The organism is Clostridium sp. AF21-20LB, assembly GCF_003478795.1.
GTDB lineage: Bacteria > Bacillota > Clostridia > Lachnospirales > Lachnospiraceae > Otoolea > Otoolea fessa.
On the sequence record NZ_QUGD01000004.1, the window covers coordinates 1 to 115,343 of the forward strand.

Here is a 115,343-nt window from a genome sequence, read left to right on the forward strand (position 1 = left end):
TTCGCTTGGCTAATTTTAACCGTTATTACTGTTGTTTTGGTTTTGTTCTGAATGTTCTCTTGAACTTCAAGGCTTAACCAAAAGCCTTTGTTCTTAGAATTTTCAGGGTTTTACATACTGTTCAGTTTTCAAGGTTCCTGATGCTTTCGCATCGAACGCAGAAGGAGGGATTTGAACCCTCGCGCCGCTACTAACGACCTACTCCCTTTCCAGGGGAGCCCCTTCAACCTCTTGGGTACTTCTGCAGGTTGATTTTTATATCTTATGAAATTAACAACCGTTCTTGAAACGGAGAGAGTGGGATTCGAACCCACGCGCCCTTTCGGACAAACGGTTTTCAAGACCGCCTCGTTATGACCGCTTCGATATCTCTCCAAAAATGTGCTTAACCATTATATAATGGATATTCATTTTTGTCAAGGACTTTTTCACTTTCTTTTTGAAAGTTTTCACAATCACCTGTGCGTCTTGACTCTTTAATTTTCGTTTCCGCTTTCTCAGCGGCAACAGAACATATTTTATCACTACTAAAGTATAAAGTCAACTGTTTTTTTGACTTTATTTATATTTTTTCGACAATCAAAAAAAAGAGGACGAAAGACCCAAAAGTCCCTCATCCTCTTGATTCTATAACGTCTTCTGATTAGCCAATCAGCTTACCTACGTTCAGCTTAACGCCCGGGCCCATGGTAGAAGTCATGGTTACACTCTTTAAGTAAGCGCCCTTTAAGGTAGCTGGTTTTGCCTTCAGGATAGCGTCAATAAGCGTCTGGAAGTTGTCCGCTAACTGCTCCTCTGTGAAGGAAGCTTTACCTACTGGCACGTGGATAATGTTAGTCTTATCAAGTCTGTACTCGATCTTACCGGCTTTGATATCATTGATAGCTTTGGTTACATCCATAGTAACAGTACCAGCCTTCGGGTTCGGCATTAAGCCCTTCGGTCCAAGTACACGACCAAGACGTCCTACAACGCCCATCATGTCCGGAGTAGCTACTACTACGTCGAAGTCTAACCATCCCTCGTTCTGGATCTTCGGGATCAGCTCCTCAGCGCCTACGAAATCTGCGCCTGCAGCCTGAGCCTCTTCTGCCTTCGGTCCCTTAGCAAATACAAGGATACGAACGGTCTTACCAGTTCCGTGCGGCAGTACAACTGCACCACGGATCTGCTGATCAGCATGACGGCCGTCACAACCAGTTCTGATATGAAGTTCTACGGTTTCATCGAATTTAGCACCTGCAGCCTTCTTCACGATGGAGATGGCATCTGCAGCTTCATAAAGGCTTGCGCGATCTACTAATTTAGCAGCCTCTACGTATCTTTTTCCTCTTTTCATTATAAAAAACCTCCTAGTGGTATTGTCGGGGAATTCCCTCCCACGTTACTGATAAACATCCCGAAAATTACTCGGCAACTGTGATACCCATACTTCTTGCTGTACCAGCGATCATGCTCATAGCAGCTTCAAGGCTTGCTGCATTTAAGTCAGGCATCTTTAATTCTGCGATCTTCTGCAGATCCTCTTTCGAGATGCTAGCTACCTTAGTCTTGTTCGGTGTAGCGGAACCGGATTTAATCTTGCAAGCTTTCTTTAACAAAACGGCAGCCGGCGGAGTCTTTGTGATGAAGCTGAAGCTTCTGTCAGCATATACAGTAATAACAACCGGGATGATCATATCGCCCTGGTCTGCTGTCTTAGCGTTGAACTCTTTCGTGAACTGTACGATGTTTACACCGTGCTGTCCAAGAGCCGGACCTACTGGCGGAGCTGGTGTAGCCTTTCCAGCAGGAATCTGTAATTTAATATATCCTGTAACTTTCTTTGCCATTGTTGGCACCTCCTATAAATTGTGGTAATTGCGGGGATTTCCCTCCCACAGGCTCATAAATGAACCTCTTTACATCATCTTCTTGATCTCTGTGAAGTTCAGTTCAACCGGTGTCTCACGGCCAAACAGTTCTACACGAATCGTCAGGGTCTGTCTTTCCTCGTTGATGGACTCGATAACACCAACGGTATCTTTCCATGCCCCTGTCGTTACAACAACCGTGTCGCCGACCTCAAAGTCAACGACAACGCCGGTTTCCTTAAATCCGAGACCGGCCATCTCCTCTTCCGTCAAAGGAACCGGTTTGGAGCCCGGACCAACAAACCCGGTCACTCCGCGGGTGTTGCGTACTACGTACCAGGTATCATCATTCATAACCATGTTGATCAGTACGTATCCGGGAAACATCTTCTTGGCAACCTGTTTATTGGCTCCATTCTTGACTTCGATAACTTCCTGCATCGGCACGGAAACCTCTAAGATCTGATCCTGAAGGTTCCGGTTCTCGATCGTCTTTTCGATGTCAACCTTTACTTTGTTTTCATAGCCGGAATAAGTATGCACTACATACCAATTTGCTTCTGCCATATTTCTCACCTTTGCCTTTACATAACGAAGTGCAGTCCAAACACGATTGCCGTGTCAAGAGCCGCAATGATAAGTCCCAGCGCAACGGAAACGGCGATGACCGCTCCAGTCTGCTTCGTAACTGTCTCTTTGTCAGGCCAGATGATCCTTTTGTACTCAGCTTTTAGACCTTTCCAGAAACTCTTTTTAGGAGCTTTTTTGGTATTTTCTGTATCACCCATTTTTGTCCTCCAAAGCGCTCAGGCAGATGCCCGATCGCGCAGAACCAACCAGTTACTCTTACTTCGTCTCTTTGTGTAACGTGTGTGTCTTACAGAATCTGCAGTACTTTTTGGTTTCCATTCTGTCCGGATGAGTTTTCTTATCCTTGGTCATGTTGTAATTGCGCTGCTTGCATTCTGTGCATGCCAGTGTAATTCTTGTACGCACAACTTCCACCTCCATTTTTCTTAGTATGCGATCTTTCCACTCTCCAACCGGAAATCTGGTTTTTGAGCATAAAAAAAAGACCTATGTTCTTCCATTCGCCCGTCTACTATATCATAAAAGAAGCGGCGCGTCAAGCAATAACTTGCCGACATTCGCCGTCTCTTTTATATATAGATATCGTTTTCACTTAGTGCAGACTGGAACCAGATTCTGCCCGCGCCTCGTATTTCACATTATCAGGACTTACAATGATGCTATAAAACAATCAGAAAGGTTTACTCATCCACTTTCTCCTCGTTTACAGCATCTGTCTTTTCTTCCACATTTTCATGACTGTCTGTGGTATCCGGCTCCGCCTTTTCAGGCTCATCGGTTTCTTCCTCATCTGCCGCCTGGCTTCCGATAAAATGCGCCATTTTTCCAATCTTACCCATATGGCTTGTATCCACGCGGGTGATCTCCGGCTCATCAGCTTCCACAACATCATCCTCAAGCGCGGCGTTCTGATGCAGGGCGCCGCCCTCCTGGTTCTCCGCATTTTCCGGATTTTTTGTCACGGATGGATATTCTTCCGGGTTTTCCTTGGCATCCGCAAGCTTTTCATTCATGAATGTCTCAAACCGCTTTTGCTCTTCCTCGCTGGAAAATGCCGACTTGGCGATAAACTGCCAGGTTTTCTCGTTCGTCTCAAGCAGATACATCCGCTCAATCTCAACCATCTGCTCAATGTCGCTGTAGCTGTAAGTCTTGGTCATCTCCTGTGCCGCAACCGTCATGGTCAGTGTCTTCTCATCCAGCGTCAGATGTACGACTGGGAAATTGCCCGTCTTTTCCAAATTTTTAAGTCCGCTCCGTTTCCAGATCATACGCTCCTGGTTCTGGTTTGAAATCATGTAAAACATGCCGATGCCGACCAGCACCGCTATCACGATGGACGGTACAAGAAGAACCAGATTGCCCTTTGCCTGCATCACATTTTTTCCCAGAAAGAGAGCTAAAAATGCGACATATAAGAGTGCCGACACCATCTTCATTTTCTTGGACTCATGCTTAAGCACGTTCCAGTGAATCCAGTTTTTATAATCTTCCTTTTCCAGGCGATATTCAAATTCCTGCATTCTTTTTACTCCTTTTCTTTCTTACTTGAAATCTCCCCCTGCATTCCTTCCGTCTCCTGAACCTCTTTTTGCCTCTCCCGCAAACTTTTAGATTCAAATGCTTTCTACTATTCTTTTCGTCCAGAAATGCCGGAGTATTTCCACTTATAAGGCTTCCCTCTGCCTATCTTCTCTATCATATCCCACTTTAGCGTCCTTGTCCAATACAAACGGCAAAAAAGCAGACTTTTTCGATCCCCGCAGACAGAAGCGCCCGGGTACACGCTTCCGCCGTGCTGCCGGTCGTATAAATATCATCCACGAGAAGCACGTTTTGCACACCACTTGCCCGGATTGCCTCCGAATCTGCCTGAAACGCCTGCTGTAAATTCCGGAGCCGTTCATCTGGATTCAGCTCTTTCAGGGGTTCTGTATTTCGTATCCGATATAAAAATTCCGGGCACACCGGCATTTCCAGCCGCTCGCCCATCCGCTTTGCCAGAACCTCCGCCTGATTGAAACCGCGTTTCCGTTTCCGCGCCGGGTGGACCGGAACGGGAACCAGACCGTCAAACTGCCACTCCTCCCGATTTTCATGCTGCCTCAGCTTTTCCGCTGCAGCTTCGGCATAAAAATCGAGATATTCCCTCTTATTTTTATATTTAACCGCTGCCATCGAGCGCGCAGCTTCCTCCGTATAGTTAAAGAGTGCCATCCCACGCGCAAATGACCGGCGGTGTTTCACACAGTCTGGACAATATTCGATTTCTTCACTCCAAACTTCTTTTCCACATTTCTGACAAACCGGCGATTTGACAGGCGAAAGCCTCAAAAGACACGAAGGACAAATAAGCCTGCCCTTCGGCGTCACGATCTCCCCGCAGACCGGGCAGCGCCTTGGATATAGCGCATCCAGAGCGGCGCGGGGGAATTGATTCCATTTTATATTTTTTATCACAATGTCTCCATAATTTCTTCAATGCGGTCGCGCAGTCCCGAATAGCGCTTCTGTTCCATCGCATTGTCCACCATCTGCTGAAACACATACGGGACACCGACCAGGCAGACACAGGCTCTTGCCCGTGTAACCGCCGTGTAAATCAGATTCCGCGTCATCAGCATCTGCGGTCCGCTCCAGACCGGAATCACGACCGCCGGATACTCGCTTCCCTGCGACTTGTGGATCGTGATCGCATATGCCAATTCCAGCTCCTCCAGCTGCTTGAAGCTGTACTCGACACGTTTTCCCTCATCATACTCCACGGTTACCAGCTCCGCAAAGGTATTGATCTCGCGAATGCGCCCAAGATCCCCGTTGAACACGCCGGCTCCCTTGTCCACCGGGATGCCGCTACGGTTGTAGGAAGTCCACTCAATCTGGTAATTGTTCTTGATCTGCATGACCTTGTCGCCCACACGAAACGTCGTCTCGCCATACTCTTTTTCCGCCTTTTCTGCCGATGGCGGATTTAAAAATTCCTGCAAAATGGAATTTAACCGTATCGATCCCAGCACTCCCTTCCGCATCGGCGTCATGACCTGTACCTCAAACAAATCGGCATGGACGTAATTCGGCAGTTTTTCACGTACCAGCGTGATCATTGCATTGATGATCGCATTCGGATCATCACGCTTTATAAAGAGGAAATCCCTGCTTGACTTTCCGATCGGAATGTGCTCTCCGGCATTGATGCGGTGGGCGTTGACGATAATATCGCTCTGCGCCGCCTGCCGGAAAATCCGGGTTAGCTTTACCACATGGAAACACTCTGACTCGATGATATCACGCAGGACATTGCCCGGTCCGACGCTCGGAAGCTGATCCACATCACCTACCAGAATCAGACGTGTGCCGACATTGACCGCCCGGAGCAGCGAATGCATCAGATTGATATCCACCATCGACATTTCATCGATAATGATGACATCAGCTTCCAGCGGATTGTCCTCGTTCCGCTCAAAATGCATCGAAGTCGTCCGGCTCTTCTCATCCTCCTCTGGCATTCCCGTCAGCTCTAACAGGCGGTGAATCGTCTTCGCCTCATAGCCTGTCGCCTCGGTCATCCTTTTTGCTGCGCGTCCGGTCGGGGCTGCCAGCAGGATATCCATGTCGCCCTTTTCAAAATACCGGATGATCGTGTTGATCGTCGTCGTTTTTCCGGTACCCGGACCGCCCGTGATTACCAAAAGTCCGCAGTTGACCGCCTCAATCACCGCGCGGATCTGCAGTTCATCCAGCTCGATCTGTTCCTCTTTCTGGATGACTGCCAGACTTTTCCGAATCTGTTCTTCCGATTCGGAACCAGTGATGTTTAAGTCGTGCAGCATGCGGGCGGTGTTTAGCTCGGTATAATAGTAGTGTGATGCATAAACGGCGCGTTCCGGGGCGTTTGCTATATTTGATACATTGGATGCATTCGGTTCACCCAAAACATCTGGCTGCGGCTGCATCTGCCCCGACACTGCCGATTCCGCCTGAACAAAAACATCCATTTCTGCTGTTTTCTGCTGTTTCCTCTCCCGGATCACCAGCCGTTTATCCATCTGCATATCCATCAGATGCTTGTCAATCTCGGAAATCTCAACCTGTAGAAGCTTTGCCGCCCGATCCGCCAGCTCGTCCTCCGGCAGGTATGTGTGCCCGTTCGCCGTCGCCTGATAGAGTGTATACAGGATGCCGCTCTTGATGCGGAAATCCGAATCTGCCACGATTCCTATCTTCGCCGCGATCTCGTCTGCCATCTTAAAACCGACGCCCGGAATATCGTCCGCCAGCTTATACGGATTGTTCTGGAGAATCGTGTACATTGCCGGACCGTATTCCTGGTAGATTTTAACCGCCAGATTGATGGAAATGCCATAATTTTGCAGAAACATCATCGCCTGGCGCATATCGCGCTTTTCCTCGACCTGTTCACCGATGGACATCGCCATTTTTTCACTGATTCCCTTGACCTCCGCGAGGCGTTCCGGCTCTTCTTCCATGATGCGGAATGTGTCCGCCTTAAATTTTTTAACAATCCTGGAAGCTAAAGCAGCCCCGACGCCTTTGATGGCGCCGGAGCCTAAATATCGTTCCATGGAAACAGTATCCTCAGGCGCTTTCAGCTCATAGCTTTCCACCGCCATCTGTTCCCCGTAAATCGGATGCTCGGTCATACGCCCGCTCGCCTCGATCATCTCGCCCTCTGCGATGTAGGAAAAAGTGCCAACCAGCACATATTCCTCCCCGTCGTCCAAGCCGCTGATAGAGAGAACCGTATAGCCATTGTCCTCATTGCGGTATTTTATTTTTTCAATATATCCTTTAACTGCTGCCATATTTTTATGCTATCCGTCTTCCGGCGGTTCTCTTTAATCGTAGTTTTTCTTCTCACCGTGTGCGAACTCGATAAACTTACCCGTTCCGATCGCAACTGCGGTCAGCGGATCCTCTGCGATCATCGTGGAAATGCCAGTTTTCTCCTCGATCAGGGCATCCAGACCGCTTAACAGTGCGCCGCCGCCTGTCAGTACGATACCACGGTCAAAAATGTCGGCTGCCAATTCCGGCGGCGTCCGCTCGAGTACGTTGTGAACGGCATCTACAATCTGGAGTGCCGGCTCGCGCAGCGCTTCCAGCGTCTCGTCGGATGTGACAACGATCGTCTTCGGAAGTCCGGTAACCAGATTTCGTCCGCGCACTTCCATCGTAATTACCTCCGGACGGCGGTATGCCGCACCGATATTTATCTTGATCTCCTCAGCGGTTCTCTCACCGATCAAAAGATTGTGTTTCTTTCTCATGTAACGGACCAGTGCCTCGTCGAAGTCATCACCAGCCACTTTAATAGAAGTGCTGACTACGGTACCGCCCAGGGAAATAACGGCGATATCTGCCGTACCACCACCAATATCTACGATCATGTTGCCGCACGCCTTGGAAATATCGATACCAGCGCCGATCGCAGCTGCTACCGGCTCCTCGATGATCGAAACCTCGCGTGCGCCAGCCTGATAAGTCGCATCTTCAACCGCCTTGCGCTCTACCTCGGTCGCACCGCTCGGGATGCAGACGCTGATACGCGGCTTGCGGAGTGTCTTCTTGCCGACTGCCTTGTTGATGAAATATTTCATCATCTTCTCTGTCACTGTATAATCTGAAATAACCCCCTGGCGCAACGGACGGACCGCTACGATATTGCCAGGGGTTCTGCCGATCATCAGGCGGGCTTCCTCGCCGATCGCCATGATCTTATTCGTATCCCGATCGATCGCCACTACGGACGGCTCTTTCAGTACGACACCTTTTCCCTTGATATATACAAGGATGCTGGCTGTACCCAGATCGATACCAATATCATTGGACATCAACATAGTTGTTTTCCTCCTGCTCTGAATATGCACTCTTGAGTACATAAATCTATGAGTTTCATTGTATTTTATCTTCTTTATTTCAGCTTTTTTCGCTGCCATCCAGCCCGCGCATTGTTTTAGAGCGGACTATACCACTTACTATTATATACAACTTTCGATTCTTTTGAAAGAGGTTTTTATTTTTTTATGGACTTTATATTTTTTTTATGAAAGGGACATATTTTAGTCACAAGTTTCTCCTATAATACAAGTATGTTATCCGAAAGGGTAACAGGCCTTTGTTTCAAGTGTTACTTGAAATAAAAAAGCTTTTTCATACTCATACCGGACGATACAAATCGTCCGGCCCCCCTAAGCCAATTTCTTTTTTATATATACCTACCATTCCCAATTTAAGAAAAACAGGAACGCCGTCGGACTCTCAGCCGATGCGTTCCTGTTTTTTGTCAGTGCCAGACACCTAAAAAAAGGGCTCTATACTGAATGTTGGGGTACGCTCAAAAACATTTTTTTCTTATATTTTCAGACTCCACTCACTGCAGTCCCAGACCTTCGTTGCGAATCCCTCATAGAAATCCGGTTCATGGCAGATCAGAAGGATATTTCCTTTGTACGCCGCCAGCGCACGCTTTAACTCCTCCTTCGCCTCAACGTCCAGATGGTTCGTCGGCTCGTCGAGAAGCAGAAGGTTCGTCTCGCGGTTGATCAGCTTACACAGGCGCACTTTTGCCTGCTCGCCACCGCTGAGCACGCGCACCTGGCTCTCGATGTGCTGGGTCGTCAGACCGCATTTTGCCAGTGCGGAACGCACCTGGTACTGGGTGTAGGACGGAAATTCTTTCCAGATCTCATCGATGCAGGTCGTCGTATTGCCCGGCGCCATCTCCTGTTCGAAATAGCCGATGGAGAGATAATCGCCCAGCGTCACCTTGCCGGACACTGCTGGAATCAAACCTAAAATACTCTTTAAAAGCGTCGTCTTTCCAATTCCGTTGGCACCGACCATCGCAATCTTCTCGCCGCGCTCCATATAGAGGTTCAGCGGACGGGACAGTGGCTCGTCGTAACCGATCACCAGATCCTCCGTCTCAAAAATACATTTTCCGGAGGCTCTCGCCTCCAGGAAGTTGAACTCTGGCTTCGGTTTTTCCTTCGCCAGTTCGATCACATCCATTTTATCCAGCTTTTTCTGGCGGGACATCGCCATATTTCGCGTGGAAACACGCGCTTTATTACGTGCCACAAAATCCTGCAGCTGCGCGATCTCCTGCTGCTGACGCTTATACGCTGCCTCGAGCTGCGCTTTCTTCGCCTCGTGCACCTCGAGAAACTTGTCGTAATCGCCCACATAGCGGTCAAGCCGCTGATTTTCCATATGATAAATGATATTTACTACGCTATTTAAGAACGGAACATCGTGTGAAATCAGGATGAACGCATTTTCATATTCCTGCAAATACCGTTTCAGCCACTCGATGTGCTGCACATCCAGATAGTTCGTCGGCTCGTCCAGCAACAAGATATCTGGCTTTTCCAGAAGCAATTTCCCGAGCAATACCTTCGTTCTCTGTCCGCCGCTCAAATCCGTTACATCGCGGTCCAGACCGATATCGGTCAGCCCCAGCGCACGTCCGACTTCCTCCACCTTCGCATCGATGGAATAAAAATCGTGGTTCATCAGAAGATCCTGGATCGTTCCCAGCTCTTCCATCATCACGTTCATCTCATCCTCCGATGCCTCGCCCAGATGGTCGCAGATTTCATTCATCTGCACTTCCAGCTCAAACAGGAAGGAAAATGCGCTCTTCAAAACCTCGCGGATCGTCATGCCTTTTTCCAGCACCGTGTGCTGATCCAGATAGCCGACGCGCACCCGCTTTGACCACTCTACTTTTCCCTCGTCCGGCTGCATATGCCCGGTAATAATATTCATAAACGTCGATTTACCCTCGCCGTTCGCACCGATCAGACCGATGTGCTCACCCTTTAACAGGCGGAACGAAACATCCTGAAAAATCGCCCGGTCACCAAAACCGTGGCTTAAATGTTCTACATTCAGTATACTCACGTGTGTACCTCTCCTATTTTTCTTTTTATTGTAAATTGTTTGTATTTGTTGAATTGTTCTTTGTTTTTCTGCAAATTTTATCCTGGAAAACAACTCCACTTCATATAAGATTTGCTTTCTGTACGTCTGCCTGCTGTCTGTGGCAAAGCTGACTTCGATTTATTGTACACGAAGCGTGCTTTTGTGGCAAGCGGAGATTTTGGAATTATCTTTTTTCACCCAGATGCCTTGAACTTTTCTAGATTTATATAGTAAGATAAGAAACAACTTCATTTTAGATACGTTTTTCAACCAATGAGAAAATGACTTGATTTTCTAAAGGAGGTTTTATGTATACCTATACCTGGTACCAATGGCTAGCTTTTTTCTATGTATACTGCTTTTTAGGGTGGATTTTCGAATCGACTTATGTTTCCCTGAAACAGAAACGGCTCGTCAACCGCGGATTTCTGCGGCTTCCGATGCTGCCGCTCTACGGTTCCGGCGCGGTGATGATGCTCTGGGTGTCCCTGCCGGTGCGGGACAGCCTGCCGCTCGTCTATATTTCCGGTTTTATCGCCGCCACGGCGCTTGAATATGTCACCGGCGCCGTCATGGAACGCCTATTCAAGGTCCGCTACTGGGATTACAGCAGCCAGCCGTTCCAGCTGCACGGCTATATCTGCCTGAGTTCCTCGATCGCGTGGGGATTTTTAACCATCTTTATGACCGATGTCATCCATGATCCGATCGCCCGCACTGTGCTTGCGGTTCCTCCGGTTATCCTGCTCATCTGCGATTTCGTCATCAGCGTTCTTTTCACCGCCGATGCTTACGAATCCATCAAGGCAGCCCTGGCTCTGGGTCATACGCTGGAAGCTATGACGAAGCTCAAAGCCGATATCGAAGAGCTCCAGTCCAAGATCGAGCTGCTGCGTGAGGAAGCCATTGAGCGCGGCGCCCTGACCCGTGAAGAAACAGCCGAAAAACTGGCAGCCGCCCAGGCAGAAGCCGCCCGCAGACTTGCCGCCGTCCGCAGTGACGCCGAAGAACGCCTGGCAACCGCACGCGCCGAGACTGCCAGACAGCTGCAGGCGGCTGCCACCGAACACAAAGAGCGCCTGGCTGAGACCAAGGCACTCGCCGAAAAACGCCTGTCCGATGTTCGAGAAGAAACCACCTCCCGCATCGAAGCTGCCAAAGCAGGAAACGCAGAACGCATCGAGGCTGCCAAACAGCGCGTCAACGAGCGCATTGCCGAAGTCCGCACCGAAGTCGATGCCCGCATCGCCTTCGACAACCGCCTCACCCGCCTGAGCACCCGGTTAGAAGAACTCAAACACCGCCGCCAGTCCCTGCGCCCGGCTAAAAAGCTCCATGCCTTCTACCGCCGCGGGCTGCTGAGAGGAAATCCTACTGCGGTTTCGTCGAAATTTGCAGCGGCGTTGAAAGAATTAAAAGAACAAAATAGCACAAAAATAGGACCTTTCGCATGAACGAATGGTCCTATTTCTTTTAGGGACTTATTTCACATCTTCTTTTTATTTTTCTACAGCAGTCCATTGACAATCGTCATCACAGACTCGCCTACCTTCTCTGATTTCGCTGCCGCGTCTTCCAGGGAGGTACCTTTCACGCCGTAGTAGAACTTGATCTTCGGCTCGGTTCCAGACGGGCGGACGCAGAGCCATGCGTTGTCTTCCAGTTCGTAGTAGAGAACATTGGAGGATGGAAGTCCGGTCGGTTTTACCTCGCCGGTTGCCAGATCCTTGACGGTATCTGCCTTGTAATCGCGGACAGCCAGCACTTTATGTCCGGCAAAATCGGACGGTGTGTGGGCGCGGAAATATTCCATGATCTCCTGAATTTTTGCCAGTCCCTCGATGCCCTTTAAGCCGATGGACTTCACTTCATCTTTATAATAGCCGTATTTCTCGTACATCTCGACCATCGCATCCCACAGCGTCATGCCTTTTTCCTTGTAATAAGCAGCCGCCTCGCAGAGTGCTGCGGTTGCGGAAATGGCATCTTTATCGCGTGCGTATGTACCGATCAGGCAGCCATAGCTCTCTTCCATGCCAAACAGATAGGTTCCTTTGCCTTCCTGCTCATTTTTGAGAACCTGTTTGCCGATCCACTTAAATCCGGTCAGAACCTCGATGAGCTCTGCGCCGTAATTCTTCGCAACTGCATCTACCAGATTCGTCGTAACGATGGATTTAACAACCTGTCCATCTGCCGGAATCTTGCCGTTTGCCTGTTTCTGGCTGAGCACATACTCGCAGAGCAGGGAGCCGGACATATTGCCGGTCAGCGGAATGTATTCGCCGGACTTGGTATCTTTGACATACACGCCCAGACGATCGGCATCCGGATCGGTTGCCAGAACGAGGTCTGCATTTTTCTCTTTTGCCAGAGCCAGTCCCAATTCAAATGCTTCCTTTGCCTCCGGGTTCGGATAGCTGACGGTCGGGAAATCGCCGTCTGGAAGCTCCTGCTGCGGAACCACATATACATGAGTAAATCCAAGCTCTTTCATCACACGGCGTGCCGGGATATTGCCCGTGCCGTGAAGCGGTGTATACACGATCGTGATCTGATCCTGCATGCGGTCAATCGCGCCCTGATTGACTACCTGTGCCTTGACCTGTGCAATATATTTGTCGTCGATCGCTGCACCGATGATCTCGTAGAGTCCTTTTGCCTTTGCCTCTTGTGCTCCCATCGTCTTAACGGTGGAAAGATCGGTGATCGCCATAACTTCCTCAGTCACGCCCTTGTCATGCGGCGGTGTAAACTGTGCGCCGTCTTCCCAGTAAACCTTGTAGCCGTTGTACTCCGGCGGGTTGTGGCTGGCGGTGATGTTGATGCCGGCGATGCAGCCAAGCTCGCGGACGGCAAAGGAAAGCTCCGGCGTCGGGCGCAGCGTCTCGAACCGGTACGCTTGATGCCATTTGCCGCCAGTGTCAGCGCTGCTTCCTCGGCAAATTCCGGGGACATATGACGGGAGTCAAATGCGATCGCCACGCCTTTTGCCGCGCCGCCCTGCTTGATGATGTAATTTGCCAGTCCCTGGGTCGCACGGCGGACGGTGTAGATATTCATCCGGTTAATACCTGCACCGATGATGCCGCGCAGTCCTGCCGTACCAAACTCCAAATCCATATAGAAACGCTCTTTAATCTCATTTTCATCGCCCTCAATGGCGCGTAATTCCTCTTTCGTTGCCTCGTCAAAGTATGGATTTTCCAGCCATTCTTTGTAAATCGTCATGTAATCCTTCATGATTCACTTACCCCCTGCTTTCTTCTAGGATGACTTTCTTTTTCTCCATTATAGTATAATTATTCTGAAAAATAAAGAGAATTTCGGTTACTATTCTTTGTCTTTATTTTTTCTCTTTTCAAAGTTTCTCCATGATGTATCGAATACGCTTAACCAAAGAATTTATATGCATATGTAAATCAACATTTCTTATCGGATTGCCTCAAGAAAGAGGTTCCGCGCCGTCTGCTGTTCTTCCAGCTTCTGCAGTTTTTCAATGCTGCGGACTGGAATCCACGCCTTGCCTGCATTATAATAAAAATTTAACTGTTTCCAGTATTTTTCCGGATATAAAAACAGGTAATAGAGGTATGTCCGCTCCTGTGCATTCAACGGCAGAATACGATCATACGTCTCCAGCAGCCGCATCCCCAGACGCAAATCCCAGCCATGCTTTTCCAATATTTTGCGCGTAAAATGATACAGGTCTTCGACCTGGACGCCCCGGTGCATCCGGTTAAATTCAATCACCGCCATCTCATTTTCTTCTGCCAATAAAATATGGTGCTGGTTCAGATCCCCGTGACACAGGTAGTTTTCCGGCTCGCCGTTCCGCTCGATCTGCGCTTTCAGCCCGCCTGCTGCTTCCTGCGCCTGCTCATAAAAGATGGCAAAGCTTCCGCTGACTGCCCTCTCAAAATCCGATTTACGCCGTTTTTTCCGGATATAATTCCGCGTACGGACAAGTTCCCGGTTGTGGCGCTCCATCTCCGCCACCGCCGGACGCGTGAGAATTGACCCCAGATTCCACGACTCATCGATCGCAATGCCGCGCAATGTCCGGTGCAGCTTCGCGATCTGCCCGACCGCCCGGACTACCTCCGCCTCGCTCTGCACACTGCACTCGCGCCCGGAAAACCATTCCTTCACAACACACCGCGTTCCATCCTCCGCCACCGACAAAAGCTCGCCCTCCCGGTTCCGCATATACTGATCGGTCCGGCATGTTTTCTGATTTTGCAGAACATTCATGATTTGTTCTTCAAATTCAAGACGTTTGACGGTCCCCTTATATTCCCGGAGGAGTTTTAACCCCTGACTCGTCTCGCAGATCCACGCGCCTCTTCCACGGCGCTTCGACTGCACTTCCAGTTCATACTGTTCCAGCACCTCGGTTGTTCTCTCGTTCACAACTTCCCCCTCCTGCCTCTATCCGGCTGCCCGCCTTTCCATTTCCCAAAAGAATGTGGACAGCACATTTTCACGCCGGGCCACAGCTGCTGACAGCTATGTTAATTGCAACATTCACACGATTATGCAAATATGCACATCAGACACCCAGCCTGCTACTCCTAACCTATGAGAGGGGGCTTACAAATATGCTTATGCATAAATATCGCAGATTTGAAACACAGTGCACAAACTATAATACACAATCGCCAATGTGGAGTGATTACGAAATTCTGTTCATTGCCATCATTTTGACGGTATGTTACAATGATTCACGTTGGGATAAAAAAGCGGTCTGACTATTTGTCCCAACAATCAGGCAAAAAATCAAATAATATATTTTACTGTAAATGAAAAGGAGGTCTCTCTTTGTCCATACAATCCGCTCATCGTTCCAACGATGAAAATACGCGCCCGCATTCAGGCTCAGCATCATCCCGTGAAGCTGATCTCGGCAGTGCGCCGATCGGGTCACTTCTTTTTAAACTGGCGCTCCCGGCAATTGCCGCACAGATCATCAACGTTCTCTATAACATGGTTGACCGCATGTACATCGGCCATATCCCGGACATCGGTCCCAGCGCCCTGACCGGCGTCGGCGTCACAATGCCGATTATCATGTGCATTTCCGCTTTTGCCGCGCTCGCCGCCATGGGCGGTGCCCCGCAGGCGTCGATCCTGATGGGAAAAGGCGACAAGGATTCCGCTGAAAAGGTACTCGGCAACTGTACCTTCATGCTGACCGTCATTTCGCTCGTCCTGACCGCCCTGTTTCTTGGCTTTGGGCGCCCGATCCTCCTGATGTTCGGCGCCAGTGAGAAGACGATTCTCTACGCCTGGAACTACATGAAAATCTACGTCTGCGGCACTTTCTTCGTCCAGATGGCGCTCGGACTCAATGCCTTTATCAACGCACAGGGTTATGCCAAAACCGGCATGATTACCGTTGCCATCGGCGCTCTCTGCAACATCATCCTCGATCCGATCTTTATCTTCGGACTGCATCTGGATGTGCGCGGCGCAGCACTTGCAACCATCCTTTCACAGGGTATTTCCTGTATCTGGATTCTGCGTTTTCTGACCGGAACGCATAGTACCCTGCGGATACGGCTCCGCAACCTGCGCCCGCAGAAGAAATTTATCCTGCCATGCCTGGCGCTCGGACTGGCGCCGTTTATCATGCAGTTTACAGAAAGTGCACTGTCCATCAGCTTTAACACCAGCCTGTTGAAATATGGCGGCGATACCTCGGTCGGCGCGATGACGATTCTTTCCAGCGTCATGCAGTTTTCCATGCTGCCGCTGCAAGGGCTCTCACAGGGCGCGCAGCCGATCATCAGCTTTAACTATGGAGCAAAAAATATCGACCGTGTGAAAAAAGCGTTTCACCTGCTTCTGCGCTCGGCAGCCTGCTATTCCACCTTGCTCTGGCTCTTATGTATGCTGGTTCCACAGATTTTTATTTCCATCTTTACCAGCGACGCAGATCTTGCCAGATATACCATCTGGGCGCTCCGGATCTATATGGCAGCTTCCCTGCTCTTTGCCATCCAGCTCGCCTGCCAGCAGACTTTTATTGCCCTTGGAAATGCGAAAACATCCGTCTTTCTGGCATTGCTCCGGAAAGTGCTGCTTTTGATTCCGCTGATCTTTATCCTGCCGCATTTCGTTTCAAATCCGGTATTCGGCGTGTTCGTGGCAGAACCGGTGGCAGATACGATTGCGGTGGCGACGACGGCGGCGCTGTTTTTCAGGGAGTATAAGAAATTGGGATAACTCTTTTAATCATCCTCTGGCTGAAAATATTGTTGTTAAAAAAGCAAAAGGAAAAGAGACAAAATCGTTTGTCCGGCTTGTCCTGCCGGTTCCAAACGATTTTGCCTCTTTTCTCTTTTTATTTATTAATCTTCTTATGCTTTACTGGTTCCCGCATTCTGCGATTGCTTCAACACTTCCACCTCAGCCAGAAGCCGCTCTTTCTCATTCCAAGCCGGATTCTCCAGCACCTTTTCAAAGAGAAGATGCAGCGTTTTTCCAAGCGCCGGTCCCGGCTGGATGCCTGCCTGAATCAGGTCTTTTCCGGTTACCGCCAGAGTTTTAAGACGGATACAGTCACCGCGCTCCCGGATCTGCCTTGCAAGTGAGCGAACCATTTCCACCGCATCCATGCGCTCCGGCATCAGAACTTCTTGAAGGAGAAGCAGCCAGTCAAAGACCATATCTTCCATCGCACTCATCGCGTGGCGGACAGCGCTTTCCTCCGGTTCCATCTGCATGAATGCAAAACGGCTCAGAATCTTCGCCTTATCGATCGTGTCGTTGTCCATCTTGAGTTCTCTCAGAACCCGGACACAAGTTTCCTCGCCCGACGGGGCAAGAAAATACGACCAGCGCAAGGCTTTTTCTGCTGGCAGATGTGCAGCAGCAGCAGAAATTTCCCCCGCCATGTCTGTCTCACATTCATGTTTCACGAACATGTGCCCCTGCTGCGCTACCGTTTCCGTTTTGATCGCATCCTTGTCAGCAGCCGGCACATCCTTCGAATATACCTTCTCTTCCAACCTCTGCTTTGCACAGCTTTTCTGCTTTTTCCACGCCGCAAATACCTCCGGAAATGTCTTTGAAATGTACGGTGCCAGTCCTGCCGCCTCCGTTTTCCAGATAAATTCCGGGCGGTCGGACAGGAGTGTTTTTGTCAACTCCACCTGCACCCGTTCCTTGCTCACATGGACAAGGGAGGGCGCCAGCTCACAGAGCGCCTGCCAGGTCTTTTTCTCTATCGAAAATCCCAGCTGGGCCGAAAAGCGGACGGCACGCAGGATCCGGAGCGCATCTTCCGTAAACCGTTCTCCCGCATCCCCGACGCAGCGGATCCGGCGCGCTGCCAGATCCTCCGCCCCGCCGAAAATATCGACAATTCCCGTTTCGTGGCTGTATGCCATCGCATTAATCGTGAAATCACGCCGTCTCAAGTCCTCACGCAGTTCGGCAGTAAATACGACTTCCTTCGGGTGGCGTCCATCCTCATATTCACCGTCAATCCGGTAGGTGGTTATTTCATATCCGATATGATCACGCATGACCGTGACCGTACCGTGCTGAAGCCCGGTGTCGATCGTGTGACCGAACACCTGCTTCACCTCCTCCGGGTGCGCCGAGGTCGTGATATCCCAGTCACCGGGAATCCGCCCCAGGATCGCATCGCGGACACAGCCGCCGACTGCAAATGCCTCGTAACCATGTTCTCGCAGCTTTCCCAGAATTTCCTCGACCTGGACCGGCATTTCTATCCGTTTTGGAATCATATTAATATGCCTTACCCCAGTAAACCATCTTCGTTGCCGGCTTGCCGCAGCATACGCAGGTGTCAGCCAGATGTTCCTGATTGAACGGGATGCAGCGGGAGGTTACGCCGACTACTTCTTTCAGTTTATCCTCGCACTCCTGATTGCCGCACCACATTGCCTTGATGAAGCCTGGCTTATTTTCTGCGATCTCCTTCATCTCATCCAGTGTTGTCGCTACATAAGTATGGGAATCTCTGTGTGCTTTTGCACGCTCAAACATATCGTGGTGAATCGTCTCCAGAAGCTCGCCAACCTTTGCTGCGATCTCATCCAGAGATACCGTAATCTTCTCATGCGTATCACGGCGAACCAGAACTGCCTGATTTTCAGCAATATCTCTCGGTCCGATCTCGACACGTACCGGAATACCGCGCATCTCGGACTCGCTGAATTTCCATCCCGGAGATTTGTCAGAATCATCCACTTTGACACGGAAGTTGGACAGAACCTCTTTTACCTCAAATGCCTTGTCCAGAACACCCTCTTTTGCCTGCTGAATCGGAACGATCATAACCTGGGTCGGAGCTACCTTCGGCGGCAAAACCAGACCATTATTGTCACCATGAACCATGATGATCGCGCCTACCATACGGGTTGTCATACCCCAGGAAGTCTGATGAACGTATTTTAATTTATTATCCTTATCCAGATACTGGATGTTAAATGCCTTTGCAAATCCATCGCCGAAGTTGTGGCTGGTGCCGGACTGCAGTGCCTTGCCATCGTGCATCAGGGACTCGATCGTGTAGGTTGCCTCTGCACCGGCAAATTTCTCCTTGTCGGTCTTGCGTCCGCGGATAACCGGAATTGCCAGGAAGTCCTCGCACAGATCCGCGTATACATTTAACATCATCTCGGTACGCTCCTGTGCTTCCTCAGCGGTTGCATGAGCGGTATGACCTTCCTGCCATAAGAACTCTCTGGAACGCAGGAACGGACGGGTGGTCTTTTCCCAACGTACAACCGAAGCCCACTGGTTGTAGTTTCTCGGCAGATCGCGGTAAGAATGTACGTCATGTGCATAAAAATCGCAGAACAAAGTCTCGGAAGTCGGACGTACACACATTCTCTCCTGTAACGGCTCTAAACCGCCCTGTGTCACCCACGCTACTTCCGGTGCGAAACCTTCTACGTGATCTTTCTCTTTTTCCAGAAGACTTTCCGGAATAAACATAGGCAGATATACGTTCTCTACGCCGGTTGCCTTAAAGCGCTTGTCCAGTTCATTGCGGATATTCTCCCAGATCGCATATCCGGCCGGTTTGATAATCATGCAGCCCTTTACACTGGAGTAATCAGAAAGCTCTGCTTTCTTTACGATGTCCGTATACCACTGGGCGAAATCTTCATCCATCGATGTGATGGCTTCTACCATTTTCTTTTCCTTTGCCATGTCATTTCTCCTTGTTAAAAACATTTTATTGAAATCCGGCTTGCCGGATTTTGGCGCCGAGGCGCGGCTGCCATCGCAGCCATATTCCCCTGCGCCGAGTGTGCATTGTTGTTTTTTATTTCGTAGAAATAAAAAAGCCATCCGATCCCTGCTGATCGCTGCGATCAAAGGGACCGAATGGCTTAACTTCGGCGGTACCACCCTGCTTAACCAGAATTTCATTCCGATTCTGGCTCACTTAACTTCCGTTAACGCCGGAAATACGTTGCATTTTCATGCACAGCTCCAGGACCGGTTCAACTTTCAGGGACACAAAAGCCTCGCACCATACGGCTTTCTCTCTGGACGTGTGTCAAAGTTTACTGATTCCTCTCTTCGCCTGTTTTGTTTTTTGACAGTATTATGATTTTACGCCAATCGGTCGGGTTTGTCAAGGCTGGAACTCGCCCTTGTACAAGTCTTAACGATGCCTCGCATTTTTTACTCGGTCGTCACTGACTCGGTTGCGTCCGAACAAAAAATAATGTTTTTATCCCTATCTTACGAATCCTATTTTAATAAAATATCCTCCCGGTACATCTCCGCCAGCGACCGCAGAATCTTCGCTGTCATCCCCCAGATGATTCCTTCCTCGCGGCGGTAGAAGTAGACATCGTAATGTCCGCGCCGCCAGCGGTAATCGCGTCCGCCCGGAACATCTTCAAACGGGAATGTCTCTTCCGGCACGGTCACAAGTTCTGTTTCATATCGCTCCGGTTCATGTTCCGCGAACCAGCGGAGCGGGACAGAAAAGGTATGATCGACCTCCGCCTCGGAATATGACCAGCGGTAGCCCTGCAGCGCACCTAAAAATGGAGAAATCTCCATCGCTCCGGGTGCTTCCAGCACATCCAACGGCGCGATAACGCGAATCTGGCGGCGACTGATTAAGAGTTCTTCCATCGCCTCACGGATCGCCGCCTGCTTCGGTGTCTCGTCCCGCTCAACGGCACCGCCCGGAAAACAGATTTCGCCCGGCTGAGTTTTTAAGCTTCCCGCGCGCACCTCAAACACCACGTGGTACTCCCCGCCTTTCTGAATCAAAGGTACCAGCACCGCCGCCCGACGGATCTTCTCCTTCTCCAGCCTTCCGGCTCTCCGGCTGCCCCAGACTCGGCTCATCTGCGCCAGCTCGCCGCCCTGTGTCTGTTCCAAGAATGATGCAACACATTGGTTAAATGCGTCCGGGTTCTCTGCTGCAATAAAATGGGTGCCCTCTAAAAGCCGAATCCTTGCGTTTGGCAGAGAACGTGCGATTTGGCGCGTGTGGCATTCGCGGATCATGTCGTCGCTCCCTGCTACCACAAGGACGGGCATTTTCAGGCGGTGGAGAAGTTCAGGGCGGATCCAGGGTTCATACAACATTAAGGATAGAAGCTCTTTTTTGTGTATATTTGCCTTCCGATCATTTTCCTTATTTTCAGGAATTTTTTCTTTCTGACAGCTTCTTCTCTGTTGTTTATTCAGTCCTTCCTGTCCATTCTGTTTTTCGTTTTCTTTTGAAAATTGCTTTTCTGTCCGCATTTTTCCTGCTGCCATCTGCATTTTTCCCCGTATCTGCCCGATGCCGCTTTTCTGCAGCCAGAGCTTCCCCACAACTCCCACATACTCCCGCGCCACATCCGCCAGCACGGACGGCTTCATGCCAAACGGGTTTAAGTTCGCTCCATTTAAAATCAGCCGATCGACATATCCCGGATATTTCAGTGCAAAAATCAGCGCAATATTGCCGCCGTCGCTGAACCCCAGCAAAATGATCCGCCTAAGTCCCCGGCGGTCAAGAAATCCTTTCAAATCATCAGCAAACCGTTCCAAGGTAAATGTCCCACAACCACGCGGAGATCTGCCATGTCCACGGGTGTCCACCGCAATCACGAGATATTTTGATTCAAAAAAGGATATCTGGTTCACAAAATAGGAGCTGTCCTCTCCATTTCCGTGAAGCAGCACCATCGGCTGTCCGGAGCCTGACTCTTTTGTATATAAATTCACGTTTGTTCCTCCATATTAAATGATATGCATATTTATTTCAGCTTAACATCCAGCTATCTTCCAGCAACTCTTTCTCTGCTGTTTTTCAGAACTTTTATGCGTTTTTAATTCCTTATCTATTATATATGATCCTTTTGTCTCGCGGCAATTCTAAAAAATCCTTTCATCTCCTTAAATTTCCACATTCAAAAGCAACTTCAGATCGTCCATCCACCAATACTCCACTTTTTTCCTCTTTCCCCCCTCTAAAGGTGCCTATTTAATGAGCATCCGCTCCTTCGTCCGCTTCCCCATACTCCTCCACAAAATCCTTAATAATCAACAGCCCAATCGGACCCAGCAGAAATCCAAACAGACCGAACAGCTGCAAGCCCACATAGATCGCCGCCAGCGTTTCAAGCGGCGACAGCCCCATTTTCTTCCCCATCAGGTGCGCCTCCGTGAACTCACGCAGAAAATAACAGAGCAGATACAGCCCGAAGAGAATCAGCGCGTGTCCCCACTCCCGCTTAAACAGGAGAAAAAGACTCCACGGCACCAGCGCCGTCCCTGCGCCGAAGATCGGCAGGGCATCCAGAACCCCGATTCCGATTCCGCCCAGAATATAATATGGATTTCCAATCAGCAAAAGCCCCGCCATCGAAAATGCCGAAGTCATCAGGAAAATGACCGACTGGGTTTTCAGCCATGCGCTTCCTGTCACCGCAAGGCGCCTGCCGAGCAGGAAAAATTCGCGGTGAAACATCGAATCAAACCGCCTCCGGCGCAGTTCGTCCATCTCCTGTAAACTCAAAATCGAGGCAATGAAAAATAAAACAACCACAATAACCGCGCGCACAATCCCCGCCGCAGCAGGAACTGATTTCTGAAGGAGCTGCGGCAGCAGGATCTCCTTGACCTGTCCACCGCCCTGCAAGCCTGTTCCGCGAAAGAGCTGCCCGATTTTACCGGCAGGCAGATGAAGGACTCGCTCGATCGACTGTTCAAATTGCTGTCCGAGCAGTGACAATTCCTCCATCCGTCCTGGAAGCTCTTCTAAAAAGTGTTCCAGCTCCTCCGTGAAACGCCGTCCCCCTGCTGCCAGCAGACCGACCAGAAAAATGCTCAGCAAAACCAGCTCCACGCCCCCGATCATACCGATGGGAACGCCGATCATGCGCCCGCGGAAGGAGATTCGCAGCCGTTTTTCGAGAAATGCTGCCGATGGCTGGAGAAGCAGCGCCATCAGATACGCTGCCAGAAATGGGAATATAAGCGGCAGCAGGTAACGGAAACTCAAATACACGCCCGCCGTGACTGCTACTGTGAGAAATGCTTTTTTCTGTTTTCTGCTGAGTGCCATCTGTCTGCTCCACCTTCCCGATTTTTTCTTTATGCCATACACCGTTATGGTTCTATGATTTCTACAGCCATCCATTCAAACAAACGTCTTTTCCTTAAACCTACACGCCCTTTTTTCCGGATGTATGACAACGAAAAACCACAGGAAACCGGTGTCAGCTCCCGCTTCTCCCGGCTCCTGCGGTCTCTTTTGTAAGCCCTCTTTAGTCGCTCCGGGGCTTACCCATGGACTTTGCCCATTTATGATTCGTACTTCCTTTGTACACACTCTAGTATGGGCAGGCTGGATAAAAATATACACATCTTACCTTCTATTCACCCTTGATCTTTTATTTTCTTGACTTATAGAAAAGTTCGCTCACAGAACAAATTGCGGTTTGGTGGAAAACTCCATTCTTTTTCCCGTCACCGGGTGAAGGAACGATAAACGGACCGCGCACAGCGCCAGCGGTTCCCGACGGGCACGTCCCACGGAAGCAGCCGCTGGTGCGCCATACTTGGTATCTCCCATGAGCGGTGTCCCATGCGCGGCAAACTGTACGCGTATCTGATGGTGGCGTCCTGTGTGAAGATGGATTTCCACCAGTGAACGCACGGTACCGTCTTCCTGTTCTTTTTTTTCTAATATCTGATATTCCAGCTCTGCCCGTTTCGCACCGGCGACCGACTTATCCACAATCCGGCTGGTATTCGTTTTCCCGTCTTTCAACAGATAATCCACGTACTTACCCACATTATCCACAGGTTTTCCACATACGAGCGCCTGATAGATTTTCTCCAGTTTTCCCTCCTGTACCTGACGGCTTAAGTGCGCTGCCGCTTTCAGGTTCTTGGCATATACCATCACACCGCGCACCGGCTTGTCCAGTCGGTGGATAACTCCAACATACGGATCCACCGGGGCTGTGGACGCTTTTGGGGATAATCCTGTGGATAACTTTTTCGTCTCCTGCACCTTCCGGTGGAGATAATTTTTTATCTCGCTGACCATATCCGGCTCCAGGCGTCTCGATGTCTGCGACTCAACTCCGGCTGGTTTGACCACAACTAAAATATCTTTATCTTCGTATAATATATCTAACATAACCGATTTCCTCTCTACTTCATCCATGAATTCCCGAGCATTTTAACTTCTCAAATCATCTATGAGCCTTTTTTCTTTCTCTTCTAACTTTAAAATTTTCATATGCAAACCATTGCATATATTTATTGCCAACTCACATGAAACGTGAAAACCTTTCGTTACTATTCATACATTATATTATAACATATCCCATTCCCCTCTTGCATATTTTTCAGAAAAGTTGTATAGTATATAAAAACATCATATGTAGTTTTAAATACTACATATCATATTCACAATTACTTTATTGAGATTACGACAAAGGAGGTTATCCTATGATTTCTAGTCAAAAACATACATCTGACACAACGGAACTCGTTGAAACAAAGCATCATAAATTCCACGTAAAGGATCCCGGAAGCGCGCTGACGCATTTTATCGCGATGATCGGCGCGCTGATCGCGGCAGTTCCGCTGCTTCACAAAGCGGCTGGAGAAGCAGATTCGCGCCATCTTGCGGCGTTGGCTGTGTTTATCGTCAGCATGATTCTGCTCTATGCCGCCAGCACGACCTACCACACCTTTAATATTTCCGAGCACGTTAATAAAATCCTGCGTAAGATCGACCACATGATGATTTTCATCCTGATTGCCGGAACTTACACACCGGTTTGCCTGATCGTCCTTGGAAATAACGCCGGTTACCGGCTTCTGACGCTCGTCTGGGGTATCGCGATTGCCGGGATTCTCGTCAACGCGCTCTGGATCAACTGCCCGAAGTGGTTCTCCTCGCTAGTTTACATCGCAATGGGCTGGATCTGCGTGCTGGCGTTCCGTCAGATCGTACTGGCACTTCCGAAAAGCGCATTTCTCTGGCTGCTGACCGGCGGACTCATCTATACGGCTGGAGGCATTATCTACGCATTAAAACTGCCGATTTTCAATGCAACGCATAAAAATTTCGGTTCGCATGAGATTTTCCATCTGTTTGTCATGGGAGGAAGCCTGTGCCATTATGTGATGATGTACGCATTTGTAGCATAAGGGTGAAATACCCATTTCGTCTGACAGGCATTATGCCTCATACGTACACGAAATGCATACATTCAATTTTTTATGTCACATTCATTCTCCTTTCAAAAAAGGAACCGTCCTGATGCAGCTGATAGACTGACCCAGGCGGTTCCTTTTCAATTCATTAAAAGCGTTTAAAAATTTTCTACGAAACTATTTTCTATGTTTTTACGTGCTTTCTCATGCTGCTCCTTTATCAAAGTCTCTTTTGATTTCCTTGTAATAAAGCACGATTCCCGTGACACCGACCAGCACTTCCGAGATCGGAAATGCAAACCAGGTAAAGCGCAGGTCAATCAGCGACAGCAGCCAGAAAATCGGAATCAGGCAGCAGATCTGGCGCATCACGGACAAAAAGAGGCTGATCTTTCCATTTCCGATCGCCTGGAAGAAGACCGGGGTCATCAGTGAAAATACCGCCGGAATAAAACTTGCCCCGATGATAGGGAATGCATTTTTTCCGATCGCGATGACCTCGCTGCTCTTTGAAAAAAACCGGAGCAGCTGCACCGGGAAGAAAACGAAGCAGATCACACCGACCAGCATAAACACACAGGAAAATCCATAGCTGTCCCGCATAATTTCCCGGCATCTCGCATAGCTCTTGGTTGCATAGTTAAAGCTGAGCACCGGAACGATACACGTCTGCAAGCCCATCAGCGGGATAAAGAAAAACGTCTGCATTTTATAATAAAGCCCCAGCACCGTCACTGCCGAATCTGAAAATCCGGCAAGGATCGCATTTAAGATCACGATATAAACTGTAAATAATGCCTGCATAATAATCGACGCGTAGCCAAACCAGTAGATCTGCTTGATATAGAGCGGCATTTTTGTGCGCTCTGGCAATCTGCCAACCCCGCCAAACGATGTGATGACCGCAGCCGCCACCTGTCCGCAGACAGTCGCATAGGCAGCACCCGCGACTCCCAGCTCCGGCACCGGACCGAGTCCGAAAATCAGGATCGGGTCAAGCACGATATTCGTCAGCGCCCCCACGGTCTGGGCGACCATCGGACGGTGCATATTGCCCCGCGACTGATGGACCTTCGTCCAGTTTCCTTCCAGAAATGCCCCGATGCTGCCGATACAGACGATCTGTCCGTAGATAACAGCACTCTCGATCGCTTCCGGGGTATTCGCACTTGTCAGGACATACGGACGCATACAGAAGATCGAGAAAATGGCAAATATAAGCCAGGTTCCAAGCGCCAGAAGCGTGCCTGTTCCCGCTGTTTCTTCCGCCTGTCCCGGCATTTTCTGTGCATACAGGCGCGCCATGTAGGTATTCACGCCCACACCGGTTCCCACCGCCAGCGCAATGATGATGAGCTGCAACGGATAAATGACCGAAAGCGCCGTCAGCGCCGATTCGGAATATTTTCCCACAAAAAAACTGTCCACAATGTTATACATCGCCTGAATCAGCTGCGCCAGCATAACCGGAGGTGCGATTTGCAGCAATATCTTCGGAATTTTCTCCGTCCGGAAAAATTCTGTATCCGTTCCCGCCTTACTCTTCATCGTCCGTCTCCTCCAGTGCCTCTTCCAGAATCTGGTCATACTCCATAAACAGTTCCGTCATTCTGCGGATCTTGTCCTCTCCCAGACGTTTCGCCGCCCGTTCTTCCATCCGGCTTAACGAATATAATAATTTTTCCGAATACCGTTCGCCCTCCGGCGTCAAAACAAGCGCCTTTTCCTTCCCGGTGCTCTTTTCCAGATCCGCTACAAGAATCCCGTCCTTTTTCATCTCTGAAATCACATGGTTCACCGTCTGCCGCGGAAGCAGATACGAATCACAGATCTGCTTTTGCGTACAGAATCCGAATTCGCGGATGGTGTAAAGCACCAGCATCCGGTTATAGCTCACATTGTTATTCTTTGCCCACATCGAGTATACACCACGGCAGCGGATGATCGCCTGGTTGACCTGATCGTAAAGTTTTTGTATTTTATATTCCATAACCTTCCCCATTCAATCCCATTTGGGACTGAAAGAAGTATACGACAGGATTTTGAAATTGTCAATCTTTACTCGCTCCGCGATATCAAACCGATATGTTACAATGTACGAATAGTGATTTCCATGGTTTTTTAACTAATAGGCACGCACAATCATCGTCTTCCAGGAGCGGTCCTGGCATTTGTATTCCATCTGGATTTCTGTAAATAACATCCCCGCCTGCCTGTGAAACTTCGCAATCTTTGAAATAAGAAAAATATTCTGATGAAAATATCCTATATCGTTATTATCAAATTTGTTAACAAGGAAACAAGGCGATGGTATACTTGTTTCCATGGAAACATAATGCAGGGGGTAATATTATGAACACAGTACTTATAAATCTATTTGTTACGTATATGAAAAAGCAGGAGATACTTTACAAACTTACGAAAGATGAGAAACTACACGGATATAATTAAATGAAAATTAATATCACAGTCAAAATTACACCTAAATGACTAAAGCGCCGTTCCTTTCTTCGGCGCAAAAAAACGACTCATATCGGTATGTTCCAGCGTAAGCAGTTCCACTTTCTTATCAATTCCACCCGCATACCCGGTCAGGCTTCCATTCGTTCCCACCACACGGTGGCATGGGATGATGATGGAAATCTCGTTATGCCCCACTGCACCGCCTACCGCCTGCGCGGACATATGGGACGCATTCTGCATCTTCGCCAGCTTTTTTGCAATCTCCCCATAGGTAGTCGTCTGTCCATACGGAATTTGCAATAAAATCTGCCACACCGCCTGTCGAAATGCGGAGCCAGTCGGATGCAGCGGCGGAATAAAGTCCGGTTCTTTGCCAGAAAAATAAATATCCAGCCATCTCTTTGCCTCTGTTAAAATTAGGGTTTCCTGTGAAATAACTCCGTCTGGAAGTGTATTTGCAAAATACTTCTGCCCCTCAAACCACAGACCCGTGAGTCCGATCGCGTCTGCCGCCAGCAGAATATCGCCTAACTTTGATTTATATGTACATGTATATACTGTTTTATCCTTCACCGCGGACTCCCCACAAGGTTATCGACTGCTTTTTTACATCCAATCGCTTTCTGCTTCCTCCAGCTTCTTCACAAGTGTATCTTTAAGAACCGTAAAAGCCAGAATAAAGCTATCGCGTATCAGCAGAATCAACTCGTCTATTTCATCCTCATTATATATATAACAGAGGTATTGCGTTATTTTAACATGAGTAACCATATCTCAGCATCATTGATAAATCCGATCTTATAACCAAGCTGGAAGTTAGCGATTTCTTTTTCCGGTATTCTCTGTCCCACGGATTTCCTCATGATAGAAATAATCTACGATCACCGGATGTCCCTGCGGGACTCTGCCATAAGGCATTTCATTATCCACAAAGGCACAATCATACTTCTTAGCCATTTTCTCAGCTTTTACTTCAAGTGCTTCAAAGTAGCTGCGGTTATGCTTGTTATAGATCTCGTCGTAAAGTGGTACAAGATCAGGATATTTTCCGGCGATATAATCCATAATTGTCTTTTTGAAACCGCCTCGAAGATTGAGATTTTCGAGCCAGAACAGATCGCACTGATCCTTTACCCGCTCAAAGATTGCTTCAAAATCCGTGATACCGGGGAATACCGGGGATACGAAACAGACTGTACGGATACCGGCTTCATATACCTGCTTCATAGCAGAGATACGGCGCTCAATGCTCGAAGCAGAGTCCATATCGTTCTTGAAATTTTCATCTAGTGTGTTGATCGACCATGAAACGGTTACACGTCCAAGCTTCTTCAGCAGATCAATATCCCGTACCACAAGATCCGACTTTGTGCAGATCAGAATATCTGCGTCACTGCCGATCAGCTGCTCCAGAAGTTTTCTGGTATTCCCGAATTGCTCCTCCTGTGGATTGTAGCCATCTGTCACAGAACCGATGACCACCCGCTGTCCGGCATATTTCTTCGGATTTTTAATTTCCAGCCAATGCTTCACATCAAGGAAAGTGCCCCATTCCTCCTTATGCCCGGTAAAGCGCTTCATAAAAGAAGCATAGCAATACTTGCAGGCATGTGTACAGCCCACATAGGGATTGACCGAGTAACCGCCTACCGGCAGACTAGACTTAGTCATGATGTTCTTTGTTTCCACCTCACGAATGAGGATTCCATTTATTACTTCTTCCATGATTTCTGTACCTCTAACACTTTATTAAATTCTTCCGGCATTTCCTGAATCATATTTTCATCCCCTATGATAGGGACAAGGTCTTCCTTCATAAACACCGGAATGCCGAGCTTATGTGCCTGGTCCGCCAGAGACCATGCCCATTCCGGCTCCGTATGAATCTTCCTGCTCTGAGCTCCGGTCATGGTGCCGACAACGATCCAATTGATTCCGGAAAGGTCAACTGTGCCGGGATCGTCGAATAACGGCTCAAAGGTAACATGGTAATGTTTTGCTCTGACGTTTTTCCGAAGGGCGTCGATACGCCACAGTTCTGCTTTCCTCGTCACCGTAACGCCAAACCATGCGTTTTCCAGATCGGTATCAAAATCCAGCAAATCAGGTCGCTTGGTAAGGAACAGGAACTGATGCTGTGGATTTTCACGGATCTTTGCAAATACCTCGTCTCTCCATTCCGGCTTCCATCCGGAGAGATCGCTCATTCCGGTAAGAAGAAAGTTCTGCGGACGTTTCTTTTCCATCATCTTGAGCTTACTCGGAAAGAATTCAGAGTCAGCGAAGTCATCAATCATATGCCAGCGTTTCACGTTGTTGCGGGCATAGCAATATGTACACCCCACTGTGCAGCCGATGACGAGATTCATGTTCTGAATCTGATCTTTGATACAAATACTCATGACTTCTGCCACTCCTCAAGATTCTTTCTGATGCGGTCGAGGCATTCCTCAAACCGGGTAATTTCTTCCTCTGAAAAACCCTTGTAGTAAATGCTGCCCATCTCATCAGATACAGAATCGTACTCGCCCTTTAAGGCATGTGCTTTCTCAGTCAGAAACAGGAGTGTTTTCCTTTTGTCCGTTTCAGACTGAACACGGCTTATCAGTCCTTGATTTTCCATTCTTTCCAGCATCGTCGTAAGAGATGTTATCGCTAATCCGCATTTGACCGAGAGTGACCTGATCGAGATTCCATCCTCCTGCCACAGCACATAAAGAATACGTCCCTGGCTCCATTAAACGCATCGATATTTTTTTCGCTGAGAATCTTCTCAAAAATCCGGTCACCAAGCTGTTTTATTTTGGTGACAAGAAATCCGCCATTTGTTTTCATGCAAAAGCTCCTATATAGTAGTTTATTAAAAACATACTATATAGGAGTTTTATTGTCAAGAGTTTATATGTCTTAATAGGTAAATTCCGTTTTTTTCAATTCTTCAAACTGGAATTGTTCAAGCTTTTTCAAATACTAACGTCCTTAATTCTGTTCAATAATTGATTTATAGTAGTTACCAAAGTCAGCAAGTGAATTAACAATTGGAAGCATTTTTGTTCCGAGTTCCGTTAAGCCGTATTCAACTCTCGGTGGCTGCTCATGGTAATCGTGGCGATATGCCAGCCCATCACTCATCATTTGTCTTAAACTATCTGTCAAAACCTTTTGTGAAATACCATCTATACTTCGTTGTAGCTCATTGAATCTCCATGGACGCTCTTTTAAGTTACGCAAAATCAGCAGTTTCCATTTTCCTCCGATAAGAGATACTGCTGTTGCAACTGGGCATTCCGGTAATTCTTCTTTTGCTCGCATAATTCTCACCTCCGAGTCTATTGTAACACATTCATTTTTGAGTGTACAGTTACAAAAAGGTGCGTACTTGTTTTTGTATGTGTCTCACACTATACTAATACCAAGCAACCAGAAACTACAAATTAACTATGGAGGTTATTATGGCAAATTACACAAAAACAACTATTGGAAAGGAAAACCGAATTGAGCTGCATGAAAAGTTGTCTTTAACAGGTGCAGAAATCAGTTTAAACGAACTACCTGCAGGAGCAAATGTCCCATTTGTTCATTCTCATAAAGAAAATGAAGAAATCTATGGAATTCTTTCAGGTAACGGCAAAGCCATAATTGATGGAGAAGAAATCAGTCTTTCAACTGGAGACTGGCTAAAAATCGCACCTACTGCAAAGCGTCAGTTTTTTGCATCCGATATTTCTGGAATTACTTATATCTGCATTCAGGTAAAAGAAAATTCTCTGGAACATTTTACAGCAGAGGATGCCGTAATCGGCTAATTAAAAGTATTTATTTACAGAAATGCACAGTTCCCGATATGCTAAGAACTGTGCATTCTTTTTCTTCAATTTTACGATTTCTCAATTTTTCAAACTTGAATTTGACTTGCCTATTTTCTTAAAATCTCATGTGGAGCTTCTATTTCATTTGCCAAGGTATGCTCTGTTAATTCTGACATCAATTTCAATTTTTTATTAATCAATGGTCGCATACAATTAGGAACATGTTCCTGATGCGCTCTGTGGATTGCTACACATTCCTTACAGTTTCCGTGATAACGACAGGCTTTCAGGCAAGGACAGTGATCTTTGTCTTTATACTCCTTACGAAATTCCGCTGCAAATTCTTCTTGCAGTCTCAACCCCTCGACACGGTTTCCCTTATGAAATTCTACCATTGCATCCAGTTCTTTCTGGTTCCCTTCAATCTTCATGTTATTATAGCGCCTCCATTTTCAACTATTCCTCATTTTCTGATAAATCCCGATTGTTCTAATCTTTTTTACGCCCACCTTCTTGCCCTTCGGACAAGAAGTATCCCTCGCTCAAAGAGCTCGGTCAATTCCGATTGAGATTTCACCTGTTTTAAGAAATTTAATAACTGTTATATTTTATTATTAAATTCTTCGCAACCCCTTGAAAACACTGGATTTGTCGCAGGTGAGCTTTCCCTTATTATTTCCCTTGTGTTATATCGTCCCATCAGTGTTTATGCACTCTGATAAGGGCAAATACAAGGGCAAGAAAAATCTATAAGACAGTATAACACAAAATAAAAGTGACATGGTGAACTGATTGAAATGCTTCTTAATTTTTGCTACTACTGATTGATTAAATGATAAGGAGATGGGATACGATGAGAACAATATTTGCAGAATACAATCCACAGTGCAACAGCATTGATGTATATACTAATACGGGCTATATACTCCGTATTGATTGTTGGGAAGCAGAAAAAAATTTAAGAACCACACCTGGATCTGATTGTGCTTTGACATCGCTTGCAATCGATGAGCCATTAGAATATGCAAGGTTATATCTTGATGGGAATTTACAGATGTGGGTAGATGCTGAAGATTCATTAGAGTTATGATTATTCCAATCAAAATCTACTAGAATTTATTAAAAATTAGCTTCATAATTTAAAAGGACAGCCCTATTGCTATGAGGCTGTCCTTAAAAATACAATAGATAAACCTAGATTATTCTTGCTACTATCTGATTGTTAAATTTTCTGTATTCCATATTGCAAATCTCCCTTTTCGCAATATTTTATTAGTATGAATGCCAGAATCGCTGAAAAAACACGTGCCAATACCGTACTCCACCATATCATAATCTGTCCACCAAATAAAGGTGGTAAAACAAGCATAAATATCAGCATCAATACTGGTTCAATGAATGTAAGAATGTATGACAATCCACTTTTTTCAGTAGCATAAAATCCAGCTGTCGCTATTCTGGTAATCGCAACAAATGGTAATGACACTAAAAATATAGGTACAATTTTAGAAATCTCAATACTTACTTCATAAGAAGCTCCGAAAACCCCTCCAATATTTGCTCTGTTTACATACATGATAATTCCACCACAAACAGCAAGAATTATTGCAAAAATGTATGCCATTCTCTGAACTCCTCTCAGGCTTTCTTGATCCTTCTCACCATAAAAACGGCTCATTAAAGGTTGACTTCCATCACCTACGCCCTGCAATATGAGATATATGATACAGATAATATAGGATACACATGCATAAGTTGCAATAGCTTTTTCTCCCCCATAAGAAGCGGAGAATCGGTTTATAAACACCAATGAAATATTAGGAGTCAATGCTAGCCCAAATGGTGCAAGACCTACTCTGAATATAGCGCCACACATTTCTTTTACATTTTTTAAGGATACATACACATAAAACTTTTTATTATATAATGCGTATATGATTGCAATTGCTGCAGTCACACCCTGTCCGGCTATTGTAGCTGTGGCTGCACCTTTCATGCCCATTTCATATATCCATACAAAGATAAAATCCAGAACAATATTGGTTATGAATCCACCAACCATCGCAAACATTGACCAGAAAGAGTTTCCATAATTTCTAATGAATGGCATCATTCCAGTTCCAAGAATCTGCAATATTGCTCCAAGTGCTATAATTTTGATATAATCTGTCGCATTTGTTAATATAATTCCATCTGCTCCAAGCAATCCTAAAATTTTAGACGAAAAGGAGTAAATAATTATGGTACTGATAACACTTACTATTACAAGAAGCCACCAGCTTGTAGCAATAAATTCTTCTGCCCGTTTTCCTTTCTTTTCTGCTGCATTAATTGAGTAATAAACAGCTCCTCCCATACCAATTCCTGTTCCAAGAGCCTGAATCAAAGCCTCAATCGGATATGCAATATTAATAGCCGAAAGTCCAGCATCTCCTATGGTATTGCCTACAAAATATCCATCCACTATCGCATATATTCCTGATAATGCAAATGCTATAATAGATGGAATAACATATTTAAAAAATAATGATTTATGATTCATTTTTCTTACAATCTCCTTCCTTGAAAAGTCTGATAAACAGCTCTGTATTATCATTAAGACTTTCTATATTCTCTAATCCCATTTTTTCGATTACATATATTTCTTTTGAGTGCAGTTTTTCTATGATATCTTTCGTATATTCCATTCCTGATTCTGTGAGGCATATCAGCTTATTTCTATGATATCTTTCGTATATTCCATTCCTGATTCTGTGAGGCATATCAGCTTATTTCTCTTGTCTGAATCATCAGATACCATATTGATGTATCCTTTTTTCTGAAAATCTTTTAGTATCGTATTTACCGTTTGCTTAGGTATATTCCATTTTTCACTTATCATTTTCTGCGTGCATCTTCCATTACTTTCATAAAATGAATACAAAGCAAAAACTCCATTTGAAGACAGTCCCTGATCCTTTGACCATTCCTCATACATTGCTGTACATTCTTCCCATAAAGCATAATATCGTTGCAACTGTATTATCATATTATTATCTTTTCTCATCTTTTTTCTCCTTAAATTAGTACGAATCCGGACTTTTATAGTATAGTCCGAGTTCGTACTAATTGTCAAGATTTATTTATATACTTTTTCTTTATATAAACAATCAATAGTCCCTTACTAAGGACAGGAAGATTATGAAATTTCCCTGTCCTCTTTTAATAATATCCTCGTTCTTCCATCCAGTCTTTCACATAACATCTGATTCCAATATAAATAATATGCGACAGTAATAGCAATACAATAAGATTTATCGGATTAGCGTTTTTAATCCATTCTCCAAAGTAAATTACAACAGCTGTACTCGTTATCGCTACCACGATACTGATGATATCCCAACAATATTTCCGGTAGATTTTTCCTACCTGATAACCAATCCCGATTATCAGCCACCCGGTTATTACGAATAAAATTGCCATGACAGTACCGGCAATCAGCCAGTACACAATCCCGGAAAGAATACTGTTAGGTATTCCACTGCTTAACTGTCCGAAAGAGTCTGCACCTGTCACAAACTCCCGAAATAAACTTCCCATTCCTTTTCCTAACGCACCGAAAAAGACGATACAGTCGTTAAGGAAAACCGGCGAAAGAATCGCAGTAAACAGTGTTGTTGTTATGCTGTACCATGCCAGTAGAAACAAGATACTTTCATAACCAATCGTCATATTTTTATATTTCTTTTCTAACTGGCTTTTACGGCTATCGCATTTTTCTTTTGCTTTCCGGTAAGCAGTACGGTCACATTTTTCACATTTCTCATAAGGCACTTTTTTCTCAACAGCTACCTCTACCGTCTTTTGGTGTGTCTGTGCATAAAGTTTTTCCTGCTCTGCTTTTTCATACTTAAATTTCCATGCCACGGCTTCTGCGTCGGCTCTTTTCCTGCTGTCTGTCTCGCTGGTCAATCGTTCCTCTGTTTGCCTTAATCTTGTCCGCAATGCTTCGATATTCTCGGCTCTGTTTTCGCTGTTCAATTTCTCGTTCAAGGTCAGCGATTCGCTTAGCTGCCTGTTTAGTTCCTGGATTGTCTGGTCTTTCTGATCCAGTTCGTCCTGCATCTGTTCGGTCATCAGCAGAAGTTCTTCCACCTGCCCGACGTTCTCTAAGTTTCTGCATTCGCTCATCGATCTCCCTCGCTTTCTCTATCTGCTGTTTAAGGTCAGCAATTCGCTGTTCTGTTTCTGCAATAAGCTGTTCTCGTTGTTCAGCTTCTGCGTTAATTCCTGCCATTGCTGATTCTCGTTTTCCAACTGTTCGATTCTGGTTTTCTGTTGCTCGATCTGTGAGAGCAGTTCTTCTGTATCTGGCAAAAGATTTAGCAGCCTGGATAATTCGCTGTTTAAGCTTTTTAAACTCTGGTTCTGCTCCTGAAAAGACAGGAGCTGCCTGTCCCGTTCCTGCAATTCCTGTACCATCTCTGCCATAAGATTCTGCTGTTCCTCGATCTGGTTTATCATTGTCTCCATCATGGGAATGACTTCCCGGCTTTCTTCTAATGTCACGCAATCGCTCCTTCCATTGTGTTAATGCACTGGATACTTTTCCAAAAGAAATCTGTATTTTATCCAGCAGTGCATTTTGTCTTTTTATGATCTGGTTTTCCTCTACTTTCCATGAAGTAGAGGATGTCTGTCCGTTTTGAAATTTCTCGTCAATTTTTCTGGCATCTGCGCCCTCATGGATCGTCGGTATCTCTAATTTTCCCTGCCTTGCATAAGAACGATGGTCAATGTGATTTTCCGTTTTCAAATGTGCATTACAGACGTTTGCCCATTCGCTCCGCCATAGCTCACAATTTTTCGGATTGTTCCACCCGGTAGCATCGGTTAATACACGTTTCCACTGTTTGCGGTTCCTTGTCCCGACTTTCTGGACTCCATTTTCATCAAGTACGGGGATTCGGATTCCATGACGGTCAGGGTTCTTTTTATCCTGCCACCAGTCCGGATGGGATTCATCCACCACAATATTTCCATTTTCATCTCTGACAAACTCCCAATCCTTGATTTCTTTGTTACCCCATGAGTGGTCTGAATTGAATGGTCGCAACGTCACCAATAAATGCACATGGGGATTACCATCTCCTTTATCGTGGATACTCCAATCCGCACACATTCCCTTATCTACAAAGGTCTTTTGAATATATTCAGTTGTATAATCAATCTGTTCCTGTCGGCTCCATTCTTTCGGAAGTGAGAACTCAAATGACCTGCCGAGTTGTGCATCTGAACTTTTTTCTATCCTCAAGACTTCATTCCATAAACGCTGCTTCTGAAAAGTAAGTTTGAATTTTTCCAGTGCAGCATTTTGGTTATCTGCCCTTTTATATCGGACAGATTTCTGGAACCGTCTGATATTTTCAGCAGGTACATTCTGCCATTCCTGTGGTGCATTTTCACACATCAGCAGGCTGGTATAAACGACTTCTTTTTTTGAAGTATAGTAGCTGATCCTGCCTGTTTCTTCATTTTTCATCACATCGCCATTGAGATAAGCAGACGCCGATATGATGGATTTTCCTTTGCTGCGTCCAACAATCTTTACTGTATAATGAAAAATCGCCATGCTCCGTTTCCCCCATTCTGCCGTATCCGGCTTTGATTTCCGGCAGGTAACGTTTTTCCTAAAAGAAAATGGTATCTGCCGGAGCACCCTCTGCGTAAGAGTGCCCTGTGCATAACAGCCTGCATGGAATGTGCCCCTCTGGCGAAGAGTGCCTCCTGCGGCATGAGCAGGTCTGGCTGAAAGCCCCGCCGACGGAACGAGCCCGGCAAGCGTAAGCGCAGACCGGTTGCCACCTGTGGCAAACTTATACGGACGACCTCTGGTTGTCCATAAGTGCGCCCTTCATAAAAAAGCAATGAAGGGAATGGAAACTCCACTCCCTCCGGCATTACACTTCCTCCGTATTTGCAACTGGCTCTTTCTGCATTGCCTTTGAGAAGAATTTCCCATTTGCTTCCTGCCTTTTTAAGAAGCCGATCAGCTTTGGGATATCATCTTCCTCAATCGCAGAACCCAGTACCGATTCCACTGCACCGCCAATCTGGCAGAGCCTGTGTGTCCGTTTTTTGGTTTCCACATCTTTCTGACGTTTCTTCAGTTCCCGTTTCTGTGCTGCATACTGTTTTGCTTTCTCAAGGCTTTCCTGTTCTTTCTTTTCCAACTGGAGCATACGCTCCTCATAACTCTTTGTTGATCTTGCCATAAATATCATCGTCCTTTCTTTTTTTCCAAACATAAGTTTCCTGTTGTCTGTCAGACGAAGTACATGGTATAATCTGCTTGCGTGTAGGTATATCATGACTCCGGTCTGATAGAACCTTTGGCGGTTTCTTCGGGAACCGCTTTTTTAAGTTGAACCGTTTCTTGTGACTGCTTTCACATTTCCCTTATCCCTCAAGTCCCTGCCCTCGTTGGCTTCCATAAAAAGTTCCAGCATATCCGTTTTGATCAGGACTTTTCTCCCAACCTTCAATACCGGAAGTTTCTTCCACTCTACCAACTTTCGCAGGGTGTTCCTGCCAATTCCCGTATAATCAGCAGCTTCCTCAATAGATAAGGCAATCTTTCTTTGCGTCATATGACCACCTCCTTTCGAATTGCATTATGCAATTTCATTTGTGCTGTCAGTATAGCGTGTTTATATTGCTTTGTCAAGCATTATGAAATTTTTCTGCTTTTCTTAAAATTGCATATTGCAATATATTTTGTTGCGTGGTATAGTAATGACATACCGAAAAAGGAGGCACATCAGCATGAAAGATAAAGAACTACGCAAGCTGATTGGCAGCAGGGCAAAACAGCGCCGTCTGGAATTAAATCTGACACAGCCTTATGTCGCAGAGAAGATGGGAGTTACCGCTTCCACAATCCTGCGTTATGAGAATGGTTCGATTGACAATACCAAAAAGATGGTACTGGAAGGTCTTTCGGAAGCACTTCATGTATCGATTGAATGGCTCAAAGGGGAAACCGATGAATATGAAACTGATATTACGGATAAGAAAGAATTGCAGATTCGTGATGCGATGGGCGACATTCTCAAACAGTTTCCTCTTGACCTCAATAAAACAGAAGACGCTTTTTCTAAAGACTTACTGCTGTTAATGTTAAAGCAATATGAACTGTTTCTGGATTCGTTTCAGTTCGCCTGTAAAAATTACAAAGGCAGTACCAAAGATGCGGACATTGCCAAAGTAATGGGATTTGAATCGAAAGATGAATATAATGAGATTATGTTTCTCAGGGAGATCACACATACTGTCAACGCATTTAATGATATGGCAGATGTTGTAAGGCTCTATTCAAAGAAACCGGAAGCGGCAGAACAAAGGCTTGCAAATCTTTTATCCGAAGTTATGTATGACGATTCTGAATCGGTATAGTAAGATAATCGGAGTTATGATACAATGAGCGCAAGCGAGTCAAGCTGTTTACAGATTTGACGAGCGGCGAATTGGCTTATGGACTTGTCCATAAGATGCCTACACGCAAGAAGCATTTCAGCAGTTCCGATTGTCTGATATCGAAAGGAGACATACGATTATGGCAAAAGGATCTGTTAGAAAAAAAGGAAAAAAATGGTACTATCGTTTCTATGTAGAAGATGCAAGCGGTAAAATGGTTCAGAAAGAATACGCCGGAACCGAAAGTAAAAGTGAGACGGAAAAGCTTCTCCGCAAGGCACTGGAAGACTACGAAGATAAGAAGTTTGTTGCAAAGGCAGATAATCTTACCGTAGGGGAACTTCTGGATATGTGGGCAGAAGAAGAACTGAAAACTGGGACACTCAGCAACGGTACAGTGGAAAATTATCTTGGTGCAATCCGATGTATCAAAAAACACCCGATTGCAGACCGCAAACTGAAAACAGTTACTGCCGAACATTTACAGGCATTTCTTGATCTGCTTACATTCGGTGGTGAGTTTCCAGACGGGAAAGTAAAAAAGGGATACAGCAAAGATTATATCCATTCTTTTTCCGCAGTGTTACAGCAGTCATTCCGTTTTGCAGTATTTCCAAAACAGTTAATCAGTTTCAATCCGATGCAGTATATTAAGCTGAAAAAGCAGGCAGAGGAAGTTGACCTCTTTTCCGATGATGAAGTGGAAGAAGGTACACAGCCGATTTCACATGAGGATTATGAACGGCTTATCCAATATCTGGAAAAGAAAAATCCACCTGCTATTCTTCCGATTCAAATTGCGTATTATGCCGGGCTCCGTATCGGGGAAACCTGTGGTCTTACATGGCAGGACATTAACCTTGAGGAACAATGCCTGACCATAAAACGCAGTATCCGCTACGACGGCATGAAACACAAAAATATTATCGGACCAACGAAACGGAAAAAAGTAAGGATTGTTGATTTTGGAGATACGCTGACTGAAATACTGAAAGCTGCCAGAAAAGAACAGCTCAAAAACCGGATGCAGTATGGCGAATTATATCACCGCAATTACTACAAAGAAGTGCATGTGAAAAACAGGGTATATTATGAATACTATCATCTTGACGGAACACAGGAAGTCCCGACAGATTACAAAGAAATCTCCTTTGTCTGCCTGCGACCAGATGGCTCTTTGGAACTGCCGAGTACACTCAGCATTGTATGCAGATCAGTGGCAAAGAAGCTGGAAGGATTTGAAGATTTCCATTTTCACCAGTTGCGTCACACTTATACCAGCAATCTGCTTTCCAATGGAGCTGCACCGAAAGATGTACAGGAACTGTTAGGACACTCTGATGTCAGTACCACAATGAATATTTACGCTCACTCAACAAGAAAAGCAAAACGGGATTCCGCAAGACTTCTTGATAAAGTAGCGAGCAATGCTTAACTAAAAATTTCCCTTATTTCCCTTGCGGATTCCGCATAAGGGCAAAAATAAGGGAAAATACATATCATTTCACTATTTAATGGGCTGAAAAGCCTGTAAAATAAGGAAAGTTCAGGAAATCTCTCCACAAATTCCGATTTTTCCACGTAAAAAAGGATGTGCCTTTTTGTGTAATAGGGAATTCCAGGAAATTTCCTATTACACGAGAAATTGCTCTCTCATCACAGTTCACACATTATGCAAACTGCAATCCCATCTCGCACAATCTAATTATATCGCAACTTTATTATCTCCGTTTATCCATTTATAGTCAAATACTATCATCAAATCGCCAAAATGGACAGCGCTTGCCAATACACTGATTGTTCTGAGCACAATGCGTACACTGGACTTCTGTGCATTCCATTTCGATTCCAAAATGCGTTTTTACAAAATCAACCGCCGCCAGAATCGCCAGATAAGAATCTCTTTTACAACACCTCGGACCGCCGGTGCGCGAAATCGCTTCCAGTGCTTTTGATGTCATCTGATTCGAAAGTCCCCAGGATTCCTCCGTCAGTGGCGTCGCCCCAGACAAGATAGATACAAACATACCTGCGCTGATTCCCGCTCCGCAGGCACCCCAGAATCCGCAGGTTCCTCCTGGAACGGCTTTCCCACGGTTCAGCATTTCCATCACAGATTCCCGCAGATTAATAGCACCTCCCGCATTTTTATATGCAGTAAGCAGCGCCGCTCCCACCATGACATGATGCTCCGGTCCATGCATATGGCAAAACGGTGCATCCATCATCTTCCGGACAATCTCGATCGGATTTCTGGATGTTTCGTCTATACACAGGGAAAGAATGGTGTCCAGTCCCTTCGTATGACAATCATTACAAACATAATGCCCGTTCTGGCATCTGGTCTTGCTCAATTCTTTTTTATGACATAATTCACACTCCATCCATTCATCCTGTTTCAGATAAATAAGAGGTGCTTTACAGACAATACATTCTTCTTGCATGGGATTTCCATCTCCTTTACATTCATTTCCCGACCAGCGCGTTGAGTTTCTCCACTATATCCATACTTCCCGACCGGAAACCTTCCAGATCGAGTGTAATGTACAGAAATCCCATTTCTTTTAATGTCCTGCAGATCGTCTCCCGCTCGGCAATCGCTTTTTCAAATTTATCCGCATCCACCTCGATCCGGACAATATCGCCATGCAGGCGCAGGCGCACATTTCCGCCAAACACGCTTCGAAGATAATCTTCGCCTTTCTCAATCCGCTTCAAAACTTCCATGTCAAAGGAAGTTCCATATGGAAGGCGGGTCGCCATACATGGCATGGACGGACGGGATGCAACGGAAATTCCTAAGTCAGCCGCAAATGCCTTGACATCCTTTTTCTCCAGTCCGCACTGTGCAAGTGGACTGACGACACCCAGCTCACGGAGTGCCTGGATACCCGGGCGGTACACATGCAGGTCGCTCTCATTGGTTCCGTCCATCACGCACGGAATCCCCTCTTCTTTTGCAAAATCCAGAAGTGTCGCGAACAGGTGGTGTTTGCAGATATAACAGCGGTTGACCGGATTTGTCCGGATGGCTTCCAGCTCCATCTCATTGACCTGGATAATTTTATGGATCGCGCCCAGCTCCTTTGCCACCCGCTCCGCGATCTCCAGATCACAGGCTGGGTGCAGCATGGTGTGAAATGTCACGGCATAAACCGGCATTCCCGTCTTCTTCGCCGTATCACACGCCAGCTTGAGAATCAGGCTGCTGTCCACACCGCCCGAAAAGGCGACACAGACCGGTGCTTTCGCTTTTTCCGCCATGAAATGTTTTAAAGCTTCTCTTTTTTCTGTCTCTGATATCATTGGTTTATTTTCCATGGTTCTTGATTCTCCTCTTAATTATCTAACGAGAATGCACTGTGCCGTTTTTCAATCTAAAAAGTGCTTACTGTAAACTAATACTTCCGTCTTCCATTACTCCGTGGAATACTTCCATGAAGCGCTTCCCTGTCTCCCGGCAGATCGCGCGCACGCTCTCATACTCCGGATAGCACGTATCCACGCCGCCGCGCTTGCAGATTTTTACCTTTGCTGCCCCGTAACGGGTCTGGATCTCCTTTACTTCCCGTGGCAGTATCGTCCTCTCTACTGGATAGCGGCGCACACCGATCGTGGTCGTACAGGAGAAGACAAGCTGTTCTAATTCTTCCCGTTTTTCTGCCGTTGTCAGTACATGAAGCACATACGCCGGACGGTTTTTCTTCATATATGCCGGTGTGTACCACACATCTCTGGCGCCCGCTTCCAGAAGCACCTCCATCGCATATCCCAGCGCCTCGCCGGTGCAGTCGTCCAGGTTTGCCTCCATGACCCACATGGAGCTCTCGTCGTGACCGTCTTTTCCAGTTTCTACTTCCACCGTTTTATCCGTCAGAAGCATCGCCCGCAGGATATTCGCGTGCGCGAAATCCTTATTTCCGGCGCCGATACCGATCTTTTCGATCTGGTACTTCTTCGGAAGCGCCGCTTCTGTCCGGAATGCCGCCGCGATCGCCGCGCCGGTCGGCGTTACCATCTCTCCTTCGACATCCCGAAGCGTCAGTTCCAAGCCCTGTGCCGCTGCGATATTTGCCGTCGCCGGAACCGGAACCGGCATTAAACCGTGCTGGCAGCGTGCGAATCCATGACCTTCGGAAAGCGGCGATACCATCACGCGGTGGATTCCCAGATCCTCCAGGCAGAATGCCGCACTGATAACATCCACAATCGAGTCAATTGCACCGACTTCATGGAAATGAACCTCGCTGACCGGAATTCCGTGTGCTTTCGACTCTGCCCCCGCCACAATCTCAAACATCCGGCGCGCCAGGTTTTTAACGCGGTCAGATGCATCCAGACGATCGATGATCTCGAAAATGTCATGAATGTTGCGGTGGACGTGAGGATGCATATGATCGTGGGTGTGAGCGTGATCATGGCTGTGCTCATGGTCGTGAGTGTGTTCATGATCGTGATGATGCTCATGGTCGTGAGTGTGTTCATGATCGTGATGATGCTCATGGTCGTGCTCATCATGGCTATGTTCGTGGTCGTGATGACGCTCTTCTTCCTCTAAATGTACATCGAAATCATACGCATCGATTCCACATTTCTTCGTCCGCCCAAAATGCAGATGATACCCGGACACGCCCAGACTGTCCAGTGCCCGTACCAGTTTTTCCCGGCTTGCTCCAAGATCCAACAGTGCGCCAACCGTCATATCTCCACTGATTCCAGACGCACAATCCAGATATAAGATTTTCTCATCCATTTTTACTTCTCCCTCTACTTTTCTCATTTTATTGATACATTTCCGTTTTTCGCTTTTATGCAATTATCACAAACCACTATCACTCTGCCGTCTTCTTCGGCTCCCGCACCGCCAGGCGGTTGATCTGCGCCGCCAGATATGCTGCGCCGTAGCCGTTATCTATATTTACAACCGAAATGCCGTTCGCACAGGAATTAATCATCGTGATCAATGCCGACAGTCCATGAAAACTTGCACCATAGCCGACCGAGGTCGGAACCGCAATGACCGGATTTTCCACCAGCCCGGCGACAACTGTGCCAAGCGCGCCTTCCATTCCCGCCACCGCAATCACGCAGTTTGCCCGCGCAATCGCCTCGCGTTTGGATAAAAGGCGATGGATGCCCGCCACCCCTATATCATAGTAGCGCTCCACGCGGCAGCCGAAAAATTCTACCGTTTTGGCAGCTTCCTCCGCAACCGGGATATCCGCGGTTCCGCCTGTGCAGACTGCCACCAGCCCTTCCAGCTTCCACGGTGTCTCCGATGATTTTCTCGCCTGCAAAATTTTTGAAACCGGATCGTATTCTATCTCCGGGATGCGCGCCCGCACTAGATTCCACTGCTCTGGCGTCGCCCGCGTTCCGAGTACTTCCCCATTTTCCCGGTACAGCGTCTCGAAAATATCCGCCAGATAGGCATCCGGCTTTCCTTGGCAGAACACCGTCTCTGGGAATCCCGAACGCAATTTCCGGTGCAGATCCAGCTTCGCATACCCTAAATCTTCGTAAGGAAGATTCTTGAACGCATTCTCCGCTTCCTCAATACTCGTATCCCCCCGTTTTACCTCTTCCAACAGCTTCCGAACATCCATTTTTCCTCCTCCTTACCAAATCCCGAATTATTAATCTCTTACTATCGCCCATCTTCTTGTCCTTTGGACAAGAAGCATCCCTCGCTCTTATGAGCTCGGTCAATCCCGATTTTCTCTGTCAATATGTGAACTGGCTAAACTGCTGCCATCTTTTCCTGCAATGCCTTTAAATCAATCCGCCGCGTGCAAATCCGCTTCAAAAGAGATTCCGAATGGCTCACAATCACTATTCCCAGCTCCCGCTCCTTTGCCTCATGCAAAAGCGCCTGCCAGATCTGGCTCTGGGTCACTGCGTCAAACATCGCGGTGATCTCATCCGCCAGCAGATATCGCGGATTTGCCGCCAGCGCTCTGGCAATACAGAACCGCTGCAGTTCGCCGCCGGAAAGCTCCGATGGAAACCGATCCAGCCATTCTTCCCGGATGCCAAGCCGTCCCCGGCTCTCCTCATCCACCTGACCGCCCTCACTGAGAACCTGGCGCATCCGCCAGCGCGGGTTGAGCGCCTGCTCCGGGTGCTGCCAGATTAACTGCACCGGCATACAGCCCCGGATATTCTCAATCGGTATGCTGTCAATCTCTACCGTTCCCGCCTCCGGTCTCTCATATCCCGCCAGCAGGCGGCACAGCGTCGTTTTTCCATATCCGCTCGGCGCCACCAGACCCACGCGCTCTCCTGGCTCAATTTTCAGGGAAATACGCGTCAGCACGTGGCGCCCGCCATTTTCATACGAAAAAGATAGGTTTTCCGCCTTTAGTGACATCTCATTCTCCTCCAAAAAATTCATGTTCCGGCAGTGCCCGGTAGAGCGCCTGCGTGTATGGCTCTTTCAGATTCCGTCCCTCCCGGAAGTTCTCCGGCTTTACTTCCTCCAGAATCGTCCCGTCATAAAACACCAGAATCCGGTCCGCCATCTCAATCGCCAGTTCCAGATCATGAGTAATCAGAAGCACCGCTGCCCCGTCCTGTGCCATCTCTTTTAAATGACGGATTACATGGCACGCGGTCATCGCCTCCAGCCCCGGTGTCGGTTCATCCGCCACAATCAGCCTCGGCTCCTGCATCAGTGCCGCTGCCATCAGGACGCGCCGCGCCATGCCGCCCGACAGCTCAAATGGATAACATTTTTCCACTGATTCATCCAGCCCGTACCGCTTCAAAAGCTGGCGGCATTTTGCCCGCGTCGCTTCATCTTTTCTGCCGCCGCAGATCTGATCCCCGACCCGCATCAACGGATCGAGGTAGGAAACCCCCTGCGGAATCAGGGAAATTCCATTGCCCCGCAGCCCGGCAAGCCGCGTCTCATCCAGAACCTCTCCCTGATAGGAAATTTTTCCTTCCATCCGGCAGTTGTACGGCAAGATTCCCAGAATCGCGTGCGCCAGCAGGCTTTTTCCCGAACCACTCGCCCCGACCACCGCCGTCAGCTCCCCACTGAAAAGTTTGCAGGAAAGGTCGCGGAGCGGATGGAGTTCGCGCCGTCTAAGCCCACGCGCGTACTGCGTAAAATATAAGTTTAGATTTTGAATTTTCAATATCGGCTTTTCCATGGAATCACAATTTTCACGCAATCTCCGTTCTTTGATAACGTCTGTCTGTTCCAAATCTGATAGCCGCATCGTTTTTGATTGTTTTTGTCTTAATCGCATCATTTTATCAAAATATATGTTTTTCTGCCTCATTCCCAGCATCCTCTACTCATGCGCGCTCCCCGGATCCATCAGCCGCCCCAGGCTCTGCCCGATCGCCTGAAATCCCAGCGTTACCAGCACCAGTACCGCACCCGGAAAGAGCGCCAGCCACCATTTTCCGGTAATCAGGTACGACATACTCTCGGATAAAATAACACCGATCGCTGGTTGCTCGGAGGAAAGACCGAAGCCCAGAAAGGTCACGCCCGCCTCATGCAGAATCGCATGGGGAAAGAGAAGAATTAACCCGGTCACAAATTGCCGCGATACCTGCGGGACGATGTGGTTCCAGGCAATCCACCAGGGCTTTTTCCCCAGTTTTTCGGAGATCCGCACATACGGACTGTCCCGGATCTGTAAGATTTCCGCCCGCAAAAGTCTCGCCAGCGACGCCCAGTGCGTCAGGGCAATCCCGGCTGCTACACCCCGGAATCCCTTTCCCAGACTGTAGGAAATCAGGATCAGGAGAAGCATGTGCGGGATTCCCATTACCAGATTAATCAGCCCGCATACCAATGAATCCATCAGTCCCCCGCCAAGCGACGCCAGCAATGCAAGCGCCAATGCCACCGCGGCGCTGATCGCCGCGGTCAGAAGCCCCAGCCGGATGCTTAAAGAAAGCCCTGCAACCGTCCGTTTCAGCATATTCCGCCCCATCCAGTCGGTTCCAAACAGCCCGCCGGTTCCCGGAGGCAGGTTTTTTCTCGCAAAATCGACCTGCTGTGCGGCATCCTCCCAGACGATTCCAAGCACTGTCACCAGAATCAGGAAAAGGAGGGAAATTCCCAGCAGCCAGAGTGTTTTCTTTCTCATGCCCTGCCTCCTTTCCTAAGTCTCGGATCGACCAGCCGGTACAGCCCATCCGCCGCTGCATTTCCTGCAAATACAAGCACGGCACTGATGAGTGTAATTCCCATCAGAAGCGGGATATCGCTTCCCAGCCCCGCCGTGACCGCCGCCTGTCCGAGTCCCGGATAGGAAAAGACCTGTTCCACCAGCACCGAACCGCCGAAAATCTCGCTGATCGAGCCAAATTGGAGCGTAATTACCGGGAGAAGCAGGTTGCGGAGTCCATGCCGAAAAATCAGCCGCCAGCCGCTCTCGCCCCGCGCCCGCGCATAGAGTACGTAATCACTTTCCAGAATCTCAATCACTTTTTCGCGCGTGTGCATCGCAATCGAAGAAATCCCTGTCAGTCCCAGCGTACACGCCGGCAGAAATGCGTGATACAGGCGATCCGCCAGGCTGACCTCGTCCGCCGCCATTCCCACCGGGACACTGAACCCGATTGGGAAGACGGGAAGCTGCACTGTAAAGAGAAGCAGCAGCACCAGCGCCAGCCAGAAGGACGGCGTTCCCGCGATCACGATGCAATAGCCCGTAATCAGGCGATCCGCCCACTTGCCCCGTTTTGCCGCCGCTGCAATTCCTAAAAATATCCCCACGATTCCCGAAAACAGCCACGCAGACAGAAGGAGCCACACTGACGCAGACGCCTTTTCCGCGATCACCTCCAGCACCGGTCTGCGGTACAGAAGGGAAATGCCAAAATCACCATGACAGATGCCCGAAATCCAGTTAAAGAAGCGCTTCCAGACCGGCACACCAACGCCCCAGTACGCCTGCAGCTTCTCGATCTGCTCCGGCGCCATCGAGCCGAGCGCCGTCTGCCCGACATTCGTCTGCAGCGGATCGACCGGAGACATCGACACCAGCAGAAACGATACCAGACTGACTGCCAAAAGCAGCAGAATCAGGTGCAGCAGACTGCGCCCAAACCATTTCATCCTACTCATAGTACCACCGATCGACATTGTTGACGATGGACCAGCCGTGACCGTGCGGATGCACCTTCTGCTCTGCGACATGAAGCCCGTCTCTCACCCAGTACAGATGATCGACATTCACCAGCCAGATCCACGGAAGATCACCCTCGGCTGAAACGCCCGTCTCGCCGTCCCACTGCGCCTTTTTCCACAATTCATACGAACTTTCCAGATCCGGTGCTGCCAGGGCCTCATCCATATAAGCGTCCACGGTCTCATTCGCATACGGCGAATATTCTGCCAGCCCCGTATCTGCCTTTGTATGGTAAATATTATAAAATTCCATCGGCGTGTGCGCGCCCCAGCCCCAGAGAAGCGGCTGCGACTGTGCCTCGTCATACGCAGTATCCCAGCCGGTGCCGCGGATCGATGCGTCAATTCCAATCTCTTTTAACTGCTGCGCCGTATCGGCTGCCAGCGCCTGACGCACCGAATCCCCGGTCGGATAGAGAAATTCCAGAATGGCTTTCACTCCATCCTTTTCGCGGATGCCGTCAGCATTTTTCTTCCATCCCGCCGCATCCAGCATCTCTTCCGCCTTCTCCACATCATAGGAAATGTTCTCCATTTCATCGTTGTACCACGGCATCTTGTCACAGACACTATATGCCGGGCTGCCGTAACCATTTAACACATGATCGATCATTTCCTGCCGGTCAATCGCCAGGTTGATCGCCCGGCGCACCTGCACATCCGCGGTAAAATCATTGCCGATTTTTACGCCATCCTCCCGTACCGTCTCCGGCACTGCCGGGAGGTTAAATCCACGGTTGTCCACCGTCTCACAGTCCAAAAGACTGAATTCTGGAACCGACTGGTCTGCATAGGACGCCGCCGTGTACGCCACATCCACCTGCCCGGCGCGCACCGCCGCAAATGTCGCATCCTCTTCCATAAAGAGAATCGTGACCTGCCGCATCTTCGGCGCATCCCCATAATAATCCGGGTTGGCTTCCAGAATCACCTGCTGCCCCTTGTCCCACTGTTTCAGGATATATCGCCCGGAACCGATCGGATGTGTGCCGTAATCCGTTCCATATGCATGCTCCGGCACAATTCCCGTCACCGCCATCGTGTATGACCAGATAGCAAACGGGCGTTCCATCTCAAACACAACCGTCACATCATCGATCGCCTCCGCCTGTTTCAGCATTGAAAAATCGTTGACGGAACTCGTCTTTTTCAATGTGTTATAAGTGAATGCCACATCCTCCGCGGTCAGCGCCTCGCCATCCGTGAATTTCGCATCGTCGCGGATCGTCACCGTCCATGTCATTCTATCCTCGGAGGTCTCCACATCTGTCGCCAGATCATACCCGATACTCAAATCTGCTTCTGTCACCGTCAGGGTGCTCTGGATCAGCGGTTCATGCATATGCTCGCCCGCGCCCCAGCCATATGCCGGATCAAAGCCCGCCTCCGGCTCTGAAGTCGGCGGCATCGCGATAATAACGCTTATTTGGGTATTTTCCGCTGCATTTTCGCCGTTTTCAACATTTTCCGTCTGTTCTGCGCCGGAACCGCCTTTCTGCGCCTGATTTCCAGCGTTTCCGCATCCGGAAAGCATGACTGCCGCCGCTAAGGCAGTGACGCCAAGTGCCCTGGCTTCTCCGAACACCTTTCCAATGATTTTGCCTGTATTTTCTCGTTTTTTCATATTTTCTGTTGTACCCCTATATTTTTCCTTATGAAACAAAAGGATATCAGAAAAGTGCGGTCCCTGCTGAACCGCTGTACCTTCCTGGTATCCTTCTCCATTTTTCTTATTTATCTCAGTTAAAAAAGAATGTGCCTTGGCACATTCTCGTGCCGGGCGCGGTCGCTTGCGACATGTTTCTTCTTCGCGCGAGTGCGCATCCCGCGGAGCGTTTTTTTGTTTCATAGGACGCAATTCCCTATGAAACGAGAAGACTCCCACCTCTTTAGGTGGTGAGTCCTGATTCCTATTTTTTCGTTCCCCCGCTTCTGCAAGGCAGCATCTGCTTGTGCAGCGCTGTTTTCTTTTTCTTATATACATTTAGACTCATTTTAGATGTCTGTTATCTTATTATTATTCCGTCGGCGTCGTCTTTCTCACATTCGTCTCCAGGAAACGGTTATATCCGAGCCAGCCCGGATTCTCCCCGCCGCTCTTTAAGACTTCCAGCATCGTCTCCATCTTCGCATCGGTATTGTCCGCGAAATTCAATGCCAGCGCCTCCAGAAGCGCCGGTTTCTTCGGGGAACCGTACTCTAATTCGCCGTGGTGCGCAAGGATGCAGTGCTTTAACTCCGCCGCTGTCTTTGCCGGGAATCCCGGAATCTCCTTAATACGGTCTGCAACCATCATCGTGCCGATCACGATATGACCTAAGAGCTGACCGTCGTCCGTATAATCATTTTCCGGAAATGAGGATAATTCCTGCACTTTTCCGATGTCGTGGAACAGCGCCGCCGTCAGAAGCAGATCGCGGTTCAGCGCCGGATATGACTTCGTGTAGAAATCACAGAGTTTCATAACACTTAACGTATGTTCCAAAAGTCCGCCCACAAAACCATGATGCACACTCTTCGCCGCCGAATGGAAGCAGAATTTCTTCACAAATGCCTTATCTTCCAGGAAATAGCTGGATGCCAGCTTTTTCAGGTACGGATTCTGGAAAGACTGCACCAGAGCCGTCAGCTCCTGATACATTATCTTGATATCCTTTGAGCTGACCGGAAGGTAATCGCTTTCCTGATACTCGCCCTCGTCCGCCTTGCGTATGCGCTTGATATTTAACTGGTTGGAACCCTGGAAAACCGTCACATCGCCGTCCACATAGACGTACTGCAGCGGCTCAAAATCATTGATGCCCGGGGAACTTAAATCCCAGATTTTGCAGTCTACCGTGCCTGTTTTATCCTGAAGCAGCACGGAAGCGTACTCTTTTCCGTTTTTCGTCACCGCGTGCTGTTTCGTCTTACATAAATATACGTCCGAGACTCTCATTCCTTCCCGGAACTGTTCAATATATCTCATTCTGCCTATATCCTCCTGAATTTCTATCTGGCGCGCAGAGATACCAAAAATGGAATTTCCGTGTATCCGTCGCGCCCTTTCCGCATCACATTTACCGATACAGACACGCCGCTCGCGGAATTTTCAATCTGCGCCTGGAGATCTTTGAAACTTCCGATCTCCTTTGTGCCAAATTTCACAATAATATCGCCGGGCTGGATGCCAGCGTCATATGCCGGGCTGCCGGAGACTGCCTCCGTCACGTAAACGCCCGCCGGAATGCCGCTCCCCTGCATCGCACGGCTCACATCCTGTCCCAGGATGCCCAGATATGCCGCCGAAGCGCCATTCGTCAGCCGCTCCAGAATCGGCTTGTAGCTGGAAATGGTGTACGCCGCCGTCCGATCCGTACAGCTCTCGCTGCGGCAGGACTCCGATGTCCAGCCGACCATCTCTCCGGCTGTATTGATCAAAAAGGTACCCGTCTGCGAATTGCTGCTGATATCCGCATACAGGATCCGCGTCAGTCCATCTGTAATCTGCACATTGCGCGCCACGTAGGATACCGTTCCGAACGAAAGCGAATGCACCTGTCCGGACGGACCGCCGATACCTACGAGGACATCGCCTGCCTTGACCGTATATGAATTGGCAAGTGAAAGCACCTGCACCTTTTTCCGCTCTTCTTCCGGCAGATTGCCGGACGGCACCGCCACAACTGCCATTCCGAGCACTTCGTCAATCTGGCGCACTGTACCAGCGATCTTCGTTCCATCCGAAAATCTCACATTGATCGAATCTGCCGCCCGCACCGCATCGGCGTAAGTAAAGATCAGAAATTCTCCATCACTCTCCGCGATGACTGCACCTGCATAATCACCCGTATTTTCCACCGGATTTCCAAATATATCCGTATCCTGTTTGCCGGAGCTGACCGTCACGATCGACTTATCACCCTGTTCCCCGATTCCACGCAATACCGACGTCATCGAATTGAAATTGTCTGCGGAAAACTGATAGCTGGAAAGCGCCTCGCTGACCGCCTCATCAATCTCCTGCTCCATTTGTTCCGGCTGCGCTGTCATATCCGCATCTGCACCGTCCGACGGCGAAACAGAGTCCGGATCGTCCTTGGAAAACTCGACTGAGGATGTCTCCTGCATCCCATTTTCCTGAAAACACCGATCCGCAAACGGCTTTACCGCCGCAAACGAAACCGCCGCGACTCCTCCAAATGCGGCTGACGCGCATACAAAGAGAGCCACCCGCTTCGCAATCTGTTTTCTGGTCAGCGGCGGCTTCACTATCGTTTCTCTCATGAATTCCCGTTTTTCCTTTTTTTCAAGTTCTTCTGAATCCGGCATTTCACTTTCCCCTTTGCATAACATATCCTAATTATACTTTCCTTCTTAAGGTTATGCAAGAAAAAAGTGCGAATGCTTGGCTAGACGGCGGGGAATGTGATATAATGTGAACACTTGACGAGGTCTTTTCGAGTCTAGTGAGAACTTATACCTGACCACTTAATGAGGTCTTTCACGAATTTAGTGGTCACGGTATCATGTGAACACCATTTAAATTAAGAGGATTACCACAACATGAATGAAAAAGCATTAAAAACTCTCGAATATACAAAGATCATCGACCAGCTCACGGAGTACGCCTCCACGGAGATGGGAAAACAGATGTGCCGGGAACTGCAGCCGTCCTGTGATCTGGGGACGATCCGGCAAAGCCAGACGGAGACGACCGATGCCCTGACGCGCGTCCGCATGAAGGGAAGTCTCTCCTTCGGCGGCGTGAAGGATGTGCGTGGTTCCATGAAACGTCTGGAAATCGGAAGTTCCCTGGGGATCCCGGAGCTTCTCTCTGTCAGCTCCCTGCTGACAGTCGCTGCCCGCGCGCAGAGCTACGGACGCCATGAGAAATCCGAAGAATTTCCAGATGATTCCCTTGATGAGCGCTTCCGCGCCCTGGATCCGCTGACGCCGGTCAACAATGAGATCAAGCGCTGCCTGCCATCCGAGGATGAGGTCAGCGATGACGCAAGTCCGGGACTTGCCAAAGTGCGCCGCTCCATGAAGATCGTGGGCGGACGCGTCCATACCCAGTTAAATTCTATTTTAAATTCCAGCCGGACCTATTTACAGGATGCCGTCATCACAATGCGCGACGGGCGCTATTGCCTGCCGGTCAAGGCTGAGTATAAATCCCAGGTACCAGGCATGGTGCACGACCAGTCCTCAACCGGTTCGACTGTATTTATCGAGCCGCTCGCGATCGTCAAGCTGAACAACGAACTGCGCGAGCTGGAAATCCAGGAAAAACGGGAAATTGAATTTGTTCTGGCAGCTCTTTCCAGCCAGCTTATGCCTTACACCGACGCGATCCTCTCGGATCTTTCGATTCTGGCAGAGCTCGATTTCATTTTCGCAAAGGCAGCTCTTTCCCGCCACTATAACTGCGTGGAACCGAAATTTAACAACAAACGGTATATCAATATCAAGGACGGACGCCATCCGCTCTTAAATCCGAAACAGGTCGTTCCGATCAACATCTGGGTTGGCGATTCGTTTGACCTTCTGATTGTGACGGGTCCAAACACGGGTGGTAAAACCGTTTCTTTAAAAACCGTCGGACTCTTTACCCTGATGGGGCAGTCAGGACTCCATATCCCGGCATTTGAGGGATCCGAGTTGGCTGTTTTTGACAATGTATTTGCCGACATTGGCGATGAGCAGAGCATCGAGCAGAATCTGAGTACATTCTCCGCCCATATGACGAATATCGTTTCGATTTTAAATGAGGCGGACGCCAATTCGCTCTGTCTCTTCGATGAGCTCTGTTCCGGTACCGACCCGACCGAGGGCGCGGCGCTGGCGATTGCGGTTTTAAATTTCCTGCACAACATGACCTGCCGGACGATCGCAACCACGCATTACAGCGAATTAAAAGTCTTTGCGCTGACCGCGCCAGGCGTTGAAAATGCCTGCTGCGAGTTCAACGTCGAGACTCTCCGCCCGACCTACCGCCTGCTCATCGGTATTCCAGGAAAAAGTAATGCATTTGCCATTTCCCGCAAGCTGGGGCTGCCGGATATATCATCGACGAGGCGAAAAACCAGATGGAGCAGAAGGACGAATCCTTCGAGGATCTGCTTGCCAATCTGGAAAACAGCCGCGTGACCATTGAAAAAGAGCGCGAAGAGATCGCCTCCTATAAACAGGAAATTGAAACGCTGAAGAACCGCCTCCAGCAGAAGGAAGAACGTTTCTCCGAGCAGAAGGAAAAAATGCTTTCCAAAGCCCGCGAGGAAGCTCAGAAGATCCTTCAGGATGCGAAGGACACCGCCGATCAGACGATCCGCAACATCAACAAGCTTGCCAAGTCTTCCGGCGTCAATAAAGAACTGGAAGCTGAGCGGACCAAGCTACGCGGCAAGATCCAGGATGTAGACAAGAAACTGGCAGTTAAGAAAACCGCCGCACCGAAAAAAGCCGTTTCCGCGAAAAAGCTGCGTCTCGGCGATACCGTGCGCGTTCTCTCGATGAATTTAAAGGGAACCGTCAGCTCCCTGCCGAACGCCAAGGGCGATCTGTATGTACAGATGGGAATTCTGCGCTCCCTCGTCAATATCCGCGATCTGGAAATGGTCGAGGAAGCATCCATCACCGGACCGGGACTTTCCGGCACGCATACGGGTGGTTCCCGCGGATCCGGAAGCGGAAGCAGCAAGATCAAGATGTCCAAGTCCTTCAGCGTATCGCCGGAGGTCAACCTGATTGGCATGACCGTCGATGAGGCGATCCCGGTACTCGACAAATACCTGGATGATGCCTACCTGGCGCATCTTCCGCAGGTCCGCGTCGTACATGGTCGTGGAACCGGCGCTTTGAAAGCGGGCGTACACCGCCACTTGAAGAAATTAAGCTATGTCAAGGAATACCGGCTTGGCGAGTTTGGCGAAGGCGATACAGGCGTTACAATCGTGACATTTAAATAAGAAATATCCATAACTGTTCAGGTACTGAACAGTTACAAATATCCAAAAAAACAGGAGGAATCAACATGGCTGAAAAGCAGCGCATTCTCATCGTAGATGACGACTACAACATTGCTGAACTAATCTCACTTTACCTGACGAAAGAATGTTTTGAAACGAAAATTGTCGGAGACGGGGAAGAAGCTCTCCGGGTATTTCCCGAATTTCAGCCCAACCTGATTCTCCTTGATCTGATGCTTCCGGGCATCGACGGCTATCAGGTCTGCCGGGAACTGCGAAGTACCTCCCAGGTGCCAATCATCATGCTCTCCGCCAAGGGCGAAATCTTTGATAAGGTGCTGGGGCTGGAGCTGGGCGCCGATGACTACATGATCAAACCATTCGATTCGAAAGAGTTGGTTGCCAGAGTCAAAGCCGTTCTGCGGCGCTACCAGCTGCCGGTGCAGATGCCTGCATCGTCCGTGACCGAACAGCATGGCAATTTTGTCGAATATCCGGATCTCATCGTCAACCTGACGAACTACTCCGTCATTTACAACGGACACTCGATCGAGCTGCCGCCGAAGGAACTGGAACTGCTCTATTTCCTCGCGTCCTCACCAAACCAGGTATTCACAAGGGAGCAACTTCTCGACCATATCTGGGGATATGAATACATCGGCGACACGCGGACGGTAGATGTCCATATCAAGCGGCTCCGTGAAAAAATCAAGGGCAACGACAAGTGGGCGCTGACGACCGTCTGGGGGATTGGATATAAATTTGAGGTAAAACGGTAACTGTTAGTAAAGGAACTGAACTGTTACGTGAAGAGGTAACCGGAGGTTTACCATGAAATCAAACCACTACACACATTCTCTTTATTATAAACTGCTGATCGGCTATCTCATCTTCGGTCTGCTTGGATTCATCACGATCGCGACCATCTCATCTGAGATGACCTACCACCATCTGGTGGAACGCGAATCGGAGGTTCTGTATGACGAGGCGACCATGATTGCCGATCGGTGCAGCAAAGCCTACGAGGGCAAAACCATCAATCTCGACTCGGCATACCCACAGCTCGAGGCGGTTTCCGCCTATCTGCAATCGGATATCTGGATCCTGAACCATGAGGGCACCATCGTTGCGGACAGCAGCGACAGTCGTACCGGCATCGCAATCGACGATTTCGACCCGACCGCACAGGGCAACCGGCTCTATTCCATCGGACAGTATTACAACCTGTTTGACAGCAAAGTACTCTCCGTTTCCGCCCCGATCACAGGCAATATGAAGACCTACGGCTACATCGTGATTCATATGCCAATCCAGAACATTGAGGCGGAACAGAACGGATTTCTAAATATTATTTACATAACATCGATCATCCTGTTCTTCCTATCCCTGGTGGTGCTTCTTGTTTTTACAAAAGTGGTCTATTTCCCGCTCAAAAAGATTACGGTCGCAGCCAATGAATATGCAGCCGGAAACCTGGCACACAATATCCCGATTACCACCCATGACGAGATCGGCTATCTCGCCAGCACATTAAACTATATGTCCAGCGAGTTAAATGAAATGGAACAGTACCAGCACAATTTCATTGCGAACGTATCGCACGATTTCCGCTCGCCTCTGACTTCCATCAAGGGCTATCTCGAGGCGATTCTCGATGGCACAATCCCGCAGGAACTCTATCACAAATACCTGCACATCGTCATTTCCGAGACCGAGCGCCTTAACAAGCTGACCCAAGGCATGCTGACGCTCAACTCCTTGGACAGCAAGGGCTACTTAACCCGGACAAATTTCGATATCAACCGGACGATCAAGGATACCGCCGCAACCTTCGAGGGCACGTGCAGCGCGAAAGGCATCACGTTTGACCTGACCTTTGCGGATAGCATCCAGATGGTCTACGCCGATCTCGGAAAAATCCAGCAGGTTCTCTACAACCTGATCGACAACGCGATCAAATTCAGCCACGAGGATTCGATCATTTACATCCAGACCTCCATCCGGTATGAAAAAATCTTCATTTCCGTCAAAGACACCGGCATCGGCATCCCGAAGGACAGCCAGAAGAAAATCTTTGAACGTTTCTACAAGACCGACTTATCGCGCGGAAAAGATAAAAAGGGGACCGGGCTGGGGCTTGCGATTGTCAAAGAGATTGTTCAGGCACATGGGGAAAATATCGACGTTGTCAGCACCGAGGGCGTGGGGACGGAATTTATTTTTAGTCTGCCGAAGGCGACTGCGCTATAGCAAATTGAAACTGTCCAATTCCTTCGCAATTACAGCAAATCTTCCATCTGGCATCCCAGTGACCGTGCAAGCGCACGCACGGTTTCTGCGGATGCTTTTTGAATCTTCTTTTTTCCCTGTTCATACTGCTGAATACTCCGCAGCGTAACCCCCGATTGCTCTGAAAGATCCTTTTGGGTATATCCCGCCATCTTCCGGATCCGCCGCAACGCGTTTTTCCCCTGCTCTTTTCTTCGAATGATTCTGTCTGCCGCCTCAACAAATTTATCCTCCGGAGCTTCATGAAGTGCCGGATACATTTCCACAACCTCCCGGACCGGAAGCCCTGCTTCAATTTCCTTAAATTTCTTCTCACTGTACCACTGATAATACGCCAGTATCCAGCCACTCCAATACTCTCTGGAACAGGTAAATTCTACCTGCGGTTCCGGCAGTTCGTCCTTTTTTCCCGCTTTTCGAAGCACTTCCTCCGCAAGCTCCGTTCCAGAAAAGCCGCTCACTACTCTTGGTACACCTTCCCCAAATTTTTCTGCATACCCGGTTGTAAGAAACAATTTCCAAAAATCTTCCAGATCCATCCCACAGGCATTGACCGCATAATCTGTCATTTCCCCCAGATTTCTCATCGCATCATCCAGATATTCAATCCCATAAGCGCTCATCCTCAGCCGACACCTCCCCTCGAATCAAATCCCGCATATAAATACCGTCGATATCATCCTCTTCCACCTTTTTCCGGTATGCATTTCTAGCTTGCTCATCCCTGGCTCTTCGTTTTACATAATATTCCACTGAATCTACTCCTTCATAAGAAAGAAAGTGTATCGCCTGAAATGCCTTCTGACTCTTTAATACATACTGCTCTCCCAATTTTCCCAGCCGCATCGCATACGAAAGCTGCTCTAACGATATTTCATTATTTACAAACGCCCTTGCAAATGAAAAATACGAATCATCCGCCCGGTACCCAATCACCACATCATATCCGTCCACATCCGGGAGGAAATGTTCCAGCAGCCACTCTCTTCCCCGTTTCATGACCGCCGAAGAAAGGCGGATTTTCCGGTATTTCATCAAAATCGCCAGCCAATGAAGAACGCTGTAGTGCTTCTCCATCAAATTTAAAATCAAAAGACCGGTTTCATCCATTTCATACTGATTCACATAGCCGTCCTCCCGCTCGGCGCACGACCACTCCTTCGCCAGCTCCAGACTCTCCGTACAATAAAAGCCCTGTCCGTAGTCATTATAGACCTTTCCCTGACCATACATAGGAGTAGAAATAATTTCCAAGGAACCGTGATATAAAATTTTTCTCATTCTGAGGAACCTCCTTATCTATTATGGGAGCAAGTAGAAACATGTGGTATATAAAAAATAGATTCGTTTTAATGAAAATAACTCTATAGAGATATTTTTTATTAATATTATATCTCTATAGAGTTATTTAATCAATTTTTATTTCAGATCTTAAAAAGATATGCCACCTTACAGTACGCACCTTACACAAACTGTAACTGTCCTTTCACGATGTTTCGAATTACACCTACCGCGCCTCTTCCCCCGGAAAATGCGCGTCGGACCGCTTCAGAATCTCCCGGGCAGTCTTTGTCTTACCCAGACCACCAAAGGTACAACGCAGTTCCAGCGGCAGCGACAGACCGATCTCATAGATCGCGCCGATTGTCTCATCCAGCGGGATCATCTTGTCGTAGCCTGCCAGAATCATATTGGCGCTGGCGAGCGCATTGCTTCCTCCCATGATATTTTTGCCGAGACATGGCCATTCAACACGGTTTCCGACCGGATCGCAGGCAAGTCCTGTGATGTTCTGGAGTCCTACAGACGCCGCATCCAGAGATTGCCGGTTTATTCTGTTTTCATCTTGACAATGAAACGTGAAACTGCTACAATCCAACCATACAAACCACATTTGATTTGTGATAAATCCATTTTTAGTATATATGTTTTATTTCATTCATAAATATTCAGGAGGTTTTGATATGTTATTTCTCAGCGAACAAGAAATGTGGCAGTCCGTCACCTTAGAGGATGTCATGGACGCGATCGAAGATGCGTATGCGATTCACAAAAGCGGCAATTATAAGATGCCGGATCGTTTTATCGCACAGCGTGATAAAAATATGATGCTCTATATGCCGTGTTTTCTGGATTCCGTCATCGGTACAAAGATGTTATCCGAATTTCCGGACAATCCCTCTCTGGGAATTCCGTATCTGAACGGACTTATGATTTTAAATAACGCAAAGACCGGTCTGCCGAAGGCGATTATGAACGGAAGTGTCCTGACCGCAATGCGGACCGGTGCGGTCGGCGGTGTCGCACTGCGCTATCTGGCTCCAGAGGATGCTGCCTCAGTTGGTCTGGTTGGCTGCGGTATGCAGGGACTACACCAGCTTCTCTATGCCTGCGAGGTGCGCCCGATCACAGATATTTATCTGTATGACGCATACGCTAAGGATCTTTCCGGCTTTATCGAGCGCTTATCGGCGCGTCTGGCATCGTTTGGAAAAAACTCCATCCAGATTCATACCTGCGCGGATACCCGTGAACTGGCTGAGCACAGCCGCGTCCTGATCTCCGCCACCCAGGCGGTCGATCCGGTCTACCCGGATGATGAAGAGCTGCTTCGCGGCAAATGCTTTGTTGCCATCGGCTCCTGGCGTCCGGAACGGCGCGAACTGCCGGATGCGGTGTGGAAACTCGTCAAGAACGCGTACACCGAGCTTCCGTATGCCTGCGAGGAGAGCGGCGATCTGAAAATTCCGCTGGAAAAGGGCGTTCTGACACAGAAGCGCGTCCACTTTATCGAGGATCTGATCGAAGATACCAAGCAGGGACATCCGCATGAGCAGAACGAGACCCGCTGCTTTAAATCCGTCGGCATGGGACTCTTTGATGTGCGGACGGCACAGCTTATCTATGAAAAAGCATTGGAAAAAGGAATTGGACAAAAACTTAATTTCTAGGAAAAATGGTTGGAATAGAAAAGGCTGTATCACCTACCGCGCGCTTCCATGCGGCAGGCAATACAGCCTTTTTCTTATTGTTATATGTGCATTAATTTTCCAGCATTTTTCTGAATCTATAGACTGGCAAATTTTTCGCTCCATATTCTTCTCTACTTATTTATATAACGGATACTTCTCACACAGTTTCGTCACTTCCGCACGGATGTAATCTGCCTTGTTCTCGAAGTCGGTAGCTGCCAGCCAGATGCACTCTGCAATCACTTCCATGTCCTCTTCTTTCAGTCCACGGGTGGTAACAGCCGGAGTACCGATGCGGACACCAGAAGTAACAAACGGGCTTCTCGGGTCGTTCGGAACGGTGTTTTTGTTCAGGGTGATGTATACTTCATCGCAGCGGTTCTGCAGCTCTTTACCGGAAATATCCATGCCGCGCAGATCAACTAACATCAGGTGGTTATCGGTTCCGCCGGTTAGAATCTTGAATCCCTGCTTCTGAAGTGCGGCTGCCAGCGCTGCTGCATTCTTCTTTACCTGAAGCTGATACTCTTTAAATTCTGGTTTCAGCGCCTCGCCGAAGCAGACTGCCTTGCCAGCAATGATGTGCTCTAACGGACCGCCCTGGGTTCCCGGGAAAATCGCCTTGTTGAAGTTGAACTTCTCAGCTGCTTCCTTATTTGCCAGAATCAGACCACCTCTCGGTCCGCGCAGTGTCTTATGAGTGGTTGTCGTAACAACATCTGCATACGGAATCGGGCTCTGGTGAAGACCGGCTGCTACCAGACCAGCGATATGAGCCATATCGACCATCAGGTATGCGCCTACTTTGTCTGCAATTTCACGGAAACGTTTGAAATCAATCTCTCTTGCATAGGCACTTGCACCTGCAATGATCAGCTTCGGTTTTGCTTCCAGTGCAATGCGCTCTACCTCTTCGTAATCAATCACGCCATTGTCATCGACACCATACGGCACAATGTTGAAATATAAACCGGAGAAATTGACAGGGCTTCCGTGTGTCAGATGTCCGCCGTGATCCAGGTTCATGCCCATAACAGTATCACCCGGTTTCAGCATTGCGATAAATACCGCCATGTTTGCCTGCGCGCCGGAATGCGGCTGTACGTTTGCATAATCACAGCCAAACAGTTTTTTCGCTCTCTCGATCGCGATGGACTCTACAACATCGACACACTGGCATCCGCCGTAGTAACGTTTTCCCGGATATCCCTCCGCATATTTGTTGGTTAATACCGATCCCATCGCCATCATAACCGGCTCCGATACAATATTCTCCGACGCGATCAGCTCCAGGTTTCTTCTCTGACGGGCTGCCTCTGCTTCAATGGCTTCTCCCACTTCCGGGTCTGCCTCTGTAATGAACTTCATTACCTCATCTACCATGTCTGTTTCTCCTATTCTTTTTCTGTCATCCATACAAAATCATCAAGTGGATTTTTCATATATAAATATAAAACCACACTTTTGTCTCTCCGGATTTTTTATTTAAAAAAGCCTTTTTCAGGTCTCATTAAATACTGTCACCAGACGCTTCTTATGCCAGCAGCGCTTCCGCCATCTGCTCCAGCGACGGAATATCGCTCTCCTTGAGCGCCCCGCGAACCGTAACGATCGGTTCAACCACCGTGATCTCCTTCATCGCATCCAGCATTCCCTTCATCGTGCGCGCTGCACTCGGCGCCCAGGAACCGTTTTCAATCAGGGCAACGGTGCGTTTCTGGTAATTCTTGCTCTGTAAGTGGTGCAGGAAATCTGCCATAACCGGCATCACACCCGCGTCATAGGACGGTGCTGCCAATACAATTTTTCCATACCGGAATGCATCTTCCAGCGCCTCCGCCATATCACCGCGCGCCAGATCCGCGATTGCCACCTTCGGGCATCCTTTTTTCTCAAGAATTTCCTTGCATTTCTTCGCCGCATCCTCGGTGTTGCCATGCAGGGACGCATATGCGATAAATACACCCTCAGACTCAACGCCGTAGCTGCTCCAAATCTGGTATTTTTCAAGCACATGACCGATCGTTTCTTTCAGAACCGGTCCATGCAGCGGGCAGATAATCTGGATCTCAAGACCGGCTGCTTTCTTAAGAAGTGCCTGCACCTGCATTCCATATTTTCCTACAATATTGAAATAATACCGTCTCGCCTCGCAGTCCCAGTCCTCATCCACATCAAGCGCACCGAACTTGCCGAAACCGTCGGCGCTGAACAGCACCTTGTCGAAGGAATCATAGCTTACCATAACTTCCGGCCAGTGTACCATCGGTGCCATGATGAACGTCAGCTCATGGCGCCCCAGTTTCAGGGTATCGCCCTCCTTGACCGTCAGCGCACGGCTGGTATCAAGATCAAAGTACAGTTTCAGCATCGGAAATGTCTTCGCATTGCCTACCAGTGTGATTTCCGGGTACCGTTCTACGACTGCTGGATACTTGATGCATGATCCGGCTCCATGTGGCTGATTACCAGATAATCCGGGGTTCTTCCAGCCAGTGCGGTTTCCAGATTTCCCAGAAATTCCGTCTGTTTGCGCTTGTCTACCGTATCCATGATCGCGATCTTTTCATCCATAATCACGTATGAGTTATATGAAATACCATTTGGCACCTGATGCTGCCCCTCAAACAAGTCAATGTCATGGTCGTTTACACCGATGTAGCGAATATCTTCTGTGATCATTTCCTGCTTCCTCCTGTTCTTTTCGCAGCTGCTCCCTCTCTTTACAGCTGCCTCTTTTTGTTCTCACAGGCATCCCGCATCCTGCTGTCAGCCTGCCTTATGATTTCATCCGTTACCTCTGACTCTGAATCAGTCTTTCTCCTCAATCGCCATAATCATATCCACGCGTCTCTGATGGCGTCCGCCCTCAAATTCTGCGTTGATCCACTCGTCAACGATCATCTTCGCAAGCTCACTTCCTACCACGCGGGCGCCGAAGCAGAGTACATTGGCATCGTTGTGGCGGCGGGACATCACCGCTGTGTACGGCTCGCTGCATACGCAGGCGCGCACGCCTTTTACCTTGTTAGCTGCCAGTGAAATACCAAGACCGGTACCGCAGATTGCGATACCCAGATCGGCTTCGCCGGAAACAACTGCACGGCCTACCTTCTCTCCGTAAACTGGATAATCACAGCTCTCGCTGCTGTCTGTACCCAGATTTAACACTTCGATTCCTTTTTCTTTCAGGAAATCCACAATAATGTTCTTCAGTTCTACCGCCGAATGGTCATTTCCAATCGCAATTTTCATCTCATCTTCTCCTCATCTGACTGACTTCCGGAACAAATGATATAGTCCGGTCATTATGGAATCATTTTAGTAAAGTTGCCGGGCAATGTCAAGACTGTGAAAATCTCAGAAATACATAAAAAGAGCGCAGAGGAAGCTCTTTCGCACTTCTCCGCGCCCTATTGTTTCTTCTATATAATAGTTATAAATCCGCCGTAAGACGTTTTCCGCTTACGCGCTATGGACAGCCGAAGCCGTCAGCTTGCCATCCGAAAGCCCGATCTCTATCGTATCGCCCGCACGGACGCCGTCCGCCAGAATCAGCTTCGCTGCCAGTGTCTCAACGTTCTTCTGCAGGTACCGTTTCAGCGGTCTTGCACCGTAAACCGGATCGTAGCCATTTTCAATGATGAAATCCTTTGCCTCGTCCGTCAGGGCAATCTTTAATTCCTTATCCGCCAGACGTTTGTTGACATCTGCAATCAGAAGCTCAATGATGCCTCCGATGTTGCCTTTCGTCAGCGGCTTAAAGAGAATAATCTCATCCAGACGGTTCAGGAACTCAGGACGGAAGTGAGCTCTCAAGTCATGCATAACGGAGCTTTCCGCCTCCGGCTTGATCTGTCCCTTTTCATCGATGCCGTCCAGCAGATACTGGGAACCGATGTTGGAGGTCATAATCAGGATCGTATTCTTGAAATCGACAGTTTTGCCGGTCGAATCCGTGATACGTCCATCATCCAGAACCTGCAGCAGGACGTTAAATACATCCGGGTGCGCTTTCTCAACCTCATCGAAGAGGACAACGGAATACGGTTTGCGCCGTACTGCCTCGGTCAGCTGACCGCCCTCGTCATATCCGACATATCCTGGCGGCGCTCCGATCAGACGGGAAACGGAATGTTTCTCCATGTATTCACTCATATCGATACGAACCATGTTGTTCTCATCATCAAACAATGCCTCCGCCAGCGCTTTTGCAAGCTCTGTCTTGCCGACACCGGTCGGACCTAGGAACAGGAACGAACCGATTGGTTTCGTCGGATCCTTGATGCCCGCTTTGGAACGGATAATCGCCTCCGTTACCTTGGTAACGCCCTCATCCTGTCCGATGACACGTTTATGCAACAGTTCGTCCATATGCAGGGTCTTGCTGCGCTCGCTCTCGGTCAGTTTGGCAACCGGAATACCGGTCCACTTCGAAATAATCCGGGCAATCTCATCCTCGGTGACACTCTCATGTACCAGACTGAGATCCTGATTTTTCACTTTCTCTTCCTCTTCCGCCAACTGTTTCTGCAGTTCCGGCAGCTTGCCGTACTGGAGTTCAGCCGCTTTGTTGAGGTCATATGCCTGCTGCGCTGCCTGAATCTCGCCATTTACATGCTCAATCTCTTCACGCAGTTTGGACAGCTTATCAACGGAAGATTTTTCATTCTCCCACTGGGCTTTCTGGGTCGAAAAGCTGCTCTTGAGCTCTGCCAGTTCTTTCTGCAGTTCTGCCAGGCGATCCTGACTTAAGCGGTCAGTCTCTTTCTTAAGCGCAGCCTCTTCAATCTGCAGCTGCATGATACGTCTCGACAGTTCATCCAGCTCCGCCGGCATTGAATCCATCTCTGTCTTGATCATCGCGCACGCTTCATCAACCAGATCGATCGCCTTATCCGGAAGGAAACGATCCGTGATATAACGATCCGAGAGGATTGCCGCCGATACAAGCGCAGAGTCGGTAATCTTGACCCCGTGGTAAACCTCATATCTCTCTTTCAGACCACGCAGAATGGAAATCGTATCTTCCACGGTCGGCTCATCAACGTGAACCGGCTGGAAACGACGTTCCAGAGCTGCATCTTTTTCGATGTATTTACGGTACTCATCCAGGGTCGTCGCACCGATACAGTGCAGTTCACCTCTAGCCAGCATAGGCTTCAGCATATTCCCGGCGTCCATCGCGCCCTCGGATTTGCCCGCGCCGACGATCGTATGCAGCTCATCGATAAACAGAATAATCTGTCCCTCGCTCTTCTTGACCTCGTCAAGCACCGCTTTCAGTCTCTCTTCGAACTCGCCGCGGTACTTCGCGCCCGCCATCAGAGCACCCATATCCAGGGCAAACAATTTCTTGTCCTTCAAGCCCTCCGGGACATCGCCGCGCACGATACGCTGTGCCAGTCCTTCAACAACGGCTGTCTTACCAACGCCAGGTTCACCAATCAGAACCGGGTTGTTTTTCGTCTTTCTGGAGAGAATCATAACCACATTACGGATCTCACCGTCACGGCCGATGACCGGATCGAGCTTCTGATCTCTCGCACGTTCCACCAGATCGTAACCGTATTTATTTAAAGTGTCATACGTTGCCTCAGGATTATCGCTGACGACACGCTGGTTGCCGCGCACTGTCGAAAGCGCCTGCAAAAAGCTCTCTTTCGTAATTCCGTAGAGACGGAACAGTTCCTTGACCGCCTTATTCGGCTGTTTTAACATCGCCAGAAATAAGTGCTCGACGGAAACATACTCGTCCCCCATCGCTTTGGCTTCGTCCTCCGCGTTCACCAGCACCTTGTTGGCATCGTTGGAGAAATACACCTGACCGCCGGATACCTTCGGCAGCTTTCCAATCGCCTGCTGCACCTCATCACGGAACTGGTCGCCCGAGATTCCCATCTTTGTTATTAATTTAAAAATCAAGCTGTCTTCCACAGTCAAAAGACTGTACAGCAAATGTTCCTGATCAATCTGCTGGTTTCCATATTCATACGCCAGCTTTTCCGTATTTTGAACGGCTTCCAGAGACTTCTGGGTAAATTTACTGATATTCATAAACCTGCCTCCTTTCGAACAATCTGTGAAAACCTTTTGGTCTTCTTTTGTTCTAGCAGTAATATAACACTTGTTGTTAGCACTGTCAAGTGTAGAGTGCTAATTTTTTATGAAGAATTTGTGAAATTTTTTTTTTTTAATTTTCATGTAAGCATATCTTTCTTGCTGATTTACCTGTTTTATGTTACATTTATTATCAACAACTCGATCTGTTTTTTAACTATAAACCCTGCATTTACATGAAAGTTGAATCTAACTTATGAACCATCCATCCAACGAAAATATCCCATCAAGAAGCTTTTCTTATCATGCCTTTAACTTTACCTTTTTGCTTCTTCTGGCAATATTTTTCATTTCCTTATACACCGTTGCACTGCTGAAAAGCAACAGCCGCATCACCCTGACCGCCGCCGTAGAACGGAATATTTCCTGTTCGGACGCGGTTCACCGGGCGATATCGAGCCGGCTGACGCGGGCAGATTTTGAACAAATCAACACAAAATCCGATATAGCTCCGCGCAGTATCGAAGCCTGCAGTCTTATTTAAATGAGCTTCGCAGCCTCAATTCGACGCGCTACTTATACACTGCCAAGCGTGGACCGGGCGGAAAACCCATCTACCTGATCGATGGCCTGGATCTGGAAGCACCTGATTTTGCTTATCCGGGCACCTACCTGGAAGAGGAAATGGTTCCGTATCTGGAAGCTGCCCTCTCCGGCAAAACGATCCACTCACAAAAGATCATTGATACCACATGGGGGCATATTTTTACCGCCTGCTATCCGGTCATTGCCTCCGACGGAACCAATGACATTCTCGGTGCCCTCTGTATCGAGATTGATATGGAAGACACTTACCGATCGATTGAGGCGATCAACCGTTCCTCCTTTGGAATCGCCGCTGCCGCGAGCATGATAGCACTTCTGCTAATTGTTATTTCCTATTTTTATACAAAGAAACAGAAGTCCAGAGAACTCACCCAGCAGCAGCTTCTGGAACAGACCGCAAAAGCAGCAGAGGCAGCCAACAAGGCGAAATCGACCTTCCTGTTCAATATGTCGCATGATATCCGGACACCGATGAATGCGATCCTCGGTTACGCAGAACTTGCCAGAAACCATCTGCAGGAACCGGAAAAAATCGGTGAATATATGGACAAGATCCATATTTCCGGTGAAAAGATGCTCTCTATCATCAACAATATTCTTCAGTTTTCACAGATTGAGAATAACCAGATACACATTGAAGAAACCTCCATCCAGACTGAGAAAAGTTTTGATTCCTGTATCGTCATGGTTCAGACTGCCCTGGAAGAAAAACAGCAGCATTTTCATGTGACTAAGGACATTTCGTACCCATATATCTACATTGACACGACGTATATGTCCGAAATTGTATTGAATATTTTGAGCAATGCGATCAAATATACCGCAAAGGGCGGGACGATCTCCTGTGCCCTCCGCCAGGAGCCTGGTGAAACGGACGGCTGGTGTATCACAGAAATCGCAATCACCGATACCGGCATCGGCATTTCCGAGGAATTCCAGTCGCATATTTTTGAATCATTTTCACGGGAGCGTTCTTCCACCGTCAGCGGCATTGAAGGCACCGGGCTTGGCATGGGAATCGTGAAAAATCTGGTGGATCTGATGCATGGAACGATCGAGGTAAAGAGCAAGCTCGGAGAAGGTTCAACGTTTACCGTCCGGATCCCATGCCGGATTTCCTCGCGGGAGGAAACAGAGCCTACCGCATTCGATGAAACAGCTGCCCAGACTCTATCCGGCTGCCGGATTCTTCTTGCGGAGGATAATGATCTGAACGCCGAAATTTCCATCGAACTTTTGACCCGCGAGGGGCTTTTGGTCGAACGGGCAAATGACGGGGTTGCCTGCCTGGAAATGCTGCAAAAAGCGCCGGAAGATTATTATGATTTGATTCTGATGGATATCCAGATGCCGATCATGGACGGCTACAAGGCAACGCGGGCGATCCGGCGGTTTTCGGATAAGAAGAAGGCTGGCATTCCGATCGTTGCGATGACAGCGAATGCATTTACAGAGGATAAAGAGCGGGCGCTGGAATCCGGAATGAATGATCATATGGCGAAGCCGATTGATATGAAGGTGCTGATGAGTGTGCTGGAGGAGCAGATTTGTGGGCATAAAGGTTTATAAATGATGAAAAACGGCACACCGCATTCTCATCACTAAGTAACGAGAATGCGGTGTGCCGTTCTTCAAATCCTATTTTGTAAAATATTTCTCTTTAATGATCTCCACCGGCATCTGCTGTCCTGTCCAGAGTTCAAAGGATGCAGCTCCCTGATAGAGAAGCATGTACATACCGTTGCTGGTCTTGCAGCCTGCCGCTCTTGCTTCGCGCAGTAAACGGGTCTCCTGAGGATTGTAGATGACATCGAATACGAACAGGTCTTTGTGGAACATCGTTGTATCAGTAATGATCGTGTTGTCTGTCTTCGGAGCCATGCCGACGGAAGTACCATTTACCAGAATCGCGCTGTCTGCGATGGACTGGCGCAGGATCTCCGGATCGGAGTAATCATGCAGGGTTACCTTGCACCCTGTGCGCTCGTTCAGTTTCTTTACAATCTCCTCGGCTCTCGGATAGAACGCGTCCTTGACGTTAAATACGTTAATTTCTGCCACGCCGTCTAAAGCTGCCTGTACAAGAATCGCGGTTGCGGCGCCGCCAGCACCTAAAAGCGTCATTTTCTTGCCAATGATGTCTACACCATTTTCTGCAACTGCACGCATAAATCCGACACCATCGGTCGTATAAGCAGTCAGAACACCGTCGTCGTTGACAATCGTATTGCAGGCGCCGGAAATCTCGGAAGCCGGTGAAACCTTGTCTGCCAGCTTGCACATGATATTTTTGCCCGGCATCGTGATATTCCAGCCGCGCGCGCCCATCGTCCGCAGTCCCTCAACCGCCTGCGGCATCTTCTCTTCCGGCACATCAAACGCCAGATATGTATAATCCAGACCCAACTGGCTGCACGCCTCGTTGTGCATCTCCGGCGAAACACTGTGTGCGACCGGGCTTCCCAGTAAACAAAGTAAACCTGTGTGTCCTGTGATATGATTCGACATCTTTTTTCCCCTTTCGTTTTCTCTGTCAGAACTTTCTGAGCAGTCACATTATTTAAACTTCTTCACCTGTGCAATGATCTCCTCGCAGATCTCATTCGCTGATTTTCCATCGGTCGCGATCACAATATCCGCTGCCGCTTCATACGCCGGTCTGCGCTTCTCCATCAGTTCGGAAACATATTCCACTGTCTTATTATTTTCCAGAAGCGGACGGTCATGGTTCTCTTTGACACGCTCCAGAATCGTCTCCGGCTTCGCGGTCAGAAGTATAACCTTGCCGCTCTTTCGCATCTCCTGTACATTGACCTCGCGCATCGCTACGCCGCCGCCGCAGGATACAATCTTGTTCTTCTCGTTTCCTACCTCTTTAAGCAGGTTTGTCTCCTCGTTGCGGAAATATGCCTCGCCGTGCAGATCGAAGATCTCAGAAATGCTCATGTTGTTCTTTTTCGCGATCATTTCATCCATTTCCACCACATCCATCGCAAAGGTATTCTGCAGTGCATTCGAAACGGTGCTCTTTCCGACTCCCATAAATCCGATCAGGAAAATATTGAATCCAAACAACTCATGGGACTGGATCCGTTTGCTCCGGTAGAGGACGCTGTCGTAAACTGCCATGATTGACTTTTTGTATTCATAATCATCCAGCTTCGCAAGCATCTTGCTCTTCTTGCGCTCTTCCTCCTCTGCCTGATAAATCGGAAGTCCGTTTTTCTGTTTATAATTTGTAATCTCCTGGATAATCTGGCAGCGCATCCGCAGGGCATCGATCAGAATCTCGTCGCACATGTCCAAATCATTTCGCAGCTTCTTTAATTCATCCATCTGTCTCATCCTTCTTCACTTGTATTCATTCAAATCACTTTTGCACTTTACATTGAAAGTGTGTTTTATTATTATACCCGAATCAGGATATGAACGCAAGTGCTAATGCGGAATAGCAGGTATAACTGTGGGGGATAGGTGTTGCTGTTCGAGCTATATTTTTATTAGATTCCCAGCTTCTCCTTCATGTAATCCACCGGTGTTGATTTTCCTGTATACAGTTCAATCGCGATCAGCGCCTGGAACAGCATCATGCTCATACCGTTGTATACACGGGTGCAGCCAGCTTCTTTGGCCTGCTTCATCATCACGGTCTCACGCGGTGCATATACCGTATCAGTTACGATCAGATCCTTGCGGAAATAGGACGGATCCGGGATATTGGACAAATCCTCCAGCGGGTGCATACCAACGCCGGTTGCATCACAGAAAATGTCTGCTTCTTGCATTTTCTCTTTTAAGAGTGCCAGATCGCCCAGGTCATGCATCTCGGCCTTGCAGTTAGAGTTCTTGTTGATGATGTCAACGATCTCCTCGCCGCGTGCATAGAACTTATCTTTGATATTGAAGATATGCAGCTCTGCAATGCCGTCCAGTGCACCGCGTACTGCAATGGCGGTTGCTGCGCCGCCGGTACCGATGAGAACCATCTTCATTCCCTTGAAATCAATACCTTCTTCCTTGATTCCCTGCCAGTAGCCCATACCGTCGGTGTTGTAACCCTTCAGGTATCCGGTTACATTGCCGTCTTTGTCACGGGTGTTGACTACAGTGTTGATCGCGCCGCATAGCTTTGCAGCCTCGTCTACCTCATCCAGATATTTGTGAACGACAGTCTTGTTCGGCATGGAGATGTTGGAGCCCAGCATCTTCAGCGCACGGATACTCTCAACCGCTGCTTCCAGGGTATCGTTGTCTACCTCGAACGCAAGCTGGATAACATCGTCTCCATTTTTGTCATAGGCAAGGTTGTGGGTGGTCGGAGACTGTGTATGACGGATCGGGTAAGCCATTAATCCTACTAATTCGGTATGTCCTGTAATGTTTGGCATGATAATTTCCTCTTTTCTTCTCTATTTTTATAATCAAATAAAACGATATCATTCGTTCAGCGAACAGTCAGAATCTTTCAAATGCAATATTCAATTTCTTACTCCAACGGTGCCAGCTCTAAAAATCCTCTCGCTTCCAGCACGTTCAGAATCGCACGTCCTTCCATCGTTCCCTCCATGATACGGCGGGCGCGGACGGAATCTCCGATCGGGTAAATGAATGTATCTGTGTTGTCAAATGCCTCTTCGAGCTGTGCCAGAATCGGATTGTTGGCGCGCATTCCCAGGCAGTTGAAACCGAGGTCAAAGTTCAGATCCTCGATCGTGCCATCCGGCAGCTTCACGGTAAATGCGTTCTCTTTGACTTCCTGCAGCGCAGTATTCACATACTCTTTCACACCGTATTTATCGTGTGTCTCACGCATGGAACATTTCGTGATCGGATCTGCCAGCATACCAATCTGCGGGAGCTATCCACGATGGTACACTCCGCGCCGCGCGGTGCGAAATACTCCACAACATCCAGACCAACGGAGCCGCCGCCGACTACAACCACTTTTTTGCCTTTGCAGAAATCTTCCGGGTATTCTCCGGCTTTTACTTTCTGAATCATCTCGAAAATGGTATCGACATGACCGGCTGCGATGTTTTCCTTGAGTCCCTTGATCGGCGGAACGACTGGAACGGAACCGGTTGCGTTGACAATGATATCCGGCTTGAACTGTTTGATCTTGTCCACGGTTGCCTCGCATTTCAGGAAAACATACAGGTTTTTCAGTCTCTTCGCACGTGCTTCCAGATATTTCGGGAAGTCTTTCATACGGTTCTTGCTTGGCAGGTCGGAGATGAAGGTGGAAAGTCCGCCTAATTTACCACTCTTTTCTAATAAGAATACGTTGCATCCAACCTCGGCTGCCGTGCAGGCTGCTTCCAGGCCGGCTGTACCGCCGCCGACTACAACTACGTTGCAGTTTTTATTGACTTTCAGCTTCTTGTAGATATCGCCCTCCGGAACAGCCGGGTTGACGGTACAGCGGATCGGGCGGTTGACGCCGATTCGGTTGCCCGCACAGCCGACGTTACAGGAGATGCATTTACGAAGAATCTCTTCCTCACCGTTCTGCACTTTGCTGACCCAGTTTGGCTCTGCAATGAGTCCGCGTCCCATGCCGACAATATCGACATCGCCGCTCTCCAATACTTTCTCAACGACCTCCGGATCACGGTAGTTGCCCGCATTGATAACCGGTTTACCAAATTTATCCTTCACGGCTCTTGCCATGTAGGAACGCCAGCCATCCGGCAAGAAGTTCGAGTCAATCTGATACTGTAAGGACGGGTTCAGACCGCAGGATACATCGTACATATCTACGTACTCATCCAGATATTCGAGGTATTCCAGTGTGTCTTCCAGCGTGTTGCCGCCCGGCACGCGCTCTTCCGCAGAGATACGGACGATGATCGGGAACCACGGACCTACATTTTTCCGCACCTCTTCCAGAACCATCTTCGGGAAACGGAGACGATTCTCGACGGAGCCGCCGAATTCATCGGTTCTTTTGTTGTAATACGGGGAAATAAACTGACTCATCAGATAAGAATGACCGCAGTGGATCTCAATCGCATCAAATCCGATCGCCTGTACACGTTTCGCCGCCTCGCCGTATTTTTTTACGGTCGTCAGGATCTCTTCCTTTGTCATCGGACGCGGAATCTCGCCGCCTGCCTTGGTCGGGATATTGGAGGAAGACACCGTCTCCATACCGGTTCTGGCAGAGGATGCAGAAGCACCCGCATGGTTGACCTGAATCGCTACCATCGCGCCATTCTTGTGAAGATTCTCGACTAACTGATAATAACGCGGCATAAAGCTGTCGTGATCGATGCGGATCTGGCTTGTGCCATTGGAACCAACCGGATATTCAATATTGGCATTCTCCAGAATAATCAGACCAGTTCCTCCCTTGGCACGCAGGGAATAATAATTCATATGGCGGTTGCTCATCTCACCGCTCGTCTCGCCATAGTTAGTACCCATCGGCGTCATGGCAACACGGTTTTTGATTGTCATGCGCTTAATGGTAATCGGTTCAAAAATTTTCGGGTATTTGCTCTTCATGATGAAATTCTCCTTCTCCATTGCATGAGAGGCATCCCTGTGTTTGTGACACTTTTATCATAACCGTTTTGCTTAAAAATTAACAATATCTTTCAAGTAAATTTTCAATACGTTTTTGCTATCGGTTTCCCGTTCCGCCTGCAGACCGTCCTGACGCGCCTGCTGTTTCATATATTCAATAAAGCGTTCCACCGCCGGAAGCCGGTAGCGTTCTTTCATCCAGAACATAAAAATCTGGTGATAAATGTCCAGATTTTCAATCGGATGAATGCAGACTCCCGGAGCAAGCTCCAGAATGTCCGTGCGCGGCATCAGTGCGATGCCAAAACTCTCCCGCACCAGCGCGACGATCGAATATTCGTCCGGACACTCCACAATGATGTCCGGCTGAATGTTGTATTTCACATAGAGTGCGCGGGTGCGCGTCCCCATCCAGGAGTCCTTATCATATCCAATTACCGGATACCGGTTCAGCTCCGCAAATGGAATTCTCTCCCGTTCCGCCAGCGGATGATCCTTCGGTGTGATGATAACAAGCTTCTGGTTCGCCACCGGGAAAAATTCCATGTCATCCTTTTCCAGACAGCCGCCAAAGCCTACATCTAATTCACCCGTTTTTACCTTTTTTGCAATCGCCGGTGTGTGATTCTGCCAGAAATTAAACACAACCTTTTGATTTTCCGGCTGTTTTAAAAAGAGCTTGACCCGGTGCGGGATATAGTGACCGGCCAGCGGAAACACGTAACCGATGTCGATCTTTCCCCCATTCATCGAAATTTCCCGCATTTTCCCGACCGCTATGTGGCAGTCTGTGAGAATCCGGTCCGCGTACTCCAAAAACATCTTCCCCGCCTTCGTCAGGGTCACCCCGCGTCCTTCTTTTTCAAAGAGCGTCACGCCCAGCTCATTTTCCAGTGACGCCATCGACCGGCTCAGGGATGGCTGTGATATATATAATTCTTCCGCCGCCTGATGATAATTTTCCAGATTCGCTATCTTCTGAAAATATAAAATCTGATTCAATGTCATTCCTAACGTCCCCCGTCTTTATGTATCTTCGTATTAACTCTTCGCAATATCAGCCGTAAATGCATCACACCAAACTTCCATAATCGTTACTGTTCACGCATACGTGCCCAGTAACGGAATTTGCCGTGGCTTCGCATTTAAATACGGCAAATTCCTGCTGCCACCACGTTTTCTTACGGCACTTTCGGTTCCAAAAGTGCCTACCCGTGAACAGTAACCCATAATCATATTTATAACACATTAATGCTTAAAATGCATTGGTTTTTTGCTATAAAAGTATTAGACTTCGGCTATAATAATTATTAGAATAAAGGCATCAAACGTGTTATTTTTCTAACACTAAAACAGAACTTTTTATATCGGCATCTCCTTTGTGTTTGTGACAGAACATCAGCCATCATCCGCCCGGTTTCCGAAACGGCAGCCCGACAGGCGGATCTTGAATTAAGGAGAAAATCATGAACAAGAAATATCTGCCAAGTGCACTTATCATGTACTTAAACTACTTTATCCATGGCGTCGGCTGTTCGATTCTCGGACAGGCAGTCATCAAGGAAGCGCTTGCCGCAGCCTGGGGCGTTGAGGCAATGGCGATCACCGCGATTTCCGCTGCTTTAGGACTCGGGCGTCTGATTGCACTTCCATTTGCCGGACCACTTTCCGACAAACTGGGACGCCGCATCTCAACCGCGATCGGCAGCGCCTCCTATGCGGTTTACCTGATTGGACTTGCTTTCGCTTTCAGCGCCGGACAAAACGGCGGCTATCAAATTGCTTATGTATGTGCAATCATCGGAGGTATCTCCAACTCGTTCCTTGATACCGGTATCTATCCGGCGGTTGCCGAGATTATCAGCAGCGCTCCGGGTGTCGCTACCATGGGAATCAAATTTTTCATTGCGATCGCGCAGATGCTTCTGCCGTTCGTACTCGGTGTTGCTGTGACAACCACCGCCACCGGCATGGTATCTTACAATCCGTTATTTATCGGATGCGGTATTATTTACGCTGTTTTATTTGTACTTATTTTCCTGTTCCCGCTGCCAGATTCTGAGCAGAAGGCAGAGGGCAAATCCGAGGGACTCATCGCCAGCTTAAAACACACAAATTTTTCGTTTGAGTCCATCGCCATGATCGTGATTGGTTTCACCTGCACCGGTACCTTCCAGTTATGGTTAAACTGCGCGCAGAACTTCGCAAAAGAAAATGCAGGCTGGGCGAACCCGTCCATCATGCAGACCTACTATTCCGCAGGTACCCTGATGGCGCTCGTTGTCACCTCCCTACTGACCCGTAAAATCAAGGATGTACGTTTCATCCTCGTTTACCCGGTTATCTGCCTCGTTACTTTGGTTGCCGTACTCATCGGTCACAGCCAGACCCTTATGATTGCAGGCGCTTTCATCATCGGCTGGGCAGGCGCGGGCGGTCTGTTACAGATTGTAACCTCCGTCTGCAACATGCTGTTCCCGAAGATCAAGGGGACCGTAACCGCACTGGTTATGATTGCTTCTTCCTTATGTAATTACACAATTTTGACTGCCGCTTCCAAAATGGCACCATCCCATGTTATGATAATGAATATCGTACTGACCGCCATCGGCGTTCTCTTAGGACTCTTTGTCAATGCCCGCTACGCGAAAATGGTGTCTCTGGCAGAAAGCGACAAATAAATATTTATTGATAAAATGAAAGGATTCTCTGATTATGAATACTATCAAAGTTAGAAATATCGAAATTGGCTCCGGCACACCGAAGATCATCGTTCCGATCGTAGGCGTTACCAAACAGGAAATCATCGACGAGGCAAAAACGTTTGATTCTATTCCGGTTGATGTGGTAGAATGGCGTGCAGACTGGTTCGAGGGTGTCTTTGATTTTGAGAAGGTAGAAGACGTCTTAAAGGAACTGCGTGCCGTTCTCGGCGAGACTCCGATTCTGATGACTTTCCGTACCTCCAAAGAGGGCGGCGAGAAATCCATCGAGCCGGAAGATTACGCAAAGCTGAACATCAAGCAGCTCAGACCGGCTATGTCGATTTCATTGACGTAGAGATCTTTACCGGCGACGCGATTGTAACCAAGATCATAGACGGTGCACATGCTACTGGCGTGAAAGTCATCGCTTCCAACCATGACTTCCACAAGACGCCGGAGAAATCCGACATCATCTACCGCCTGCGTAAGATGCAGGATATGAATGCAGATATCCCGAAGATCGCAGTTATGCCGCAGAACAAGAAAGATGTTTTAACGCTTCTCTCTGCCACCGAGGAAATGACTTCCCTCTATGCGGACCGTCCAATCATTACCATGTCGATGGCTGGCACCGGCGTTATCAGCCGTCTCTGCGGCGAGGTATTTGGTTCTTCCATGACCTTCGGCGCTGCCAAGAAGGCATCCGCACCGGGTCAGATGGGCGTAAAGGATCTGGAGACTGTACTGGGACTGCTTCACAGTGCGATGTAATATCTGGCTTATCCAGTTATTCGGTTACTGTTCACGCTAACGTGCCCAGTAACTGAATTTGCCGTGGCTTCGCATTTAAATACGGCAAATTCCAGCTGCCACCACGCTATCTTACGGCACTTTCGGTTCCAAAAGTGCCTATATTATACTTTTAGCCACCTATTTTTTTACTCCCGGAAATCCCTGTGCCTGCGGGTACGTGGGAATTCTCCGCGAGGCACTCAAGACCTGCTACCTCCATCGCAGGTCTATTATTGTTATCAAGCGGCACATCCGTTTTCAAACGTGCCTGCATAAACAGCAACCTATTATCCGTATTTACAAGGGGATTATTCATGAAAAAAACACTTCACTGGCTGGATGAAAACCTGGAAGAATTTCTGCTGGTTGTCATGCTGGCTGCGATGACACTCATTATGGGAATCCAGATATTTTCCCGCTACGCGCTTGGGCAGTCTCTGTCCTGGTCCGAGGAGGTTACCCGTTTTCTCTTTATCTGGAGCGGTTTTTTAAGCGTCAGCTATTGCAGCAAAAAGTGCCTGTCTATCAAGATCGAACAGTTCGTCGCTGCCTTTCCACGCAGAGGTAAGGCTCTTTTTAAGGTTGTCAACCACACCTTTGAGCTGATTTTTTTCCTTTATATGATCCCATTTGCATACTCTTACATGATGTCCGCCATTCACAGCGGACAGTTATCCCCCGCCTGCGGGATTCCGATGTACTATATTCAGGCAGCGCCGTTTGTTTCCTTTCTTCTGGTAACATTCCGCATTCTGCAGCGCTGGATCATCGAATTTAAGGTTGCCCGCGGCGAAGATGTCTACGATCCGGCCCACCCGGAGCGCAATACACCGGAATCCTTTATCCATGCAAATGCAGATATGCCGGAAAAGGAATCCAATGAAATCGAATCTCTCATCGAGGCAAATACACCATCTGGAAAGGAGGAACACTGATGCCTGCTGCTCTCTTATTTGTTATCTTTGTCGTGCTGCTTGTCATCGCAATCCCGGTATCGATCACGCTCGGTATCGCCTCGGTTCTCCCTTCCGTTTTTGACCCGTCCTTCACGGTCGGCGCTAAGTATCTGATCCGCGCCATGTTCGGCGGACTGGATTCTTTTCCCCTGCTCGCCGTGCCGATGTTCGTCTTATCCGGCATCATCATGGCAAAAGGCGGTATTTCCAAGAAGCTGTTTGACGTATTCGCCTTCTTTCTTGGCAATTTTACCGCCGGTATGCCATGCGCGGTCATCGTGACCTGCCTCTTCTACGGCGCTATCTCCGGCTCTGCCCCGGCAACCGTTGCAGCCGTCGGAAGCATGACGATCCCGATTTTAAGCGCCCTCGGCTATGACCGGACTTTCTCTACCGCGATCGTGGCAGTCGCAGGCGGTCTGGGCGTTATCATTCCGCCGAGTATCCCGTTTATCATGTACGGCATGGCGTCCGGTGCCTCTGTCAGCAGTCTGTTCTTAGCCGGCGTCATTCCGGGTCTGATGATTGGTCTGCTCCTGATGCTGTATGCCATCTATCACTGCCGGCGTTACGGCGAAGATAGAGAAAAAATCCACGCTGAAATCCATCTGCTGCGCGAAAAAGGGCTGTTCCGGGTGCTGCGCGAAAGCTTTTTCGCTCTCTTAAGCCCGGTCATCATCCTTGGCTGTATCTACAGCGGCATCGCCTCCCCCACGGAAGCAGCAGTTATCTCCGTTTTCTATGCCCTGTTTGTCAGCCTGTTCCTCTACCGGACCATGAAATTCCGGGATATCCCGCCGATTTTTGTGGAAGCGATCCGCACATTCACACCGATCCTCTTTATTCTGGCAGCTTCCACGGCATTTTCCAGAGTCCTGACCCTGATGCAGGTGCCGCAGGCGGTCAGCAGCTTTATCCTGGAGCATTTCAACAGCCCGGTCATGATCCTGCTTGTCATCAACCTGTTCCTGCTTATCGTGGGAATGGTCATGGATACAACCCCGGCGATCCTGATTCTGACCCCGATCCTGCTCCCGATCGTGACAGCGATCAACATGGATCCGGTCCAGTTCGGTGTGATCATGGTTGTCAATCTGGCAATCGGCTTCGTAACCCCGCCGATCGGCGTCAACCTCTTTGTCGCCAGCTCCCTGACCGACGTCCCGATCATGCGATCGCCAAAAAAGCGATGCCGATGATTGGATTGTTCCTGGTGGCGCTGCTGCTGATTACGTTTATACCGGCTTTGTCGCTGGGATTGTTATAATGCTGAATGGACGCTTGGAAATGTTGAAGTTCTGAAAGATTTCATATAACGACCTGCTTCACGCTTTCAGGCTGTGAATGGAATATTTCACATATGAAATGGATGTTTTTAAATTTGAAAGGATCTCCCATTATGATTTATATTTCAAACCTAGTGTCCCGCCGATGCCGGACTTCTTCCCGATTCGCTGCGGCGCTCATTTCTTCGTCGGTTCTTTTATTCGGCGCCTCGCTTGCGCTGAGCGGCTGCGCCTCCAGCAAGGAAGAACAGCGCTATTCCTGGCCACTGGCGACCGCCAGCCCAGAGGACACGGTAACGCAGCTGTTTGCCGAAAAATTTGCGGAGGAAGTACATGACTTAAGCAACGGCGCAATGCGGATTCAGGTTTACGCCAACTCCACACTCGGCGGTGACCGCGACCTGCTCGAAACGTGCGCGGACGGCGATATCCCGTTTGTCGTGCAGAACACCGCCCCTCAGGTTTCTTTCATGAAGGACCTCGCCGTTTTTGACCTTCCATGCGTCTTTGATTCGCTGGATGACTGCCGAAAAAAGCTGGATGATCCGACCTTTTACAATCTCATCAGCCAGGTGTACACAGACGGCGGTTATCATCTGCTCGGCATGGCGGATCAGGGATTCCGCATCATGAGTACAAACAAGCCGGTCTATTCCCTGGCAGATTTTAAAGGGCAGAAAATCCGTACCATGGAAAACAGTTATCATATCGCATTCTGGAAGGCAATCGGTGCCAATCCGACGCCAATGACCTTCAGCGAGGTGTATATCGGTCTCCAGCAGCACACGATTGACGCGCAGGAAAACCCGTATGAAGTCATCGTCTCCAACCGCCTCTACGAGCAGCAGGATTATATAGTTGAGACAAACCACCTGCCGCATCTGATTTCCCTGATTGTCAACGACGATTTCTTCCAGAAGCTGACTCCGAAAGAACAGGAAATCATGACCCAGGCAGCCCAAACCGCGACTGAGTATGCCAGAAAACAGTCCGACGCGCGCATCTCCAACCGTATCGCTACGATCGAAGCGAGCGGCACCGCGATTTTAACTCTCTCGGATGAAACGCGCGATGCCATCCGGGAGGCGGCTGGAAGCGTATATGAGAATATCCGCGAGAATATTGATCCGGAAATTTATGACGCATATATGGAGCCATAACCTCATCCTCTTTTACCGTCTGCAAAAAAAGTTCATACAAAATTCAAAAGCGGATATACCGACCATCTGGTCAGTACATCCGCCTTTTCTCATGTTTCAATCATTCCGCGAAACTTTTTATCTGCCTTGCGGACAGCATCCCGTTTCGCTTCATCCTGGCACTGCGCTTCAATTATTTAGCTTCTTCTGCGTCAGCCTCTTCATCGGTCTCCGGTACATTGTTGTGAACCGCTGTGACGGTAGCAACTACTGCCTCCAGATCGGTCAGAATATCAACGTCTTTATCTTTTGCGATCGAAAGGTCTTTGACACGAATTGTATCACCAATCTCCATCTCACCAACATCAACTTTGACTTTCTCAACCAGTGCAGCCGGTAATGCGCGGTACGATACTTCTTTCAGTACCTCCTGCAGAACGCCAGTTTCTACCTTGTCGTGGTTCTCAAAGATAATCTCAGCAACGGAATGAACCTTCTCATTGCTTACCAGCGCCTGGAAATCTATCTCTACAACCTGATTTGCCATTGCATCATAGTCAACTTCCTTGATCAGGACATCGTAGACTTCACCTTCTACATCCAGCATAATCTGTCCGCCCTTGGTCTCGGTCTTCAGCAGACGATCCACGTCTTTCTTTTCCATCTTAACAGGAATGGAGCCCTGAATCTTCTTGCCAAATACGTTGCCTGTTACATAGCCTTCTCTTCTGAGTCTCTTTGCCTTAACATCCATGCTTCTTTTTTCAGCTTTTAAAGTAGTCATTTGTCTTTTCCTCCAAAAATCTGATCTGCGCCTTCCGCACACCCTGTGTGGAAAACACATTGTGCTTAGCAGCCCTCAGCCATGGGGTTTTGTTAAGTATCTATCTCCTTGTTACGGCTCATATTATAGCAGGGTTCTCTGAAAACGATTCACTAAAAATAAAAATATTTCGGCTTTATTTTCAGCATTTTTAAGGTTGAAATTTAGAATTTGTATATTTTTCTTTCTGTCTTTTTTATACAAGAAGTATCTCCCTAAATCCGCCCCCCGGGTTCAGGGCACACACACTTTTAAATCCACACGCCACCGCCAGCTCCTGCGCCTGCTTAAACCCATATCCGATCGTGTCGGCACTGTGGCTGTCGGAGTTGATGAGGATACGTCCGCCGCAAGCACACAGCTCTTTTAACAGGGCTGCGGACGGGTACGGCGCACTCCGGTAGCCGCGGGACATGGCGCCTGTGTTGATCTCAAACGGAATCCCCAGAGCCGCCAGTTTGTGCATCGCCGTGATCGCCGGTTCCAGATAGGCGTCTTTCGTCTCATCAAAATGTTTATATCCCTCATTAAATTTTGTCAACAGGTCAAAATGTCCGATGAAATCGCATTTTGTCCGGTCATAAATCTGAGCCTCTGCCTCGAAATACTCCCGTGCAAAGGCGTACCAGTCACCATGCCACAGCGTCTCGACTGCTTTTACCAGTTTCTCTTCCGTATCATCCACACAAACATACCCGCCATCCTTGATGAGCGCATGGGTCGAGCCGATCGCGTACTCTGCTTTCTGCACCGGTCCCAGTCCATCCAGCTCGATCCCGATATAGAGATTCATCTTTCCCCGGTATTCCTCCCGGAGTTCTTGAAGTTCTTCGGTATACTGGCGAAGCTTCTCGTCGTCCATCCCGAATCCCGGCTCAAACATCGAAAAATCAGCATGTCCTGAAACGCCCAAATCGGTCATTCCCATCCGGTATGCCGCCTCCACCATCTCCCGCGGCGTACTCTTTCCGTCGCAGAACGTGGTGTGGGTGTGAAAATCCGTATGAAGCATCGGTAATCTCCTTTCTTATTTCACTCTGTCAAAACGGTTCAGCCTCTTCACAGCTGCGGGCAAACATCCTTGCGGATTTGTCTTCAACAAAGGATTTATCGCAAACTCCGCTCCGCCATCTGCATCCGCTTTTCAAACTGCTCGTAAAAGTCCTTCTCTCCATCATACGGAAGCAGATAGAACAGTTTCATAATCAACAGATTGCGCCGTTTTTCGCGCTCGGCTGCCGCAGCGGCACGGTTTTTCTTCTGTATCTCCTGTTCCTCCGGCGTTCCGATGCATGATTCTGCCAAAAGGTTCTGCGCCGCCTCCGTTTCCGCCATTCTTATATCTTTTAAGAAATAATGCCACCGGCTGATATACGCCTCATACCGCTTTAAATCTGGCGTATCGATCCATTTTTTCACTTTGACTTTCGTCCGGTTTTCCTTTTTACACTCATGAATCTGGAGAAAATACTGGAAACTTCCATTTTCATAAAAGCGCCCCAGTGGAAACAGGCGGCAGATGCCCGGCCGGTATGCATGGATCCGGCAGCGCCCTGCTTCATCAAGAAACCCACAGGCTTCATCCGCCCCGCTCCGGAGCGCCAGATTCGGCAGAATCTGTCCGTCCACGACGTTCCACTCCACCTTTTTCTCCTCCAGCAGATGTTCCAGCGTGTCCCCGCGCAAGGTGGTCAGACGGTACACATCATATGGATCCAGCACGATCGAATTACCCATTCCGTGGCAGCACGCCGAACAGCCCCGGCAATCATCGCATCCGACTTTTACCATATCGTCCCGGCTGTACAGCTTTCCATCTGAAATCTCCGCCATCGTTACATTACGTTCCATCTCTACTTCTCTCTTTCTGCCTCAATCCGATCTAAAATCTCCCACAAATGTTCCAGATCCGCCTCTCTGGTCGCCCAGCTCGTCGCAAAACGGACAACGGTGTGATCCTCGTCATACCGCTCCCAGAAGCTCACGGAAACCTCTTTTTCAATCTGCTCCATCCGATCATTTTCCAAGATCACAAACTGCTGGTTGGTCGGGGACTCACGGAAAAACGTATAACCGCGCTGTTTTAACCCTTTCTTTAAAGCTGCCGCCATCTCTACCGCATGGCGTCCCAGGCGCTCGTACAGCCCGTCTGTAAACAGCACATCAAACTGGATTCCCAGCAGGCGTCCCTTTGCCAGCAGCGCGCCCTGCTGCTTGATCCGGGTAATAAAATGCGCCGGAACATTCTTCTTCTCACCAAATACAACTGCCTCTCCGCAGAATGCGCCAACCTTCGTGCCGCCGATATAAAATACATCACACAGATGCGCGATCTCCGAAAGACTCAGGTCATTTTCCTCTCCCGCCAGACCATATCCAAGACGCGCCCCGTCCAGATAGAGCGGGATTTCATACGAACGGCAGATCTCCGAGATCGCCTGCAGCTCCTTCCGGCTGTATAAGGTTCCGTATTCCGTCGGATGGGAAAGATACACCATTCCCGGAAATACCATATGATCATGGTTTGCGTCCGCCTCGAAATTTTGCAGATATTCCTGCAGATCCGCCGGATCAATCTTCCCATCTTTTTCCGGAAGCTGCAACACCTTATGCCCGGTGTACTCGATCGCCCCGGCTTCATGAATACTCACGTGCCCTGTCTGCGCTGCCACTACGCCCTCATACGGTGCAAGCATGCTACTGATCACGGCCGCATTCGTCTGGGTACCGCCCACCAGAAAATAAACCTCCGCCTCCGGGCATCCGGTCGCCTCCTGTATTTTTCTGGCGGCACTCTGGCAGTAGCGGTCCATGCCATATCCCGGCAGACTCTCCCGGTTCGTCTCCGCCAGCTTCTGAAGTATCTCCTCGCAGGCGCCCTCTGTATAATCGCTTGCAAATGAAAGCATCGTAGTATCTCCTCCTGTTCTTTCTTCGAGCAAACACAATCCTGCGTTCTCGAAATTGTTTGTATTTTTATGTCCTCACCAGTGCCAGAGAAGCCCCCGCATCAGCATCGCCGTCAAATTTGCTGCACTGTGAAATAACACAGGTTCCCACAGACGGTTCTTTTTTTCATACAACCACGCCAGTATAAGTCCCATGAGCGCCGCATAAATCCCCTGCGCCCAGTTTCCATGCACCAACCCGAAAAATGCCGCCGACCCAAGTGCCGCCCAGAAAAATGGGAGCGCCATACGCAGGCGCTCAAATATAATGCCGCGAAACAGCAGTTCTTCGGAAAGTGGGGCGGCAATGCCCATGAGAAAGAACTGCTGCCACAAGGCGCCGGAAAATAAAGCGGCACTGCCCTTCGACGCACCTTTTCCCAGAGCTGCCGCAAGCATATCCCCCTGAGGCATTTTCAAACACAGAGACACCGCTTCAGCTGCCTGCCCAGTCATCCGAACCTTTTGCACTGCAATATGCAGCACTCCCAGGAAAATCTCCTTTTTTTCTAATGCCCAGAAAATCATGTTAAACACAGCACTGAACGCAGCTGCCCCCAGCAGGATTTTCCACACATCCGACACTTTTTCCCAGAAATATCCACATTTCTCTTCCTTTGTCGTCTTTATCTGTGGAGAGACCTGCTCTTTCATCCCGTCTGCCTCTGCTATGCGCCTGTTTTCTTTCTTTTTCTGGATCCTCCGCCAGTAAAATGGATAAAGCACGGCAAATGTAAGAAACGACGACACGATTCTTCCCGCATTTCCCTCCAGATGTCCCAGCACATCCACACATCCGCCGATTAAATCGCTGATGACGCACGGAAAAAACATCTGCCAGACGATACGCCAATCCGCTGTCTCCTGCCGTTCTTCGTCCATTTTTCTGCCTCCTGTCATCCTTTTCCTATCTGCATCTGTTTCCATGACTTTTTCAGACTTTCTACTCCACGTCTGCCTTCGCGCAGATATCCTGCAGACAGCACTTGTCACAGTACGGCTTCGTCCGCGCCGTACAGACTTCACGCCCGTGATACACCAGGCGGTGGCAGAAATCGCTGCCTTCCTCCGGTGGAATCAGCTTCCAGAGTGCCATTTCCACGCGCTTCGGGTCCTTGATTCCTTCCACCAGCCCTATCCGGTTTACCAGGCGGATGCAGTGCGTATCCGTGACAATCGCCGGTTTTCCAAACACATCCCCCATAATGAGGTTGGCGCTCTTTCTGCCGACTCCCGGAAGCTTTAACAGAGCGTTAAAATCATCCGGCACATGCCCGCCGTACTCGTCGCGCAGCATCTTCATACAGGCGCTGATGTCCCGCGCCTTGCTGTGTCCCAGACCGCACGGCTTCACAATCGCCTCGATGTCTTCCACCGGGGCATCCGCCAATGCCGCCACATTTGGATATTTCTCAAACAATCCCTTAACTACCACATTGACACGCGCATCGGTACACTGCGCCGCCAGACGGACACTGACCAGCAGCTTCCACGCCTGATTGTAGTCCAGCGTACAACCCGCATCCGGATATTCTTTTTTCAGGCGGTCAATTACCTCTAATGCAAGCTCTTCCTTTGTCATATTCCTGTCTCTCCTATCTGCTATCCTTCACTTTTCAATTTACAGTCTGTCTTTGTAACAGCTGACACAACACTACAACCACTGCTGCATTCTTCCAGCCTCATACGAATCACCGCCGCTTCTGCAACTTTTTATTCTCATACGAACCGTATATGCTTACTCTTCTTCCGCGTCCGCATCCTTCTTCCGTTTTCCGCCGCGCCGTACCTTGGAAAGTACCGGCTTTTCTTCTTTCTGCTTCACGCGCACATAGATGATCGACAGAATCTTATTGTGCGGATTGCGCGCTGACCGAACCTCAACGGAATCAAACCGCTCGATAAACTGCTTTAACTTCGTGCATTTATAATTTCGCGGGTCAAATCCCGGCACACGCTTTGGAAGATTGTCTCCCAGCTCCGATAAATCCACCCAGCCATCGTCGTCCGCATGCGTGTTGATGATTGAGATGATCTCTTTCTCCATCTCCTGCATGTTCGGAATATTGCTGACTGCATTCGGATCGCTTTCTTTCTCTGCTTCTTTTCTGGAACCATCCACATCACTCTCCTTGCGCGTCTGCGGCAGGGACGGATTCTGCGACGGATTTTCATCGTTTAATAAAATATCCAGGAATTTAAATGTCTCACACGCCGAAACAAATGCATTCGGCGTCTTGCGCTCTCCCATGCCGATCACCGTCATGCCTGACTCACGCAGGCGCAGCACCAGCTTCGTAAAATCACTGTCCGAGGTGACGATACAGAAGCCATCCACATTGCCCGAATATAAAATATCCATCGCATCGATGATCAGCGCCGAATCGGAGGCATTTTTCCCCTGCGTATAATTGTACTGGAAAACCGGCGTGATCGCATAGTCGCGTAGGTTCTTCATCCACGCCCGCACGCTCGGCGTCTGAAAATCGCCGTAAAGGCGCTTGTATGTCGCACTTCCATAATTGCTGACCTCATCTAAAATCAGCTTGATATACTTGCCGGACACATTTTCCGCATCGATCAGTACGGCTATTTTTTTGTCATCCATCTCCTGTTTCCTTTCTCAAATACCGCTCAAAATATTCTCTGCCGCTTTCATCAGGGCGCACTTTCCTTTGAAATAAAAAGGCATCGGAACTTTCGCACGGTCGCATGATCGTGACTCTGAAAGCCTCCGGTGCCGGAATTTCTCATTTTCACACCGCCGAAACGGTCGTGATCGACAGCCGATACAGCTTATCTATAAGTGTATCACGTTCATGAGAAATCAGCAAATATTCTTTTTATTGTATTATGGTTTCACTGCATATCCGTCGTTCTCTTACATCACTGTCAAAATCAACAACAGGGTAGAACTCTCACGAATCCTACTCCAAAATTACTAACATAAAGCCAGCTACGGCTTAAACCATAGCTTAATGTCAAAGAGGAAAAAACAAACTCTTGAATATTAAAATTCTTCAACAAAAATCCTCTAAGACAATAGATATTTCACTATCTCTTAGAGGATATTTCTTCAAAACTTGTTCCGCTGTATGAATCATATCATTACCTCCACATACATCATCACTTCATCCCTTACTCCAAGTTTAACCGCATACTCAATCAATCTTGAAAGATTCTTTTCCTTCGAGGACATATATTCCTTGATTGCTGTCTGATATAACTGAATTTCATATTTCTTTCGATCTTTAATCAAATCACAAATACATCTTTCCTTGTCATACACTTTAACCAAATTACCGCTGCTTGACGGGATTTCACAGGTCCCCATATCAAGAATCTCTGGGTTTGCGTAACGAACTTTTTTTGTTTTTCTTTTTGATATGTGTTGCATTATATCCGGTAGGAACAGTGAAACAAATATGACTGTATTCTCTGTCGATAAGACCATGCAAATAAAGGGCGGTCTCGCCCGAATAAATAATATTCTTATTTCGTTGCTGGAGTACAAACAACTCATCTGGCCACACATTATCTAAAATATAAATGCCATGTGCCACTTTTTCCATATCATGCTCTCTGACGTATTTTGAGACAGATGGCTTTGATACACCTGATTCAACGGCCTTCGATGTAATCAAATATCCATTGTCTTTTTCAATTAGCGATTCCAAAATATCTGATATTGACATAGTTGTCCTCCTTATCCTTGATATTTGCTTTTGTGCTTAAATTATATTATATTTAAGCGTAAAAGTAAATTCAATCCTTATATGCTTGCAGAAGTAAAAGATAACGCAGCCGAATAATTTCACAAAAAAGCGACAGTCTGATTTACATTTTGTATTTCAGGAAACTGCCGCTTCTTTTTCTTCCTTATTCTGTTTTTCTTCCTCCAACTCTCGGAGGACTTCATCGCCGTACTTATCAATCATCCGTACCAGAAAATCAATGCACCGTTCAAATTCAATATTCTGTTGCATAAGCTCCTCCCGTCATTGTTTTGATCTGAGCTTATTTTACAGAACCTACCGGAAAACCACATTGAATAGAAATTGATTGTAAATTGACACAATCACTTTAAAAATATCCGCATTTTCTTTAATCAAATATATGTTCGTGTTATGATAGATATACTCAATCTTAACTAGCTATGACGGAAAAACCAGCCTTCCAAAACTTAGAAAAGATCACTTGCTATAGAATTGTAATTTGCTTCTTCTTTGACCCCTTATAAACACAAAAGCTGAACAAACAGGATTTTTCGTCCTACTTGGCAGATTATAGTTCTCTCCTACTTCGATTCCACATTTCCTTTTGATTTGAGAAATATATAAATTTGAAACCTTCAAGCCAAATTCTTTCAGCACATAATCTTTGATTTCCTGATAGGTCGCTTTCGGCTCTGCACTGGTTGCATCCAGCTCGTTCAGGTCTAAATCGATCTCTATCGTGTCATCTGGTTTTTGCGCGAGCAACGAGGCAAGCCGAGATGCTTGCATCTCGATTTGCCGACTGCCGCGTTCATCGAGACAAGTACTCTTGTCTCAATGTTGGGACAAAAGAGCTACCGTCTCCACATGCCCGCTCATCCCGAACATATCACAGCATCTCACGCGCTCCACCGCGTATCCTCTTTCATTCAGATACTTCACATCGCGCGCCAATGTGGCGGAATCGCAGCTGACATAGACTACCCGCTTTGGCTGCATCCGGACGATCGTGTCGAGGCAGACGCTGTCACAGCCTTTGCGCGGCGGATCGACGACGATGACATCGGCATAGACCTGATTTTTTTCATACTCCCTTGGAAGTACCTCTTCAGCTTTTCCGACGAAAAACTCGACATTTTCCATGCCATTTAATGCCGCGTTCCGGCGGGCATCCTCGATCGCCGGAGGGACGATCTCTACACCGTACACTTTCTTCGCTTTCTGCGCCAGAAACAGGGAAATGGTTCCGATTCCGCAGTACAGATCCCATACAGTCTCCCCACCGGTCAGCCCCGCGTATTCCAGCGCCGTTCCATAGAGTTTTTCCGTCTGCACCGGATTGACCTGATAGAAAGAAAGCGGCGAAATCTGGTACGATACATTTCCGATTTTATCTGTGATATAGCCTGGTCCGTATAAGTTTACAAGCTCCGCACCAAGAATCACGTTTGTTTTTTCCTGATTGATGTTGTAGGAAATACTGGTCATGCCAGGGACTTCTTTTAAGCGTTCCACAAAAATATCCGCATGCGGCAGCTTCTTTCCATTGATGACGAGACAGACCATCAGCTCGCCGTTTGAAAATCCCTTCCGAATCAATGCATGGCGAATCAGACCCTTGTGCGTCTCCTCGTCATATGGCGCAATCTGGTATTCTTCCATGATTTTCTTGATAATATCCAGAATTACCGCATTTTCTTCGACACCCAGCAGGCAGTCTTCCGCTTCCACAATATGGTGGGTGCGTCCCGCGTAAAATCCGGCAATGATTCTTCCATCCTTATCGCGTCCAAACGGAAACTGTGCCTTGTTGCGGTAGCGCCACGGGTGCTCCATCCCCAGGATCGGCTCCATCACGATGGTTTTATCCACAATCACACTATCCGCCCGCTCCGGCAGCCGCAGGTTCTCCATCCCGCCGATCCGGCGCAGGTTATTGTAGACCTTGCGCTCCTTAAAATGAAGCTGCGCCTCATAACTCATCATCTGAAGCTGGCAGCCGCCGCACTGTCTTGCGACCGGGCATTCCGGCATCACGCGGTCTTTGGATGCTTCCAGCACCTCCATCAGACGGGCAAAGCCGTAATTTTTCTTCATTTTCATCGCCCGCGCCCGGATCCGATCCCCGATCACGGCATCTTTTACAAACCAGATATAGCCGTCCTGCTTTCCGATCCCGGCTCCGTCCTCGCTCATATCTTCGATTGTCAGTTCAAATTCATCATTTTTCCTGATTTCCACGTTTTTTTTACTCCTCATTTTCTTTATTTCGCATCCAGATAATGCGCCCGCTCTCCGCCAATATATTTCAGCCTCGTTCTCGCACACGTCACATGGGCGCCGCCGATCGCACGGATCGAGGTCCGCACCGGAACTGCAACCGGGCGCAGGTGCATACCGATGAAAGTGTCTCCGATATCGATGCCCGCGTGTGCCTGAATCCGCTCTACGGCTGTCGGATGTTCAAATCCCGCATAGGCTGCCGTTGCAAAGGAACCGCCTGCTTTTAGCTGCGGCACGACGTTTACCATCTCCAGACCATATTTTTCCGCCGCTTCTTCTTCCACAATCAGCGCCCGGTTCAGATGTTCACAGCACTGTGCCGCCAGATAAAGCCCCTGCGACTTGGTGACTGCATACAGCTCCTCAAACACCGCTTTTCCGATCTCGGCGCTGGAATAGGAACCGATCTTATGCGATGCAATCTCGCTGGACGAGCATCCGACCACCAAAATCTGTCCCGGCTTCATATTTGCCGCACTGAGAAGTTCCTCTGCGGCAATCCGTACCTCCTGGCGCAGCTCCTCTAACTGTCCTGCCGTCTCTATTTCTTTTGAAATTCCTGTTGCACTCATCCTGCTGCCTCCTGATTTAATGCCAGAAAAAGCCGCGGACCAAACAGGCTGAGCCCGCCGCAGCTTTTCCAAAATTTTTATTTACATTTCCTTACTTCCGGTAAAACTCCTGAATCCGATCCAGCCGCGCCGTCATGCCACCCAGCAGCATATCCGCCGTCGCAAATGCCGCCATCGTCTCAACCACAACAACCGCTCTCGGCACAATGATCGGATCATGGCGTCCCTTGATGCTGATGCCAATCTCCTCGCCGCTCTTATTGACGGTTCTCTGCTCTGCGGCAATCGACGGGGTCGGTTTAAATGCCGCACGGAACACAACTTCGCTTCCATCCGTCATACCACCTAAAATGCCGCCTGCATGGTTCGTCGCCTTGCCAACGCTCCCATCCGGATCCATGACAAACGCGTCGTTGTTCTCGCTTCCTGCCATCTGCGCCGCATGGAAACCCTCTCCGATCTCGAAGCCTTTAACGGCACCGATCGAGCAGATTGCCTTTGCCAGGTTCGCATTAAATTTATCAAAAACCGGTTCGCCAAGCCCTGCTGGAAGACCGGCAATCACACATTCCACGATACCGCCAGCAGAATCTTTCTCCGCCATCTTCCTTTCCAGATACTGCTCTGCCTCTGCGGCTGCGACAGCATCCGGCATATACAGCTTATTCTTTTCACATTCTGCCAGATCAAACCGATCCGGCGCCACTTCCACCGGTCCGATCGCTTTCGTGTATGCTTTTACCCGAATGTTCAAGGATTCCAGCAGCTTTGCCGCGATGGCACCTGCTGCCACGCGTCCGATCGTCTCGCGTCCCGAAGAACGTCCGCCGCCCCGGTAATCCCGGAAACCGTATTTTTCATCGAAGGTATAATCCGCATGTCCGGGACGGTAATAACTGGCGATCTCACTGTAATCCTTCGAATGCTGATCCTGGTTCCGCACCAGCATCGAGATCGGCGTGCCCGTCGTCCGCCCTTCAAAAACGCCTGACAGGATCTCCACCGTATCGCTCTCGCTGCGCTTCGTCGTAAAACGGCTCTGCCCCGGTTTGCGGCGGTCCAGATAACGCTGAACGTCTTCCTCACAAAGCGCAAGCCCCGCCGGACAGCCATCTACGACCACGCCCACGCCTGCGCCGTGGGATTCGCCCCACGTTGTCATTGTCAGTATTTTTCCGTATGTTGATCCTGCCATTCTCGCTATTAACTCCTTCTGCCATTTAGTCTGCTTTCTTTCCTCTCGTAGGTACCTTTGTAATCACACAGCAGTTTGGCTCATTCACCGAAATACTGCGACCGCTCATCACCAGCAGTTTCTCCTTATATTCCACCTGGAAGAAAGAAATGCTGTTACTACCGTGGTTGATCGACGCCAGATGGTTTCCATCCGGGAAAATCGCGATATCTTTCGGGTAATCTCCACTGATCGGAAGACAGCAGAGCAGCTTCAAAAGCCCCGTCTGTGCATCGCGCTCGTAGACACTGACTGAATTATCGCCCGCATTGCTGCAGAACAGATGTGTCTCGTCCTCGGACATCCGGATCGTGCACGCTGCAGTCAGCTGGCTGGTGCGCTCCGGTGCGGTCGATGGGATCGTCTGGATCTTCTCGATCTTCGGCACACGATCGCCCGTTTCATACGTGTATACATCAATCACATTTTTGATTTCATACATCAAATACAAGAATTTTCCATCCTTGCTGAACATGAAATGTCTCGGACCAGATTCCAAATCACAGCGGATCGCGTCCACCAATGAAAGGGTTCCCTTCTCGCCATCAAACCTGTAAATCTTGACCTGGTCAATTCCCAAATCGGCTACCAGCAGGAATCTGCCATCCGGTGTGCGCTCCGCACAGCTCACATGCGGGCGGAACGTGCGCTCTGCCACGCTTCCAAGTCCCTTGTGGTAAACGCCGTCGGTCACTTCCCCGATAGAACCGTCCGGTTTCAGGCGGACCACCGTCTCCTTGCCGTCATGATAGCCGGATACGAAGATAAACTTGTCCTCCGCATCGGTCGCAATATGGCAGCCGCGCATTGCCTTGATATTTGCGCTGTTCACACGGCTGAGTGCGCCGTTTTCCAGAATCCGGAACGCCACAACGCCCTCGTCCGCGATGGAATAGAGCATCCGCCCGTCATGTGAAACGGTTAAATAGGAAGAGTTGTCCACTTCCACCTCGCACCGGTAGATAAATTTTCCCTTTTTTTCATCCACATCATACACGGTAATTCCCTTTGCCTGACCGTTGTATGAGTAAGAACCCACATATGCCATATACTTATCCTGCATGAAATGTTCCTCCTTTGATCCCCCAGAACCGTTATAACGGTTTCTATCAAATTATCTGCCCCTATTTTATCATCATACCGCCATTTTTGCACTCTTTTTTCACACAATTTGAGAACCCCCGGATTTTCCCGTTTTTTTCCTTGACACCTTCCCCACATTCTGTATAATAGATACTCGGAAGCAAGTTTATTATTTCTAAACAAAAAGATTAATTTTACATTCATTTTAGAATTTCTAAACTTTCATCTTACTTTTGCATGTTTCTAAAAAACGCCGGACGGATGGTTTTCCCACCCAGTTTTTATAAAAAAGAATGTGCCCTAGCGCATCCTCGTGGAGCGTTTTTTGTTTCATAGGACGCAATTTCCTATGAAACCAGGAAAGGAGGTTCCCTCTGTTGAGTATAGGAGGAAAATTAAAGGAACTGCGAATTTTAAAGGGTCTGACGCAGGAAGAGCTGGCTGACCGCGCAGAGCTTTCGAAAGGATTTATCTCCCAGGTAGAGCGCGATCTGACCTCCCCGTCCATCGCTACTTTGATGGATATTCTCCAGTGTCTCGGCACAACCATAGGGGAGTTTTTCAACGAGGCTCCGGAAGAGCAGATTGTATTTGAAAAAAACGACTATTTTATCAAGGAAGATCCAGAACTGAAAAATGAGATTCAGTGGATCATCCCGAACGCCCAGAAGAACACGATGGAACCGATCCGCCTGACACTCGGTGTCGGCGGCTCCACCTATCCGGACAGCCCGCATGAGGGTGAGGAATTTGGCTACGTTCTTTCCGGCAGCATCCTGATTCATCTGGGGAACCGGACGTACAAAGCCAAAAAGGGCGAATCTTTTTACTATACGAGCGACAAGACGCATTACCTTGAAAGCCGCTCCGGCGCGACGATCCTCTGGGTCAGCTCGCCGCCAAGTTTCTAATACTACACATTATTTTACTATTTACGGAGGAAACGCATGAGCCAGCCATTAATCTATTTACAGCATATCTCGAAACGCTTTGACGACACCCTGGTCCTGGATGACTTGAGCCTTTCAGTAAAGGAAAATTCCTTTGTAACGCTCTTAGGTCCCAGCGGCTGCGGCAAGACGACCACGCTCCGCATCATCGGCGGATTTGAATCCCCAAATACAGGAAAAGTAATTTTCGGCGGCGAAGACATCACCAAACTTCCGCCAAACAAGCGCCAGCTAAACACCGTATTCCAGAAATACGCACTGTTTCCGCATATGAGCATCGCAGATAATATCGCATTTGGGCTAAAAATTAAGAATAAATCAAAAGCATATATTGATGACAAAATTAAGTACGCTTTAAAGCTTGTAAACCTAAACGGCTTTGAGCATCGCAGCATTGACTCTTTGAGCGGCGGTCAGCAGCAGCGTATCGCCATTGCGCGTGCGATTGTCAACGAGCCAAAGGTCCTGCTTCTCGATGAGCCGCTCGGTGCCCTAGATTTAAAACTGCGACAGGACATGCAGTATGAGCTGATCCGTCTGAAAAATGAGTTAGGCATCACTTTTATCTATGTTACCCACGATCAGGAAGAGGCATTGACGATGTCCGATACCATCGTTGTCATGAACCAGGGTTATATCCAGCAGATGGGTTCCCCGGAACAGATCTACAACGAGCCGGAAAACGCATTCGTTGCCGACTTCATCGGCGAGAGCAACATTGTGGACGGTCTGATGATCCACGACGAGCTGGTTGAAATCTTCGGTGCGAAATTTGCCTGCGTCGATAAGGGATTCGGAACAAACCAACCGGTAGACGTTGTCATCCGCCCGGAGGACATCGACCTCGTAAAACCGGAGGAAGGCACGCTGCAGGGCATTGTCACCCACCTGATTTTCAAGGGCGTCCACTATGAGATGGAAGTCACCACACCGGACGGCTATGAATGGCTGGTTCACAGCACGGATATGTTCCCGGTCGGCGAGAAGGTCGGCATCCATGTAGACCCGTTTGACATCCAGATCATGAACAAGCCGGCGTCAGAGGACGAGGAAGCTGTGGGCGTCAATGAATAGAAAGGAGTCGGACTTAGCATGAAATCAAACGTGAAACGGCTCTTCGCCGGTCCTTATATTCTCTGGATGATCGGTTTTACCATCATCCCGCTCCTGCTGATCGTATACTACGGTCTGACAACCAAAAGCGGGGCATTTACACTGGCAAATGTCTGTTCCATCACGACACCGGAGCATATGAAGGCGCTGCTCTTATCCCTGGGTCTGTCTCTGGCTGCGACCGCCATCTGCCTGCTTTTGTCCTATCCGCTGGCTTTGGTGCTGCGCCGCCGCGGCATTGGGGCAGGCAGCTTCATGGTATTCGTCTTCATCCTTCCGATGTGGATGAATTTCCTGCTCCGCACCCTCGCGTGGCAGACGCTTCTGGAGAAAAATGGCGTCATCAATGGCATTCTTTCCTTTCTCCATCTGCCAAATATCTCCATCATCAATACACCGTGGGCGATCATTCTGGGTATGGTATACAACTTCCTGCCTTTCATGATTCTACCAATTTATAATGTGCTGGCAAAAATCGACGATAATACCATCAACGCCGCCAAAGACCTGGGGGCAAACAATTTCCAGACACTCATTCACATCTGGATTCCGCTCAGCATCCCGGGCATCATCAGCGGCATTACCATGGTATTTGTCCCGGCGCTGACGACCTTCGTTATCTCCAGTCTCTTAGGCGGCAGCAAGATCCTGCTTATCGGAAATGTCATCGAGCAGGAGTTCACCAAGGGAAGCAACTGGCACTTAGGTTCCGGTCTCTCGCTGGTTCTGATGATTTTCATTTTACTGAGTATGGCGCTCATCGCCAAATACGATAAAGAAGGGGAGGGCAATGCGTTCTGATGAAACATAACCGCTTAAAACAGTTTTTCCAGGACTTTTACCTGGCGCTCATCCTGCTCTTTTTATACATCCCGATCGTGACCATGATCGTTTTGTCCTTTAACAACACAAAATCGAGAACCGTCTGGGGCGGTTTTACCACCCGCTGGTATACGCAGATGTTCCAGGATTCCGCCATCATGAATGCCTTAAACAATACGCTGCTCATCGCGTTTGCGTCGGCTCTGATCGCGACCGTCATCGGCACGATCGCCGCCATCGGCATCAACAGCATGAAACGGATTCCGCGCACCATCGTCATGGGAATCAACAACATCCCGATGCTGAACTCCGACATCGTAACCGGTATCTCCCTGATGCTGGCATTTATCGCGTTCGGTATCTCTCTCGGATTTAAAACCGTGCTGATCGCGCACATCACATTTAACATTCCATATGTGATATTAAGTGTCATGCCGAAACTCAAGCAGACGAACCGGTACACCTACGAAGCCGCTCTGGATCTCGGCGCCAGCCCGCTGTATGCTTTCTTCAAGGTCGTATTTCCGGACATCGTCCCGGGTATCCTCTCCGGCTTTTTGATGGCATTTACGATGTCCCTCGATGATTTTATCATTACGCACTTTACAAGAGGTGCCGGTATGGATACCTTATCCACCCTGATCTACAGCCAAGTGCGCCGAGGCATCCAGCCGACGATGTACGCCCTGTCCACGCTGATTTTCGTGGCAGTCCTGGTGCTCCTGGTGATCACCAACTTTGCCCCGGAGAAAAAATCCACCGGCAATGCGACTGTGATTGACACAGAGACCATCAAGCGCCGCAAACGCAACAACCAGATCAAGAACGGCGTTCTGGGACTTGCCTGCACGCTGATTCTGCTTGTCGTTGGTGTCAGCACCTACAGCCGCTACACCACGACTCATTCAAACGAACTGTACGTCTACAATGCAGGCGAATATATTGATCCGGACCTGATTGAGGAATTTGAACAGGAAACCGGAATCAAGGTTACCTACGACGTATTTGAGACACTGGAAGAAATGTATCCGGTCATCGAAGCCGGCGGCGTCAACTACGATGTAGTCTGCCCATCCGACTACATGATTCAGAAAATGAAGGAAAATGACCTGCTTGCCGAACTCAACTTTGACAACATTCCAAATGTCAAAAACATTGACCCGCAGTACATGGAAATGTCCAAGCAGTTCGACCCGGAAAACAAATATTCCGTGCCATACACCTGGGGAACCGTCGGTATTCTTTATAATACGAAGCTCATCGAAGAAAAAGGACTTCCGGTTCCGACCAAATGGTCCGATCTCTGGAATCCGGCTTATAAAGGCGAGATCCTGATGCAGGACAGCGTCCGCGATGCCTTCATGGTAGCGCTCAAAAAAGACGGCTTCTCTGCCAACTCGACCGACGAAACCGAACTCCAGCAGGCAAAGCAGGATCTGATTGACCAAAAACCGCTCATACAGGCTTACGTCATCGATCAGGTACGTGACAAGATGATCGGCGGCGAGGCAGCCATCGGCGTCATCTACTCCGGCGAGATCATGTACATCCAGGATGAGGTAGCCGCACAGAACCTCCCATTCTCCCTGGAATATGTAATCCCGGAAGAGGGAACCAACGTCTGGCTCGATTCCTGGGTAGTTCCGAAAAATGCGAAAAATAAGGAAAACGCAGAAAAATGGATCAATTTTCTCTGCCGCCCGGATGTCGCAGTCAAAAACTTTGAGTACATTACCTACGCGACGCCAAACAAGGCAGCCAAGGAAATGCTGGACAAAGAAATCCAGAACAACAAAGCCGTCTTCCCAGATGCGAAGCAGCTGAAAAACTGCGAGGTTTACCGGTATCTTGGGGATGAGGCGGACGAGCTTTATAATAGTTTGTGGAAAGAAGTTAAGTCGGATTAAGGGGCTTGCTGCTTCAAATCATAATTGTAAAAAAGAGTCAACAGAAGTGCATTCTGCTGGCTCTCTTTTTCTATCAAAGATATTATACTTCCAATGCCGCTTTTAAGTCTTCCATACTGGAATATCTCGGTGCATTTGGATCTTTTACAATCGTTCTTCCTTCTTCGATTGCTATCAGTAACGCATCCTTCTTTTCATTCTTCTCAATATTTACTTCATCCATACAAGCCACCTACATATATGTCTATTATATATTTTTTCATAAATAACATATACATTTATATTGATTTTTCAATTCTAAGCGCTATACTATCTCTAAAAAAGGAGGTCACTCATGAAAATTGCAGTCCCTTATGAAAACGGAGAAATCTGCTCCCACCTGGCTCAGGTGAAAGAATTTTTAATTTTTGATGTAGTTGACGATGAGATTATTTCCACCAAAACCGTGAAACAGACCTATGCAAACGATCCCGGCGCGCTGGTCGAGTTTCTGAAAAAAGAAAATACTGCCGTCCTCCTCTGCGACGCCCTTCCGATCCCGATGATGATCGCCCTGCGCGAAACCAGCATCCAGGTTCTCGGCGGCGCCAAAGGCGCTCCTAAAGACCGCGTCGAAGACTTCTTAAACGGAATGCTTCACTTTGACCGGAGCGGAAATAACGGACCATCCTGCGGCGTCCACCTGCCGGACAACAATAAAAATGGCACTGACTCCGACGCCGAATGCGACGGAAATATCAGTGCCTGTGGGACTTGGTGCCACTAATTCCTGTTTCATCTGAGACGTTGATGACGCACGTGTGGGAGAGAATCCACCTTATTTCCACTGGAGGCGATGCAGATGCCCCTCCGTATTCATCTTCTCAAACCCATTCTGCCGCAACGCCTCATACAGAATGATCGCCACCGAGTTTGACAGATTCAGAGAGCGCGTCTCACCCCACATCGGGATGCGGACGCAGCGCTCCGGGTCTTCGATCAGGAGTTCTTCCGGGATGCCGCGGCTTTCCGGTCCGAACATGATATAGCAGTCCGGATCGTAGTGAACGTCCGTATACACCTGCGTCGTCTTCGTGGTCGCCATATACGGGCGCGCGCCGGATTCTTCTCCAGAAAATCTTTAAAATCGCTGTAAACTGTCACGTCCAGATGCGGCCAGTAATCAAGACCCGCTCTTTTTACCATTTTATCATTCAATTTAAAACCGAGAGGCTCGATCAGATGAAGCCGCGTGTTCGTTGCCACGCAGCTTCGTCCTATATTTCCTGTATTCATCGGCATCTCCGGTTCATAGAGTACAATATTTAACATTTCTTCTCTCCATCCAGCCGTGCCACAAACCGCTTGATGCGCTCGATCGCCTTCTGCAGATCCTCCAGCGAATACGCATAGGAAACACGCAGATAGCCCTCGCCGCAGTTTCCAAACGCGGTGCCCGGCACAAGCGCCAGCTTCTCTTCCTGTAACAGGCGGTTTGCGAATTCATCCGAGGTCATGCCAAACCGTTTGATGCACGGGAACATATAAAATGCTCCATACGGCTCGAAACAGTCCATGCCGAGCCCCCGGAACTCTCTCAAAAGATAGCGGCGGCGCTCATCGTAGGCTTTCTTCATGCGGGCAATGTCCTCATCGCCATTCCGCAGGGCGTCAACCGCTGCATACTGGCTGGTGGTCGGCGCACACATAATCGCAAACTGATGGATTTTCAGCATCTGTTTTAAGATAAGCGCTGGAGCCGCCGCATAGCCGAGACGCCACCCGGTCATCGCATATGCCTTGGAAAATCCGTTGATCAACACCGTGCGGTCACGCATCCCGGAAATCTCCGCGATGGAAACGTGCTTGCCGCTGTAGGTCAGCTCGGAATAAATTTCATCACTCAGCACAAACAGATCCTTCTCCTCAATCACCTTCGCGATCGCTCCAGATCGGTGCGGTTCATGATCGCGCCCGTTGGATTGTTCGGGAATGGAAGAATCAGCACCTTTGTTTTCGGTGTGATTTTCTCCAGCAGCTTCTCCGGCGTCAGACGGAACTCATCCTTCTCCTCCAGCTCGATAATGACCGGCGTACCGCCCGCCAGCACCGTACACGGCACATAGGAAACGTAACTCGGCTGCGGAATCAGAACCTCATCGCCCGGATTGAGCATCGCGCGCAGGGCGATATCAATCGCCTCGCTGCCGCCGACCGTTACCATCACTTCTGTATTCGGATCATACTCAAGACGCTGACGACGTTTCAGATAATGGCAGATCTCCTGGCGCAGTTCCTTTAAACCAGAGTTCGACGTATAGAAGGTACGTCCTTTTTCCAGCGAATAAATGCCCTCCTCGCGGATATGCCACGGTGTATCAAAATCCGGTTCGCCCACGCCCAGGGAGATCGCGCCCTTCATCTCGCTGACAACGTCAAAAAACTTCCGGATTCCGGACGGCGGAATATTTACAATCGTATCTGATAATGGGTTTCTCACGGAACAATCAACATCCTTTCATCCTGAGGACCGTCGCAGAGAACGGTACCATGGTCTTTGTATTTTTTAAGAATAAAATGGGTCGCGGTACTCAGCACAGAATCGATCGTGGAAAGCTTTTCTGCCACAAACTGTGCAACTGCACGCATGGTTTTCGCCTCGATCATAACGGTAAAATCATAGCCGCCGGACATCAGGTATACCGAGGTCACCTCGCTGTACTGATAGATTCTCTCGGCAATCTTGTCAAAGCCCATCTCGCGCTGCGGCGTTACCTTTACTTCGATCAGTGCAATGACCTTCTCCTCATCTGTATTATCCCAGTTAATCAGGGTATGGTAACCGCAGATGATATGTTCATTTTCCATTTCGGCGATCTCCGCCGCGACCGCAGCTTCATTTTCCCCGAGTAAATCCGCCAGCTCTTTGACGCTGATGCGGCTGTTTTTTTCAATGACCGCTAAAATTCTCTCTCTCACTTTACTACCTCCTGTTAATGGGATTTTGGTAAGTCTTTCATTTTATCTATCTCATCCGGTTTTGGCCGGTCAAGAAAGCTATGTACTTCGCCGCTGTAAATCTCGCGTCCGATCGCTGTGCGCGTCCGACCGATGAGCGCCGCCGGAATGCCCTCTCTCTCCAGATTCTTTAGCAGTTTCGGACCGCTAGACGCCGTCAGCAGAATGCAGCCCTGGGACTGTAAACGGTATGGATTGAGGTCAAATACCTCGCAGACCTCCACCGTCTCCTGGCGGATCGGAAGTTTCCTAAGATCCATCTCAAATCCGAGTCCGAATCCATCAAAAAAATGCCACAGCGCTGCCATGACGCCGCCCCCGCCCGCCGGATACCACGCAGATGCGCCGAGACGGGTCAGCACTTTCCGCTCTTTATGTGCAGCAAATGCCTCCAGAAGCGGAGACGGATTCCATTTCTCATAGAGATTCTGGCATTCTCTCACATACCGTGCAGAAAATCGGTTCAAAAGCGCCGCCTCGCCGCTTTTTGCCGCCATCGAGGTACCAAGAAGCGCAGTGTAACCGACCGCCAGAAGATCCTGCTCGGCTTTCATCTCCCCGTATGCCTCGAAAATTTCATCTTTTATGTTCATTCTGATTCCTTTCCCAGCTTCACATTCAAGTACAGTAATTTTCTGCGTTTACCACGCCATGTTACCACAAATCTCTGCTCTCATACCATCACTATATATGATCCGATATAAGCTATCACTCCATCGGCGGCGCTGCTTCCTGCGCCGGACCGGCTGGTCCCTGCGGCTGTGCCGGGGTCGGCTCCTGTGCTGCCGGTGCTTCCGTCGGTGCCGGAACTGGATTTTCCGGCTGTGGCGTCTCAGGCTGCGGTGTCTCAGGCTGCGGTCCAGCCGGAACCGCCGGTGCCGCAGCTGCAACGGCCGGACCTACACGGTAGATTGCCTTCGATGCCATATAGGTATCCGTCTGCAGCAAGGTTTTCTCCGTCTCCACGCCGTCCACGTAGACGTATTTCCAGAGCCGTGACTGCAGCCCATAGTGCGCCGACTGTTCCTTCACCCTCGCACCCGGCTTCAAAGATGCGTCCACCTTTGTGATCGGCTCGCCCGGATCCTTCTTCGACAGTGTCTCCGAAACGTATTTGATCGTCCGGTTTGCCGGCCGTGTCTCTTTTCCATATATCGTAAATGAAATAGTCCCGCCGTTCACTGCCCCTTCCATATAGATCGGGGTATCGTATGGATTTTTAAATTTCAGATCCTTATAAGTACCCGCGATCGCCGAATCCTGCGATGCCGGAACGTAAGTAACAATCATCGAATGATTCTGGCGCTGGGTGATATCCATCTCCGCCAGAAGCGCTGCATTGTAGAGCGTCGTGCAGATCTGGCAGGCGCCACCGCCGACCGTATCGACTACCTGACCGTTCGCATAGGAACCTGCCGATGCATAGCCATTTTCCACCGTAAATGGGGTCAGCCATGTATAAGCCGAAAATTCTTCTCCCGGCATCAGAACCGTGCCGTTGATCTTCGCCGCACCGTTCCGCAGATTCTTGGAACGCGACACATTTCCCGGGTTGAATCCGGTACTGAATGTTCCAAGTGCATCCTGAATCGTAGATAATGCCTCTGTCGTGCGGGTCGGCTCTGCATTTTTGACTGTTGCATCCACCGAAACCGGTTCCGAAAGACCGCCCGCGAGCGCCTCATTCAGTGCTTTTGTCGTCGCATCTATGTCCACTTCCTGTCCCGCCGAAGACTGGCTGACCTGAAAGACTCCATTTTCATGCGTGATCACAGCGTCCTGCGGCGCTGTCGTAAATTCCGCGCACCGGGTCTGCACAAACTCGGCAACCTTCGCTTCATCGACCGCTGTCTCAATCTGCAGATCCACGCCGGACTGCTCTAATTCCTTCTGATTCAGATACCGGCGCAGAAGATTTCCGCCGGAAAGTTTCTCCACTTCCTCATCAATCTCGTTCTGGTTGACCCAGGAAAATCCCAGCTCCGCCGCCGTCGTCTGAACCTCATGACCTTCTACCCGGATCGAAATGGTCTGATTTTCCATCTCCCCGATCGATTTCTCAATCGTCTGATCCGCCTCTTCCCGTGTCATCCCGGAAAGATCAAACCCACCGACCTGAAAGCCCGTGGGAATCGTCCCCGCTGACGCGGTGCCCGTACCGGCTATAAGCAGTCCCATCACTGCCGCACCGCATACGCCTGCCATCCAATTTCTTTTTTTCATCATCTACCGAACCTTTACATCATAAGACCTGCCAAAATGGTTCCCGCTACCATCGCTACTACTACGATTATAATAACAACCGCTGATACGATCTGGCGTGTTTTCTGATTTGAAAATTTAAACATATCTCTCACCTCTTCTGCATTCTGCCATGCTGCGCGATAATCTGATCCGTAAGTCTCGAAATCTCATTTTTCGAAAGCGAATCAATCTGCGCAGATAAATTTATTCTATGATATTTTAGTAATTCCCGCAAGACTTCTTTTTGCTTTTTTGACGCGGGCTGTTCGCGTTTTACCTTGTAAATCAAAGGCTGCGGTGCAAACACCTCCGGCACTTCCAGAAAATACCTGTTTTTAAGCTCCTGATACAGATGGTGCGCCGCCAGCGCATCCGAAAGCGCCCGATGGCTCTCGCCCGGATCCACCGCAAAATACCGGCACGCAGCTGCCAGATTCTTCTTTTCCTCCTCCGGCATGAAATGGCGGCAGATTTTCAAGGTATCAAGCCCCGCGTGCTCAAATGTATACTTCCGGTTGACCGCCGCCCGCTTGAGAAAGCTGAAATCAAAGATAACATGATGCCCCAGAAGCGGCAGCTCCCCGCAGAATGCCAGAAGATCCGGCAAAACCGCGTCCAGCACCGGTGCATCCTTCAAATCATCATCACAGATTCCCGTCAGCTCCCGGATGCGCGCATCCAGTTCCCGCTCCGGGTTGACAAACGTCGAATACGTCTGCACCACGATTCCATCTTCCACCCGTGCCGCGCCAATCTCGATGATCCGCTCGGTTTTGGGATTTAACCCTGTTGTCTCCAGGTCAATCGCTATATAAGAATTGTTTGTTTTTTCCATTTTATTTATCCATCGTAACTGTTCAGTACCTTCACAGTCACGCGCAGTAAATGCACAGACCTACTGAACAGTTTACTATCCATCTAATTTAAAATATGGCTGTCTTACATTTCTTCTCGTTCGCAGATGTTCAGACTGCCGCCATCCGCAATTTCTTTTTCCTGTCTTTCTCTGGAAAATCCCATTTCTCACTATATTTCATCCTGGGAAATGGAAAATGCCGCCGCATTGCCAAACAGAGCATCCCGGTTTTTGTAATCAAACAGCACAAAGCTTCCGTCTTCCATCCGCTCTAAATGCGCCATTTTCGCCATCTGTCTGGAATCGTATGCCTCGTAGCCCTTCAAATAACGGCGTTCCTTCGCCTCGCGCATGAAAAACTGCTTCGTCTCGTTCTTCCACTCCGACGGATCCGGGGCAAAAGATGGACGGCTCTTGACGTTTTCACGGAGGTAGAGGTCATAAATGAGAAGATCCTGATAGGAAATTTCTTTGTTCCCCCATTTCTGAATAAACAGATACAAAATCTCATACCGTGCCAGCCGGTTATGGCTCACTCCATTCAGTCCCTCTTCCTCATAAAATGCCGCCAGGCGGTCATACAAATCAAACGCATCGCCCCATTCCTGCGACAGGCATTTCATCGTGCGGCGGAACTGCCCGCTGTTGTAATAGACCTCGACCATCTCTTCCACACCCTTGAGACGGATCACCTCTTCATAGGAAAGCCAGTTGGTTCTAAGCACCTCATACGGCGGCTTGCTCTGGCTGAGCAGACCGTATTTCTGCTTCATTTCTTCCATATAGGAACCTTTCAGCACCTTCAGAAAGCCAAGCTGAAGCTGTTCCGGCTCCATTTTGTATACATCGTTGAAGGAACGATGAAAGCTCTCGATATCCTCATACGGAAGCCCCGCAATCAGGTCGAGATGCTGATGGATGTTGCCAAAGGTGTTGACCTGCGCCACACGGCGCGCCACCTTGTCTAGATCCATCGTCCTCCGGATCTCCTTCACAACCACCAGGTTCGTCGTCTGCACACCGATTTCCAACTGAATCAGCCCCGGACGCATCTGTTTCATCAGCGCCAGCTCGTCATCATCCAGAAGATCCGATGAAATTTCAAAATGGAAGTTGGTAATTCCATTATCGTGATCCAGCAAATACTGCCAGATCGCCATCGAATGGCTCTTTTTGCAGTTAAACGTCCGGTCTACGAACTTTACCTGCGGCACCTTCCGGTCAAGGAAAAACTGCAGCTCCCTGGTTACCAGCGAAAGGCTGCGGAACCGCACTTTTTTGTCAATCGAAGACAGACAGTAACTACAGGAAAATGGACATCCACGGCTGCTCTCATAGTAGATAATGCGGTGTTCCAGCCCGCTTAAATCTCCGTAGGAAAATGGAATGTCGTCCAGATTCATGAGCGGCGCCGGGCGATGAACCTCGACGGTGTCGTCCGAACAGCGTAGGACAATGCCGGGGATCTCTGAAAAACAAACTTCCGTCCCGCGCTCACACGCCTCCACCAGCCGCGTAAATGTCTCCTCGCCTTCGCCCTGCATGATCAGCTCGACCTCCGGCAGCTCATCCATCAGGTGAACCGCGTCATACGAAGCCTCCGGACCTCCCATCCAGATGCGGACCTGCGGAAGAACCTTTTTCAAATCGTGGATCAGTTCCTTCACGTAAACGATATTCCAGATATAACAGGAAAATCCCACCACATCCGGTTTTCTCCGGTAAATATCCTGCAGAATCTGATCCATCTGGTGGTTGATGGTGTACTCGCCGAGATCGATCTGGATTTCCGACACGGTTTTCGTTCGATTCGCGCCTTTTGCTGCCTCCGAAACCATTTCCATTCCAACAGCCGCACCCTGCTCATCCTTCTGTCCCAGCCCCAGCCGCTCCATCGCATACCGTCTCAGGCTGTAAATTCCCAGATTTGAATGTATATATTTGGCATTAATCGCCGCCAATAAGTACCGCATCGTCTCACACCTTCAAAATATGATAGCCAGCCGCCTTATTGAGCCGGTTCATAATCGCCCGTCCTAAATTGTCTTCCGAAAATCCTTCCGAAAAGATATATTCCGCGCCGCGATCGTCGAAATCCCGCAGAACTGCATACAGGTTGTGTGCAACAGTCTCCTGACGCGCCCGCGCACCGATGCTTTCCAGCATCCCCGCCGGGTAACGGTCTTTCGTCTCGTCCGTACAGATAATTCCAACCTTGCGCCCTTCTGCCAGCTTTTCGCCTGCCAGGCGGTTGATCGTCTCCACAACTGCCTCCGTCTCGCCCTCGACCAGTGTCAGATCGGCTTTCGGTGCATAATGGCGATATTTCATTCCCGGTGCTTTCGGGCGCACATCCGCGCTGACCGGTCCTAAAATCGCCGGATCAATGCCGACTTCCCCGACCGTTTCACGCAGCATCTCCACGGTGATCGCACCCGGTCTTAAAACCATCGGCATTTCCTCCGTAACATCCACGATCGTCGATTCCAGACCAATTCCAACCGGACCGCCGTCGATGATCGCATCGATCTTTCCGTCCATATCCTGAAGCACGTGATCAGCGCGCGTCGGGCTTGGGCGTCCCGATGTATTCGCACTCGGAGCCGCGATCGGCACGCCGGACAGACGGATTAACTCTGCCGCGATCGGATCAGACGGCATCCGGATTGCCACCGTGTCAAGCCCGCCGGTCGTTCCATACGGCACGATCGCGCTCTTAGGAAATACCATCGTCATCGGTCCCGGCCAGTATGCCTTTGCAAGCTTTTTGCCATTTTCCGGCATATTCGATACCAGCGGCGCAATCTCCTCCAGACAGGACACATGCGCGATCAGCGGGTTGTCAGACGGGCGTCCCTTCGCCGCATAAATCTTCTTCGCTGCCGCCTCATCCAGCGCATTCGCCCCCAATCCGTACACCGTTTCCGTCGGAAATGCCACCAGACCGCCCGCGCGGATGATCGCTGCCGCCTTCTCAAGCACCTCCCGGTCATGCGCCGTAAAGTCCTTTGGATTTTCTATCTTCCACATCTGGGTGTGAAGTTCTTTTTTTGTTTCGTTTTGCATATTGATTCTTCTTTCTACTATCTCACAATGAATAAATCTATCTTCCGTACTAAGCTCGAAAACACCTCGCTAAGTACTCCTAGTATGCGCGGCATGACTCGTACTAAGCTCGAAAACACCTCGCTAAGTACTCCTAGTATACACAAGATTCCTCGCCAGTTCAAGGTTTCAGCGCCCATTCAGATACTCCATAATCCCCATATGCAGCGTATACGCCACGCGGTCCTGGTATTCTTCTGTTTTCAGCAGTGCCGCCTCTTTCCAGTTAGACAAAAATCCGCACTCGACGATGACAATCGGACATTTGACGTGGAGCAGGAGATAATAGCTGTCATTCGGTTTGGCTTTTCTGCGGTTCTGGTCTCCCAGTGCATAGTCGAAGCGCTTCTGCAGTATTTCCGCCAGCCGTTTCCCCTTCTCTGACTTCCGGTAATAAAATACCTGCGCACCGGATACATCCTCCTGGTGGTAGCTGTTCTGGTGGATGCTGACGACCAGATCCGCGCCGGATTCCTCGACGCGGGCGCAGCGGTTTTTCATGTCGGACATTTTCCGGCTTCCGGCTGACGTATCGTAAAGTCCCCGGTCATCCTCCCGGCTCATCACGACCTCCACATCCGACTGCTCCAGATACCATTTCAGGCGCTTCGCGATCGCCAGATTGATGTCCTTTTCCAGGCTTCCGTCCACACTCACCTTTCCCGGATCAAAATCCCCATGTCCGGCGTCCAGGAACACCACCGGCTTTTTCTTCCCAAGCACGGCGTCCGCCCCCGCTGACGCCAGCCCCGCATACCGTGCCGCCAGAAAGACGCCGCAAAATAAAAGAAGGCAGACTGCCAATTCCACTGACAGCCGCCTTCGCATTTGTTTTAGAAACGGGTGTGTTTCAAACCATTCGTTCAAGTGCACAGCTCCTGATGCATTCTTATAATATCTATATTCGCCTTGTTCGCGGCATATCCCGCTATTTTCTAATTCCAATCCCGGCTCCTACTGCTGTGCCTCCGCTACATCCTTAAACCCAAGTCCAAAAATGCCCGAGGTTTCCTTCACAATCACAAACGCATTCTCATCCGTCTCCGCAATAATGCGTTTTAAACGATTGAACTCCGTTTTGCGGACGGTACATAAAACCACCGTCGTGTCCTCGCCGCTGTAGCCGCCCTTGCCCGGAAGCAGCGTTACCGTACGGTCAATTTCCTTAATGACACGTTCTGCGATTTTCTGCGGGTATTTCGTCACGATCGACGCCTCGCTTCCGGCATCATTTCCGTAGATGATCATGTCGATGACCTTCGTCTGCGCGTACAGGGAAATCAGTCCGAACAGAGCCGCATCGACATTTCCAAAGACGAAGATCGAGGTGGAGAGGATGATTCCATCGATCATCATCAGGCGCGCCCGATCGAGACATGCGGATATTTCTTCTGGAGCAGGTAGCCGACCACATCGCTGCCGCCCGTCGTCGAACCGGACAGAAAGATGAACGCCATGCCGACGCCGACCAGAATGCCGCCGTAGAGACTTCCCATAAGCTGGTCGCCCATATAAACCGGAAAGACCGGGGCGATCACGTAGTCAAGCACCACCGAACAGATTCCGCACGCAAACGCCGTCCGCAGCGCAAAGGCACGGCTCAAATGAAACCACGCCAATATTAAAAGCGGCACATTGACCATCAGTGTCAGCCGTCCGACCGGCAGGTTCGTCACATGGTTTAACATCAGTGCCACGCCGACCGCACCGCCCGGCGCAATATTCGCCGTCTCAATAAAGCTGTGCGTGCCGATACTGTAGATAAATGCGCCCAGAATCAGATATAAAAAATCTTTTACAGAATATTTTCCAATGTATTTCTCCATTTCTGCATTTCCTCCTGTTATTCTGTCTGAGCGTTCCATCCTTTCCGGGCTGATTCTGCTGGTTCTGCTTCCCGCATCGTCCTCAATTTTCCGTATCTATCCTCCATCGCTCAGATTTCTTTTTCCTGTTTTTCCTTCGCCTTTTCGCCCCGCAGCTGGCTCGCCTTTCTCTGCAGCGTCTGCCTCGGCACATCCAGAATCCGCGCTGCCTCAGATATATTTCCGTGCGCCGCCTCCAACGCCTGCCAAATCAGTTTTTCCTCATAGGCAGCCACCGCCTCACGAAGCGACGAGCAGAGTTTTGGAACTTCTTCCAGGCTTTCCGGCGTCTTTTTCCTGTCCGCCTGCTTTTCCAGCAGAAGCTTTCCCTTGATGTCTTTATACTGGAGCAGGGCGCTCGTCTCGTCCACCATGCTCATGCCGTAAACGATCACGTGTTCCAGCTCCCGGACATTGCCCGGCCAGTCATATTCTTCCAGTTTTTTTAGCAGATCCTTTGACACATACTGAACCTGCTTGTGGAACGTGCCATTGTGTTTGTTTACATAAAACTTGACAAAATGTCCAATATCCGCCTTCCGTTCCCGCAGCGGCGGAATCCGGATCGACATCATGCTCAGACGATAATAAATATCGCGCCGAAGCTGTCCTTTCTCGATCGCCTCAAGCGGTTCCACATTGGTCGCCGCAATGATCTTCACATTCGTGCGTTTCGTCTCACTGCCGCCCAGGCTGCGGAAACTGCCATCCTGCAGAACCCGCAGAAGCTTTGACTGCAAAAACAGAGGCATCGAATTGATCTCGTCGAGAAACAGTGTTCCGCCGTCCGCCAGCTCAAAGAGTCCCTTATTTTCCATTGCCCCGGTAAACGCGCCCTTGGACGTTCCAAATAAGATACTTTCGAGCAAGGTATCCGGCAACGCCGCACAGTTCTGCGCGATAAACGGTTTATCCCTCCGTTCACTGGCATTGTGGATCGACTGTGCAAACACCTCTTTTCCGGTTCCCGTTTCCCCATAGATCATAACCGGCAGATCGCACGCCGCCACCACCGGTATATAGTCTCTGGCATTTTTCATTTTTTCATCCACCGCGATGATATCTTCCATCGTAAAAGATGCGCCGCTGTGTTTTTTCAGCTTTCCAGCGCCGCCGACCGGGATCTGTTCCGAAGTCAGTTCCACACTCTCCGGCTCTTCCTCGCCGTCTGTCATCTCCTCCATCGACAGATCGATCGCGCCCACCACGGCGCGCCCGCTCTTGATCGGAATCGAAAGAGAGCTGATATGGATGCCCTCCTGCCCCTTGGTCTGAAGCAGTTGATTTTCCACGTAAACCGGCAGTCCGACCTCCATCGCCCGGATCATGCTGCTGTTCTTAGCGTTCAGGTTTTCAAATACATCGAAAAAATTTTGTCCCACCAGCGCCTGGTAAGCTTCTCTCTCTTTCCGGTTTGAAAATTTACTATTTAACTTTGCTGAAAACAGAATCTCGCCATCCAGGTTGATGATCGTGATTCCGTCAATATATCCTTTTCCATGAAATAACTGTCTTAAAAACTCCATGCATTTCTCCCCTGTCTGAAACACCGCTGACCGGAATCACGCGCCAAGTCTCACGGACGTTCGACTTGAATCTGCGTTCATCCGTCCTGACAACGGTGTTATGTTTACACCTGTTCCAAGTGTATCAGAGGAAACAGGCAAAGACAAGTTTATCCGATCTCCTCCACACCTGGGCGATCCAACGGAAGTTTCAGCCACCACCATTTAAATACGATATTTGCGATGATGCATGCTGCCATGATTACCAAATAGATGCCGATAAACTTCCAATGGCTGCCATTTAAGAGCATCATCGGTCCCATCGACCACGCAAACATCTCTGCCGGAGTTGTAAACGGCGCTGCAAATGCAGTATCGTTCAGCGTCTTGGAGCGGTTTTCCGGATCAACGATTCGAAGAAGGATGAAGCCGATCGCAAAAACGCCCGTTGAATAGCCAAATACGAAGATCGCGCGCTCAAACCAGCTGCCGCGGTTCATCGCCGGACCAAAGAACATCAGAGTTGCCACTACGATTACAATACCGCAGAGCAGAAGAAGTGCCAGCGGAGCTGCATATTTAACGATAACTGCCAGTTTGATGGAAGCGATTCCGAAAAACACCAGATAATCCGTCGCAGTACCGGAGATACGTCCCACTACATTTTCATCAATATAATCACCGACGCCGACTTTTCGGAAAACGAGGAACATCACGATCGCGGTCAAAAATGCCATCAGGTAATTCGGCAGATCCAGACCGATCGCTGCATAGATTCCCTTACTGAGTCCCACACCGATACCGGATGCGATCAGCATCACTGCCAGATGCCATGCCAGCGGATCCAGGACGTTGGATGAAATAGTTTCCTCGCCCATCGACTTGCGCTCATTTTTGGGCACCAGACCACAGCGCAGATCATCGGAGATCTGATTGAAGCCTTTCATATATTTGGTCCAGCCCTTTTTCGTTCCCAGCTTGATGAAGAACAGACCGCCAAAGATACCCGATAAAATACCAACAGTTGCACAGGTCATCGCGATATCCATTGCATCCAGATCACCCAGTCTCTCAAACGCGGTACCAACAGCCGCTGCCGTTCCGTGTCCGCCGGAGAAACCAGCTGCCAGCAGCAGACCGAAGCCATAGTTAATGTTCGGGAATAATTTCGAAATTACTAAAATACTAAACAACGGTGCCAGTGAGAACTGAATCGCCTGTGCCAGCACTTTATAGGAAAAATAAGAACCAATCCGGTCAATTTCCGCTTTAAAATCTTTCTTATTGAAAGAAAATCCATTAATTCCGACACCTGCGAAAATCAGGATAATCAGAACACTTGCATAAGAACCAATATTTTCAGAAAACGGCAGGATTCCCAGTCCCTGCGCCCCGAGTGCCAGCGCGATAAATCCGGCAATCATGCTTGGCGGAATGAAAAATTTCTGTACCAACGGCACTTTTGCACGTAAAAGCTGACCAACCGCGATAAAAAACGATGCGATCGCAAAGTCCACTAAAATGTCTGTAACACTCACAGATACCCCTCCTATTCTTCTGTATCAAATGCGCCTCCAGCTATTTCCCATCCGGAAGCGCTTCTATTCTCCCCTCAAATGGCAGAGCGCTTTTCATCCGTATCCCCATACGTTTCACGAAAAGCGTTCTGCCGGTATCCTTTATCTGAAAAATCACTTCTCTAATTTGATAAAGTTATCCGAATGGCTCTTGGTTGCCGACGGAGCCAGATCCAGTTTCTGATCTGCGATCTCTAAGATGTCTTCCGGACGAACCCACGGTCTGCCCTGGATAGCACTTGTCTCCTCATGGGTTAAGTATCCCTTGTAGGCAGTTAAGCTGCGGCGCAGGAAACCATCCTTTGCACACGCCTGCGCCACACCATTGTTGATGATGCTTCTGAAGTGCGGCAGTACGGATGCTGCGTATGCGATCGAGGTAGACTGGGAAATTGCACCCGGAATGTTGCTTACGCAATAATGTACGACACCTTCTTCGATGTAGCGCGGATTTTCATGGGTGGTCTCATGGAATGTCTCGATTGCACCATAATCGTTGCTAATATCTACGATAACGGAACCTTTCTCCATCGAGCGGACCATCTCGCGGTCGATCATGTATTCTTTGGCATCCTTCGGCCATCTAACACAATTATATACGACATCTATCTCTGGTAAAATCTTTTTCAGATTATAACGGTTGGAAATCTGGGTGTTGACTTCCTCATTGAACTGTTTTCCGATATCGCGCAGGGTTCCGATATTAATATCCATAACCGTTACCCACGCGCCCAGCGCATGAAGAACAGAGATTGCTGCGCGTCCTACCACGCCGCCTCCAATGACCAGCGCCTTAACGCCCGGAGCACCGCCGAGACCGTTGACGAATTTGCCCTTGCCGCCGTTGATGGAAAGCAGGGATTCCAGACCAAAGAGTGCACCCGCCTTACCAGCTGCCTCACAGTTCGGTGAACCGTAACGGTGGGAATCTTCTGCGGTAAATGCAATACACTTGCTGTCGAGAAGTGCCTGTACCTCTTCCGGATGTGCTGCTGGATGGATGCAGGTAAATACGATCTGGTTTTCACGGAGCAGTTTGTACTCGCACGGTTCAAACTCTTTTACCTTTGCGACGAAATCGCAGGTTGCATAAATTTCTTCCTTTGTATCAACCAGCTTCGCGCCCTCTTTCACATATGCCTCATCCGAGAATCCAGAACCTTCGCCCGCGCCCTTCTGAACGTAAACCTCATTGCCGTCACCTACCAGCATGCTTACCTCTGCCGGGGTTGCGATGACACGGTACTCGCCTACTTTGATGTCTTTCAATACGCCAACTTTCATAATGTGTTCCCTCCATGTAATATATTTTTCTTTTTGCTTGATACTTTTGCTTGATACTCATATATACAGCAAGTTCCGTGCCAACTTTTACGTTTTTCGATTTTATTTAATATTTTTATTTTTTATTTTCCAAAAAAATCGAGATTCTCCTTGTAAATACAAGGTTTTTGTCGACTTAAAATTTTTATTTATTTTTTTGATGATCTTCCAGAAATGACCCGTTCTTGTCTCATTTCTTTTCAGAGTGCAAAAAATGACTCATTTATGAGCTTTTATGCGCTCATAAATGAGTCATTCAAATTTTAAGTTTGAGTCACATGCCGATTTTTGAGTCTTTCATTTCCAGGGTGCTCATTTTCATTTCTACGCTTTCGCTGATAAACTTTTTATTTTTTCGCACCCAGTTTAATTCCTACTGCCCGACTTCCGCCGCTGCCAGCTTTCGCGACTCCGTCAGCGTCTTTCCCTCGCGCAGATGAACCGCCACGCGCTCCAGTTCCGCCGGATCTGCATAATTCGAATGGTTCACTGCATTGTACAAACTCCGCAGACTTTCCCTCGTACTGAATATCATCCGAAATAACGTGTCCTTGTGATCCCGCCTTGCTCTTGCGTAAGTTCCTTTTTTCATAAATTCTCCTTTCTGTCAGGAGAATTTCTTCTGCTTTGTAACACTCCCGTCACCTCACAGTCAGAGCAAAATCCATCGAAAATCTCCTGCTTTTCAATTGTTACTTAATTGGATATGCATAAGATTTTCTCAGATTCATAATTAGATTGGAATGTAAGATATACTTGAAATGTTTACAAAGAAAAATATATGCTTGATATGATAAATGTAACATATCCGAACCCATGATGCAAGGTATATGGTCCTAAATTGTCCATCCGTTCAAAAGATGGATTTGCCGGATTCGGTCATTGCATCCGCAAAAAAGGAAGCAGGTGAGCAAACCATTTAAGATCCCCTCACCTGCTTTTCTTATACCTTGATGTTGTCTTTGAAGTATTTCTCCCAAGAAATCTTGAACGCTTAATGGGGTCTGACCCCATTAACTTCATTCACTTTTTGGCTGTGTAGCTAAGGATACCGCAACTAATGTAATCAAAGCAATCGGGAATGCAACAAAAATTGTCTGTAATCCAAATGGAGAACCGGTTGCCTCCCAGATAATACTTAATCCACATCCAATAATCATAGATGAAATGCCTCCCGCTTTTGTAGCTTTTTTCCATACAAGTGCTCCAACAACTGCCGGTGTAATTCCTGCTCCATAAATAGTATAGGACCAATACTGAATTGCAAGAATCGATGGGAAGAAAGTCAGAATAATATAAGCGACAACACCTGCAATCAAAATGAACGCACGGCTGACTTTAAGCTCTTCTTTCTCTGTTGCATTCGGATTGATTTTACTATATAAATCGATGCAGAAGTTAGCTGCTGCAGATAACAGATATGAATCACCTGTTGTAATGGTAAATGCTGCTGCTGCGGAAAGTACGATGCCGCCCACAATCGTAGGAAGAAGTGTTGCCGCACCGATCAATGCCTGTCCTGCTGCAATACTGGTTCCAAAATACTGACGTGAAATGAATGCATAGCATGCAACAACCGGCATAATAACAAAACAAGCAAGCATAGTGCCCATCAGACCAACACGAGCTGTTTTTACATCCTTCGCTGCAACAATTCTCTGATAATAGTTCTGATCGGAACAAGTCAGAAGAATCAGCGGAAGATATCCGCCAACCCATTTAAGAAGCGTCTGACCGCCGAAGAACGTAAGGCTTTCCGGATCGTTGGCCTGTGCAGAAGAAATAACCCAATCCCAGCCACCTACTGTACTAATTAAAACAGGCAAGCCAATTGCAAGGCCACCTACCATCAAAAATGCGGACATTGCATCTGTCGTAGCAACTGTCTTCAATCCACCAGAAAGGGCTAGTACAATAACAAGTGCACAACAGATTATTGTACAATAAGTAGTTGGAATACCAGTTGTAGCGTTTAAAATAAATCCAAGACCTCGATACTGATAAGAAACGATAGAAACCATCGCAAGTGCTATGATAACCGCTGATATTGTTCTAGCTTTAGAACCATATTTCGTTTCAAGAAGCTGTGATACCGTGTAGCAGTTGCTTTCCCGGATTTTAGGGGTCAGATAACATAAAACACTCATACTGATAACCGGACAAATCGTAAAAAACAAACCACTCCA

At 48.7% G+C, this 115,343-nt stretch carries 101 protein-coding genes, 2 tRNA genes, 8 pseudogenes and 1 other annotated feature (1 of these 112 running past the window's edge); of the genes and pseudogenes, 22 read left to right on the top strand and 89 right to left on the bottom strand.

Features of this window, described 5'->3' with window-relative positions:
* Positions 1–156 precede the first annotated feature (156 nt).
* The 12 genes from DWX76_RS03270 to DWX76_RS03325 form a co-directional block, all read right to left on the bottom strand.
* Positions 157–245: transfer RNA gene (locus DWX76_RS03270), tRNA-Ser, on the bottom strand.
* 44 nt (positions 246–289) lie between these two features.
* Positions 290–375: transfer RNA gene (locus tag DWX76_RS03275), tRNA-Ser, on the bottom strand.
* Positions 376–643: 268 nt separating this feature from the next.
* Complete coding sequence (gene rplA, locus DWX76_RS03280) at positions 644–1,339, bottom strand: 50S ribosomal protein L1 (protein WP_022359097.1); 696 nt, start codon at positions 1,337–1,339, stop codon at positions 644–646.
* Positions 1,340–1,406: 67 nt separating this feature from the next.
* Positions 1,407–1,832: a 50S ribosomal protein L11 gene (rplK, locus tag DWX76_RS03285; RefSeq protein ID WP_022359098.1), complete on the bottom strand. Its 426-nt coding sequence runs from the start codon at positions 1,830–1,832 to the stop codon at positions 1,407–1,409.
* A 69-nt stretch (positions 1,833–1,901) separates the two neighbouring features.
* Positions 1,902–2,420 (bottom strand): transcription termination/antitermination protein NusG, encoded by a 519-nt coding sequence (nusG, locus tag DWX76_RS03290; RefSeq protein WP_022359099.1) that lies wholly within the window; start codon positions 2,418–2,420, stop codon positions 1,902–1,904.
* A gap of 17 nt (positions 2,421–2,437) precedes the next feature.
* Entirely contained in the window at positions 2,438–2,641 is a 204-nt protein-coding gene (gene secE, locus DWX76_RS03295) for a preprotein translocase subunit SecE (RefSeq protein WP_022359100.1), read from the bottom strand.
* Between the two features lie 58 nt (positions 2,642–2,699).
* The gene (gene rpmG, locus DWX76_RS03300; protein ID WP_207722866.1) at positions 2,700–2,864 is read right to left on the bottom strand and encodes a 50S ribosomal protein L33; all 165 of its coding nucleotides are present in this window, start codon (positions 2,862–2,864) and stop codon (positions 2,700–2,702) included.
* 260 nt (positions 2,865–3,124) lie between these two features.
* Positions 3,125–3,967 carry a YcxB family protein gene (locus tag DWX76_RS03305; RefSeq protein ID WP_118570120.1) on the bottom strand — a complete coding sequence of 281 codons (843 nt, stop codon included), beginning with the start codon at positions 3,965–3,967 and terminating at the stop codon, positions 3,125–3,127.
* Positions 3,968–4,154: 187 nt separating this feature from the next.
* The gene (locus DWX76_RS03310) at positions 4,155–4,904 is read right to left on the bottom strand and encodes a ComF family protein (protein WP_243022438.1); all 750 of its coding nucleotides are present in this window, start codon (positions 4,902–4,904) and stop codon (positions 4,155–4,157) included.
* Positions 4,901–7,267, bottom strand: a complete 2,367-nt coding sequence (locus tag DWX76_RS03315; RefSeq protein WP_118570121.1) for an ATP-dependent RecD-like DNA helicase — start codon at positions 7,265–7,267, stop codon at positions 4,901–4,903. Before DWX76_RS03315 ends, DWX76_RS03310 begins: the two co-directional genes overlap by 4 nt.
* Before the next feature lie 33 nt (positions 7,268–7,300).
* The gene (locus DWX76_RS03320) at positions 7,301–8,302 is read right to left on the bottom strand and encodes a rod shape-determining protein (protein ID WP_022359104.1); all 1,002 of its coding nucleotides are present in this window, start codon (positions 8,300–8,302) and stop codon (positions 7,301–7,303) included.
* Positions 8,303–8,816: 514 nt separating this feature from the next.
* On the bottom strand, positions 8,817–10,370 hold the full coding sequence (locus DWX76_RS03325) for an ABC-F family ATP-binding cassette domain-containing protein (RefSeq protein WP_022359105.1): 1,554 nt from the start codon (positions 10,368–10,370) through the stop codon (positions 8,817–8,819).
* A gap of 329 nt (positions 10,371–10,699) precedes the next feature.
* Here DWX76_RS03325 and DWX76_RS03330 point away from each other — a divergent pair, with 329 nt between their 5' ends.
* On the top strand, positions 10,700–11,845 hold the full coding sequence (locus tag DWX76_RS03330; protein WP_118570122.1) for a putative ABC transporter permease: 1,146 nt from the start codon (positions 10,700–10,702) through the stop codon (positions 11,843–11,845).
* A 53-nt stretch (positions 11,846–11,898) separates the two neighbouring features.
* Here DWX76_RS03330 and DWX76_RS03335 read toward each other — a convergent pair.
* Positions 11,899–13,634: pseudogene (locus DWX76_RS03335) on the bottom strand (phospho-sugar mutase).
* A 189-nt stretch (positions 13,635–13,823) separates the two neighbouring features.
* Complete coding sequence (locus DWX76_RS03340; protein ID WP_118472558.1) at positions 13,824–14,804, bottom strand: phosphotransferase; 981 nt, start codon at positions 14,802–14,804, stop codon at positions 13,824–13,826.
* A gap of 504 nt (positions 14,805–15,308) precedes the next feature.
* Here DWX76_RS03340 and DWX76_RS03345 point away from each other — a divergent pair.
* A complete protein-coding gene (locus DWX76_RS03345; RefSeq protein ID WP_412693983.1) occupies positions 15,309–16,619 on the top strand; it encodes an MATE family efflux transporter in 1,311 nt (436 codons plus the stop codon).
* Between the two features lie 134 nt (positions 16,620–16,753).
* On the opposite strand, the gene DWX76_RS03350 is transcribed toward DWX76_RS03345, so the two are convergent.
* The 5 genes from DWX76_RS03350 to DWX76_RS03375 all read right to left on the bottom strand — a co-directional run bounded on the left by DWX76_RS03350 (position 16,754) and on the right by DWX76_RS03375 (position 24,039).
* Positions 16,754–18,148 (bottom strand): CCA tRNA nucleotidyltransferase, encoded by a 1,395-nt coding sequence (locus DWX76_RS03350; RefSeq protein WP_118570123.1) that lies wholly within the window; start codon positions 18,146–18,148, stop codon positions 16,754–16,756.
* Between the two features lies 1 nt (position 18,149).
* Complete coding sequence (proS, locus tag DWX76_RS03355) at positions 18,150–19,583, bottom strand: proline--tRNA ligase (protein WP_022359111.1); 1,434 nt, start codon at positions 19,581–19,583, stop codon at positions 18,150–18,152.
* A gap of 165 nt (positions 19,584–19,748) precedes the next feature.
* Positions 19,749–19,968 (bottom strand) — a binding site (T-box leader).
* Positions 19,969–20,132: 164 nt separating this feature from the next.
* Positions 20,133–21,614 (bottom strand): alpha/beta fold hydrolase, encoded by a 1,482-nt coding sequence (locus DWX76_RS03360; RefSeq protein ID WP_118469493.1) that lies wholly within the window; start codon positions 21,612–21,614, stop codon positions 20,133–20,135.
* A 259-nt stretch (positions 21,615–21,873) separates the two neighbouring features.
* Positions 21,874–22,956: an AI-2E family transporter gene (locus DWX76_RS03365; RefSeq protein ID WP_118570124.1), complete on the bottom strand. Its 1,083-nt coding sequence runs from the start codon at positions 22,954–22,956 to the stop codon at positions 21,874–21,876.
* Between the two features lie 357 nt (positions 22,957–23,313).
* Positions 23,314–24,039, bottom strand: coding sequence for an RluA family pseudouridine synthase (locus DWX76_RS03375; protein WP_118469495.1), 726 nt, complete (start codon positions 24,037–24,039; stop codon positions 23,314–23,316).
* A 314-nt stretch (positions 24,040–24,353) separates the two neighbouring features.
* Between DWX76_RS03375 and DWX76_RS03380 the strand changes: the two genes are divergently transcribed.
* Positions 24,354–25,061, top strand: a complete 708-nt coding sequence (locus DWX76_RS03380) for a PAQR family membrane homeostasis protein TrhA (protein ID WP_107001885.1) — start codon at positions 24,354–24,356, stop codon at positions 25,059–25,061.
* A 210-nt stretch (positions 25,062–25,271) separates the two neighbouring features.
* Here the strand turns inward: DWX76_RS03380 and DWX76_RS03385 are convergent, their stop codons facing one another.
* The 7 genes and pseudogenes from DWX76_RS03385 to DWX76_RS03425 all read right to left on the bottom strand — a co-directional run bounded on the left by DWX76_RS03385 (position 25,272) and on the right by DWX76_RS03425 (position 30,842).
* Positions 25,272–26,615: an MATE family efflux transporter gene (locus DWX76_RS03385; RefSeq protein WP_118570125.1), complete on the bottom strand. Its 1,344-nt coding sequence runs from the start codon at positions 26,613–26,615 to the stop codon at positions 25,272–25,274.
* Positions 26,605–27,057, bottom strand: a complete 453-nt coding sequence (locus DWX76_RS03390) for a MarR family winged helix-turn-helix transcriptional regulator (protein WP_107001883.1) — start codon at positions 27,055–27,057, stop codon at positions 26,605–26,607. The genes DWX76_RS03385 and DWX76_RS03390 overlap by 11 nt, the downstream gene beginning before the upstream one ends.
* Before the next feature lie 500 nt (positions 27,058–27,557).
* Positions 27,558–28,103, bottom strand: coding sequence for a methylated-DNA--[protein]-cysteine S-methyltransferase (locus tag DWX76_RS03400; protein ID WP_118524142.1), 546 nt, complete (start codon positions 28,101–28,103; stop codon positions 27,558–27,560).
* A gap of 243 nt (positions 28,104–28,346) precedes the next feature.
* On the bottom strand, positions 28,347–29,255 hold the full coding sequence (locus tag DWX76_RS03410) for a radical SAM mobile pair protein B (RefSeq protein WP_107001881.1): 909 nt from the start codon (positions 29,253–29,255) through the stop codon (positions 28,347–28,349).
* Positions 29,243–29,932 carry a radical SAM mobile pair protein A gene (locus DWX76_RS03415; RefSeq protein ID WP_118570126.1) on the bottom strand — a complete coding sequence of 230 codons (690 nt, stop codon included), beginning with the start codon at positions 29,930–29,932 and terminating at the stop codon, positions 29,243–29,245. Before DWX76_RS03415 ends, DWX76_RS03410 begins: the two co-directional genes overlap by 13 nt.
* A pseudogene (locus tag DWX76_RS03420) lies at positions 29,929–30,365 on the bottom strand (radical SAM mobile pair system MarR family transcriptional regulator). The gene DWX76_RS03415 and the pseudogene DWX76_RS03420 overlap by 4 nt, the downstream one beginning before the upstream one ends.
* A gap of 144 nt (positions 30,366–30,509) precedes the next feature.
* Positions 30,510–30,842, bottom strand: coding sequence for a winged helix-turn-helix transcriptional regulator (locus DWX76_RS03425; RefSeq protein ID WP_008373705.1), 333 nt, complete (start codon positions 30,840–30,842; stop codon positions 30,510–30,512).
* A gap of 140 nt (positions 30,843–30,982) precedes the next feature.
* Here DWX76_RS03425 and DWX76_RS03430 point away from each other — a divergent pair, with 140 nt between their 5' ends.
* The gene (locus tag DWX76_RS03430) at positions 30,983–31,336 is read left to right on the top strand and encodes a cupin domain-containing protein (protein WP_020993869.1); all 354 of its coding nucleotides are present in this window, start codon (positions 30,983–30,985) and stop codon (positions 31,334–31,336) included.
* A gap of 110 nt (positions 31,337–31,446) precedes the next feature.
* Here DWX76_RS03430 and DWX76_RS03435 read toward each other — a convergent pair whose 3' ends face one another.
* The gene (locus DWX76_RS03435) at positions 31,447–31,770 is read right to left on the bottom strand and encodes a hypothetical protein (RefSeq protein ID WP_004613237.1); all 324 of its coding nucleotides are present in this window, start codon (positions 31,768–31,770) and stop codon (positions 31,447–31,449) included.
* Between the two features lie 422 nt (positions 31,771–32,192).
* On the opposite strand from DWX76_RS03435, the gene DWX76_RS03440 reads away from it, so the two are divergent.
* Complete coding sequence (locus DWX76_RS03440) at positions 32,193–32,429, top strand: DUF6061 family protein (protein ID WP_002578301.1); 237 nt, start codon at positions 32,193–32,195, stop codon at positions 32,427–32,429.
* A 132-nt stretch (positions 32,430–32,561) separates the two neighbouring features.
* Here the strand turns inward: DWX76_RS03440 and DWX76_RS03445 are convergent, their stop codons facing one another.
* From DWX76_RS03445 to DWX76_RS03475, 7 genes are all read right to left on the bottom strand, one after another.
* The gene (locus DWX76_RS03445; RefSeq protein ID WP_002595210.1) at positions 32,562–33,881 is read right to left on the bottom strand and encodes an MATE family efflux transporter; all 1,320 of its coding nucleotides are present in this window, start codon (positions 33,879–33,881) and stop codon (positions 32,562–32,564) included.
* Positions 33,882–34,046: 165 nt separating this feature from the next.
* Complete coding sequence (locus tag DWX76_RS03450; RefSeq protein WP_243022439.1) at positions 34,047–34,385, bottom strand: MarR family transcriptional regulator; 339 nt, start codon at positions 34,383–34,385, stop codon at positions 34,047–34,049.
* A gap of 155 nt (positions 34,386–34,540) precedes the next feature.
* Positions 34,541–35,290: a DUF6040 family protein gene (locus tag DWX76_RS03455; RefSeq protein ID WP_009243742.1), complete on the bottom strand. Its 750-nt coding sequence runs from the start codon at positions 35,288–35,290 to the stop codon at positions 34,541–34,543.
* Positions 35,229–36,950, bottom strand: coding sequence for a MobA/MobL family protein (locus DWX76_RS03460; protein WP_109214826.1), 1,722 nt, complete (start codon positions 36,948–36,950; stop codon positions 35,229–35,231). The genes DWX76_RS03455 and DWX76_RS03460 overlap by 62 nt, the downstream gene beginning before the upstream one ends.
* A complete protein-coding gene (locus DWX76_RS14845) occupies positions 36,926–37,279 on the bottom strand; it encodes a hypothetical protein (RefSeq protein WP_058692446.1) in 354 nt (117 codons plus the stop codon). Before DWX76_RS14845 ends, DWX76_RS03460 begins: the two co-directional genes overlap by 25 nt.
* On the bottom strand, positions 37,279–37,593 hold the full coding sequence (locus tag DWX76_RS03470) for a DUF3847 domain-containing protein (RefSeq protein ID WP_002578306.1): 315 nt from the start codon (positions 37,591–37,593) through the stop codon (positions 37,279–37,281). Before DWX76_RS03470 ends, DWX76_RS14845 begins: the two co-directional genes overlap by 1 nt.
* A 144-nt stretch (positions 37,594–37,737) precedes the next feature.
* On the bottom strand, positions 37,738–37,968 hold the full coding sequence (locus tag DWX76_RS03475) for a helix-turn-helix domain-containing protein (protein WP_002578307.1): 231 nt from the start codon (positions 37,966–37,968) through the stop codon (positions 37,738–37,740).
* Between the two features lie 175 nt (positions 37,969–38,143).
* Here DWX76_RS03475 and DWX76_RS03480 point away from each other — a divergent pair, with 175 nt between their 5' ends.
* Together DWX76_RS03480 and DWX76_RS03485 are read left to right on the top strand one after the other, a co-directional pair.
* Positions 38,144–38,773, top strand: coding sequence for a helix-turn-helix domain-containing protein (locus DWX76_RS03480; protein WP_009243739.1), 630 nt, complete (start codon positions 38,144–38,146; stop codon positions 38,771–38,773).
* 160 nt (positions 38,774–38,933) lie between these two features.
* A complete protein-coding gene (locus tag DWX76_RS03485; RefSeq protein WP_009321335.1) occupies positions 38,934–40,229 on the top strand; it encodes a tyrosine-type recombinase/integrase in 1,296 nt (431 codons plus the stop codon).
* A 310-nt stretch (positions 40,230–40,539) separates the two neighbouring features.
* On the opposite strand, the gene DWX76_RS03490 is transcribed toward DWX76_RS03485, so the two are convergent.
* The 11 genes from DWX76_RS03490 to DWX76_RS03540 all read right to left on the bottom strand — a co-directional run bounded on the left by DWX76_RS03490 (position 40,540) and on the right by DWX76_RS03540 (position 52,217).
* Complete coding sequence (locus DWX76_RS03490) at positions 40,540–41,238, bottom strand: DUF5714 domain-containing protein (RefSeq protein ID WP_118570127.1); 699 nt, start codon at positions 41,236–41,238, stop codon at positions 40,540–40,542.
* A 22-nt stretch (positions 41,239–41,260) separates the two neighbouring features.
* The gene (larE, locus tag DWX76_RS03495; RefSeq protein WP_207664890.1) at positions 41,261–42,115 is read right to left on the bottom strand and encodes an ATP-dependent sacrificial sulfur transferase LarE; all 855 of its coding nucleotides are present in this window, start codon (positions 42,113–42,115) and stop codon (positions 41,261–41,263) included.
* Between the two features lie 67 nt (positions 42,116–42,182).
* Complete coding sequence (gene larC / locus DWX76_RS03500; protein WP_118570128.1) at positions 42,183–43,547, bottom strand: nickel pincer cofactor biosynthesis protein LarC; 1,365 nt, start codon at positions 43,545–43,547, stop codon at positions 42,183–42,185.
* Between the two features lie 79 nt (positions 43,548–43,626).
* Entirely contained in the window at positions 43,627–44,400 is a 774-nt protein-coding gene (gene larB / locus DWX76_RS03505; protein WP_118469270.1) for a nickel pincer cofactor biosynthesis protein LarB, read from the bottom strand.
* A 134-nt stretch (positions 44,401–44,534) separates the two neighbouring features.
* Positions 44,535–45,164, bottom strand: a complete 630-nt coding sequence (locus DWX76_RS03510) for an ABC transporter ATP-binding protein (RefSeq protein WP_118570129.1) — start codon at positions 45,162–45,164, stop codon at positions 44,535–44,537.
* A 1-nt stretch (position 45,165) separates the two neighbouring features.
* Complete coding sequence (locus tag DWX76_RS03515) at positions 45,166–46,005, bottom strand: ABC transporter ATP-binding protein (protein WP_243022440.1); 840 nt, start codon at positions 46,003–46,005, stop codon at positions 45,166–45,168.
* Positions 46,006–46,095: 90 nt separating this feature from the next.
* A complete protein-coding gene (locus DWX76_RS03520; RefSeq protein WP_118570130.1) occupies positions 46,096–46,905 on the bottom strand; it encodes an ABC transporter permease in 810 nt (269 codons plus the stop codon).
* Positions 46,902–47,960, bottom strand: coding sequence for an ABC transporter permease (locus DWX76_RS03525; protein WP_412693977.1), 1,059 nt, complete (start codon positions 47,958–47,960; stop codon positions 46,902–46,904). The genes DWX76_RS03520 and DWX76_RS03525 overlap by 4 nt, the downstream gene beginning before the upstream one ends.
* The gene (locus tag DWX76_RS03530) at positions 47,881–49,575 is read right to left on the bottom strand and encodes an ABC transporter substrate-binding protein (protein WP_118570155.1); all 1,695 of its coding nucleotides are present in this window, start codon (positions 49,573–49,575) and stop codon (positions 47,881–47,883) included. Before DWX76_RS03530 ends, DWX76_RS03525 begins: the two co-directional genes overlap by 80 nt.
* Positions 49,576–49,968: 393 nt before the next feature.
* The gene (locus DWX76_RS03535) at positions 49,969–50,919 is read right to left on the bottom strand and encodes a 3'-5' exoribonuclease YhaM family protein (RefSeq protein ID WP_118570131.1); all 951 of its coding nucleotides are present in this window, start codon (positions 50,917–50,919) and stop codon (positions 49,969–49,971) included.
* 23 nt (positions 50,920–50,942) lie between these two features.
* On the bottom strand, positions 50,943–52,217 hold the full coding sequence (locus tag DWX76_RS03540; protein WP_233430292.1) for a S1C family serine protease: 1,275 nt from the start codon (positions 52,215–52,217) through the stop codon (positions 50,943–50,945).
* A 279-nt stretch (positions 52,218–52,496) separates the two neighbouring features.
* Between DWX76_RS03540 and DWX76_RS03545 the strand changes: the two are divergent.
* From DWX76_RS03545 to DWX76_RS03555, 3 genes and pseudogenes are all read left to right on the top strand, one after another.
* Positions 52,497–54,901, top strand: a pseudogene (locus DWX76_RS03545) (endonuclease MutS2).
* 65 nt (positions 54,902–54,966) lie between these two features.
* Entirely contained in the window at positions 54,967–55,680 is a 714-nt protein-coding gene (locus DWX76_RS03550; RefSeq protein WP_107001860.1) for a response regulator transcription factor, read from the top strand.
* A gap of 52 nt (positions 55,681–55,732) precedes the next feature.
* Positions 55,733–57,151: a sensor histidine kinase gene (locus DWX76_RS03555; RefSeq protein WP_117796703.1), complete on the top strand. Its 1,419-nt coding sequence runs from the start codon at positions 55,733–55,735 to the stop codon at positions 57,149–57,151.
* Positions 57,152–57,180: 29 nt separating this feature from the next.
* Here the strand turns inward: DWX76_RS03555 and DWX76_RS03560 are convergent, their stop codons facing one another.
* From DWX76_RS03560 to DWX76_RS03570, 3 genes are all read right to left on the bottom strand, one after another.
* Complete coding sequence (locus DWX76_RS03560) at positions 57,181–57,813, bottom strand: helix-turn-helix domain-containing protein (RefSeq protein ID WP_022358806.1); 633 nt, start codon at positions 57,811–57,813, stop codon at positions 57,181–57,183.
* Entirely contained in the window at positions 57,794–58,471 is a 678-nt protein-coding gene (locus DWX76_RS03565) for a DUF3990 domain-containing protein (RefSeq protein ID WP_107001858.1), read from the bottom strand. The genes DWX76_RS03560 and DWX76_RS03565 overlap by 20 nt, the downstream gene beginning before the upstream one ends.
* A gap of 226 nt (positions 58,472–58,697) precedes the next feature.
* Complete coding sequence (locus DWX76_RS03570; RefSeq protein ID WP_207664891.1) at positions 58,698–59,069, bottom strand: L-serine ammonia-lyase, iron-sulfur-dependent, subunit alpha; 372 nt, start codon at positions 59,067–59,069, stop codon at positions 58,698–58,700.
* Between the two features lie 85 nt (positions 59,070–59,154).
* Between DWX76_RS03570 and DWX76_RS03575 the strand changes: the two genes are divergently transcribed.
* Positions 59,155–60,141, top strand: coding sequence for an ornithine cyclodeaminase family protein (locus tag DWX76_RS03575; protein ID WP_182429720.1), 987 nt, complete (start codon positions 59,155–59,157; stop codon positions 60,139–60,141).
* A 156-nt stretch (positions 60,142–60,297) separates the two neighbouring features.
* Here DWX76_RS03575 and glyA read toward each other — a convergent pair whose 3' ends face one another.
* The 4 genes and pseudogenes from glyA to clpB form a co-directional block, all read right to left on the bottom strand.
* Entirely contained in the window at positions 60,298–61,545 is a 1,248-nt protein-coding gene (gene glyA, locus DWX76_RS03580) for a serine hydroxymethyltransferase (RefSeq protein ID WP_022358816.1), read from the bottom strand.
* A 151-nt stretch (positions 61,546–61,696) separates the two neighbouring features.
* Positions 61,697–62,844 (bottom strand): annotated as a pseudogene (locus tag DWX76_RS03585) (FprA family A-type flavoprotein).
* Between the two features lie 129 nt (positions 62,845–62,973).
* Positions 62,974–63,417, bottom strand: a complete 444-nt coding sequence (gene rpiB, locus DWX76_RS03590; protein WP_022358818.1) for a ribose 5-phosphate isomerase B — start codon at positions 63,415–63,417, stop codon at positions 62,974–62,976.
* Positions 63,418–63,627: 210 nt separating this feature from the next.
* Positions 63,628–66,219 (bottom strand): ATP-dependent chaperone ClpB, encoded by a 2,592-nt coding sequence (clpB, locus tag DWX76_RS03595; RefSeq protein WP_107001854.1) that lies wholly within the window; start codon positions 66,217–66,219, stop codon positions 63,628–63,630.
* A 687-nt stretch (positions 66,220–66,906) separates the two neighbouring features.
* Here clpB and DWX76_RS03605 point away from each other — a divergent pair.
* On the top strand, positions 66,907–68,397 hold the full coding sequence (locus tag DWX76_RS03605) for a hybrid sensor histidine kinase/response regulator (protein WP_118492821.1): 1,491 nt from the start codon (positions 66,907–66,909) through the stop codon (positions 68,395–68,397).
* Positions 68,398–68,466: 69 nt separating this feature from the next.
* Here DWX76_RS03605 and aroE read toward each other — a convergent pair whose 3' ends face one another.
* From aroE to DWX76_RS03630, 5 genes and pseudogenes are all read right to left on the bottom strand, one after another.
* Positions 68,467–69,336: a shikimate dehydrogenase gene (aroE, locus tag DWX76_RS03610; RefSeq protein WP_117796709.1), complete on the bottom strand. Its 870-nt coding sequence runs from the start codon at positions 69,334–69,336 to the stop codon at positions 68,467–68,469.
* Between the two features lie 48 nt (positions 69,337–69,384).
* Positions 69,385–70,164, bottom strand: a complete 780-nt coding sequence (locus tag DWX76_RS03615) for a shikimate kinase (protein WP_118570134.1) — start codon at positions 70,162–70,164, stop codon at positions 69,385–69,387.
* A gap of 164 nt (positions 70,165–70,328) precedes the next feature.
* Entirely contained in the window at positions 70,329–71,216 is an 888-nt protein-coding gene (locus DWX76_RS03620) for a quinate/shikimate dehydrogenase (protein ID WP_118570135.1), read from the bottom strand.
* Between the two features lie 98 nt (positions 71,217–71,314).
* Positions 71,315–73,335 (bottom strand): annotated as a pseudogene (locus DWX76_RS03625) (FAD-dependent oxidoreductase).
* A gap of 72 nt (positions 73,336–73,407) precedes the next feature.
* Positions 73,408–74,364: a LysR family transcriptional regulator gene (locus tag DWX76_RS03630; protein ID WP_118570136.1), complete on the bottom strand. Its 957-nt coding sequence runs from the start codon at positions 74,362–74,364 to the stop codon at positions 73,408–73,410.
* A 458-nt stretch (positions 74,365–74,822) separates the two neighbouring features.
* On the opposite strand from DWX76_RS03630, the gene DWX76_RS03635 reads away from it, so the two are divergent.
* From DWX76_RS03635 to DWX76_RS03660, 5 genes and pseudogenes are all read left to right on the top strand, one after another.
* Complete coding sequence (locus DWX76_RS03635; protein ID WP_118469297.1) at positions 74,823–76,037, top strand: MFS transporter; 1,215 nt, start codon at positions 74,823–74,825, stop codon at positions 76,035–76,037.
* A 31-nt stretch (positions 76,038–76,068) separates the two neighbouring features.
* Positions 76,069–76,832: pseudogene (gene aroD, locus DWX76_RS03640) on the top strand (type I 3-dehydroquinate dehydratase).
* Positions 76,833–77,167: 335 nt separating this feature from the next.
* The gene (locus DWX76_RS03650; RefSeq protein ID WP_117796717.1) at positions 77,168–77,788 is read left to right on the top strand and encodes a TRAP transporter small permease; all 621 of its coding nucleotides are present in this window, start codon (positions 77,168–77,170) and stop codon (positions 77,786–77,788) included.
* Positions 77,788–79,008, top strand: coding sequence for a TRAP transporter large permease (locus tag DWX76_RS03655; RefSeq protein ID WP_412693978.1), 1,221 nt, complete (start codon positions 77,788–77,790; stop codon positions 79,006–79,008). The genes DWX76_RS03650 and DWX76_RS03655 overlap by 1 nt, the downstream gene beginning before the upstream one ends.
* 200 nt (positions 79,009–79,208) lie before the next feature.
* Positions 79,209–80,255, top strand: coding sequence for a TRAP transporter substrate-binding protein (locus DWX76_RS03660; RefSeq protein WP_118570156.1), 1,047 nt, complete (start codon positions 79,209–79,211; stop codon positions 80,253–80,255).
* A 172-nt stretch (positions 80,256–80,427) separates the two neighbouring features.
* Here the strand turns inward: DWX76_RS03660 and DWX76_RS03665 are convergent, their stop codons facing one another.
* The 15 genes from DWX76_RS03665 to DWX76_RS03725 form a co-directional block, all read right to left on the bottom strand.
* Positions 80,428–81,018, bottom strand: a complete 591-nt coding sequence (locus DWX76_RS03665) for a 50S ribosomal protein L25 (RefSeq protein WP_118492815.1) — start codon at positions 81,016–81,018, stop codon at positions 80,428–80,430.
* A gap of 235 nt (positions 81,019–81,253) precedes the next feature.
* On the bottom strand, positions 81,254–82,069 hold the full coding sequence (locus DWX76_RS03670; RefSeq protein WP_118570137.1) for a histidinol-phosphatase: 816 nt from the start codon (positions 82,067–82,069) through the stop codon (positions 81,254–81,256).
* A 95-nt stretch (positions 82,070–82,164) separates the two neighbouring features.
* Complete coding sequence (locus tag DWX76_RS03675) at positions 82,165–82,908, bottom strand: YkgJ family cysteine cluster protein (RefSeq protein ID WP_118570138.1); 744 nt, start codon at positions 82,906–82,908, stop codon at positions 82,165–82,167.
* A gap of 2 nt (positions 82,909–82,910) precedes the next feature.
* The gene (locus DWX76_RS03680) at positions 82,911–83,966 is read right to left on the bottom strand and encodes a threonine aldolase family protein (protein ID WP_118492809.1); all 1,056 of its coding nucleotides are present in this window, start codon (positions 83,964–83,966) and stop codon (positions 82,911–82,913) included.
* Positions 83,967–84,041: 75 nt separating this feature from the next.
* Positions 84,042–84,887, bottom strand: a complete 846-nt coding sequence (locus DWX76_RS03685; protein WP_182429721.1) for a CPBP family intramembrane glutamic endopeptidase — start codon at positions 84,885–84,887, stop codon at positions 84,042–84,044.
* A gap of 61 nt (positions 84,888–84,948) precedes the next feature.
* A complete protein-coding gene (nth, locus tag DWX76_RS03690) occupies positions 84,949–85,587 on the bottom strand; it encodes an endonuclease III domain-containing protein (protein ID WP_118492805.1) in 639 nt (212 codons plus the stop codon).
* Between the two features lie 156 nt (positions 85,588–85,743).
* Positions 85,744–86,613: an NYN domain-containing protein gene (locus DWX76_RS03695; protein WP_118492804.1), complete on the bottom strand. Its 870-nt coding sequence runs from the start codon at positions 86,611–86,613 to the stop codon at positions 85,744–85,746.
* Between the two features lie 492 nt (positions 86,614–87,105).
* Positions 87,106–87,339 carry a hypothetical protein gene (locus tag DWX76_RS14215; RefSeq protein ID WP_243022441.1) on the bottom strand — a complete coding sequence of 78 codons (234 nt, stop codon included), beginning with the start codon at positions 87,337–87,339 and terminating at the stop codon, positions 87,106–87,108.
* A gap of 1 nt (position 87,340) precedes the next feature.
* Positions 87,341–87,700: an AbiEi antitoxin N-terminal domain-containing protein gene (locus tag DWX76_RS14220; protein ID WP_243022442.1), complete on the bottom strand. Its 360-nt coding sequence runs from the start codon at positions 87,698–87,700 to the stop codon at positions 87,341–87,343.
* Between the two features lie 156 nt (positions 87,701–87,856).
* Positions 87,857–87,991: a hypothetical protein gene (locus tag DWX76_RS14850; protein ID WP_255646893.1), complete on the bottom strand. Its 135-nt coding sequence runs from the start codon at positions 87,989–87,991 to the stop codon at positions 87,857–87,859.
* 207 nt (positions 87,992–88,198) lie between these two features.
* Positions 88,199–88,510, bottom strand: coding sequence for a hypothetical protein (locus DWX76_RS14225; RefSeq protein WP_227589665.1), 312 nt, complete (start codon positions 88,508–88,510; stop codon positions 88,199–88,201).
* Positions 88,511–88,555: 45 nt separating this feature from the next.
* A complete protein-coding gene (gene rlmD, locus DWX76_RS03710; RefSeq protein WP_347474771.1) occupies positions 88,556–89,962 on the bottom strand; it encodes a 23S rRNA (uracil(1939)-C(5))-methyltransferase RlmD in 1,407 nt (468 codons plus the stop codon).
* A gap of 23 nt (positions 89,963–89,985) precedes the next feature.
* On the bottom strand, positions 89,986–90,576 hold the full coding sequence (locus tag DWX76_RS03715; RefSeq protein ID WP_022358840.1) for a TIGR01440 family protein: 591 nt from the start codon (positions 90,574–90,576) through the stop codon (positions 89,986–89,988).
* A gap of 91 nt (positions 90,577–90,667) precedes the next feature.
* Positions 90,668–91,771 carry a chorismate synthase gene (gene aroC / locus DWX76_RS03720; RefSeq protein ID WP_118570140.1) on the bottom strand — a complete coding sequence of 368 codons (1,104 nt, stop codon included), beginning with the start codon at positions 91,769–91,771 and terminating at the stop codon, positions 90,668–90,670.
* Positions 91,772–91,796: 25 nt separating this feature from the next.
* A complete protein-coding gene (locus tag DWX76_RS03725; protein WP_022358842.1) occupies positions 91,797–92,873 on the bottom strand; it encodes a lactonase family protein in 1,077 nt (358 codons plus the stop codon).
* A 397-nt stretch (positions 92,874–93,270) separates the two neighbouring features.
* On the opposite strand from DWX76_RS03725, the gene DWX76_RS03730 reads away from it, so the two are divergent.
* From DWX76_RS03730 to DWX76_RS03745, 4 genes are read left to right on the top strand one after another with little or no spacing between them, the layout of a single operon-like run.
* Positions 93,271–93,804 carry a helix-turn-helix domain-containing protein gene (locus DWX76_RS03730; protein ID WP_107001836.1) on the top strand — a complete coding sequence of 178 codons (534 nt, stop codon included), beginning with the start codon at positions 93,271–93,273 and terminating at the stop codon, positions 93,802–93,804.
* Between the two features lie 36 nt (positions 93,805–93,840).
* Entirely contained in the window at positions 93,841–94,917 is a 1,077-nt protein-coding gene (potA, locus tag DWX76_RS03735) for a spermidine/putrescine ABC transporter ATP-binding protein (RefSeq protein WP_118570141.1), read from the top strand.
* A gap of 18 nt (positions 94,918–94,935) precedes the next feature.
* Complete coding sequence (locus tag DWX76_RS03740) at positions 94,936–95,757, top strand: ABC transporter permease (protein WP_118570142.1); 822 nt, start codon at positions 94,936–94,938, stop codon at positions 95,755–95,757.
* Entirely contained in the window at positions 95,757–97,685 is a 1,929-nt protein-coding gene (locus tag DWX76_RS03745; RefSeq protein ID WP_118570143.1) for an extracellular solute-binding protein, read from the top strand. The genes DWX76_RS03740 and DWX76_RS03745 overlap by 1 nt, the downstream gene beginning before the upstream one ends.
* A gap of 82 nt (positions 97,686–97,767) precedes the next feature.
* On the opposite strand, the gene DWX76_RS13895 is transcribed toward DWX76_RS03745, so the two are convergent.
* On the bottom strand, positions 97,768–97,908 hold the full coding sequence (locus DWX76_RS13895) for a hypothetical protein (RefSeq protein ID WP_181986255.1): 141 nt from the start codon (positions 97,906–97,908) through the stop codon (positions 97,768–97,770).
* Between the two features lie 111 nt (positions 97,909–98,019).
* Here DWX76_RS13895 and DWX76_RS03755 point away from each other — a divergent pair, with 111 nt between their 5' ends.
* Positions 98,020–98,451, top strand: coding sequence for a NifB/NifX family molybdenum-iron cluster-binding protein (locus DWX76_RS03755; protein ID WP_118469322.1), 432 nt, complete (start codon positions 98,020–98,022; stop codon positions 98,449–98,451).
* 51 nt (positions 98,452–98,502) lie between these two features.
* On the opposite strand, the pseudogene trmL reads toward DWX76_RS03755, so the two are convergent.
* From trmL to DWX76_RS03830, 16 genes and pseudogenes are all read right to left on the bottom strand, one after another.
* Positions 98,503–98,996 (bottom strand): annotated as a pseudogene (trmL, locus tag DWX76_RS03760) (tRNA (uridine(34)/cytosine(34)/5-carboxymethylaminomethyluridine(34)-2'-O)-methyltransferase TrmL).
* Positions 98,990–100,164: pseudogene (locus DWX76_RS03765) on the bottom strand (aminotransferase class I/II-fold pyridoxal phosphate-dependent enzyme). Before DWX76_RS03765 ends, trmL begins: the two co-directional pseudogenes overlap by 7 nt.
* The gene (locus tag DWX76_RS03770; protein ID WP_022358850.1) at positions 100,161–100,643 is read right to left on the bottom strand and encodes an Lrp/AsnC family transcriptional regulator; all 483 of its coding nucleotides are present in this window, start codon (positions 100,641–100,643) and stop codon (positions 100,161–100,163) included. The pseudogene DWX76_RS03765 and the gene DWX76_RS03770 overlap by 4 nt, the downstream one beginning before the upstream one ends.
* A gap of 14 nt (positions 100,644–100,657) precedes the next feature.
* Positions 100,658–101,275: an AIR synthase-related protein gene (locus DWX76_RS03775; RefSeq protein WP_243015256.1), complete on the bottom strand. Its 618-nt coding sequence runs from the start codon at positions 101,273–101,275 to the stop codon at positions 100,658–100,660.
* Between the two features lie 115 nt (positions 101,276–101,390).
* Positions 101,391–102,908: a VanW family protein gene (locus tag DWX76_RS03780; protein WP_243017806.1), complete on the bottom strand. Its 1,518-nt coding sequence runs from the start codon at positions 102,906–102,908 to the stop codon at positions 101,391–101,393.
* A 127-nt stretch (positions 102,909–103,035) separates the two neighbouring features.
* Positions 103,036–103,761 (bottom strand): PolC-type DNA polymerase III, encoded by a 726-nt coding sequence (locus DWX76_RS03785; protein ID WP_118570144.1) that lies wholly within the window; start codon positions 103,759–103,761, stop codon positions 103,036–103,038.
* Between the two features lie 191 nt (positions 103,762–103,952).
* Positions 103,953–105,755 carry a B12-binding domain-containing radical SAM protein gene (locus tag DWX76_RS03790; RefSeq protein WP_118570145.1) on the bottom strand — a complete coding sequence of 601 codons (1,803 nt, stop codon included), beginning with the start codon at positions 105,753–105,755 and terminating at the stop codon, positions 103,953–103,955.
* Positions 105,756–105,759: 4 nt separating this feature from the next.
* The gene (locus DWX76_RS03795) at positions 105,760–106,812 is read right to left on the bottom strand and encodes an L-threonylcarbamoyladenylate synthase (protein WP_181357271.1); all 1,053 of its coding nucleotides are present in this window, start codon (positions 106,810–106,812) and stop codon (positions 105,760–105,762) included.
* A gap of 204 nt (positions 106,813–107,016) precedes the next feature.
* Positions 107,017–107,754: an N-acetylmuramoyl-L-alanine amidase gene (locus DWX76_RS03800; protein ID WP_333489847.1), complete on the bottom strand. Its 738-nt coding sequence runs from the start codon at positions 107,752–107,754 to the stop codon at positions 107,017–107,019.
* Between the two features lie 87 nt (positions 107,755–107,841).
* Positions 107,842–108,243, bottom strand: coding sequence for a YitT family protein (locus tag DWX76_RS14230; RefSeq protein ID WP_284525737.1), 402 nt, complete (start codon positions 108,241–108,243; stop codon positions 107,842–107,844).
* Positions 108,243–108,713, bottom strand: coding sequence for a YitT family protein (locus DWX76_RS03805; protein WP_284525736.1), 471 nt, complete (start codon positions 108,711–108,713; stop codon positions 108,243–108,245). The genes DWX76_RS14230 and DWX76_RS03805 overlap by 1 nt, the downstream gene beginning before the upstream one ends.
* Before the next feature lie 110 nt (positions 108,714–108,823).
* Positions 108,824–110,278: a sigma-54 interaction domain-containing protein gene (locus tag DWX76_RS03810; protein WP_118293786.1), complete on the bottom strand. Its 1,455-nt coding sequence runs from the start codon at positions 110,276–110,278 to the stop codon at positions 108,824–108,826.
* Positions 110,279–110,427: 149 nt separating this feature from the next.
* Positions 110,428–111,795, bottom strand: a complete 1,368-nt coding sequence (locus DWX76_RS03815; RefSeq protein WP_022358860.1) for a sodium/glutamate symporter — start codon at positions 111,793–111,795, stop codon at positions 110,428–110,430.
* Between the two features lie 153 nt (positions 111,796–111,948).
* Positions 111,949–113,118 carry an alanine dehydrogenase gene (locus tag DWX76_RS03820; RefSeq protein ID WP_118472522.1) on the bottom strand — a complete coding sequence of 390 codons (1,170 nt, stop codon included), beginning with the start codon at positions 113,116–113,118 and terminating at the stop codon, positions 111,949–111,951.
* 412 nt (positions 113,119–113,530) lie between these two features.
* Positions 113,531–113,749, bottom strand: a complete 219-nt coding sequence (locus tag DWX76_RS03825) for a hypothetical protein (RefSeq protein WP_118472521.1) — start codon at positions 113,747–113,749, stop codon at positions 113,531–113,533.
* Positions 113,750–114,176: 427 nt separating this feature from the next.
* Positions 114,177–115,343, bottom strand: the 3' portion of a protein-coding gene (locus tag DWX76_RS03830; RefSeq protein WP_182427998.1) for a sodium:solute symporter family protein. It continues 243 nt past the right edge of the window; only the last 1,167 of its 1,410 coding nucleotides appear in the window; its start codon lies beyond the right edge, outside the window; it ends in the stop codon at positions 114,177–114,179.

Coding starts and splice junctions, on each gene's coding strand:
- rplA (WP_022359097.1), bottom strand. CDS start 1,339: ATGAAAAGAGGAAAAAGATACGTAGAGGCTGCTAAATTAGTAGATCGC.
- rplK (WP_022359098.1), bottom strand. CDS start 1,832: ATGGCAAAGAAAGTTACAGGATATATTAAATTACAGATTCCTGCTGGA.
- nusG (WP_022359099.1), bottom strand. CDS start 2,420: ATGGCAGAAGCAAATTGGTATGTAGTGCATACTTATTCCGGCTATGAA.
- secE (WP_022359100.1), bottom strand. CDS start 2,641: ATGGGTGATACAGAAAATACCAAAAAAGCTCCTAAAAAGAGTTTCTGG.
- rpmG (WP_207722866.1), bottom strand. CDS start 2,864: ATGGAGGTGGAAGTTGTGCGTACAAGAATTACACTGGCATGCACAGAA.
- DWX76_RS03305 (WP_118570120.1), bottom strand. CDS start 3,967: ATGCAGGAATTTGAATATCGCCTGGAAAAGGAAGATTATAAAAACTGG.
- DWX76_RS03315 (WP_118570121.1), bottom strand. CDS start 7,267: ATGGCAGCAGTTAAAGGATATATTGAAAAAATAAAATACCGCAATGAG.
- DWX76_RS03320 (WP_022359104.1), bottom strand. CDS start 8,302: ATGTTGATGTCCAATGATATTGGTATCGATCTGGGTACAGCCAGCATC.
- DWX76_RS03330 (WP_118570122.1), top strand. CDS start 10,700: ATGTATACCTATACCTGGTACCAATGGCTAGCTTTTTTCTATGTATAC.
- DWX76_RS03350 (WP_118570123.1), bottom strand. CDS start 18,148: ATGATTCCAAAACGGATAGAAATGCCGGTCCAGGTCGAGGAAATTCTG.
- proS (WP_022359111.1), bottom strand. CDS start 19,583: ATGGCAAAGGAAAAGAAAATGGTAGAAGCCATCACATCGATGGATGAA.
- DWX76_RS03365 (WP_118570124.1), bottom strand. CDS start 22,956: ATGGCACTCAGCAGAAAACAGAAAAAAGCATTTCTCACAGTAGCAGTC.
- DWX76_RS03375 (WP_118469495.1), bottom strand. CDS start 24,039: ATGTTAGATATATTATACGAAGATAAAGATATTTTAGTTGTGGTCAAA.
- DWX76_RS03380 (WP_107001885.1), top strand. CDS start 24,354: ATGATTTCTAGTCAAAAACATACATCTGACACAACGGAACTCGTTGAA.
- DWX76_RS03385 (WP_118570125.1), bottom strand. CDS start 26,615: ATGAAGAGTAAGGCGGGAACGGATACAGAATTTTTCCGGACGGAGAAA.
- DWX76_RS03390 (WP_107001883.1), bottom strand. CDS start 27,057: ATGGAATATAAAATACAAAAACTTTACGATCAGGTCAACCAGGCGATC.
- DWX76_RS03410 (WP_107001881.1), bottom strand. CDS start 29,255: ATGGAAGAAGTAATAAATGGAATCCTCATTCGTGAGGTGGAAACAAAG.
- DWX76_RS03415 (WP_118570126.1), bottom strand. CDS start 29,932: ATGAGTATTTGTATCAAAGATCAGATTCAGAACATGAATCTCGTCATC.
- DWX76_RS03425 (WP_008373705.1), bottom strand. CDS start 30,842: ATGCGAGCAAAAGAAGAATTACCGGAATGCCCAGTTGCAACAGCAGTA.
- DWX76_RS03430 (WP_020993869.1), top strand. CDS start 30,983: ATGGCAAATTACACAAAAACAACTATTGGAAAGGAAAACCGAATTGAG.
- DWX76_RS03435 (WP_004613237.1), bottom strand. CDS start 31,770: ATGAAGATTGAAGGGAACCAGAAAGAACTGGATGCAATGGTAGAATTT.
- DWX76_RS03440 (WP_002578301.1), top strand. CDS start 32,193: ATGAGAACAATATTTGCAGAATACAATCCACAGTGCAACAGCATTGAT.
- DWX76_RS03445 (WP_002595210.1), bottom strand. CDS start 33,881: ATGAATCATAAATCATTATTTTTTAAATATGTTATTCCATCTATTATA.
- DWX76_RS03450 (WP_243022439.1), bottom strand. CDS start 34,385: ATGAGAAAAGATAATAATATGATAATACAGTTGCAACGATATTATGCT.
- DWX76_RS03460 (WP_109214826.1), bottom strand. CDS start 36,950: ATGGCGATTTTTCATTATACAGTAAAGATTGTTGGACGCAGCAAAGGA.
- DWX76_RS14845 (WP_058692446.1), bottom strand. CDS start 37,279: ATGCCGGAGGGAGTGGAGTTTCCATTCCCTTCATTGCTTTTTTATGAA.
- DWX76_RS03470 (WP_002578306.1), bottom strand. CDS start 37,593: ATGGCAAGATCAACAAAGAGTTATGAGGAGCGTATGCTCCAGTTGGAA.
- DWX76_RS03475 (WP_002578307.1), bottom strand. CDS start 37,968: ATGACGCAAAGAAAGATTGCCTTATCTATTGAGGAAGCTGCTGATTAT.
- DWX76_RS03480 (WP_009243739.1), top strand. CDS start 38,144: ATGAAAGATAAAGAACTACGCAAGCTGATTGGCAGCAGGGCAAAACAG.
- DWX76_RS03485 (WP_009321335.1), top strand. CDS start 38,934: ATGGCAAAAGGATCTGTTAGAAAAAAAGGAAAAAAATGGTACTATCGT.
- DWX76_RS03490 (WP_118570127.1), bottom strand. CDS start 41,238: ATGCAAGAAGAATGTATTGTCTGTAAAGCACCTCTTATTTATCTGAAA.
- larE (WP_207664890.1), bottom strand. CDS start 42,115: ATGGAAAATAAACCAATGATATCAGAGACAGAAAAAAGAGAAGCTTTA.
- larC (WP_118570128.1), bottom strand. CDS start 43,547: ATGGATGAGAAAATCTTATATCTGGATTGTGCGTCTGGAATCAGTGGA.
- larB (WP_118469270.1), bottom strand. CDS start 44,400: ATGGATGTTCGGAAGCTGTTGGAAGAGGTAAAACGGGGGGATACGAGT.
- DWX76_RS03510 (WP_118570129.1), bottom strand. CDS start 45,164: ATGTCACTAAAGGCGGAAAACCTATCTTTTTCGTATGAAAATGGCGGG.
- DWX76_RS03520 (WP_118570130.1), bottom strand. CDS start 46,905: ATGAGAAAGAAAACACTCTGGCTGCTGGGAATTTCCCTCCTTTTCCTG.
- DWX76_RS03525 (WP_412693977.1), bottom strand. CDS start 47,960: ATGTCGCAGAGCAGAAGGTGCATCCGCACGGTCACGGCTGGTCCATCG.
- DWX76_RS03530 (WP_118570155.1), bottom strand. CDS start 49,575: ATGAAAAAACGAGAAAATACAGGCAAAATCATTGGAAAGGTGTTCGGA.
- DWX76_RS03535 (WP_118570131.1), bottom strand. CDS start 50,919: ATGAGATATATTGAACAGTTCCGGGAAGGAATGAGAGTCTCGGACGTA.
- DWX76_RS03540 (WP_233430292.1), bottom strand. CDS start 52,217: ATGAGAGAAACGATAGTGAAGCCGCCGCTGACCAGAAAACAGATTGCG.
- DWX76_RS03550 (WP_107001860.1), top strand. CDS start 54,967: ATGGCTGAAAAGCAGCGCATTCTCATCGTAGATGACGACTACAACATT.
- DWX76_RS03555 (WP_117796703.1), top strand. CDS start 55,733: ATGAAATCAAACCACTACACACATTCTCTTTATTATAAACTGCTGATC.
- DWX76_RS03560 (WP_022358806.1), bottom strand. CDS start 57,813: ATGAGCGCTTATGGGATTGAATATCTGGATGATGCGATGAGAAATCTG.
- DWX76_RS03565 (WP_107001858.1), bottom strand. CDS start 58,471: ATGAGAAAAATTTTATATCACGGTTCCTTGGAAATTATTTCTACTCCT.
- DWX76_RS03575 (WP_182429720.1), top strand. CDS start 59,155: ATGTTATTTCTCAGCGAACAAGAAATGTGGCAGTCCGTCACCTTAGAG.
- glyA (WP_022358816.1), bottom strand. CDS start 61,545: ATGGTAGATGAGGTAATGAAGTTCATTACAGAGGCAGACCCGGAAGTG.
- rpiB (WP_022358818.1), bottom strand. CDS start 63,417: ATGAAAATTGCGATTGGAAATGACCATTCGGCGGTAGAACTGAAGAAC.
- clpB (WP_107001854.1), bottom strand. CDS start 66,219: ATGAATATCAGTAAATTTACCCAGAAGTCTCTGGAAGCCGTTCAAAAT.
- DWX76_RS03605 (WP_118492821.1), top strand. CDS start 66,907: ATGGTTCCGTATCTGGAAGCTGCCCTCTCCGGCAAAACGATCCACTCA.
- aroE (WP_117796709.1), bottom strand. CDS start 69,336: ATGTCGAATCATATCACAGGACACACAGGTTTACTTTGTTTACTGGGA.
- DWX76_RS03615 (WP_118570134.1), bottom strand. CDS start 70,164: ATGGATGAATTAAAGAAGCTGCGAAATGATTTGGACATGTGCGACGAG.
- DWX76_RS03620 (WP_118570135.1), bottom strand. CDS start 71,216: ATGCCAAACATTACAGGACATACCGAATTAGTAGGATTAATGGCTTAC.
- DWX76_RS03630 (WP_118570136.1), bottom strand. CDS start 74,364: ATGACATTGAATCAGATTTTATATTTTCAGAAGATAGCGAATCTGGAA.
- DWX76_RS03635 (WP_118469297.1), top strand. CDS start 74,823: ATGAACAAGAAATATCTGCCAAGTGCACTTATCATGTACTTAAACTAC.
- DWX76_RS03650 (WP_117796717.1), top strand. CDS start 77,168: ATGAAAAAAACACTTCACTGGCTGGATGAAAACCTGGAAGAATTTCTG.
- DWX76_RS03655 (WP_412693978.1), top strand. CDS start 77,788: ATGCCTGCTGCTCTCTTATTTGTTATCTTTGTCGTGCTGCTTGTCATC.
- DWX76_RS03660 (WP_118570156.1), top strand. CDS start 79,209: ATGATTTATATTTCAAACCTAGTGTCCCGCCGATGCCGGACTTCTTCC.
- DWX76_RS03665 (WP_118492815.1), bottom strand. CDS start 81,018: ATGACTACTTTAAAAGCTGAAAAAAGAAGCATGGATGTTAAGGCAAAG.
- DWX76_RS03670 (WP_118570137.1), bottom strand. CDS start 82,069: ATGCTTCATACGGATTTTCACACCCACACCACGTTCTGCGACGGAAAG.
- DWX76_RS03675 (WP_118570138.1), bottom strand. CDS start 82,908: ATGGAACGTAATGTAACGATGGCGGAGATTTCAGATGGAAAGCTGTAC.
- DWX76_RS03680 (WP_118492809.1), bottom strand. CDS start 83,966: ATGCTTTCATTTGCAAGCGATTATACAGAGGGCGCCTGCGAGGAGATA.
- DWX76_RS03685 (WP_182429721.1), bottom strand. CDS start 84,887: ATGGACGAAGAACGGCAGGAGACAGCGGATTGGCGTATCGTCTGGCAG.
- nth (WP_118492805.1), bottom strand. CDS start 85,587: ATGACAAAGGAAGAGCTTGCATTAGAGGTAATTGACCGCCTGAAAAAA.
- DWX76_RS03695 (WP_118492804.1), bottom strand. CDS start 86,613: ATGGATGACAAAAAAATAGCCGTACTGATCGATGCGGAAAATGTGTCC.
- DWX76_RS14215 (WP_243022441.1), bottom strand. CDS start 87,339: ATGGGGACCTGTGAAATCCCGTCAAGCAGCGGTAATTTGGTTAAAGTG.
- DWX76_RS14220 (WP_243022442.1), bottom strand. CDS start 87,700: ATGTCAATATCAGATATTTTGGAATCGCTAATTGAAAAAGACAATGGA.
- DWX76_RS14850 (WP_255646893.1), bottom strand. CDS start 87,991: ATGCAACAGAATATTGAATTTGAACGGTGCATTGATTTTCTGGTACGG.
- DWX76_RS14225 (WP_227589665.1), bottom strand. CDS start 88,510: ATGCAAGCATCTCGGCTTGCCTCGTTGCTCGCGCAAAAACCAGATGAC.
- DWX76_RS03715 (WP_022358840.1), bottom strand. CDS start 90,576: ATGAGTGCAACAGGAATTTCAAAAGAAATAGAGACGGCAGGACAGTTA.
- aroC (WP_118570140.1), bottom strand. CDS start 91,771: ATGGCAGGATCAACATACGGAAAAATACTGACAATGACAACGTGGGGC.
- DWX76_RS03725 (WP_022358842.1), bottom strand. CDS start 92,873: ATGCAGGATAAGTATATGGCATATGTGGGTTCTTACTCATACAACGGT.
- potA (WP_118570141.1), top strand. CDS start 93,841: ATGAGCCAGCCATTAATCTATTTACAGCATATCTCGAAACGCTTTGAC.
- DWX76_RS03740 (WP_118570142.1), top strand. CDS start 94,936: ATGAAATCAAACGTGAAACGGCTCTTCGCCGGTCCTTATATTCTCTGG.
- DWX76_RS03745 (WP_118570143.1), top strand. CDS start 95,757: ATGAAACATAACCGCTTAAAACAGTTTTTCCAGGACTTTTACCTGGCG.
- DWX76_RS13895 (WP_181986255.1), bottom strand. CDS start 97,908: ATGGATGAAGTAAATATTGAGAAGAATGAAAAGAAGGATGCGTTACTG.
- DWX76_RS03755 (WP_118469322.1), top strand. CDS start 98,020: ATGAAAATTGCAGTCCCTTATGAAAACGGAGAAATCTGCTCCCACCTG.
- DWX76_RS03775 (WP_243015256.1), bottom strand. CDS start 101,275: ATGAACATAAAAGATGAAATTTTCGAGGCATACGGGGAGATGAAAGCC.
- DWX76_RS03780 (WP_243017806.1), bottom strand. CDS start 102,908: ATGATGAAAAAAAGAAATTGGATGGCAGGCGTATGCGGTGCGGCAGTG.
- DWX76_RS03785 (WP_118570144.1), bottom strand. CDS start 103,761: ATGGAAAAAACAAACAATTCTTATATAGCGATTGACCTGGAGACAACA.
- DWX76_RS03790 (WP_118570145.1), bottom strand. CDS start 105,755: ATGCGGTACTTATTGGCGGCGATTAATGCCAAATATATACATTCAAAT.
- DWX76_RS03795 (WP_181357271.1), bottom strand. CDS start 106,812: ATGTGGAAGATAGAAAATCCAAAGGACTTTACGGCGCATGACCGGGAG.
- DWX76_RS14230 (WP_284525737.1), bottom strand. CDS start 108,243: ATGATGATCGATGGAATCATCCTCTCCACCTCGATCTTCGTCTTTGGA.
- DWX76_RS03805 (WP_284525736.1), bottom strand. CDS start 108,713: ATGGAGAAATACATTGGAAAATATTCTGTAAAAGATTTTTTATATCTG.
- DWX76_RS03810 (WP_118293786.1), bottom strand. CDS start 110,278: ATGGAGTTTTTAAGACAGTTATTTCATGGAAAAGGATATATTGACGGA.
- DWX76_RS03820 (WP_118472522.1), bottom strand. CDS start 113,118: ATGAAAGTTGGCGTATTGAAAGACATCAAAGTAGGCGAGTACCGTGTC.
- DWX76_RS03825 (WP_118472521.1), bottom strand. CDS start 113,749: ATGAAAAAAGGAACTTACGCAAGAGCAAGGCGGGATCACAAGGACACG.